This is a genomic window from Modestobacter sp. VKM Ac-2977 (genome assembly GCF_026968045.1).
In the GTDB taxonomy this organism is placed as follows: domain Bacteria; phylum Actinomycetota; class Actinomycetes; order Mycobacteriales; family Geodermatophilaceae; genus Modestobacter.
Window position 1 is genome coordinate 1,012,460 of the sequence record NZ_JAPVBQ010000002.1, and the last position, 85,120, is coordinate 1,097,579.

The 85,120-nt window shown below is 73.4% G+C and carries 76 protein-coding genes and 1 rRNA gene (1 of these 77 only partly in view); 27 read left to right on the forward strand and 50 right to left on the reverse strand.

Annotation, left to right across the window (positions count from 1 at the left end; genetic code table 11):
* Positions 1-470, reverse strand: the start of a protein-coding gene (locus tag O2V63_RS12350) for a helix-turn-helix transcriptional regulator (protein ID WP_269167821.1). It extends 493 nt beyond the left edge of the window; only the first 470 of its 963 coding nucleotides appear in the window; its start codon is at positions 468-470; the stop codon falls past the left edge of the window.
* A gap of 93 nt (positions 471-563) precedes the next feature.
* Between O2V63_RS12350 and O2V63_RS12355 the strand changes: the two genes are divergently transcribed.
* Positions 564-1,097 (forward strand): DinB family protein, encoded by a 534-nt coding sequence (locus tag O2V63_RS12355; protein ID WP_269167822.1) that lies wholly within the window; start codon positions 564-566, stop codon positions 1,095-1,097.
* 21 nt (positions 1,098-1,118) lie between these two features.
* On the opposite strand, the gene O2V63_RS12360 is transcribed toward O2V63_RS12355, so the two are convergent.
* From O2V63_RS12360 to O2V63_RS12380, 5 genes are all read right to left on the reverse strand, one after another.
* Positions 1,119-2,096, reverse strand: a complete 978-nt coding sequence (locus O2V63_RS12360) for an ABC transporter ATP-binding protein (RefSeq protein ID WP_269167823.1) — start codon at positions 2,094-2,096, stop codon at positions 1,119-1,121.
* Positions 2,093-4,117 (reverse strand): dipeptide/oligopeptide/nickel ABC transporter permease/ATP-binding protein, encoded by a 2,025-nt coding sequence (locus O2V63_RS12365; protein WP_269167824.1) that lies wholly within the window; start codon positions 4,115-4,117, stop codon positions 2,093-2,095. The genes O2V63_RS12360 and O2V63_RS12365 overlap by 4 nt, the downstream gene beginning before the upstream one ends.
* Positions 4,118-4,120: 3 nt before the next feature.
* A complete protein-coding gene (locus tag O2V63_RS12370; RefSeq protein ID WP_269167825.1) occupies positions 4,121-5,131 on the reverse strand; it encodes an ABC transporter permease in 1,011 nt (336 codons plus the stop codon).
* 66 nt (positions 5,132-5,197) lie between these two features.
* Entirely contained in the window at positions 5,198-6,787 is a 1,590-nt protein-coding gene (locus O2V63_RS12375; RefSeq protein ID WP_269167826.1) for an ABC transporter substrate-binding protein, read from the reverse strand.
* 133 nt (positions 6,788-6,920) lie between these two features.
* The gene (locus O2V63_RS12380) at positions 6,921-8,309 is read right to left on the reverse strand and encodes a serine hydrolase domain-containing protein (protein WP_269167827.1); all 1,389 of its coding nucleotides are present in this window, start codon (positions 8,307-8,309) and stop codon (positions 6,921-6,923) included.
* A 159-nt stretch (positions 8,310-8,468) separates the two neighbouring features.
* On the opposite strand from O2V63_RS12380, the gene O2V63_RS12385 reads away from it, so the two are divergent.
* From O2V63_RS12385 to O2V63_RS12400, 4 genes are all read left to right on the forward strand, one after another.
* The gene (locus O2V63_RS12385) at positions 8,469-9,875 is read left to right on the forward strand and encodes a serine hydrolase domain-containing protein (protein ID WP_269167828.1); all 1,407 of its coding nucleotides are present in this window, start codon (positions 8,469-8,471) and stop codon (positions 9,873-9,875) included.
* Entirely contained in the window at positions 9,875-11,362 is a 1,488-nt protein-coding gene (locus O2V63_RS12390) for an amidohydrolase family protein (protein ID WP_269167829.1), read from the forward strand. Before O2V63_RS12385 ends, O2V63_RS12390 begins: the two co-directional genes overlap by 1 nt.
* Positions 11,363-11,489: 127 nt before the next feature.
* Positions 11,490-12,110 carry a CAP domain-containing protein gene (locus tag O2V63_RS12395; RefSeq protein WP_269167830.1) on the forward strand — a complete coding sequence of 207 codons (621 nt, stop codon included), beginning with the start codon at positions 11,490-11,492 and terminating at the stop codon, positions 12,108-12,110.
* Between the two features lie 447 nt (positions 12,111-12,557).
* On the forward strand, positions 12,558-13,637 hold the full coding sequence (locus O2V63_RS12400) for an AI-2E family transporter (protein WP_269167831.1): 1,080 nt from the start codon (positions 12,558-12,560) through the stop codon (positions 13,635-13,637).
* 7 nt (positions 13,638-13,644) lie between these two features.
* On the opposite strand, the gene O2V63_RS12405 is transcribed toward O2V63_RS12400, so the two are convergent.
* From O2V63_RS12405 to O2V63_RS12435, 7 genes are all read right to left on the reverse strand, one after another.
* Entirely contained in the window at positions 13,645-14,268 is a 624-nt protein-coding gene (locus tag O2V63_RS12405; RefSeq protein WP_269167832.1) for a hypothetical protein, read from the reverse strand.
* Between the two features lie 198 nt (positions 14,269-14,466).
* A complete protein-coding gene (locus O2V63_RS12410; RefSeq protein WP_269167833.1) occupies positions 14,467-15,042 on the reverse strand; it encodes a GNAT family N-acetyltransferase in 576 nt (191 codons plus the stop codon).
* Positions 15,043-15,199: 157 nt separating this feature from the next.
* Positions 15,200-15,616 carry a hypothetical protein gene (locus O2V63_RS12415; protein ID WP_269167834.1) on the reverse strand — a complete coding sequence of 139 codons (417 nt, stop codon included), beginning with the start codon at positions 15,614-15,616 and terminating at the stop codon, positions 15,200-15,202.
* A 7-nt stretch (positions 15,617-15,623) separates the two neighbouring features.
* Positions 15,624-16,460 (reverse strand): TIGR02587 family membrane protein, encoded by an 837-nt coding sequence (locus O2V63_RS12420; protein WP_269167835.1) that lies wholly within the window; start codon positions 16,458-16,460, stop codon positions 15,624-15,626.
* A gap of 157 nt (positions 16,461-16,617) precedes the next feature.
* Positions 16,618-19,503 (reverse strand): vitamin B12-dependent ribonucleotide reductase, encoded by a 2,886-nt coding sequence (locus O2V63_RS12425; RefSeq protein WP_269167836.1) that lies wholly within the window; start codon positions 19,501-19,503, stop codon positions 16,618-16,620.
* 130 nt (positions 19,504-19,633) lie between these two features.
* Complete coding sequence (nrdR, locus tag O2V63_RS12430; protein ID WP_269167837.1) at positions 19,634-20,275, reverse strand: transcriptional regulator NrdR; 642 nt, start codon at positions 20,273-20,275, stop codon at positions 19,634-19,636.
* Positions 20,276-20,611: 336 nt separating this feature from the next.
* A complete protein-coding gene (locus tag O2V63_RS12435; protein ID WP_269167838.1) occupies positions 20,612-20,896 on the reverse strand; it encodes a LysM peptidoglycan-binding domain-containing protein in 285 nt (94 codons plus the stop codon).
* A gap of 554 nt (positions 20,897-21,450) precedes the next feature.
* Between O2V63_RS12435 and lexA the strand changes: the two genes are divergently transcribed.
* Complete coding sequence (lexA, locus tag O2V63_RS12440) at positions 21,451-22,278, forward strand: transcriptional repressor LexA (protein ID WP_269167839.1); 828 nt, start codon at positions 21,451-21,453, stop codon at positions 22,276-22,278.
* Between the two features lie 27 nt (positions 22,279-22,305).
* Here lexA and O2V63_RS12445 read toward each other — a convergent pair whose 3' ends face one another.
* The 4 genes from O2V63_RS12445 to O2V63_RS12460 all read right to left on the reverse strand — a co-directional run bounded on the left by O2V63_RS12445 (position 22,306) and on the right by O2V63_RS12460 (position 26,319).
* Positions 22,306-23,376 carry a hypothetical protein gene (locus O2V63_RS12445; RefSeq protein WP_269167840.1) on the reverse strand — a complete coding sequence of 357 codons (1,071 nt, stop codon included), beginning with the start codon at positions 23,374-23,376 and terminating at the stop codon, positions 22,306-22,308.
* Entirely contained in the window at positions 23,348-24,076 is a 729-nt protein-coding gene (locus O2V63_RS12450) for a phosphatase PAP2 family protein (RefSeq protein ID WP_269167841.1), read from the reverse strand. The genes O2V63_RS12445 and O2V63_RS12450 overlap by 29 nt, the downstream gene beginning before the upstream one ends.
* A 106-nt stretch (positions 24,077-24,182) precedes the next feature.
* On the reverse strand, positions 24,183-25,679 hold the full coding sequence (hflX, locus tag O2V63_RS12455) for a GTPase HflX (protein ID WP_269167842.1): 1,497 nt from the start codon (positions 25,677-25,679) through the stop codon (positions 24,183-24,185).
* 49 nt (positions 25,680-25,728) lie between these two features.
* On the reverse strand, positions 25,729-26,319 hold the full coding sequence (locus O2V63_RS12460) for an ArsR/SmtB family transcription factor (protein WP_269167843.1): 591 nt from the start codon (positions 26,317-26,319) through the stop codon (positions 25,729-25,731).
* A gap of 70 nt (positions 26,320-26,389) precedes the next feature.
* Between O2V63_RS12460 and O2V63_RS12465 the strand changes: the two genes are divergently transcribed.
* On the forward strand, positions 26,390-27,703 hold the full coding sequence (locus O2V63_RS12465) for an MFS transporter (protein WP_269167844.1): 1,314 nt from the start codon (positions 26,390-26,392) through the stop codon (positions 27,701-27,703).
* Between the two features lie 72 nt (positions 27,704-27,775).
* Entirely contained in the window at positions 27,776-27,976 is a 201-nt protein-coding gene (locus O2V63_RS12470) for a hypothetical protein (RefSeq protein ID WP_036334088.1), read from the forward strand.
* Positions 27,977-28,000: 24 nt separating this feature from the next.
* Here O2V63_RS12470 and dapF read toward each other — a convergent pair whose 3' ends face one another.
* Genes dapF through O2V63_RS12485 form a run of 3 tightly spaced genes read right to left on the reverse strand, consistent with a single transcriptional unit; the run spans position 28,001 to position 30,524 of the window.
* On the reverse strand, positions 28,001-28,888 hold the full coding sequence (gene dapF, locus O2V63_RS12475) for a diaminopimelate epimerase (RefSeq protein ID WP_269167845.1): 888 nt from the start codon (positions 28,886-28,888) through the stop codon (positions 28,001-28,003).
* On the reverse strand, positions 28,885-29,835 hold the full coding sequence (miaA, locus tag O2V63_RS12480; RefSeq protein WP_269167846.1) for a tRNA (adenosine(37)-N6)-dimethylallyltransferase MiaA: 951 nt from the start codon (positions 29,833-29,835) through the stop codon (positions 28,885-28,887). Before miaA ends, dapF begins: the two co-directional genes overlap by 4 nt.
* Positions 29,832-30,524: a hypothetical protein gene (locus tag O2V63_RS12485; RefSeq protein ID WP_269167847.1), complete on the reverse strand. Its 693-nt coding sequence runs from the start codon at positions 30,522-30,524 to the stop codon at positions 29,832-29,834. The genes miaA and O2V63_RS12485 overlap by 4 nt, the downstream gene beginning before the upstream one ends.
* A gap of 40 nt (positions 30,525-30,564) precedes the next feature.
* Here O2V63_RS12485 and O2V63_RS12490 point away from each other — a divergent pair, with 40 nt between their 5' ends.
* The gene (locus O2V63_RS12490; protein ID WP_269167848.1) at positions 30,565-32,259 is read left to right on the forward strand and encodes a DUF349 domain-containing protein; all 1,695 of its coding nucleotides are present in this window, start codon (positions 30,565-30,567) and stop codon (positions 32,257-32,259) included.
* Between the two features lie 257 nt (positions 32,260-32,516).
* Entirely contained in the window at positions 32,517-33,662 is a 1,146-nt protein-coding gene (locus O2V63_RS12495) for a glutathione-independent formaldehyde dehydrogenase (protein ID WP_269167849.1), read from the forward strand.
* A gap of 76 nt (positions 33,663-33,738) precedes the next feature.
* Here the strand turns inward: O2V63_RS12495 and miaB are convergent, their stop codons facing one another.
* Complete coding sequence (gene miaB / locus O2V63_RS12500; RefSeq protein ID WP_269167850.1) at positions 33,739-35,208, reverse strand: tRNA (N6-isopentenyl adenosine(37)-C2)-methylthiotransferase MiaB; 1,470 nt, start codon at positions 35,206-35,208, stop codon at positions 33,739-33,741.
* 205 nt (positions 35,209-35,413) lie between these two features.
* Between miaB and O2V63_RS12505 the strand changes: the two genes are divergently transcribed.
* The 5 genes from O2V63_RS12505 (at position 35,414) to O2V63_RS12525 (ending at position 39,329) form a co-directional block, all read left to right on the forward strand.
* Entirely contained in the window at positions 35,414-36,133 is a 720-nt protein-coding gene (locus tag O2V63_RS12505) for an amino acid ABC transporter ATP-binding protein (protein WP_269167851.1), read from the forward strand.
* Between the two features lie 29 nt (positions 36,134-36,162).
* Complete coding sequence (locus O2V63_RS12510; RefSeq protein WP_269167852.1) at positions 36,163-37,050, forward strand: glutamate ABC transporter substrate-binding protein; 888 nt, start codon at positions 36,163-36,165, stop codon at positions 37,048-37,050.
* A gap of 78 nt (positions 37,051-37,128) precedes the next feature.
* Positions 37,129-37,776 (forward strand): amino acid ABC transporter permease, encoded by a 648-nt coding sequence (locus O2V63_RS12515; RefSeq protein WP_269167853.1) that lies wholly within the window; start codon positions 37,129-37,131, stop codon positions 37,774-37,776.
* Positions 37,773-38,669: an amino acid ABC transporter permease gene (locus tag O2V63_RS12520; RefSeq protein ID WP_269167854.1), complete on the forward strand. Its 897-nt coding sequence runs from the start codon at positions 37,773-37,775 to the stop codon at positions 38,667-38,669. The genes O2V63_RS12515 and O2V63_RS12520 overlap by 4 nt, the downstream gene beginning before the upstream one ends.
* 249 nt (positions 38,670-38,918) lie before the next feature.
* Complete coding sequence (locus tag O2V63_RS12525) at positions 38,919-39,329, forward strand: hypothetical protein (protein ID WP_269167855.1); 411 nt, start codon at positions 38,919-38,921, stop codon at positions 39,327-39,329.
* Between the two features lie 170 nt (positions 39,330-39,499).
* Here the strand turns inward: O2V63_RS12525 and O2V63_RS12530 are convergent, their stop codons facing one another.
* From O2V63_RS12530 to O2V63_RS12540, 3 genes are all read right to left on the reverse strand, one after another.
* Positions 39,500-40,249, reverse strand: coding sequence for a regulatory protein RecX (locus O2V63_RS12530; protein ID WP_269167856.1), 750 nt, complete (start codon positions 40,247-40,249; stop codon positions 39,500-39,502).
* A 251-nt stretch (positions 40,250-40,500) separates the two neighbouring features.
* Positions 40,501-41,538 carry a recombinase RecA gene (gene recA, locus O2V63_RS12535; RefSeq protein ID WP_269167857.1) on the reverse strand — a complete coding sequence of 346 codons (1,038 nt, stop codon included), beginning with the start codon at positions 41,536-41,538 and terminating at the stop codon, positions 40,501-40,503.
* Positions 41,539-41,744: 206 nt separating this feature from the next.
* The gene (locus tag O2V63_RS12540) at positions 41,745-42,155 is read right to left on the reverse strand and encodes a winged helix-turn-helix transcriptional regulator (protein ID WP_269167859.1); all 411 of its coding nucleotides are present in this window, start codon (positions 42,153-42,155) and stop codon (positions 41,745-41,747) included.
* Between the two features lie 80 nt (positions 42,156-42,235).
* Here O2V63_RS12540 and O2V63_RS12545 point away from each other — a divergent pair, with 80 nt between their 5' ends.
* Positions 42,236-43,093: an NAD(P)H-binding protein gene (locus tag O2V63_RS12545; RefSeq protein ID WP_269167860.1), complete on the forward strand. Its 858-nt coding sequence runs from the start codon at positions 42,236-42,238 to the stop codon at positions 43,091-43,093.
* A gap of 71 nt (positions 43,094-43,164) precedes the next feature.
* On the opposite strand, the gene O2V63_RS12550 is transcribed toward O2V63_RS12545, so the two are convergent.
* From O2V63_RS12550 to O2V63_RS12570, 5 genes are all read right to left on the reverse strand, one after another.
* Positions 43,165-43,359 (reverse strand): DUF3046 domain-containing protein, encoded by a 195-nt coding sequence (locus O2V63_RS12550; protein ID WP_036334075.1) that lies wholly within the window; start codon positions 43,357-43,359, stop codon positions 43,165-43,167.
* Positions 43,360-43,537: 178 nt separating this feature from the next.
* Positions 43,538-44,818: an MFS transporter gene (locus O2V63_RS12555; RefSeq protein ID WP_269167862.1), complete on the reverse strand. Its 1,281-nt coding sequence runs from the start codon at positions 44,816-44,818 to the stop codon at positions 43,538-43,540.
* A gap of 80 nt (positions 44,819-44,898) precedes the next feature.
* A complete protein-coding gene (locus O2V63_RS12560; RefSeq protein WP_269167863.1) occupies positions 44,899-47,445 on the reverse strand; it encodes a beta-glucosidase family protein in 2,547 nt (848 codons plus the stop codon).
* A 112-nt stretch (positions 47,446-47,557) separates the two neighbouring features.
* The gene (locus O2V63_RS12565; protein ID WP_269163552.1) at positions 47,558-48,703 is read right to left on the reverse strand and encodes an acyl-CoA dehydrogenase family protein; all 1,146 of its coding nucleotides are present in this window, start codon (positions 48,701-48,703) and stop codon (positions 47,558-47,560) included.
* A gap of 15 nt (positions 48,704-48,718) precedes the next feature.
* The gene (locus tag O2V63_RS12570) at positions 48,719-48,943 is read right to left on the reverse strand and encodes a KTSC domain-containing protein (RefSeq protein ID WP_269163551.1); all 225 of its coding nucleotides are present in this window, start codon (positions 48,941-48,943) and stop codon (positions 48,719-48,721) included.
* A gap of 108 nt (positions 48,944-49,051) precedes the next feature.
* Between O2V63_RS12570 and O2V63_RS12575 the strand changes: the two genes are divergently transcribed.
* Entirely contained in the window at positions 49,052-49,816 is a 765-nt protein-coding gene (locus O2V63_RS12575) for a methyltransferase domain-containing protein (RefSeq protein ID WP_269167864.1), read from the forward strand.
* Between the two features lie 46 nt (positions 49,817-49,862).
* Complete coding sequence (locus O2V63_RS12580) at positions 49,863-54,470, forward strand: ATP-dependent helicase (RefSeq protein ID WP_269167865.1); 4,608 nt, start codon at positions 49,863-49,865, stop codon at positions 54,468-54,470.
* A gap of 175 nt (positions 54,471-54,645) precedes the next feature.
* On the opposite strand, the gene O2V63_RS12585 is transcribed toward O2V63_RS12580, so the two are convergent.
* Positions 54,646-55,245, reverse strand: a complete 600-nt coding sequence (locus O2V63_RS12585) for an antibiotic biosynthesis monooxygenase (protein ID WP_269167866.1) — start codon at positions 55,243-55,245, stop codon at positions 54,646-54,648.
* 175 nt (positions 55,246-55,420) lie between these two features.
* Between O2V63_RS12585 and O2V63_RS12590 the strand changes: the two genes are divergently transcribed.
* Positions 55,421-56,275, forward strand: coding sequence for a DNA-formamidopyrimidine glycosylase family protein (locus tag O2V63_RS12590; protein ID WP_269167867.1), 855 nt, complete (start codon positions 55,421-55,423; stop codon positions 56,273-56,275).
* A gap of 79 nt (positions 56,276-56,354) precedes the next feature.
* Entirely contained in the window at positions 56,355-57,206 is an 852-nt protein-coding gene (locus O2V63_RS12595) for a DNA-formamidopyrimidine glycosylase family protein (protein ID WP_269167868.1), read from the forward strand.
* A 75-nt stretch (positions 57,207-57,281) separates the two neighbouring features.
* Here the strand turns inward: O2V63_RS12595 and O2V63_RS12600 are convergent, their stop codons facing one another.
* The 7 genes from O2V63_RS12600 to O2V63_RS12630 all read right to left on the reverse strand — a co-directional run bounded on the left by O2V63_RS12600 (position 57,282) and on the right by O2V63_RS12630 (position 65,972).
* Positions 57,282-58,121 carry a PspA/IM30 family protein gene (locus tag O2V63_RS12600; RefSeq protein WP_269167869.1) on the reverse strand — a complete coding sequence of 280 codons (840 nt, stop codon included), beginning with the start codon at positions 58,119-58,121 and terminating at the stop codon, positions 57,282-57,284.
* Positions 58,122-58,314: 193 nt separating this feature from the next.
* On the reverse strand, positions 58,315-59,958 hold the full coding sequence (gene pgi, locus O2V63_RS12605) for a glucose-6-phosphate isomerase (protein ID WP_269167870.1): 1,644 nt from the start codon (positions 59,956-59,958) through the stop codon (positions 58,315-58,317).
* Positions 59,959-60,102: 144 nt separating this feature from the next.
* Positions 60,103-61,353: an ABC transporter ATP-binding protein gene (locus O2V63_RS12610; protein ID WP_269167871.1), complete on the reverse strand. Its 1,251-nt coding sequence runs from the start codon at positions 61,351-61,353 to the stop codon at positions 60,103-60,105.
* Positions 61,354-61,389: 36 nt separating this feature from the next.
* On the reverse strand, positions 61,390-62,223 hold the full coding sequence (locus O2V63_RS12615) for a carbohydrate ABC transporter permease (RefSeq protein WP_269167872.1): 834 nt from the start codon (positions 62,221-62,223) through the stop codon (positions 61,390-61,392).
* Entirely contained in the window at positions 62,223-63,185 is a 963-nt protein-coding gene (locus O2V63_RS12620; RefSeq protein ID WP_269167873.1) for a carbohydrate ABC transporter permease, read from the reverse strand. The genes O2V63_RS12615 and O2V63_RS12620 overlap by 1 nt, the downstream gene beginning before the upstream one ends.
* 55 nt (positions 63,186-63,240) lie before the next feature.
* The gene (locus O2V63_RS12625) at positions 63,241-64,446 is read right to left on the reverse strand and encodes an extracellular solute-binding protein (protein WP_269167874.1); all 1,206 of its coding nucleotides are present in this window, start codon (positions 64,444-64,446) and stop codon (positions 63,241-63,243) included.
* 287 nt (positions 64,447-64,733) lie between these two features.
* Entirely contained in the window at positions 64,734-65,972 is a 1,239-nt protein-coding gene (locus O2V63_RS12630; protein ID WP_269167875.1) for a DUF4032 domain-containing protein, read from the reverse strand.
* A 273-nt stretch (positions 65,973-66,245) separates the two neighbouring features.
* On the opposite strand from O2V63_RS12630, the gene O2V63_RS12635 reads away from it, so the two are divergent.
* On the forward strand, positions 66,246-66,620 hold the full coding sequence (locus tag O2V63_RS12635; RefSeq protein WP_269167876.1) for a hypothetical protein: 375 nt from the start codon (positions 66,246-66,248) through the stop codon (positions 66,618-66,620).
* A gap of 214 nt (positions 66,621-66,834) precedes the next feature.
* On the opposite strand, the gene O2V63_RS12640 is transcribed toward O2V63_RS12635, so the two are convergent.
* The 6 genes from O2V63_RS12640 to O2V63_RS12665 all read right to left on the reverse strand — a co-directional run bounded on the left by O2V63_RS12640 (position 66,835) and on the right by O2V63_RS12665 (position 73,603).
* Complete coding sequence (locus tag O2V63_RS12640) at positions 66,835-67,626, reverse strand: TetR/AcrR family transcriptional regulator (RefSeq protein WP_269167877.1); 792 nt, start codon at positions 67,624-67,626, stop codon at positions 66,835-66,837.
* A 132-nt stretch (positions 67,627-67,758) separates the two neighbouring features.
* Entirely contained in the window at positions 67,759-68,199 is a 441-nt protein-coding gene (locus O2V63_RS12645; RefSeq protein WP_269167878.1) for a helix-turn-helix domain-containing protein, read from the reverse strand.
* 130 nt (positions 68,200-68,329) lie between these two features.
* Entirely contained in the window at positions 68,330-68,860 is a 531-nt protein-coding gene (locus O2V63_RS12650) for a CinA family protein (protein WP_269167880.1), read from the reverse strand.
* Complete coding sequence (gene pgsA, locus O2V63_RS12655) at positions 68,857-69,537, reverse strand: CDP-diacylglycerol--glycerol-3-phosphate 3-phosphatidyltransferase (RefSeq protein WP_269167881.1); 681 nt, start codon at positions 69,535-69,537, stop codon at positions 68,857-68,859. Before pgsA ends, O2V63_RS12650 begins: the two co-directional genes overlap by 4 nt.
* Positions 69,538-69,541: 4 nt before the next feature.
* A complete protein-coding gene (rimO, locus tag O2V63_RS12660) occupies positions 69,542-71,011 on the reverse strand; it encodes a 30S ribosomal protein S12 methylthiotransferase RimO (protein WP_269167883.1) in 1,470 nt (489 codons plus the stop codon).
* A 75-nt stretch (positions 71,012-71,086) separates the two neighbouring features.
* A complete protein-coding gene (locus O2V63_RS12665) occupies positions 71,087-73,603 on the reverse strand; it encodes a DNA translocase FtsK (RefSeq protein WP_269167884.1) in 2,517 nt (838 codons plus the stop codon).
* 106 nt (positions 73,604-73,709) lie between these two features.
* On the opposite strand from O2V63_RS12665, the gene O2V63_RS12670 reads away from it, so the two are divergent.
* Entirely contained in the window at positions 73,710-75,677 is a 1,968-nt protein-coding gene (locus O2V63_RS12670) for an alpha/beta hydrolase family protein (RefSeq protein ID WP_269167885.1), read from the forward strand.
* A gap of 81 nt (positions 75,678-75,758) precedes the next feature.
* Here O2V63_RS12670 and O2V63_RS12675 read toward each other — a convergent pair whose 3' ends face one another.
* From O2V63_RS12675 to thyX, 5 genes are read right to left on the reverse strand one after another with little or no spacing between them, the layout of a single operon-like run.
* Complete coding sequence (locus O2V63_RS12675) at positions 75,759-77,465, reverse strand: ribonuclease J (RefSeq protein ID WP_269167886.1); 1,707 nt, start codon at positions 77,463-77,465, stop codon at positions 75,759-75,761.
* The gene (dapA, locus tag O2V63_RS12680; RefSeq protein WP_269163527.1) at positions 77,462-78,370 is read right to left on the reverse strand and encodes a 4-hydroxy-tetrahydrodipicolinate synthase; all 909 of its coding nucleotides are present in this window, start codon (positions 78,368-78,370) and stop codon (positions 77,462-77,464) included. The genes O2V63_RS12675 and dapA overlap by 4 nt, the downstream gene beginning before the upstream one ends.
* 10 nt (positions 78,371-78,380) lie before the next feature.
* Entirely contained in the window at positions 78,381-78,986 is a 606-nt protein-coding gene (locus O2V63_RS12685; protein WP_269167887.1) for a dihydrofolate reductase, read from the reverse strand.
* Positions 78,983-79,804: a thymidylate synthase gene (locus O2V63_RS12690; protein ID WP_269167888.1), complete on the reverse strand. Its 822-nt coding sequence runs from the start codon at positions 79,802-79,804 to the stop codon at positions 78,983-78,985. The genes O2V63_RS12685 and O2V63_RS12690 overlap by 4 nt, the downstream gene beginning before the upstream one ends.
* Before the next feature lie 46 nt (positions 79,805-79,850).
* Positions 79,851-80,603 carry an FAD-dependent thymidylate synthase gene (gene thyX / locus O2V63_RS12695; RefSeq protein WP_269167889.1) on the reverse strand — a complete coding sequence of 251 codons (753 nt, stop codon included), beginning with the start codon at positions 80,601-80,603 and terminating at the stop codon, positions 79,851-79,853.
* 159 nt (positions 80,604-80,762) lie between these two features.
* Between thyX and O2V63_RS12700 the strand changes: the two genes are divergently transcribed.
* The 3 genes from O2V63_RS12700 (at position 80,763) to O2V63_RS12710 (ending at position 82,309) form a co-directional block, all read left to right on the forward strand.
* The gene (locus O2V63_RS12700) at positions 80,763-80,900 is read left to right on the forward strand and encodes a hypothetical protein (protein WP_269167890.1); all 138 of its coding nucleotides are present in this window, start codon (positions 80,763-80,765) and stop codon (positions 80,898-80,900) included.
* 79 nt (positions 80,901-80,979) lie between these two features.
* A complete protein-coding gene (locus O2V63_RS12705; RefSeq protein WP_269167891.1) occupies positions 80,980-81,480 on the forward strand; it encodes a toxin-antitoxin system HicB family antitoxin in 501 nt (166 codons plus the stop codon).
* A 16-nt stretch (positions 81,481-81,496) separates the two neighbouring features.
* Entirely contained in the window at positions 81,497-82,309 is an 813-nt protein-coding gene (locus O2V63_RS12710) for a DUF4097 family beta strand repeat-containing protein (RefSeq protein WP_269167893.1), read from the forward strand.
* Between the two features lie 12 nt (positions 82,310-82,321).
* Here the strand turns inward: O2V63_RS12710 and O2V63_RS12715 are convergent, their stop codons facing one another.
* Positions 82,322-83,548 carry a winged helix-turn-helix domain-containing protein gene (locus tag O2V63_RS12715; RefSeq protein WP_269167894.1) on the reverse strand — a complete coding sequence of 409 codons (1,227 nt, stop codon included), beginning with the start codon at positions 83,546-83,548 and terminating at the stop codon, positions 82,322-82,324.
* A 107-nt stretch (positions 83,549-83,655) separates the two neighbouring features.
* Here O2V63_RS12715 and O2V63_RS12720 point away from each other — a divergent pair, with 107 nt between their 5' ends.
* The gene (locus O2V63_RS12720; RefSeq protein WP_269167895.1) at positions 83,656-84,285 is read left to right on the forward strand and encodes a GNAT family N-acetyltransferase; all 630 of its coding nucleotides are present in this window, start codon (positions 83,656-83,658) and stop codon (positions 84,283-84,285) included.
* A complete protein-coding gene (locus O2V63_RS12725; protein ID WP_269167896.1) occupies positions 84,282-84,947 on the forward strand; it encodes a DUF2461 domain-containing protein in 666 nt (221 codons plus the stop codon). Before O2V63_RS12720 ends, O2V63_RS12725 begins: the two co-directional genes overlap by 4 nt.
* Before the next feature lie 102 nt (positions 84,948-85,049).
* Here O2V63_RS12725 and rrf read toward each other — a convergent pair.
* Positions 85,050-85,120: ribosomal RNA gene (rrf, locus tag O2V63_RS20850) — 5S ribosomal RNA — on the reverse strand; the annotation flags it as partial.

Sequence of the window (85,120 nt, forward strand, 5' to 3'; positions counted from 1 at the left end):
CGCTCGGTCTCCCGGCAGGCCTGGGCGGCCGCCACCAGCACGCCCGGGTCGACCGCGGGGCCGCCGTCGGACCAGGGTGGGGCGGGCACGGTCATCGCCCGCAGCGCCTCCACCCGGCGGCGCAGCCGGGCGGGCAGCACCGGCAGCACCTTCGTCAGGGCCCGCACCGAGGGCTCGGCCATCCCGGCACCCGCCCCGGCCGCCGCGGCCTGCAGCCCCACGGTGAGCGCCATGGCCTCGTCGTCGTCGAGCACCAGCGGCGGCAGCGCGGCCCCGGCGGCCAGCCGGTAGCCGCCGTCCACCCCGGGACGGGCCTCCACCGGGTAGCCGAGCTCACGCAGCCGGTCCACGTCCCGGCGCAGCGTCCGCAGCGAGACGCCCAACCGGCCGGCCAGCTCGGCGCCGGCCCAGTCACGGCGGCCCTGCATCAGCGAGAGCAGGCGCAACGCACGGGAGGTGGGGTCGACCATGCGCTGAGACTGCCATCCATCGCGGACAGGATCTGGCACCGATGCCCGGCAGCCTCGTCGGTACGAGATCCCATCGACGAGAGGGCACACCCGATGACCACCACCCGAATCACCACCCCCACGCCTGTCACCGGCGAGCGGGCCGACCTGCTCGAGTCGCTCGCCAAGCACCGCTGGTTCCTGGCGTACACGGTGCAGGGGCTGACCGACGAGCAGGCCCGGCTGCGGCCCACCGCCAGCGAGCTGACCCTGGGCGGCCTGCTGAAGCACGTCACCGCCATGGAACGGATGTGGGCGGAGTTCATGGTGACCGGCCCGGCCACCTTCCCGGCGTTCGACGAGTCGTCGGCGGAGGAGTGGGCCCAGGAGTTCGTGATGGGCCCGGACGAGACGCTGGCCGGGCTGCTCGCCGACGCCGCCGCGGTCGCCCAGCGCACCGACGAGCTGGTCCGGACCCTGCCGAGCCTGGACGTCGCACACGAACTGCCGCCGGCGCCGTGGTTCGACCCGGGCGCCCGGTGGTCCGCCCGCCGGGTGGTGCTCCACCTGATCGCCGAGACCGCGCAGCACGCCGGCCACGCCGACGTCCTGCGCGAGACCATCGACGGCCAGAAGTCGATGGGCTGACCGAGGGCCGGCGCACGCCGGTCAGCTGGTGCGACCGGCCACTGGCTCGTGCGCCGGCGCGAAGTGGCAGGCGGTGGCGTGCCGGTGGTCGGCCGTCGGCTCGGTGGTCCGGCACACCTCCCGCTCCGGGTGGACGAGCGGCCCGATCGGGCAGCGCGGGTGGTACCGGCACCCCGGTGGCGGGGCGTGCGGGTCGGCGGGCTCCGCGGCCGCCACCGCCGCCGGCGTCGGGTCGGGGGCGGGCCGGTCCGACCGGGCGTGCGCGGAGTCGGGCACGGCTGCGAGCAGGTCCCGGGTGTAGGGGTGCTGCGGGTCGGCGAGCACCTGCTCGGCCGGCCCGTGCTCCACGATGCGGCCCAGGTACATCACGGCGATCTCGCTGGCCACGTACCGGACGACGGCCAGGTTGTGCGAGATGAACAACATCGAGGTGCCCAGTTCCCGCTGCAGCCGGCGCACCAGGTTCAGCACCGTGCCCTGGATGGAGACGTCGAGCGCGGAGGTGATCTCGTCGGCGACGACCACCGCGGGCCGGGCGGCCAGCGCGCGGGCCAGCGCCACCCGCTGCCGCTGACCGCCGGACAGCTGGCCGGGGTAGGCGCCGGCCCGGGCCGGGTCCAGCTCGACCAGGTCCAGCAGCCGGGCCACCTCACGCCGCCGCTCGGCCGAGCGGACCCCGCGCGGCACCGCCTCGGCGACGCTGTCCCCGATCGTCATCCGCGGGTCGAGCGAGGAGTACGGGTCCTGGAAGACCATCTGCACCGGCCGGGGGCCCGATCCGTGCCGCAGCGGCTCCCCGTCGAGCAGGATCCGGCCCCCGGACAGCGGCGTGAGGCCCACGGCGGCCCGCGCCAGCGTCGACTTGCCCGAGCCGGACTCCCCCACCAGCCCGACGACGGCGCCGTCCGGCACGGTGAGGCTGACCCGGTCGACGGCGGTCATCGCCCGCTGCCGGGAGCCGTACCGGACGCTCACGTCGTCGAACCGCAGCTCGCTCATGCCCGCTCCCCCAGAGAGACCGCCACCGGCGCAGCACCGGGGACGGCGCGGTCGGTGACCTCACCGGCGTGCCAGCAGGCCACCCGCCAGCCGGCCCCGTCGTCGGCGAGGACCGGGTCCTCGTCGGTGCACCGCGCCGACGCCAGCGGGCACCGGGGCGCGTAGGCGCAGCCCGGCGGCTGGTGCGCCGGGTCGACCGGCCGGCCGGGGATGACCGGCAGCGGCGCATCCAGGTCGACGTCCATGTCGGGCACCGCGGCCACCAGCGCCCGCGTGTAGGGATGGCGGGCTCCGGTGTCGAGCTCGGCCGCCGGCAGGTCCTCCACCACGCGGCCGGCGTACATCACCAGCACCCGGTCACACACCTGCCCGACGACGGCGACGTCGTGGCTGATCAGCAGCAGCGCCACGCCGTCGGCGGCCCGCACCGCGGCCAGCAGGTCCAGCACCTGCCGCTGCACGGTCACGTCCAGCGCTGTGGTCGGCTCGTCGGCGACGATCAGCGTCGGCTCGCCCATCAGGCCCATGCCGATCATCGCCCGCTGCCGCATCCCGCCGGAGAACTCGTGCGGGTACTGGTGCGCGCGGCGCTCGGCCGCGGGCACCCGGACACTGCGGAGCCGGTCGACGGCGCGGTCCAGCGCCTGCCGCCGGTTCATCCCCTGGTGCTCCTGGGCCACCTCGGCCAGCTGACGTCCGATCCGGCGGGTCGGGTTGAACGAGGTCATCGGGTCCTGGAACACCATCGCGAAGGAGGTGCCCAACAGCCGGCGGTGGGCCCGCTCGGGCCCGGTCAGCAGGTCGGCGCCCTGGAACTCCAGCCGGTCCGCGGTGACCTCGCCCGGCTGCTCGACCAGCCGGGCGACCGCGAGCGCGGTGAGCGACTTCCCCGAGCCGGACTCCCCCACCACGCCGACCGCCTCGCCCCGGCCGATCCGGAAGCTCACCCCGCGGACCGGGCGCACCGGGCCGCCGGGCCCCGGGAAGGTGACCGAGAGGTCCTGCACGTCGAGCACCGGCCGGTCGGCAGCCGGGCCGGGATCGGTGGAGGGCGTGCCCTGGTCGGCGGGGACGGCGCGGACGGCGTCCGGCCCGGTGACCTCGCGCCGGGCGGCGCGGCCCGGGGAGAAGCCCCCGCCCAGCGTGGTGGTGAGTCCGATGCCCTTGGCGACCGCCTCACCGAAGAGGTTGAAGGCCAGCCCGGCCACCACGATCGCGACACCGGGGGCGAGCGCGGCCACCGGGTGGATGTAGATGCCCGACAGCCCGTCCTGCAGCAGCCGCCCCCAGTCGTAACTCGGCGCCTGCACCCCCAGCCCGAGGAAGGACAGGCCGGCGAAGGCCAGCAGCGCGCCACCGGCACCGATCGTCGCGTTCACCACCAGCGGCTCACCGATGTTGGGCAGCACGTGCCGCAGCAGCACCCGGAACCGGCCGACGCCGGCGATCCGCGCAGCGGACACGAAGTCCCGGTCGGCGACCCCCGCGGCCAGGGTGTGGGAGAGCCGGGCGAACGCCGGGGCGCCGGCGAAACCGATCGCCAGCACCGCCCCGGTCATGCCGACGCCGAACACCACGGCGAAGAACAGCGCCAGGAGCAGCCCGGGGAAGGCGACGGCGATGTTCACCCCCGCGGTCACCAGCCGGCCGCCGCGGCGGCCCAGCAACAGCGGCGCGCATCCCAGCAACAGGCCGAGCACGACCGCGATCGAGGTGGCGGCGAGCGCCAGCCCGATGGACAGCCGGGTGGCCACCAGCACCCGGGCGAAGATGTCCCGCCCCAGGGCGTCGGTGCCGACCCAGTGGTCGGCGGAGGCGCCCTGCAGCACCGCGGAGGTGTCGATCCGATCGGCTTCCTCGGACCACAGCAGCGGCGCGATGACGGCGAGGAGGAGCACGAGTGCCAGCAGCAGGCCCGCGCCGGCCCCGACCGGGGTGCGCAGCACGGCGAGCCAGCGGGCCCGGGCCGCGGAGCGCCGCGGGGCCTCGGCCGGTGCGTCGAACGTCGCGGAGGTCGTCATCGATCAGCTCTCCCGGATCGCCGAGCGTGGGTCCAGCAGGGCGAGCACCACGTCCACGGTCAGGTTCACCAGCAGCACGCCCGCGCCGTAGACGAGCACGATCCCCTGCACCACCGGGTAGTCCTTGAGCAGGATCGAGGACGCGATGGTGCTGCCCAGTCCCGGCCAGGCGAAGACGTTCTCCACCAGCACGGTGCCGGCGACCAGGGCGGTGAGCAGCAGCCCGCCGAGGGTGATGGTGGCGGTCAGTGCGTTGGGCAGCGCGTCGCGCAGGTAGATCCGGCGCCGGGGCAGCCGCTTGGCCCGGGCGGTGCGCAGGTAGTCGGCCTGCAGCACCGACACCATCTCCACCCGCATGATCCGGGCCAGCGCCGCGCCCGGGCCGAGCGCCAGCGAGAGGACCGGGAGCACGTAGGACTCCGGGCCACCCCGCCCGGCCACCGGCAGCAGGCCCCACTGCACGCCGAACAGGTAGACCAGGCCGACGCCGAGCAGGAACTCCGGGATCGCGCTCAGCGCCACGCTGGTCGAGGAGAACGCCAGCTCCCCGCCGCGGCGCCGGCCGCCGCGGGTGAGCACGCCCATCAGCACCCCGAGCGGGACGGCGATGGCCAGCGCCACCACGAAGGCCAGCAACGCCAGCTGGACCGTGGCCGGCAGCCGCTGGGAGATCACCTGCGAGACCGGCAGCCGCGAGGTGAGGGACGTGCCCAGGTCACCGCTGAACAGTCCGCCCAGGAAGTGCACGTACTGCAGCCAGAGCGGGTCGTCCAGGCCGAGGGACTCCCGCCGGGCGGCCACCAGCGCCGCCGGTGCGGTGGGGCCCAGGGCGCTGCGCACCGGGTCCCCGGGGATCAGGTGGATCATCAGGAACGAGGCGGTCACCAGCACCCACATGGAGACCAGCAGCTGGCCTCCGCGCCGCAGAGCGAAGCGGGCCCAGGGACCGTCCAGGACGGCGGTGCCCCGTCGGTCCGTGGCGGTGGCGGGGTGCGCCCCCGTCGTGCTGGTCACCCGCGCCCCCTCCTGCTCGTGCCCACCCGGGTCACCGCCCGCTGCCTCCGCCCCCTACCGGCGTGCTCAGCCGGCCGTCATCCGGATGCTGGTCGGGACGACGGCGACCGCGCCGGACTCGAAGCGGGCTCCGCTGCCGAAGGTGTTGACGGTCTGGTTGGCGAAGGGGACCACGTCGGCGTCGCGCACCAGGGCCGACTCCGCGGCCAGCCAGGTGTCGCAGCCCTCGGTGCCGACCATCGTCATCGCCTCGGCCACGCCGGCCGCGTAGTCGGCGTTGTCGATGGAGGCGAAGTTGTTGCCCTCCGGGGCCGCCGGGCCCGACACGAACGGGACGAGCTGGTCGGGGCTGCTGACGTTGAGCGGCAGCCAGGTCACGTCCCAGTTGCCGCTGCCGAACACGGTCTCCAGCAGTGCGGTGTCGTCCTGGCCGCTCATGCTCACCTCGGCGCCCAGCTCCTGCCAGGTGGACGAGGCGAGCTCGGCCGCGGCCGCGCCGCCGGTGCCCAGGCCGCTGTTGTAGATGAAGGTCAGCTCCAGCGGCGTCCCGTCCTTGGACCGGGTGCCGTCGGGGCCGGCCGTCCACCCGGCGGCGTCCAGGGTCTCCCGGGCTGCCTCCAGGCCGCCGGTGGGCAGCGCGCCGGAGACCGAGTCGCCGGGGCAGGCGACCGGCGCGGACGTCGCGAACGTGCTGCCGGGAGAGCCGGTGCCCCCGGTGAGCACCTCCCGCAGCTCGTCCAGGTCCAGGGCCTGGGTCAGCGCCGTCCGGACGGCGGGGTCGGCGCCGGGCCGACCGGCTGCGTGGTTGAACCACATCTCGCCCAGCACCGCGTCCAGGGTGCTGGCGAACAGGCCGGCGCCGGTCAGCCGCTGGGCGTCCGGGCCGAGCACCGTGGCCGCGTTCAGGCCACCGGAGAGCAGCAGGTTCGCCGAGGTCGTCTCGTTGGGCACGACCTGGACGACGACCTCGTCGGGCATGCCCTCCTCGTCGGTGCCCGCCCCGTCCGGCCCCCAGGTGTAGCCCTCGCGCAGGCTGTAGGTGACGTGGTCGGTGGGCACGACCTCGGTCAGCTCGTAGGGCCCGGTGCCCCGGCTCTCGCTCGCCAGCAGCGACCGGTCGGCCAGCCCGCTCGCGCAGACCATCGGGAGGCTGGTCAGGCCCTCGAGCACGAACGGCGCCGGGGTCTCCAGGGTGATGGTGAGCGTCGAGCCGTCGGCGGTGGCAGCGGCCCCGGGAGGCAGGAAGGTGCCCAGCAGCGGGCTCTCGTTGGCCGGGTCGGCCACGTAGTTGATGTTGTCGGCGGCGTCGGCCGCGGTGAACGGCTCACCGTCGGCGCAGGTGATGTCGTCGGCGATGGTCAGGGTGACCTCCTGGCCGTCGACCTGCCAGTCGCTGGCCAGGCCGCTGATCAGCTGCCCGTCGCTGTCCAGGTGCAGCAGCGGGTCATAGGCGAACTGGCTCAGCTGCAGCACGTTGGAGGACACCGACTGCTGCGGGTCCAGGCTGCCGGGGTCGGCGTCCATCGCCATGGTGAACGTGCCGCCGTCGACGACCTCGCCGCCGCCGGCGTCCCCGCCGCCGTCGTCACCACCGCCGCACCCGGCGAGGACGGTCACGGCAACGCACGCACCGACGCCGGTCCGGATGAGCCTCATGGTGTGTCCTCTCCCTGGAACGCGAGCACCTGCAGTGCGATTGTGAGAAGGCTGCCCCGGACGGGGCGGGGGGTCTTCGTGCGACCGGACGAGGTGGCCTGCCCCCGCTCGTCGCACGTGACCAGGCGGAGGGTCATGCACCGGCCCGGGGCACGGCACGGCCGATGTGCATGAACCGCGCACGACCGGCGCCGTCGTCGCCGAGGAAGGCGAAGGGCACGTGCAGGCCGGACTGGGCCTGCACCGGGATCAGCGTGTCCGGGGCGAAGGAGACCAGCTCGCTGCGCTCGGGCTGCTCGCCCATCTCCAGGGCGATGTCCTTGGGGCGCATCTCCAGCCAGATCCGGCCGTCGTCGTCCTGGCTGACGACCAGGTCGGCCACCCGGCTGCTGTACGTGCCGGCGTACCGCGTCGCGTCGACCCGGGGCGGGTCGACCGGCGGCACCGGCAGCGCCCGCAGCTGCACGTCGGCCAGCTCCCGCAGCACGTGGCCCACGACGTCCCGGTACAGCCCGTAGGGGTCCCCGCCGTTGGTGAGCAGCACGACGGCGATGCCTCGCTCGGGCAGGACCCGCAGGAACGAGGCCTGGCCGATGGTGTTGCCGTCGTGCCCGATGACCGGGGTGCCCTGGCCGTCGAACACCTCCCAGCCCAGTCCCCAGGCGTCGCCCATCACCCGGATGTCGGGGAGGTCCACCTGGCGTTCCTGCATCGCCGCGACCGTGCCGGCGTCCAGGACGCTCGACCCGTCGGCCGCCTTGCCCGCCTCCAGGTGCATCCGGGCGAAAGCGAGCAGGTCCCGCGCCCGCATCGACAGCATCGAGCCGGCCGGGGCGTTGGACCGGGCCATGGCCCACATCGGTGCCGGCACCTCCGCGGCGTCCGGCTCGGGGCGCACGTGGCCGACCGCGACCCGGTGGACGATCGCCTCGTACGGGCTGGCCGCGGCGTGGGTGAGGCCGAGGGGTGCGAACAGGCGCTCCGCCAGGCACTCGTCGAACGGCTTGCCGCGCAGCACCTCCACCAGCCGGCCGAGGACGCAGTAGCCGGCGTTGTTGTAGGAGAACTGCTCGCCGGGTGGGAAGAGCTGTGCCACGTCGCCGAGCCCGGCGACGTAACGCTCCAGGGCGTCGTCGCCGCGGCCGGTGTCGGTGAACACGTCGCCCTCGAAGCCGGCGGTGTGGCTCAGCAACTGGCGCACGGTGAGGGTGCGTGCCGCCGACTCGTCGGCCAGCGTCAGGCCGGGCAGGTGCCGGCTGACCGGGTCCTCCAGGGCGACCAGGCCCTCGTCGACCAGCTGCATCACCAGGGTCGCCGTCCAGACCTTGGTGATCGAGCCGATCTGGAACAGCGAGTCCGGTGTTGCGGCCACCTCGGTCGCGGTGCTGAGCACCCCGGCAGCGGCGTCGACCACCTCACCCTCGGCGAGCACCGCCACCCCGGCGGCCGGCACCCCGTGCTCGGCCAGCAGCGTCGGCAGTCGGTCGCGGATCCAGGCTCCGACCTCGTCCAGCTTCGTCATGCGGGAACCGTAGGAGCGCTGGTCAGCTGGTTGTTCGTGGTCGCGGCCAGCGCTGCGGGGGCGCCTTCGTCGGCGCCGACGAAGATCCGTGGCGGCCGGCGCGGCAGGCTGCGCCCGTGGGTCGGACCGGCCCCGGACGACGACCGGACGGAGCAGCAGATGACCACGGCCACACGCCCTGCGATCGACCAGCAGCACTGGCAGCAGCGACTGGACGAGCTGGCCCGGCGACACGGGGTGCCCGGCGCGACCCTCGCCGTCCTGCGGCTGGGCGCGGACGGCGGCGCGGACGAACTGGTGGAGGCCGCCACCGGTGTGCTGAACCTGAGCACCGGCGTGGAGGTGACCACCGACTCGGTGTTCCAGATCGGCTCGATCACCAAGGTCTGGACGACGACGCTGGTGATGCAGCTGGTCGACGAGGGCAAGCTGGACCTCGACGCCCCGCTGGTCGAGGTGCTCCCGGAGCTCCAGCTGGGCGACCCCGACGTCGCCAAGCAGGTCACCATGCGCCACCTGCTCACCCACACCAGCGGCATCGACGGCGACGTCTTCACCGACACCGGCCGCGGCGACGACGTGCTGGAGAAGTACGTCGCCGCTCTCGCCGACGTCGCGCAGAACCACCCGCTGGGCGCCACCTTCTCCTACTGCAACTCCGGGTTCAACCTCGCCGGGCGGGTGGTCGAGGTGCTCACCGGCAAGACCTGGGACGCCGCCCTGCGCGAGCGGGTCATCGAGCCGCTCGGGCTCACCCACACCTCCACGCTCCCGGAAGAGGCGATCTTGCACCGCGCCGCCGTCGGGCACATCGAGCCGGGCGAGGACGCCGACCTGCAGCCGACGACCACCTGGCTGCTGCCCCGCTCGCTGGGCCCGGCCGGCCTGGTCAACGCCACCGCCCGGGACGTCACTGCCTTCGCCCGGCTGCACCTGCGCGACGGCCGCGGCCCGGACGGCGACGTGCTGCTGTCCGCGGCCGCCACGGCCCGGATGCAGGAGCTGCAGACCGACCTGCCGGACAAGTACTCCCTCGGTGACTCGTGGGGGCTGGGCTGGATCCGGTTCGACTGGGACGGCGAACGGCTCTACGGCCACGACGGGACGACGATCGGGCAGAACGCCTTCCTGCGGGTGCTGCCGTCCCAGGGCTTCGCGGTGGCGCTGCTGACCAACGGCGGCCACCCCCGCGACCTGTACAGCGACCTGTACCGCGAGCTGTTCGCCGAGCTCGCCGGGGTGCAGATGGCCGCGCAGCTGGAGCCGCCGGCCACGGCGCCCGACGTGGACCACTCCGGCTACGTGGGCACCTACGAGCGCAGCTCGATCACCACCGAGGTGTTCGAGCGCGAGGGCGGGCTGGTGCTGCGGATCATCCCGACCGGGGAGGTCGCCCTGTCCACCGGCGCGACCGTGGAGGAGCTGGAGCTGCACCCGGTCGAGCAGGGCCTGTACGCCACCCGGGCGCCGGGCGAGGAGACCTGGATGGCGGCGGTCTTCTACTCGCTGCCCGACGGCAGCGAGTACCTGCACTACGGCGCCCGCGCGCAACCGCGGAAGGCCTGATGCCCGCACCGGTGGCCGACCTCGTCCTGACCGGCGCCCGGGTCATCGACCCGGAGACCGGCCTGGACGGGGTGCGGGCGGTGGGGATCACCGGCGGCGCGATCACCTCGGTCGGCGAGGCGGCGCCGCCGGCCCGGGAGGTGTGGGACGTCGCCGGGCAGGTGCTGGCGCCCGGCTTCATCGACCTGCACAGCCACGCGCAGAGCACCACCGGCCTGCGGCTGCAGGCCCTCGACGGCGTGACCACCGCGCTGGAGCTGGAGGCCGGGGTGCTGCCGGTCGCCGGCGCCTACGCCCGGGCCGAGGCAGAGGGCCGGCCGGTGAACTTCGGGTTCTCCGCGTCCTGGACCGACGCCCGGATGCACGTGCTCGACGGGGTGCCGTTGGTGGCCGACGCCTCGCTGGACCTGTTCGCCACCCACCAGTCGCTGCCGAACTGGCGCGGTCCGGCGAGCGACCGGGACGTCGGCCGCATCCTGGACCTGCTGGCCGACGCCGTCGGCGAGGGCGCGCTGGGCATCGGGGTGCTGGTCGGCTACGCCCCGGACAGCGGTCGGGCCGAGTACTTCCGGCTGGCCGGTCTCGCCGCCCGGCTGGGCGTACCGACCTTCACCCACACGCGCTTCATCTCCACCGCCGAGCCCGGCACCTCACTGGAAGGTGCCCTGGAGGTGATCGCCGCCGCGGCCGGCACCGGGGCCCACATGCACATGTGCCACGTCAACAGCACCTCCACCCGGATGATCGACGAGGTCGCCGGCGCGATCGACGCCGCCCGCGGCCGCGGCGTCCGGGTGAGCACGGAGGCCTATCCCTACGGCGCCGGGTCCACGGTCATCGGCGCGGCGTTCCTCTCCCCCGAGCAGCTGCCCCGGCTGGGGATCGGCCCGCAGCAGCTGACCTACCTGCCCACCGGGGAGCGGATCGCCGACGGCCGCCGGCTGGCCGAGCTGCGCGCGACCGACCCGGGCGGCGGCGTGGTGGTGCACTTCCTGGACGAGGACGACCCGGCCGACCTCGCCGTCCTGGAGCGGTCGTTCACGCTGGCCGACACCGCGATCGCCACCGACGCGATGCCTCTGGTCGCCCCGGGCGGAGGCCCCGCACCGGATTCCTGGCCACCCCGACCGGACATGGTCACCCACCCCCGCTCGGCCGGGTCCTACGGACGCACGCTGCGCTGGCTGGTGCGGGAACGGGACCTGCTCACCCTCACCGAGGCGCTGCGCCGCTCGTCGCTGCTGCCGGCACAGCTCCTGGAGGGCGCCGTCCCGGCGATGGGCCGCAAGGGCCGGGTACAGGTCGGCACGGACGCCGACCTCGTGGTCTTCGACCCGGACACGGTCACCGACCACGCGACGTACACCCGGGTCGCGCCGTCCAGCGGCTTCCGGCACGTGCTGGTCGCCGGGACGCCGGTGGTCCGCGACGGGGAGCTGCGCACCGACGTGCTGCCCGGCCGGGCGGTGCGCTCGGGCGCGGTCTGACCGGTCTGCCGCGGCGGCAGTGGCCTGCGCCGCCTGGGCGACGGACCGGACCGGGGACCGGGTCACGGATCGGCCGCGATCGAGCCCGGTGGGGGCTGCGCCACACGCGACCGGGTACGCCTGGTCGGTGATCCGCATCCGCCCGGCGCTCGTCGCCGGTGCCCTGGCCGTGCTGCTCGGCTCCACCGGGTGCGTCGTCGCCTCGTCCTCCGGGTCCGACGCCCTGGTCGCGTCCGGCCCGGCACCGCAGTCGGCACCCGTCGGGGATGCGGCGGCGCCGGCCGAGGAGCAGATCGCCCGGGCGGTGTTCGACCGGGTGAACGACGAGCGGGAGGCCCGCGGGCTGGAACCGGTGGCCTGGAACGACGCGCTGGCCACGGTCGCCCGCGACTGGAGCACGGAGATGGCCGACACCGGGCAGTTCGAGCACCAGGACATCCGCGCGCTGTTGCAGGGCGCCGAGCTGTCCGGGTTCCGGGCGGTGGGCGAGAACATCTTCTCCGCGACCGGCCCGGTGCCGGCCGGGACGATCCACGCGGGCTGGATGCGCTCGGACGGCCACCGGGCCAACGTGCTCAACCCCGGTTGGGACCGGCTCGGGGTGGGCGTCTTCTGCGGCCCCGACGGGTCGGTGTGGGCGACCCAGGAGTTCGGCCGGACGGCAGGTGCCGACCAACCGGCGGTGGCCAGCACCACGCCGCCGGTCGAGCCGATCACCCGTCCCGCCGACGACGGCCCGACCTGCTGAGGCCACCGCGGGCCCGGGCGGGATTGACCGGGCCCTCCGCCCGGGTACGTGCACACCCGATGACCCGAGCCCGCCCCGCCGCAGGGCCGAGGGCAGTCCGATCGGCTCCTGCTGCCAGCAGTGCCCGGCCGGCCGCGAACGGAGGGACGTGATCGTGCCGAGCACGGGACGCAGGAGCGCACGATGATCCGCCGGCCCAGGAGCATCGCCCCTCGGGCCGACCCGCCGGAGGGGCGTGGCGGACAACCGCCGGAGGCGCCCCGAGCCCAGCCGCCGGAGGCGCCCCGAGCCCAGCCGCCGGCGCCCCCCGGGACCCAGGGCGGGTCAGCGATCGGCGACGCCGGCGGTCCGTCGGCACCGACGCCGCCGCGAGCACCCGCCGCCGACCTCGACTCCGTCCGCCCCACCCCCGCCGCGCCCGCCGCGGTACCGCCGTCGCCTGCCTTGGTGCAGGCGTCCGCGGTGCCGAGCTGGGTGCTGCGGGTCGTGACCACGAGCGCGGCGACCCTGGCCTTCGCCGGCGTCGTCTGGCTGGGCTTCTGGCTGCTGTTCCGGCTGCCGATGGTCACCTTCGCCGTGGCCGTGGCCGTCCTGCTCACCGCGCTGACCGCGCCCATCGCCACACGGCTGCGCCGGGCCGGCGCACCGGCGGCGCTGGCCGCCCTCGGCGGGGTCCTGGTCCTGCTCGCGGCGCTCGGCGGGATCGTCTCCTTGGTCGGCTTCCGGGCCGCGAGCACCTTGCAGGACCTGACCCGGCCGCTGGCTGCCGGCATCGACCGGATCCGGGTCTGGGCGATCGAGGGCCCGCTGTCCCTGGACGCGCAGCAGGTCGCCGAGGTGCGCAACCAGATCGTCGGCCGCCTCTACGACGCCGCCCCCACCCCCGGCGCCGGCGCCCAGCTGGCGCTGCTCGTGCTGGCCGCGCTGGTGCTGATCGTCTTCCTGGTCTTCTTCCTGCTGAAGGACGGCGACCGGATGTGGCGCTGGCTGCTGGAACGGGTGCCGGCCCGGCAGCGCGCCCGGGTCGACGGCGCCGGCCGGGCCGCGTGGGGAACGCTGACCAGTTACGTCCGCGGCGTCATCGTGGTGGCGCTGATCGACGCGATCGGCATCGGCGCAGCACTGCTCCTGCTGGACGTGCCGCTGTGGCTGTCGCTGACCCTGCTGACCTTCCTCGGCGCTTTCGTGCCGATCGTCGGCGCCACCGTCAGCGGGGTCGTCGCCGTCCTGGTCACGCTGGTCACCAACGGGGTGGCCGACGCCGTGATCGTGGCGATCGTGGTGCTGGTGGTGCAGCAGCTGGAGGGCAACGTCCTGCAGCCGCTGATCATGGGGCGGGCCCTGAGCCTGCACCCGATCGTCATCCTGCTCGGGGTGACCGCCGGCGGCCTGGCGGCCGGGGTGGCCGGCGCGCTGCTGGCCGTGCCGATGCTGGCCGTGGCCTACCGCATCATCGAGTACCTGCGAACCCATCCGGCCACGCCGGAGGAGGTCGAAGCGCCCGCAGTCCCGGTCGCCGCCGGCTGAGTGCGACTCAGCCGGCGGTCTCCTGCTGCACGTCGTCGGCGGCGACGGCCAGCTGGCCGGTCTGCTCGGCCAAGAAGGCGTCCGGCTCGTCGAGGAGGACGGCGGCGGCGATGCCGAAGTCACGCTCGAAGCTGCTGGGCTCGACCGAGGTCGCGGTGCCCGACACCTGGACGACCTCGCCCGGCTCCAACCCGTCGACCGGGGTGGCGGAGACCACCGTCACCGCCGCGCCCGAGTCGGTGGTCACCCGGAACGCGCTGCCGATGGCGGTCGTGGCGATGAGACCGGCGACCTGCCCGCCGAAGGACACGTCCTCCCCGGCACTGAAGGGCACGGTGGGCTCCGCCGGCGTAGCGCTGGGCGTCGGGCTGGGCGGTGCCGACGTCTCCCCCGTCGACGGCGGAGCCGACGACTGCGCCGCTTCCAGGTCCGCGACCCGCTCCTCCAGGGCGGCCACGTCGTCCTCCACGGCCTGGAGCTCCTCGGCCGTGACGTCCGGCGTCAGGGCAGGAGGGTCCTCCCCGCACCCGGCGAGCCCGGCAGACGTGACCAGCACCAGGCCGAGAGGCAGGACCCGACGTCGCCAGCCAGGACCGGGCTCGGTCAGCAGCCGACGGTTGTCTCTGGTCATCTCGCTCCTCTGCTCGCGGCGTGGCCGGCCGGGCCGACCGGGTGTGGTCGCCCTCGCCGGGGCCCTACCCGGTCGGGGCAGCGGCTAGGCGGCCGGACGGACCCCAAGCCTGCCGCCCGTCGGGTCAACGGAGGACAGCGGGCTGCCGCGAGCGCCTGTCGGCCTCGACCTCGGCGCGGACTGGCCGGTCGGGGCTGGTCAGAGCAGGTCGCGCCGCATGACCAGACGGGGCATCCTGCTCGCCACGGCGTCGGTGGTGCCGACGACCCGAAAGCCGGCCCGTTCGAACATCGACCGGGTGCCGACGAAGGCCATGGTCAGGTCCATCCGCCCCGGGGGATCGACCGGATGTGCCTCGACCGCAGGCGCGCCGTGGGCGGCCGCGAAGCCGACCGCCCCCTCGATCAACGGAGCCGTCACCCCCTGACGACGACGGCCCGAGCGGACCACGACGCAGACGATGCTCCACACCGGCAGGTCGTCGACCGGCCGGATGAGACGCGAGCCGGTCAGACGGGTGATCTCGGCGCGCGGGCCGATGTTGCACCAACCGACCGGTTCACCGTCCCGGTAGGTGACCACCCCCGGAGGGTGGTCACGCTCGCACAACCGCCGCATGGCCTGCTCCCGGCTCCCACCACCGAGCTCGTCGATCTCGGCGGCACGCAGCCGGTGGGACAGGCACCAACAGTGGTTGGCGCGGCGGGTGCGGTTGACGATGTCGGCGAAGTCCTCGAAGCGGTCCGGGGTCACGGGGTGCGTCTCCCAGGTCATGGACGCACTCCACCACGACCTGCCGACGATCCGCGTCGCCCGGCCGCGGTCTTCCGTCGGAGCCGTGCCGGCGGCTGACACCCCGAGCCCCGCCCCAGGAACCGCCCGGACACCACTGGGACACCGGGTGTGCTCGACGCCGCCGGTGCCTGACCGGTCAGGGCAGCGTGTAGGCGGCTGGACGGACCTCCAGCCTGCCGTCGGTCGGGTCCTCGGAGAACAGCAGGGCCCCCGACTGCCGGCTGTTCGGAGCCAGGTAGGAGAACGTGGCAGTCGCCCGCTGCACATCGCGGCCGTCGCGGGTCAGCACACCGACCACCTCGACCTGCTCGGCCGTGCCGCCACCCTCGTTGACCACCTCGACGGGCACCACCCAGCCCTCGCCGACCTGTTCTGCCACCGCCGCGGTGACCGCCAGCCGGGGGGCACCGTCGCGCACCACCACCGCCTGGTACCCGAGGAAGGCGAGCACGAGCAGGACGACCACGGCCCCGACGGCGCCGAGCAGGTACTCGCCCCGACTCGTGTCGCCGTCCGCGGTCCCGGACTCGTCCCGGTCGTCGCCGTCGCTCACGTCGTCCTCACAAGATCAGCCGGGCGGCCGCCGCGCCCAGGCTCGCCGGTAGCGCGAGAACGACGGCCTGGGTGACGGCCATCGCCGGACCCACCCCGTCGAACCGGCCGAAGGTCCACAGCAGGTAGGCCGACATGGCCAGCGCGATTGCGTAGCCGACGACGGTCAGGGTGAGGAACGAGCGCAGCACCCCGCCGACGGCCGGCTCCTGGCCCCGGAACCCGACCCAGTACACGAAGCCGTGCATGAGGAGCAGGCAGAGGACGACGAGGACGACCGGGTGCCAGGGGTCGATCCCTGCTGCGAGGAGCACGACCTCCTCGGTGGGGGCGATGTTGGCCGCGAAGACGACCGCCCCGGCCGCCATGAGCAGCAGCTCCCCGCCATAGGTGGTGGTCGGGGTCCGCCGGCCCCCCATGCCCAGTTGGCTGCGCGCGAAGGACGCGCCCACAGCAGCCGGGAGCATCGCGAGGCCGGTGATCGACAAGGCGTCCTGCCAGTCCTGCAGGGGCTCGATCACGGTGAGCACCCCGAGGACCAACGCCGCCGCCACGGCGGCCATCACGAACGCCACCCCGGCGTCGGCGAGGTACCCGGGCCAGCCGACGCCGGGCATCCCGGCGCCGAAGTGCTGGGACAGGAAGACGACGAGCAGGACGGTGGCCACCAGGAGCAGGGCGAGGCGGTACCGAGGGATGGACAGGCCGAGGCCCCAGATCTCCATGGTCATCAACAGCGGCAGCGCGAACAGCAGAGCACCGCCGAAGGCACGACCGCTGCTCTGGGCGAGGAGGTGCCGGGACTCGGGCCGAGGTTGCTCCTGCTGGTCACCCCGATCCGCCACCCGGCCAACGTAGACGGCGAGGAACCGAGCACGGCCCCGGGGGCAACCGGCCGGGGCGTGGAGACGGGGAGACCCCGCACGGATCACTCCGTGCGGGGTCTCCTCTGCCGTCACCCGGACCAGGCACTCCCGTGAGCAGGACCGCCCGGGTCAGGCATCAGCTGCAGCCGCTGGTGGAGCCGCAGCCCTCGCAGACGTAGCAGCTGCCGGCGGGGCGCATCTTCGTGCCGCAGGTCATGCACAGCGGTGCGTCGGTGGCGGTGCCGGTGACCAGCTCGAGCAGCTCGGCCGAGGAGTGGGCCTCCTTGACCGAGGTCGGGCCGGCCGGGGTGACCTTCTCCTCCACCTTGGCGGTCTCGATCGGCGCGGAGCCGCGCAGCTGCTCCAGGTCGACGTCGTCCTCCTCGACCGCCGGGGTCGAAGCCGAGGTGCCGTAGGAGCCGGCGACCTGGGCCGAACGCTCCTCGGCGGTGAAGATGCCCAGGTTGGCGCGCTTCTCCACCGGCAGGTGGTCCAGCGCCAGGCGACGGAAGATGTAGTCCATCACCGACTGGGCGATCCGGATGTCCGGGTCGTCGGTCATGCCGGCCGGCTCGAACCGCATGTTGGTGAACTTCTGGATGTAGGTCTCCAGCGGCACCCCGTGCTGCAGGGCCAGGGAGATCCCGATCGAGAAGGCGTCCATCACACCGGCCAGAGTCGAACCCTGCTTGCCCAGCTTGAGGAAGACCTCGCCCAGGCTGCCGTCCTCGTACATCCCGGCGGTCATGTAGCCCTCGGCGCCGGCGACGCTGAACGACGTGGTGACGCTGGTCCGCTTCTTCGGCAGCCGCTTGCGCACCGGGTGCGCCAGCGCGGTGGCCGGGGCGGCCTCCGCGACCGGGGCCTCGTCCTTGGTGCCGTCGTTCTTTCCCTTGCCACCGGACAGCGGCTGGCCGACCTTGCAGTTGTCGCGGTAGATGGCCAGCGCCTTGATGCCCATCTTCCAGCCCTGGAAGTAGATGTCCGCGACCTCCTCGACGGTCGCCGACTCCGGCATGTTCACCGTCTTGCTGATCGCGCCGGAGATGAACGGCTGCACCGCGGCCATCATGCGCACGTGGCCCATCGGGGAGATGGACCGCTCGCCCATCGCGCAGTCGAACACCTCGTAGTGCTCCGGGCGCAGGCTCGGGGCGTCGACGACGTGGCCGTGCTCGGCGATGTACTCGACGATCGCCTCGACCTGCTCGTCCTGGTAGCCCAGGCTCTTCAGCGCCCGCGGGACCGTCTGGTTGACGATCTGCATCGAGCCACCGCCGACCAGCTTCTTGAACTTGACCAGCGAGAAGTCCGGCTCGATGCCGGTCGTGTCGCAGTCCATCATGAAGCCGATCGTGCCGGTGGGGGCCAGCACGGAGGCCTGCGCGTTGCGCCAGCCGTTCTCGGTGCCGATCGCCAGGCACTCCTGCCACTCGGCTGTCGCGGCCTTGAGCACGTCGGCGTCGTCGGCGCCGACCGGGCGGATCGCGTCGTTGGCGGCAGAGTGCTTGCGCATGACCCGGGCGTGGGCATCGGCGTTGCGGGCGTAGCCGTCGTAGGCCCCGACGACCCCGGCCAGCTCGGCCGAGCGACGGTAGGCGGTACCGGTCATCAGCGAGGTGATGGCGGCGGCCAGGGACTGCCCGCCCCGGGAGTCGTAGGCGTGGCCGGTGGCCATGAGCATCGCGCCGAGGTTGGCGTAGCCGATGCCCAGCTGGCGGTAGGCGCGGGTGGTCTCGCCGATCGGAGCGGTCGGGAAGTCGGCGAAGCAGATCGAGATGTCCATCGCGGTGATGATCAGCTCGACGGCCTTCACGAAGTTCTTGGAGTCGAACGTGCCGTCGTCCTTGAGGAACTTCATGAGGTTCAGCGACGCCAGGTTGCACGAGCTGTTGTCCAGGCTCATGTACTCCGAGCAGGGGTTCGAGGCGTTGATCCGCCCCGTCTCGGGGTTGGTGTGCCAGTCGTTGATGGTGTCGTCGTACTGGATGCCCGGGTCGGCGCACTCCCAGGCCGCCTTGGTGACCTTGCCGAACAGCTCACGGGCGTCGACGGTCTCGATCACCGAGCCGTCGCCGCGGGCCCGCAGCCCGAAGTCGGCGCCCTCCTCGACCGCACGCATGAACTCGTCGTTGACCCGGACGGAGTTGTTGGCGTTCTGGTACTGGACGCTGGTGATGTCCCGGCCGCCGAGGTCCATGTCGTACCCGGCGTCCCGCAGCGCGCGGATCTTGTCCTCCTCGCGCGCCTTGGTGTCGATGAACTCCTCGATGTCGGGGTGGTCGATGTCGAGGACGACCATCTTCGCCGCACGGCGGGTGGCGCCACCGGACTTGATGGTGCCCGCCGAGGCGTCGGCCCCACGCATGAAGGAGACCGGCCCGGACGCGGTGCCACCGGAGGAGAGCAGCTCCTTGGAGGAGCGGATGCGGGAGAGGTTCAGGCCGGCGCCGGAGCCGCCCTTGAAGATCAGGCCCTCTTCCCGGTACCAGTTCAGGATCGAGTCCATCGTGTCGTCGACGGCGAGGATGAAGCAGGCGCTGACCTGCTGCGGGGAGGCCGTGCCCACGTTGAACCACACCGGCGAGTTGAAGCTGAACACCTGGTGCAGCAGCATCCAGGTCAGCTCGTGCTCGAAGACCTCGGCGTCGCCCTCGCTGGCGAAGTAGTCGTGCTCACGGCCGGCCGCGCCGTAGGTCAGGACGACCCGGTCGATGAGCTGACGCAGGCTCGTCTCGCGCTGCGAGCTGCCGACCGCACCCCGGAAGTACTTGGTGGTGACGATGTTGGTGGCGTTGATGCTCCACTCGGCCGGGAACTCGACCCCGCGCTGCTCGAAGTTGATCGAGCCGTCCCGCCAGTTGGTCATGACGACGTCGCGGCGCTCCCACACGACCTCGTCGTAGGGGTGCACCCCCGCGGTGGTGAACACACGCTTGACCTTCAGGCCCTTCCCCCGGCTGGGGGCCTTGGCGGTGCGGCGGTTCCGGCTGGTGGTGAGGCGGTCGGCTGTCTCGGTCATCGTGCGAGGGCTCCCTGGGTCGGACTGGTGCGGTGGTGCAGGCGGAGCGGCTGGGGAAGCCGGCGGGTGCCGGAGCCGGGTGGTGCGGTCTCCTCGTCGAGACCTGTCTAGCGGAGGGGTCGGACAGTTCTCACGGGCCGGCGGCGCTGCCGGTGTCAGCCGGTCGCGGCCGCTCGGTGGCTCGCCGGCGGGTGGTGGTCCCGGTCGCGGGGCTCTGGGTCGCGGGGCTCTGGGTCGCGGGGCTCTGGGTCGCGGGGGTCTCCTGGTCGCTGTCGACCGTGTCGCGCTCGACGGGTGGCGCGTCACCGGCGCGGGGAGTGCTCCGGGCCGGTGCGGCGCGCAGCTCGGCGATCTCCTTCTCGAAGTCGGCGACCGAGGAGAAACTGCGATAGACGCTGGCGAAGCGCAGGTAGGCGACCTCGTCGAGGTCGCGCAGCGGCCCGAGGATGGCCAGGCCGACCTCGTGGCTGGGGATCTCGGCGCAGCCGGTGGCCCGCACCGCGTCCTCGACCTGCTGGGCGAGCAGGGCCAGCTGGTGCTCGTCGACCGGCCGCCCCTGGCACGCCCGCCGCACCCCTGCGACGACCTTGCCCCGAGCGAAGGGCTCGCTCACGCCACTGCGCTTGACGACGGCGAGGACGGCCTCCTCCACGGTGGTGAAGCGGCGCCCACAGCCCGGGCAGGAGCGTCGACGGCGGGTGGTCGCCCCCTCGTCGGTCTCCCTCGAGTCGATGACCCTGCTGTCGGGGTTGTGGCAGAAGGGACAACGCATGTCGATCTCCTCCTTCCCGAGGTGTCGCGCGGGGTCTCGCCGCGGCGCCGTGACACCGTGACCGGGCCCCGACCCGATGGCCGTGCTGTGGACTGGGCCGGGGACATCCGGTGGATGCGCCGGGGACAACGTGTGGAACGGCTGTGGATGGCTTACAGCTCTGTAACTACTAGATGTTGTGGTGGAACCGTACGACCACCCCTACAGGTGTGCAAGCCCTGGCGAGCGTGTCGTCTTCCGCATCTGACCCGGGCGTCCCTCGGAGCCCCTCCCGCCACAGCCACCGGCGCCTCGGCCGGGCCGTTCGCACCGAGGTGGGCGCGAGCGCGCCGCCGGTCAGGGCAGCTCGAGCACCTGGCCGGGGACGAGGTCGACGCCGGAGAGGCCGTTCACGTCCAGGAGCGCGTCGACGATCGCGCGACGGTCCTCCTCCGGGGCGATCTCGCCGGCGATCGACCACAGGGTGTCCCCGGACTGGACGACGACCGTCGTCGAGCCGGCCAGCTCGAGGCCGCCGCCGGGGCCGCCGGACTCGGCGGCGAACGTCGCCGCGGCGACGGACACCCCGAAGGCGATGGACAGCCCGGCGACCACTCGCCGCCCGCGCCGGGTCAGCCGCAACGGCGCCTGTGCACCCGAGGCGACCCCACCGCCACCCCCTCCCGTGCGCCTCGCGCAGCCGGCGCCGCCCCCGCCCGCGACGCCGACCGGCCGACCAGGGCGCACGTCGGGATGCCCGGGACCCCGCCGGGCCGCCGCAAGGCGAGCCGCCCGGGGCGGGGGCGCAGGCCGACCGCGCACCACGGACCGGGGCGAGTGCGCCACCTGACGCGCCCCCGGGAACGGGAGCACGACCGCCATCGAGGCCGGGGCGGCCACGGGGAACTCGAGCTGCGGACTGGCCATCGGGGTGCTCCAGAGGTCTCGCGGTACGGAGTGGTCGAACAGGCGTTCGAACGGAACGTCTGGGCGATGTCTACCGCACGCCCCCGACAGGAACACGCCGACACGACGACTTCTTCGAACACCTGTTTGAACGGAGCGGCCTGAGGCGATACGGTTCCGAGGCGATCGAGGACGGCGTCCGCGGTCCCGGCTCGCCGTGGTGACACGGCCGTCGGTACGGCAGGACGCCACCGGGAACTGCTGCCGAGGCAGCCGGACGAGGAGGACACATGGCGGTCGACGGCCCGAAGGCGCGCGGCGGCAAGAGCCCTTCGCGGCGTGGAGCGTCCAGCCCGGCACCCGCCGACGGCGCAGCGCCCACGGCCGCAGCGGGTGCAGGAGCAGCGGTGCGGGAGTTCCCCGACCGGGCCGCCGACGGCGACGGCCTGACCCAGCGGCAGCGCCGGGTGCTCGAGGTCATCCGTGACTCGATCGAGCGCCGCGGCTACCCGCCCTCGGTCCGCGAGATCGGTGAGGCGGTCGGTCTCTCCTCCGCCTCGTCCGTGGCCCACCAGTTGTCGGTGCTGCAGCGCAAGGGCTGGCTGCGCCGTGATCCGAACCGGCCGCGCGCGCTCGACGTGCGCCTCCCCGGCGACGGCACCGGTACGACGACGAACGAGGCCACAGCCGAGGCGCTGGCCGGTTCCGGCGCAGCCAGTGGCGTCGACGACGCCTCTGCCCCCCGACCCACGTACGTGCCCCTGGTCGGCCGGATCGCCGCCGGTGGTCCGGTGCTGGCCGAGCAGGCGGTCGAGGACGTCTTCCCCCTCCCCCGCGAACTGGTCGGCGAGGGCACCCTGTTCATGCTGAAGGTCGCGGGTGACTCGATGGTCGACGCGGCGATCTGCGACGGCGACTGGGTCGTCGTCCGGCAGCAGCCGACCGCGGAGAACGGCGAGATCGTCGCCGCGATGATCGACGGCGAGGCGACGGTGAAGACCTACAAGCGCCGTGACGGGCACGTGTGGCTGATGCCGCACAACGCCGCGTACGAGCCCATCCCGGGCGACGACGCGACGGTCCTCGGCCGGGTCGTCACCGTGCTCCGCCGGGTCTGACCTCGGGCACGGGCGCCGGGCCCGTGCTCAGGCCGGGCTGCGCCGGAGCTTGCCGCCGGCCCACACGAGCACGGTCGCGACGGCCGCGGCGATGAGGCCGGCGGTCAGCGGCTCGACCCCACCGGCGGTTGCCAGCGACCCGTCGGCGGCCTCGGTGGGCTCCGCCGGGGCCGTCCCCGTCAGGTCACCGGCGGCTGGCACCTGGGTGACCACCGCAGGGAGTCCCTCGCCGGCGACGAGCAGGTCCCGGTCGTTCGCCGCGAAGGCGATGGCCTCGCCCTGTGGGGCCTCCGGCAACGCCACCCGCACCGGCGGCCCGGCCAACGCCCCGACGACGTCGGAGCCGCTCAGCGGCCAGACATAGGCGTCGGTGTAGGTCCGCAGGGCGATCCGCGAGCCGTCCGACGACACGGCGCCGCCGGTGACCAGCAGCTGGCCGGCCCGGCCCACCGGGCCGCCCGGTGTGCCGGTCAACGTGAGTCCGAGCGCCGCCACCTTGCTCATCGGCACGGTGGCTCCGTCGGCGAGGGGCGCATCCGGGCGGTACACGGAGCTGGCGCCCAGCACCTCCTTGGTCACCAGGTACGGGGTGCCGTCGGGCGCGAGCAGGAGGGCCTCCGCGTCGTGCGGACCGTCGGGGTAGGTGAGCCTGGTCAGCACGGTGGTCCCGTCGGGGCGCAGACCGATCAGCGCCACCGTCTCCCGGCTCTGCGCGTTGTCCCCGATGTCGGCGAGCCAGATCGTCCCGTCGGCGGCGAGGGCGAGGTCCTCGGGGTCGTACGGGTCGACCTCCGCCGTGCGCACCTCACCCACCGCACAGGCTCCGTCGAGCACCAGCACCTCGGCGCGGTCGCCGCCGTCGTTCATCGCGAGCATCGACTCCCCGGCGCTGGCCAGGCCGGAGAGCTCCGGGAGCCGCGGGTCGGTGATCTCGCACCGGGTGGTCGGCTCGCCGTAGGGAGCGGTCCCGTCGTCGGCGGCCGCCGACCCGGCAGGCAGCAGCGCGACCAGCAGGCCGACGGGCGCGCAGAGGACGGCGCCGGCCGTCGTCCTGCGGCGAGGGGCGCGGCTACGCCTGGGATCGGCCGACTCTGGCACGAACCCAGCGTGACACCGCGACAGCGTCCAGTGCGTGAACCACGCCCAACAGCAGCAGTCCGACCGAGAGCCCGACCACCGCGTCGGTGACCCAGTGGAAGTCCAGCGCCACCATGGCCACACCCGTCGCCACCGGCCCCAGCACGCTGAGCAGCCAGGTGGCCCGCTGCACGCCCGCGGGCAGGCCGAACTCGACGGCCTGCCACCGGGCCACCCCCCACATGAGGACGGCGTTCGCCACGTGCCCCGAGGGGTAGCTGGCCCCGTCCGCGTGGAAGAACGACCCGGGGAAGGCCGGGGCCGTACGACCGGTGCCCCACTTGAACGCATAGACCACGGTGGTGAGCAGGGCCAGCGCGACGACCACCCGGACCAGCGGCACCAGCGTCCGCTGCCGCACGGCGAGCCACCCGACCAGCACGGCCAGCACGACCAGGATCGTCACCCGCCCGCCGATCTGGGTGACGACCCAGATCGGCCAGTAGGCCCACGAGTCCCGCAGTGCCCACACACTGGTCACCTCGGAGACCCGCAGGTCCATCCGTTCCAGCCACCCGCGGCTGAGCAGGTTGACGGTGACCCCGACCGTGACGAGGGCGGCGAGGACGAGCAGCCACCACGGCGGCCGGCCCACCCCGACCACCGGTGCGACCGATCGATCGGCAGCGGGCGCCGTCCGGTCCACCGCTCCCCTGGTCACCGCGTCACGGTACCGGGGCCGTGACCTGCTCGTGATCCGCCGGGCTGTCCGCTGGCCCCGCTGCCGGAGCCCGGCACGATCGTGCGAGCGGCAGCGGGACCCTTCGTCAGTCCTCGGTGGCCGGCGCGGTGAAACCGTCGAGCTGGGCCGCCAGGCCGGCGTCGACGCGCGCGGTCAGCCGGGTCCCGGTGGCCTCGTGCGCCTCCTCGACGACCTCGCCGTCCCGGTGGACCCGGGCGACCAGGTCGCCCCGGTCGTAGGGCACGAGCACCTCGACGTCGATGTGCGGGTGCGGCAGCCGCTGGGCGATCACGTCGCGCAGCGCCTCGATGCCCTCGCCCGTCCGGGCCGAGACCCACATCGCCCCGGGGAGGGCCTGGCGCAGCGCCAGCATGTCCTCCTCGGTCATGGCATCGACCTTGTTCACGACGATCAGCTCCGGGACGGCGGACGCGTCGATCTCGTTGAGCACCGTGTGCACCGCGTCGATCTGGCCCAGCGGGTCGGAGTCGGAACCGTCGACGACGTGCACGAGCAGGTCGGCGTCGGCCACCTCCTCCAGGGTGGAGCGGAACGCGTCGACCAGCTGGTGCGGCAGGTGGCGCACGAAGCCGACCGTGTCGGTCATCGTGTACTCGCGCCCTTCGGGCGTGTGCGCGCGGCGGACCGTCGGGTCCAGGGTGGCGAACAGCGCGTCCTGGACCAGCACGCCGGCCCCGGTGAGCTGGTTGAGCAGGCTGGACTTGCCGGCGTTCGTGTAGCCGGCGATCGCCACGCTCGGCGTCGCGTTGCGGTCGCGGGAGTTGCGCTGCGTCGTCCGGGCGGTCGCCATCCCGGCGATCTCCTTGCGGAGCTTGCTCACCCGGGAGCGGATCCGGCGGCGGTCGGTCTCGATCTTCGTCTCACCCGGACCACGGGTGCCGATGCCGCCACCGCCGGCGACCCGGCCACCGGCCTGCCGGCTCAGCGACTCACCCCAGCCACGCAGCCGGGGCAGCATGTACTGCATCTGGGCCAGCTCGACCTGGGCCTTGCCCTCCCGGCTGGTGGCGTGCTGGGCGAAGATGTCCAGGATCAGGGCGGTCCGGTCGACCACCTTGACCTTGAGCACCTTCTCCAGCTGGTTGAGCTGGCCCGGGGCCAGCTCCCCGTCGCAGATCACGGTGTCCGCGCCGGTGGCGGCGACGACCTCGCGCAGCTCGGCGGCCTTGCCCGAGCCGACATAGGTGGCCGGGTCCGGCTTGTCCCGGCGCTGCATCAGCGCGTCGAGCACCTGGGAGCCGGCGGTCTCGGCGAGCGCGGCGAGCTCGGTCAGCGAACGCTGCGCGTCGGCCGCCGTCCCCTCGGTCCAGACGCCGACCAGGACGACCCGCTCCAGGCGGAGCTGCCGGTACTCGACCTCGGTGACGTCGGTGAGCTCGGTGCCGAGCCCCGCGACCCGACGGAGTGCGCCGCGCTCCTCCTTGACGTAGGAGCCGGTGGTGTCGTCGTCGGCGTCCCACTGACCCGCCGGTGCCGGCTTGGTGTCGGACATGCTGGCGCGCGCCTTGTCGACGCGGGCTTCGGCTCCGTCGAGGATCGCGCGGTTCTGGGCTGTCGTCATCGTCTCCAGCGTGGCATGCCCCTGGTCCTGGGGCGACCGACTTGTCACATCACCTGTTGTCATCGCCCGGTACAACACCTCGGGCCTCCGGATGCATCCCGAGGTACAGCGACCAGCGCTCTGCCCCCGGGTCCGCCGGCCGGGTGGCGTACTCGTCCAGCAACCGGTGCAGCCGTTCGCGGAACTCGGCCAGGTCCGCCGCACCCAGCCGCAGCCCCAACCGGGTGCTCTCCAGGTGGCTCTCCCCCACCGCGGCGACCTCCTCGAGGAAGGCGGCGAGCGCGGCGTCCCGGGCGGCGCCCGAGGCGCCGGCGCCGTCCATCAGCCAGCTCTTCCCGGTCGCCCGGTAGGGCACCTCGCGGGCGCCCCGCGCGCCCCGCCGCGCGCTCTCGGCGACCAGGAAGCCGGTGTCGACGAGGGTGCGGACGTGGTGCAGCACGGTCGCCGGGTTGCGGCCCAGCCGCGCGGCGAGCTCCTTGTTGGTCAGCGCCTCGTCCAGGCACAGCCGCAGGATCCGCAGCCGGACGGCGGAGGCCAGGGCGCGCGCCTCGGCGTCGGTGGCCGGCCGGCGCTCCCCGACGAAGCGCCGCTCACCCGGACCGACCACCGCCTCGCCCGCACCGGCCTCCGGCTCGTCCATCCCGGCAGCGTAGGACGTCGACACGGCTCAGTGATTGACTTCCCCCGATCAGTGGCGGGAGGCTGCGCCGGTGACCCGCGACCGGAGCCTGCTGCGGCACCACGACTTCCGTCAGCTCTGGGCCGCGGAGACGGTCAGCCAGGTGGGCACCCAGGTGACCCTGCTGGCCCTGCCGGTGCTGGCGGTCTCGCTCCTGGAGGCGACGCCGCTGGAGATGGGCGTCCTGACGGCCCTGGAGACCGCCGCCTTCCTGCTCATCGGACTCCCGGCCGGTGCCTGGGTCGACCGCTGGCGGCGCCGTCGGGTGCTGGTCACCGCCGACCTGGTGCGCGCGGCGGTGCTGGCGACCCTGCCGATCGCGTACCTCCTCGACGTCCTCACCCTCGGGCAGCTGTTCGTCGTCGCGGCGGCGACCGGCACGGCGACCGTCTTCTTCGACGTCGCCTACCAGAGCTACCTGCCCGCCCTGGTCGACCGCGACCAGCTGGTCGACGGCAACGGCAAGCTGGAGGCCAGCCGGGCCGTCGCCCAGGTGGCCGGGCCCGGCATCACCGGCGTGCTGCTCCGGGTGCTCAGCGCGCCGATGGTCATCGCCCTGGACGCGGCGTCCTTCCTGCTCTCCGCGTTCTTCCTCAGCCGGGTCCAGCGACCGGACACCGTCCCCGACCGGGCCGCACGGCGACCGCTGCGCACCGAGATCGCCGAGGGGCTGTCCTTCGTCGTCCGCCAGCCGCTGCTCCGCCGGATCGTCGCCTGCACCGGCACGTCGAACCTGTTCTCCACGATCACCACGACCCTGCTGGTGCTCTACGCGCTCCGCCGGCTCGAGCTGTCCGAGAGCGTGCTGGGCCTGGTCTTCTCCGCCGGCGCGGTGGGCGGCCTGGTCGGCGCGGCGACGGCCGCGCGCTTCGCCCGCACCGTCGGCGAGGGTCGGGCGATCCCGCTGGCGATCATGGTGATGGTGCCGTTCACCGCGCTCACGCCGCTGGCCGCCACCGGTGCTCCGCTGGTCCTTCTGCCCCTCGGCCAGTTCGGCTTCAGCTGGGCGGTGGTGGTCTACAACATCACCCAGGTCAGCTTCCGGCAGCGGCTGTGCCCGCCGGCGCTGCTGGGCCGGATGAACGCGTCGGTGCGCTTCCTGGTCTTCGGCACCATGCCGCTGGGCGGGCTGCTCGGCGGCGTCCTGGGCACCTGGCTCGGCGTGCTGCCGACGCTGTGGATCGCCGCGGCCGGTCAGCTGCTCGCGGCCGGCTGGGTGGTGGCCAGCCCCCTGCTGCGGATGCGTGACCTGCCCGACGGCCCGGACACCCCGGCCGGCGGGGTGACGACCGTGCCCGAGGCACGGGCACCGACCGCCGGCAGCGATCCCGAGCGGTCCGGCTGAGCAGCCGACGGGTTGGCCGGCCGGGCGCCGGGTAGGGCGGCGGAGCACGGTCCACCGCTCGAGAGGACGACGATGACCAGCCCTGACGAGGAGCTCGACGACCCAGGCCGCGACCCCGCCGGCCTCGACCCGCCGCGCAACGTCTTCGGTGGCGCGGACCAGGACACCGGCCGCGGCGAACCACGCGGCACCGGGAACGTCGGGCCCGGCGACAAGCCCGAGGCGCCCACCGACGACCCGGAGACGCGGGCCGACGAGCCCGACCGTCCCTGACCCGCGGTTGCGCAGCCAGGACCCTCAGCCGGCGAGCCACTCCCGGCTGAGGGTCCCGGTGGCGACGACGACGGCCGGGCCGGAGAGCAGCGTCGTCGTCCCGTCGAACTGCACCGACAGCCGGCCGCCCGGCACGTCGACGAGGACCGTCCCGGTGTCGCGTCCGCCGTCCGCCAGCGCGGCGAACGCCGCAGCGCAGGCGCCGGTGCCACAGGAGCGGGTCTCCCCCACGCCGCGCTCGTGGACCCGCAGCCGGACGTGCGCGCAGGCGCCCTCGGGCGGGAGCACGTTCACGAGCTCGACGTTGACCCCCTCGGGGAACATCGCGTCGTCGACCCCGGGCAGCACCGACAGGTCCAGGGTGTCGACCTCGACGCCGGTCAGGCAGACCAGGTGCGGGTTGCCCATCGACACCCCGAGCCCCGGGTACAGCGTCCCCGCGACCTGCGCCTCGCTGTAGCCCAGTGACACGGCCGGGCCCATGTCGACCCAGTAGCCGCCGTCGGGCCGGGCGCCCACCCGGCGGGGACCGCCCCGGGTGCCGACCAGGACACCGGCCTCGGCCACTGCCCGCTCCAGCAGCCCCTCGGCCAGCAGCACGTGCAGGAACAGCCGGATGCCGTTGCCGCACATCTCCGCGTACGAGCCGTCGGCGTTGCGGTGGTCCATGAACCACTCGCAGTCGGCCAGCGCCGCGCCGAGCACGCCGGGGGCGTCGGGCACCTGCCGGCTCCGGACCACCCGCAGCACGCCGTCCCCGCCCAGGCCCGCGCGGCGGTCGCAGAGCCGGCGCACCAGGTCGGCGTCCAGGCGCGTCTCCGGCCACACGTCCCCATCAGGGTCGGGCAGGACGACGAAGTCGTTCTCGGTGCCGTGGCCGAGGAGGACCCGCGGGCCGGAGCTGTCGATCACCGGTCGATCGTACGGTCGGCGACCAGGGCGAGGACGACGTCGAGCAGGTCCGGCCGGGCCGCGTCGAACCAGACCGTGCCGGCGTCGCGGCGGAACCAGGACCGCTGCCGGCGGACGAACCGGCGGGTGGTGGTGACCGTCCGCTCGCGCGCCTGCTGCGCGGTGAGCACCCCGTCGAACTGCTGGAGCACCTGCGCGTACCCGAGGGCACGGGACGCCGTCGGCCCCTCGCGCAACCCGTCGTCGGCGAGCGCAGCGACCTCCTCGACGAAGCCGGCGGTCCACATCGCGTCGACCCGGCGGGACACCCGGTCGTCGAGCTCGTCGGGCGCCCGGTCCAGCCCGACCGTGATCGCCGGGTAGTGCGGTCGCGGGGCGGGCAGCGTCGCGGTGAACGGCTGCCCGGTCAGCTCGATGACCTCCAGCGCCCGGACCACCCGCCGGCCGTTGCTGGGCAGGATCGCGGTCGCGGCGGCCGGGTCCAGCGCCGCCAGCCGGGCGTGCAGCACCGCCGCGCCCTGGTCCTCCAGCTCGCCGGTCAGCCGGGCCCGCACCACCGGGTCGGTGCCGGGGAAGTCCAGCTCGTCCAGCACCGCGCGCACGTACAGCCCGGAGCCCCCGACCAGCAGCGGGACGACGCCCGCGGCGCGGAGCCGGTCGACCTCGGCGCGGGCGCGCTGCCGGTACTCGGCCACCGAGGCCGGCTCCCGCACGTGCCACAGGTCCAGCAGGTGGTGCGGCACGCCGTCGCGTTCGGCCTCGGTCGGCTTGGCGGTGCCGATGTCCATGCCCCGGTAGAGCTGCATGGAGTCGGCGTTGACCACCTCGCCCCCGGCGCCGGACCGGGCCAGCCGGTGCGCCAGCGCGACGGCCAGCGCGGTCTTGCCGGTGGCGGTCGGGCCGACGACGGCGATGACGGCCGGCCCGCCGCCGTCCACGGCGCTCACCGGGCCTGCCAGGTGGCAACGGGGTAGCCCACACCGAACGGGGCGTCGTCGTGGTGCAGCTCGGCGGTGACGACGCGCCCGCTCAGCGCGGCGCCGACCGCCCGCCACACCGGGGTCCCGGCGGCGAGCAGTCGCCGTGCCGCGGCGGGGTCCAGGGCGGCCAGGGCGGTGGTGTCCCCGGTCCGGAGCGCAGCGGCGACCGCGGCGTCGAACGGGCCAGCAGCGGCGTCGAACGCACCGGGTGCCTTCTCGGTGCGCCGGGCCGACCCGTCCCCCATCGCCAGCACCCCCACGGGACCGGGCAGGTCGGCCAGTGCAGCGGCGAGGTCGGCGGGCCCCACCCCGAGCCGGCCGCCGGTGTGCCCTGCGCGGTCCAGCAGCCAGGCGGCCACCAGGTGCGGCAGCGGGACGCGGTGCCCGCCGGGCCGCACCCGGCCGGCGAACGGGACCTCCAGGTCGATGCCGAACCCGCGCAGGTCACCGGCGTCACCGGGACCGAACCGGAGGCCGTCGGCGCCCTCCCCCACGACCACCACCACCTCCGGCTGGTGCTCCAGGACGGTCTGCACGGCAGTGGAGACGGCGGCGCGCAGCACCGACAGTGCGTAGCTCGGGGCACCGGCGACCGCGGGGAGCAACAGGGGTGACTGCGGGCAGAAGGCCACGGTCACCGGAGGAGGAGGTCTCACGCCAGGGAGTGTCGCGGATGCATCGTGGGAGACTGCTCACGTGTCGAGCACGGAGAACACCGGAGACCGGACCCAGCAGGCCACCGCCGCCCCCGAGGAGCGCCCTGAGGGTGCGGTCGTCGAGGTGACGTCGGCCGACGAGGGGCCACTGGCCGCGACCCCGGGCGCCGCCGTCCCGGCGGACGCGCAGCCCGACGGCAGCGGCCCCGTCGTCGACGAACCCGGGACCGCAGAGCCCCCGGCTGCGCAGCCCGATGACACCGCCTCCGCGGCCGTCACCCCCGAGGCGGGCACCCCGGCAGCAGCCTCCCCGGCCGATGCCGCGGTCGCCGACCCGACCAGCGACGCCCCCACCACCGACCTCTCCACCGACCTCCCGGCCACCGACGCGCCGACCGGCGACGCACCGACCGGCGACGACCCTGCGTCCGCCCCACGGCCGACCCCCTCCCCCTCCCCCGCGCCGTCCAGCACCGCCAGCAGCCCGGCGCCGGCCGACGTCCCGACCGTCATCCCGGCCATGCCCGCCTCCGACCCGTCCGCCTGGGGCCGGGTCGACGAGGAGGGCACGGTCTACGTGCGCACCGCCACCGGCGAGCGCACCGTCGGCTCCTGGCAGGCCGGCGCCCCGGCCGAGGGCCTGGCCCACTACGGCCGCCGCTTCGACGACCTGGCCACCGAGGTCACCCTGCTCGAGGCGCGGCTGGCCGCGCACACGGGCAACCCGGGGGAGATCCGCACCAAGGCCCAGGAGCTCGCCGACTCGATCCCGCTCGCCCAGGCGGTCGGCGACCTGGACAGCCTGTCCGCCCGCGCCCGGGCGATGGTCAGCATGGCCGACACCGCCGTGGCGGCGAACCGGGCCGAGAAGGCCGCACAGCGCGCGGTGCAGGTCCAGCGCAAGGAGGCGCTCGCCGCCGAGGCGGAGCAGATCGCCGCGGACTCCACCCAGTGGAAGGCCGCCGGCGACCGGCTCAAGGCGATCGTCGAGGAGTGGAAGAAGATCAAGGGCATCGACCGCAAGACCGACGAGGCGCTGTGGCAGCGCTTCGCGGCCGCGCGGGACGCCTTCGGTCGCCGCCGTGGCGCCCACTTCGCGGAGCTGGACAAGCAGCGTGGTGAGTCGCGGGCGGCCAAGAGCGAGCTGATCGCCGAGGCCGAGCGGCTGTCCAGCTCCACCGAGTGGGGCCCCACCAGCGCGGCGATGCGCGGGCTGATGGACCGCTGGAAGGCCGTGCCGCGGGTCGGCCGGGACACCGACGACGACCTGTGGAAGAAGTTCCGCGCCGCCCAGGACGTGTTCTTCGCCGCCCGTACCGCCAACGACCAGGCACGCAGCAGCGACGAGGTGGCGAACCAGAAGGCCAAGGAGGAGCTGCTCGCCGAGGCGGAGAAGCTCGACCCGGCCAACAAGGGCAACCAGAACGCACTGCGCAAGATCCAGGAGCGCTACGACGCCATCGGGCACGTGCCCCGCGGCGCCATGCGCGACCTCGAGGACCGGATGCGCACCGTCGAGGAGAAGTTCCGCGGCGCGAGTGAGTCCACCCGTCCCCGGGTCCAGCCGGAGAACCCGCTGTTGACCTCGATGCGGGCGGCGGTGACCAAGGCCGAGGACCAGCTGGCGAAGGCCCAGGCCGCCGGCAACGCGAAGCGCATCGGCGAGGCCGAGGCCGCCCTGGCCACCCGCCGGGAGTGGCTGGCCGAGGCGGAGAAGGCCTCCTCCCGCCGTTGAGCGAGGGCCCCGCCCGGGGCCAGGTACGAGACAGGGCCCGTCCGATCGTTCCGGACGGGCCCTGTCTCGTATCGCGTTGCGTGCATTCGTGTAGCGCCCGATCGGTCGGGTAGGTGTGTCCTCGACCGGGTCCTGCCCGTGACGGCGGCACCGCCAGCCCTGCTCGCGAGCCGCCGTCCCTCCCCCGGGGCCGCCATCCGCGCCCCCGCCGGCCCGGTCTGGGATCCACACCACCTGTCGAGACAGAGGAGCCCGCCATGAAGGCAGTTGTCTACCGAGGCCCGAAGAACGTCGCCGTCGAGGAGGTGCCGGACGCCACGATCCAGGCGCCCACCGACGTGGTCATCCGAGTCACCACCACGAACATCTGCGGCTCCGACCTGCACATGTACGAGGGCCGGACCCCCGTCGAGGAGGGCAAGGTCCTCGGCCACGAGAACATGGGCGTCGTCCAGGAGGTCGGCTCCGGCGTCGACCGGATCAAGGTCGGGGACCGCGTCTCGGTCCCCTTCAACATCGCCTGCGGCACCTGCCGCAACTGCACCGAGGGCTGGACGTCGTTCTGCCTGCGCGCGAATCCCACCGAGGGGATGGACGGCGCGGCCTACGGCTACGCCAACATGGGCCCCTACGACGGCGGGCAGGCGGAGTACCTGCGGGTCCCGTGGGCGGACTTCAACCTGCTGCACCTGCCCGAGGGCACCGAGCACGAGAACGACTTCACCATGCTGTCGGACATCTTCCCCACCGGCTGGCACGGCGTGGAGCTGTCCGGTTTCCAGGTCGGTGACCGGGTGGCGGTCTTCGGTGGCGGCCCGGTCGGGCTGATGGCCGCGCACAGCGCCATGATCCGCGGCGCCTCGGAGGTCTTCCTCGTCGACAAGGAGACCGACCGGCTGGCGCTGGCGGAGAAGTACGGCGCCACCCCGATCGACTTCAGCGCCGGTGACCCGGTGGCACAGATCCTGGACGCCACGGGTGGGCGCGGTGTCGACCGTGGCGTCGAGGCGGTCGGCTACCAGGCGCACGACTCCAGCGGCGAGGAGCACCCGGAGCTGGTGCTGGACAACCTCACCCAGGTCGTCCGCTCCACCGGCGGCATCGGCGTCGTCGGCGTCTACATGCCCGCGGACCCGGGCGCGAGCAGCGAGCTGAGCCAGGAGGGGCGCATCCCCTGGCAGTTCGGCACCTTCTTCACCAAGGGCCAGTCGATGGGCACCGGGCAGGCGCCGGTGAAGCGGTACAACCGGCAGCTGCGCGACCTGATCGTCGACGGCAAGGCCAACCCCGGCCTGATCACCAGCCACGAACTCGGCCTGGACCAGGCCGTCGAGGGCTACCAGCACTTCGACGACCGTGACGAGGGCTGGACCAAGGTGCTGCTGCACCCCGCCTCCGCCTGAGGCAGGACCCCGTCCTCGTCCGGACGGGGCTGAGCGAGGGCCCGTCACCCCGGTGGGTGGCGGGCCCTCGCTGTCGTCAGGCCGGGGCGCAGGCGGGCGCGGGGTCCGGTACGACGGGGGGCTTGCCGATCTGCGGCATGCCGAGCAGCACACCGGGGGTGGTCGGGCGGGTGCCGGCCTCGCTGGCGTCGCCGGCCCGGGTGCGCCGATGGGAGACCAGCGCGCCGTCGGCGACCAGGAAGTGCGGCTTCGCAGCCGTCACGACCGTCTCCACGACGTCCCCGGCCCGGACGCCGTCGGCGGCGGTGAAGTGCACCAGCCGGCCATCCCGGGCCCGGCCGGAGAGCCGGCCGCGGGCAGCGTCCTTGCTCCCCTCCCCTGCGGCGACGAGCAGCTCGACCGGCCGGCCGACGAGCGCCCGGTTCTCCGCCCAGCTGATCTCCTCCTGCAGGGCGGTCAGCCGCAGGTAGCGCTCCTGGACGACCTCCTTGGGCAGCTGCCCGTCCATCTCCGCGGCCGGGGTGCCCGGCCGCTTCGAGTACTGGAAGGTGAAGGCGCTGGAGAAGCGGGCCTGCCGGACGACGTCGAGGGTCTGGGAGAAGTCCGCCTCGGTCTCGCCCGGGAAGCCGACGATGATGTCGGTGGTGATCGCGGCGTCGGGCATGGCAGCCCGCACCCGGTCGATGATCCCGAGGTAGCGGTCCTGCCGGTAGCCGCGGCGCATCCGGCGCAGCACGTCGTCCGAACCGCTCTGCAGCGGCATGTGCAGCTGGTGGCAGACCACCGGCGTCTCGGCCATCGCGGCGATGACGTCGTCGGTGAACTCCCGCGGGTGCGGGCTGGTGAAGCGGACCCGCTCCAGTCCCTCGATCCGCCCCGTCGCGCGCAGCAGGTCGGCGAAGGCGCCGCGCTCGCGGAACTCGACGCCGTAGGCGTTCACGTTCTGCCCGAGCAGGGTCACCTCGAGCACGCCCTGGTCGACCAGCGCCTGCACCTCGGCCAGGATCTCGCCCGGACGGCGGTCCTTCTCCTTGCCGCGCAGCGCCGGGACGATGCAGAACGTGCAGGTGTTGTTGCACCCGACGCTGATCGACACCCAGCCGGAGTGGGCCGAGTCCCGCTTGGCCGGCAGCGTGGAGGGGAAGACCTCCAGCGACTCGACGATCTCCACCTGCGCCTCGGCGTTGTGCCGAGCCCGCTCCAGCAGCACCGGCAGCGAGCCGACGTTGTGGGTGCCGAAGACGACGTCGACCCAGGGCGCGCGCTTGACGATCTCGCCGCGGTCCTTCTGCGCCAGGCAGCCGCCGACGGCGATCTGCATGCCGGGGTGGGCGTCCTTGACCGGGCGCAGGTGCCCGAGGTTGCCGTAGAGCCGGTTGTCGGCGTTCTCCCGGACGGCGCAGGTGTTGAGCACGACGACGTCGGCGTCGGTGCCGTCGGGGGCTGCGATGTACCCGGCCGACTCGAGCAGGCCGGAGAGCCGCTCGGAGTCGTGCACGTTCATCTGACAGCCGTAGGTGCGCACGAGGTAGGTCTTGCCGTTCACCACCGGGATCGTACGGGGGCGCGAGCCGCACCCGGTGCACGGCGACGACTCCGGTTGGTGACCGGCAGGACCCTGACCGGGTGAACTCCGGGCTCCTCCGGAGCTTCGTTACAGCTTCGTGATGCCTTCGCGACGTTCCCGGGGTGCGAGCCACCTAGGGTCACCCGCTGTGACCGAACGCCCGACCGGAGACCCTCTCGTCCGCATGTCCGGTGTCGACAAGTGGTTCGGCGAACTGCACGTCCTGCAGGACATCGACCTGACGATCGACCGCGGCGAGGTGGTCGTCGTCATCGGACCCTCCGGCTCGGGCAAGTCGACGCTGTGCCGCACGATCAACCGACTCGAGTCGATCGAGAACGGTGAGATCACCATCGACGGCCAGCAGCTGCCTGCCGAGGGCAAGGAACTGGCTCGGCTGCGCGCCGACGTCGGCATGGTGTTCCAGAGCTTCAACCTCTTCGCCCACAAGACGGTGCTGGAGAACGTGACGCTCGGCCCGATCAAGGTGCGCAAGCAGTCGAAGGCCGACGCCGAGAAGCGGGCCCGTGAGCTGCTCGACCGGGTCGGCGTCGGGGCCCAGGCCGACAAGGTGCCCGCCCAGCTCTCCGGTGGCCAGCAGCAGCGCGTGGCGATCGCCCGGGCGCTGGCGATGGACCCGAAGGTGATGCTCTTCGACGAGCCGACGTCGGCCCTGGACCCGGAGATGATCAACGAGGTCCTCGAGGTGATGGTCGGACTCGCCCAGGACGGGATGACGATGATCGTGGTCACCCACGAGATGGGCTTCGCCCGCCGGGCGGCCAACCGCGTCGTGTTCATGGACGGCGGCCGCATCGTCGAGTCCGCGACCCCGGAGGAGTTCTTCACCAACCCGAGCTCCGACCGGGCCAAGGACTTCCTCTCCAAGATCCTGAACCACTGACCACCCGCACATCCACGAGAGGACCCTCCATGCGCATCACCCGCTACGCGGCCGCCGTCGCGGCCGCAGGCATCGTCCTGACCGGCTGCTCCAGCGAGGCCGGCGACGCCGTCGAGGAGGCTGCCGAGGCCCCCGAGCTCGCGGAGGAGGTCGACTTCGAGGCCGGGACGACGATGGCCGAGCTCGCCGAGGCCGGCTCGATGACCGTCGGCACGAAGTTCGACCAGCCCGGGTTCGGGCTGCGCAACCCCTCGGGCGTGCCGGAGGGCTTCGACGTCGAGATCGCCAAGATCGTCGCTGCCGAGCTCGGCATCGCTCCGGAGGACATCACCTGGACCGAGACGGTCTCGGCCAACCGCGAGTCGTTCATCATGAACGACGAGGTCGACATGGTCGTCGCCACGTACACGATCAACGACGACCGCAAGGAGCAGATCGACTTCGCCGGCCCGTACTACGAGGCCGGCCAGGACATCATGGTCGCCGAGGGCAACCCGCTGGGCATCGAGGGCCCCGAGGACCTCGCCGGCAAGAACGTCTGCTCGGTCGAGGGCTCCACGCCCGCGGAGGAGATCCGCACCAACTACCCCGAGGCGCAGCTGACGCTGTTCGACGTCTACTCCAAGTGCGCCGACGCTCTGGCCAACGGCCAGGTCGACGCCGTCACCACGGACAACGTCATCCTCACCGGGATCGTCGCCGGCAGCCCGGACCAGTTCGACCTGGTGGGCAACCCCTTCACCCAGGAGCCCTACGGCATCGGCATCCCCAAGGGTGACGACGAGTTCCGGGCGTTCATCAACGACACCCTGGTAGAGGCGTACGAGTCCGGCGCCTGGGCCGAGGCCTGGAACGAGACCGCCGGGGCGATCAGCGGCACCGACGCCCCCGAGCCGCCGGACGTCGACCGCTACTGACCCATCTCGTAGGAGCTGCCGGGCGGTTCGTCACCGCCCGGCAGCTCCACGTCACCCGCGGCCTCGAGAGGAGGCGCAGTGCAGTTCCTGATCGACAGCTTCCCGCTGCTGTGGGACGCCTTCCTCACGACGCTGAGCCTGTCCCTGCTCGCCGGCGTGCTGGCCCTGGTCCTGGGCACCCTGCTGGCGGCCTTCCGGGTCAGCCCCATCCCCCCGCTGCGCGGGCTGTCCACGTTCTACGTGGAGACCTTCCGCAACACCCCGCTCACGGTGGTCTTCTTCTTCATCATCTTCGGGCTGCCGCAGATCGACTTCGCGGTCGGCTTCTTCACCGGATCGGTGCTGGCGGTCGGCTTCTACACCGCGGCCTTCGTCTGTGAGGCCGTCCGTTCAGGCATCAACGCCGTCTCCGCCGGCCAGGCCGAGGCCTCACGCGCCATCGGGCTCACCTTCGGCCAGTCGCTGCGCGAGGTGGTGCTGCCGCAGGCCTTCCGCTCGGTCGTGCCGCCGCTGGGCAACGTCTGGATCGCCATGGTCAAGAACACCTCGATCGCCGCGGGCTTCGCCGTCTCGGAGCTGACCGCGTCCATGCAGCGACTGTCCAACGCCAACGCCGGGGAGCTGTTGCTCGTCCTGGTGGCCGTCGTCGTCGGCTACATGCTCATCACGCTGCCCTCCGCCTACGCGATCAGCCGGGTCGAGCGACGGGTGGCGATCCTGCGATGAGCGCCCCCGTCCTGTTCGACGTGCCGGGCCCCAAGGCCCGGGCGCGCATCCGCATCGGCACGGCCATCGGCGCGCTCGTCGTGCTGGCGATCGTCGGCTTCGTCCTCGTCCGCCTGGCCGGCAACGACCAGCTCGACCCGCAGCGCTGGGCGGTGCTCTTCGACCCCGGCAGCGGCGTGCCCCAGGCCCTCGCGGAGGCCCTGCTCCGCACGCTGAAGGTCGCGTTCGTCGGCATGGTCTTCGCGACCCTCCTCGGGCTGCTGCTGGCAGCGGGCCGGCTGTCGGACCACCGCTGGGTCCGGATCCCGGTGACCACGGTGATCGAGTTCTTCCGCGCGATCCCGCTGCTCGTGGTGATCTTCGCGCTGTTCTTCATCCTGCCGAGCTTCGGCATCCGGCTGAGCGCCTACGCGGCGCTGACCGGCGGGCTGGTGCTCTACAACATGGCGGTGCTGGCCGAGATCTTCCGGGCCGGGATCCTGTCTATCGACAAGGGCCAGCGGGAAGCGGCCTTCGGCATCGGCCTGCGGAAGTCCCAGGTGATGACGCTGGTGTTGCTTCCCCAGGCGGTGCGCCGCATGCTGCCGGTGCTCATCGCCCAGCTGGTCGTGCTGCTCAAGGACAGCTCGCTCGGTTTCATCATCGGCTACTTCGAGCTGCTCCGGCAGGCCCGCAGCCTGGTCGAGTTCTTCATCCCGCAGTTCGGCAACCAGTACACGTTCCAGCTGTACGTGGGCGCCGGGCTGATCTACATCATCGTCAACGTGCTGCTCTCCCAGCTGGCCAAGCTGGTGGAACGGCGCAGCAGCTCCACCACCACGGCGAGCCGGAACGCCGTCGTGCCGGCGAACACGCCGTCGGTCACCGGCGCAGCGGGCGGTCCCGGCAGCTGAGCCGAGCCCCGTCCCGCACGCACGCACCAGCCCCCGGCGTCCACACTCAGGACGCCGGGGGCTGGTGCGTGTGGGACCTGCCGCCCGGCTCGACAGTTGCGCCAGCCGGGCGCGACCGGGCCCCCGCACGTCCCTGCGGTCCCACCCGGCGCACCGCTACCGGTGGTCCGGACGCCTGCCCTCTGGCCTTCCCCGGCTTGGCACATTGCGCCGGTGCCTCCGACCCTCCGTCCTGCCGAGACTGGGAGTGTGACCTCGACTGCCGCCGCTCCGCGCCACATGCACCTGGATCTCGACGAGGACGACGACCTGGCCACCACCACCCAGATCTTCGTGAGCAAGCTCCGTGCCAGCGCACGCCGGTTCGCCGCCGCCTCCGGAGCGGAGTCGGCGATCGTCCGAGAGGCCGTGCCGCCGGCCCGGCACCGTCGCTCTCGCTGCCGGGTGGTGCTGCTGTACGCCGGTGGCCAGGAGTCCGACGTGACCTTCTTGGGGCCGTCCAGCTCGGTGGCGGGCAAGGAGGTCACCATGTCGCAGTTCGACACCGCGATCGAGCTGTGGCTGCGGGCCGGGCAGGAGCGCAGCCGGCGGTGGCTGATGCCGGACGAGGAGGCCGCCGACGGCGTGGCCATCGACATCTCCGCCTGGTTGAACCGCTGAGCGGCAGCCAGGGCCACTGATCGTCTGGCTCTCCTGCCCAGGGGCGCCGGCGGTCCACGCTGCCCCGGCGCGGGACCGAGGCTCGGAGAACGCAGATCAGCCGATGCGAGGCTCCTCGCATCGGCTGATCTGCGTTCGGAGAACGGGTGCGTGAACGCCCGCCCAGCCCCTCAGGGCAGGTCGTCGACCGGCACGGAGCCGGGTGGCGGTCGCAACCGGCCGATCGGCCGGGCCAACCCCTCCCCCACCTCGCCGCCCATGTCCGCCTCCTCGCCACCGGCGGCGCGAGCGCGGGCAGCAGCACGGGCCGCCGATCGCTCGCGTGACCACGGCACCGGGGCGGCGAGATCCGGGTCCGGGTCACTGGACGCCTCGATGAGCTCGGACCGGTCTCCCGGCCCAGCGGGCGCTGCGGCCGCTGTACCGGCCGGGCCGTCGGACAGCTCGTCGACGTCGCGGCCGTCGAGGGCCTCGCGCACCACGTAGCCGGCCAGCCCGCCGCCGTAGCCCTTGCGGGCGAGCATGCCGATCAGGCGCCGCTCCGCGGTGACCCGGTCGAGCCGGCGCATCGAGGGGAGCTTCCGCTCGACCAGCCGCCGGGCGGAGTCCCACTCGTCCTGCGGGTCGACCTCCGCGACGGCAGCCGCGGCCACCTCCCCGTCGACCCCCTTGGCCCGCAGCTCGGCACTGAGCGCCCGCCGGGCCAGCCCACGACCGGACTGCCGGGTGGAGACCCAGGCGGCTGCGAAGGCGGCGTCGTCGATGAGCCCGACCTCGGTGAACCGGTCGAGCACCGCAGCCGCCGCCTCGTCGGGGACGTCCTTCTTGGCCAACAGGTCGGCCAGTTGCTTGCGGGTCTTCGCCGTCCCGGTCAGCGCCCGCAGACAGATCCCCCGGGCGACCGCCTCGGGGTCCTCCATCTCGACTGGGTCACCGGACTCTTCGGCGTCAGCCGGGCGGCGACTCCACTGGGGCCCCGAGCTGCGACCGCTGCGTTCCCGGCGCCCGCCCGACCCAGTCGAATCGGACGAGTCGGGACCGCGCCGGGCACTGCTGGCCCCGGGGCGACGCGAACCGGACCGGCGACCTCTGTCACCGGCCGGTACGACGTCGCCCCCGGAGCCCTCGCTGCCCGGCCCGTCCTCGAACAGTGCGTCCGACACCGGCGGGGTCAGAAGTCGGCCGGTGCGGCCGCCGGGGCCTCGGCCGCCGCCACGACCCCGATGCCGAGCTTCTCCTTGATCTTCCGCTCGATCTCGTCGGCGAGGTCGGGGTTGTCCCGCAGGAAGGTGCGGGCGTTCTCCTTGCCCTGACCGAGCTGGTCGCCCTCGTAGGTGTACCAAGCGCCGGACTTGCGGACGAAGCCCTGCTCCACACCCATGTCGATGAGCCCGCCCTCGCGGCTGAAGCCATGACCCCAGATGAGGTCGAGCTCGGCCTGCTTGAACGGGGCGGCCACCTTGTTCTTGACGACCTTCACCCGCACCCGGCTGCCGACCGCGTCGGTGCCCTGCTTGAGGGTCTCGATCCGGCGGATGTCGAGCCGCACCGAGGCGTAGAACTTCAGCGCCCGACCACCGGTGGTGACCTCCGGGGAGCCGTAGACCACGCCGACCTTCTCGCGCAGCTGGTTGATGAAGATGCAGGTCGTGCCGGAGTTGCTGAGCGCACCGGTGATCTTGCGCAGCGCCTGGCTCATCAGCCGGGCCTGCAGGCCGACGTGGCTGTCGCCCATCTCGCCCTCGATCTCGGCGCGGGGCACCAGAGCCGCCACCGAGTCGACGACGATGAGGTCGAGCGCGCCGGAACGGATCAGCATGTCGGCGATCTCCAGCGCCTGCTCACCGGTGTCGGGCTGGCTGATCAGCAGTGCGTCGGTGTCGACCCCGATCGCCCGGGCGTAGTCCGGGTCGAGGGCGTGCTCGGCGTCGATGAAGGCGACGATGCCGCCGGCCGCCTGGGCGTTGGCCACCGCGTGCAGGGCGACCGTCGTCTTGCCGGAGGCCTCGGGGCCGTACACCTCGACGACGCGGCCACGGGGCAGGCCGCCGACGCCGAGGGCGATGTCGAGGGCGACGGAGCCGGTCGGGATGACCTTCATGGCGACCTCGGGCGAGTCGCCCAGGCGCATGACGGAGCCCTTGCCGAACTGCTTGTCGATCTGGGCGAGGGCCATGTCGAGGGCCTTGTCGCGGTCGAGCGTTGCCATGGTGGCCACCTTCGGATGTCGCTGTAGCGGGTCGTCGCCGACGCTAGGGCGGGGGTCTGACACTTTCCGCGGACCGGGTGCATCTGTGGACGGACACCGGACCTGTGGACGACACCGTATGCCGAACACCTGTTCGAATCCAGTGACACGCCGGATCGGCGCGTCGTGCCGTCCAGCACCCCTCGGCGTCCACCGGGACAGCCCGGTCAGCGCGGCGGACGGACCTCGTCGGCGAGGGCCCGGGCCGCGTGCACGGCCGGCATCCGACCTTCGACGAAGGAGATGAGCGCCAGCAGGTGCGGCACGAGGGCGACGCCGTCCTCGGTCAGCCGGTACTCCACGTGCGGGGGGATCGCCGACCGCACCTCGCGGTGCACCCAGCCGTCCCGCTCGAGGGTCTGCAGGCTCTGCGCCAGCATCCGCTCGCTCACGCCCTCGACCCGGCGGCGCAGCTCACCGAACCGGTGCGGGGACTCGGCCAGGGCCGACAGCGCCAGCAGCGACCACTTGCCGGTCACGTGCTCCAGCGCCTCGCGGGAGGTGCAGGCGCGCCGGAAGACGTCGGCCACCAGCTGCTCGACCGTCTGCTCCACCGCACCCCCAGCCACCTCGCGCACGCCACCAGAGTACCGTCCGACGAGCTGGCACTCACTTTTCGTAAGTGCCTACCGTGCAGGAAGCACTCGGAGGAGTCCCCTTGATCACCGTCACCGGAGCCAGCGGCCATCTCGGCCGGCTCGTCGTCACCGGACTGCTGGACGCCGGGGTGCCCGCCGGCGAGGTCGTGGCCGTCGTCCGCACCCCGGGGAGGGCCAGCGACCTGGCCGCCCGTGGCGTGCAGGTCCGCCATGCCGAGTACGGCGACCCGGCGAGCCTGCAGACCGCCCTGCAGGGCACCGACCGGCTGCTGCTGGTCTCCGGCAGCGAGGTGGGCCAGCGGGTGACCCAGCACGGCAACGTGCTGCAGGCGGCCCGGGCCGCAGGCGTCGCGCTGGTCGTCTACACCAGCGCGCCGAAGGTCGACGACACCCCCCTCCCCCTGGCCCCCGAGCACGCCGCCACCGAGCAGCTGATCGCCGAGGCCGGGCTCCCGGCCGTGGTGTTGCGCAACAACTGGTACCTGGAGAACTACGACCAGCCGATCACGACGGCCGCTGCGACCGGCGAGGTCGTCGGCAGCTCGGGGGCGGGTCGGATCGCCGCGGCGACGCGCGCCGACTTCGCAGCCGGCGCGGTCGCCGTCCTGACCGCGGCGGAGCCGGAGCCGGGCGTCGTGGAGCTGGGCGGGGACCAGCCCTTCGCGCTCGCCGACCTGGCCGCCGCCGTCGCCGCAGAGACGGGCCGGGAGGTCACCTACCGCGACCTGTCCGCCGAGGAGCACGTGCAGTTCCTGCTCGGGCAGGGCCTGCCGCAGGAGACCGCCGAGTTCGTCGTCGGCCTCGACCAGTCGATCGCCCAGGGCGCCCTGGAGACCGGGAGCACCGCACTGTCGGCGCTCATCGGCCGGCCGACCACCTCGCTCGCCGAGCACGTCCGCTCGGTCCTCGCGGGCTGAGCACGCGTCCCGCCGGAGGCTCGACGTCCGCTCCGCGGACCAGCAGCTCAGCGTTCCTCCGGCGGGACGGCTCAGCGTTCCTTCGGCGGGACGTCGTACTCCTTGCAGATCTCCAGCCAGACCGTGCGCACCGGCACGCCCGCCTCGATCGCCTCTGCGGCGGTGCGCCCGCCCAGCGGACCGAAGACGTGGTCGCTGGCGACGCTCTGCGCACGGATCGCACCGAACTGGCGCTCCATCCGGGACCGGAACTCCTGCAGCCGCACGCCACGACGGTACCCACCCGCCGGCAGCCCGCGCGCCGGGCACCACCGGCCCCGGGCCGCGGCCTCTACCCTCGTCGCATGGTCCCCAGCACCGGCTCCCCCACCTGGGACCTGATCCTGCAGATCGCCATCGTCGGCGCCTTGGTCGCACTCCTGGTCCTGCTGGCCCGCGACTACCTCAACCGGCGCTGAGCCGAGGGCGGGCCCGCACCCAGACCACCAGCAGCGGGCCGATGAGCGCTGCGGACACCGCCGCCACCAGTCCGAAGCCGCCGAGCGCGAGCAACGGGCCACCCACCGCGCCGGCCACGGCTGCCCCCAGGCCCATGAGCAGGTCGGTCGCGCCCTGCGCCGACGGGCGGACCTCGGCGGACACGGACTCGGTGACCAGGGTCGACCCGGCCACCAGCCCGCAGGACCAGCCCAGCCCGAGCAGGAACAACCCGACGCCGAGCTGGAGGGCGGCCCCCGGGGGCGCCGTGCCCGCGACCACGGCGGCCAGCAGGAGCAGCACCCCACCCAGCGCGACCGTCGCCGCCCGCCCGGCCCGGTCGGCGAGCCAGCCGACCACCGGGGAGAACAGGTACATCCCGGCCACGTGCACGCTGATGACCAGGCCGATCACCCGCAGCGTCGTCCCGTCGGCCCCGGAGTGGCCGGCGCCCATGTGCACCGGGGTCATCACCATCAGCCCGACCATCACCGCGTGCGAGACGACGACGGCGGTCAGCCCGAGCCGCCCACCGGGGGTCGCCCACACCGCGCGCAGCGCCGCCGCCGAACCCGACCGCAGCGGCGCCGGCCCGGCCGGGCGGTTGGCCGCGGTGAGCTGCCGGGCCAGCAGCAGCGGGTCCGGGCGGAGCAGCGCGAGCACCCCGAGGACGACGACCGCGAACACCGCGATGGAGAGCACGAACGCCCCACCCAGCGCAGGCAGCCCGAGCGCGCGCCCCAGGTCGTCGGCAGGGCCGGCCAGGTTGGGCCCGAGCACCGAGCCGATCGTGGTGGCCCACACGACCAGAGACAGCGAGCGGCCACGGTGTTCGGGCTCAGCCAGGTCGGCCGCGGCGTAGCGGGCCTGCAGCCCGCTGGTGGTGGCGGCCCCGAACAGGAAGAGGCCGACGAGCAGGAGGAGCAGGGAGGACGACGCCGCGGCCGCGACGACGACCAGGGAGCCGACGCCCGCGACCCCGTAGCCCAGGGACAGCCCGACGCGTCGGCCGTACCGGTCGCTGACCTGAGCCAGCGGGACGGCGATCAGCGCAGCACCCAGGACGCTCGCCGTCTGCCCCAGCCCGGCGGCGGCGTCGCTCCCGGCGACGTCCCGGGCGAGCAGCCCCCCGACCGTGATGCCGATCGTCACGCCCAGCCCGCCGAGGGCCACCCCCGCCGAGAGCACCCCCAGCGTGCGGCGCTGGACGACGGCCTGGTCGGGGAGGGACAGCGACGGTCGGGTCACCGGGTGAGTGTGCCCGACCGTCGCCGCTGATCGACCGGTCGACGGCCCGCCGGTGTGGGGTCACCGGCGGGCCGATCGGCTCAGCGGACGCGCACCGAGTCCGTCAGGCGCACGTCGTCCGAGGCCGAGCCGACGAGCACCGGACGGACGCCGCAGGCGCGCTCCCACCGGTCGTCCTCGGCGTCCCACACCGAGAGCTGGCGCTCGTCGACCTCGATCGTCACCCGCTGCCGCTCGCCCGGCTCCAGCGTCACCCGGTCGAAGCCGGCCAGCTGGAGCGTCGGCGTGCCGGCCGCGGTGCCGGCGCCCAGGTACACCTGCGGCACCTCGGTGCCGGTCCGCGACCCGGTGTTGGTGAGCACGAAGGACACCTCCACGCCGTCCCGGCCGATGTGGGTGCGCAGCCGGGAGTAGTCGAACGACGTGTACGACAGCCCGTGCCCGAAGGCGAACAACGGGTCGGTCCCGGTGGCGGCGTACCAGCGGTACCCGACGTCCGTGCCCTCGCTGTAGGTCTGCTGGTCGGGCACCCCGTCCCCGTCGAGGTCGACGCCCGGGTAGTTCGCCGGGTCGCTGACCGGCGTCCGGGCCGGGTCGGCCGGGTACGTCTGCGGGAGCTTGCCGGCCGGGCCGGCCACACCGGTGAGCAGGTCGACGGTCGCCTCGGCGCCCTCCTGACCCGGGTACCACATCTGCAGCACCGCCGAGACGTCGTCCAGCCACGGCATGAGCACCGGGTCGCCGGTGTTCAGCACGACCACCGTGCGCGGGTTCGCCGCCGCCACGGCGGCGATGACCTCGTCCTGGAACCCGGGCAGCGCCAGCGACGCCCGGTCCTCCCCCTCGGTGCCCTCGTTGTAGCCGAAGACCACCGCGGTGTGCGCCGCCTCCGCCGCGGAGACGGCCTCGTCGATCCGCTGCTGACGCAGCTGCGGGGTCGTCCAGTGCAGGCGGAGCTGCACCGGCGCCTCGACCGTGCCGGTGCCGCTCACCGTGAAGGCGACCTGCTCGCCGGCCGCCAGCTCGACGGTCCAGCTGTCGTTGATGAAGCCGTCAGCGGTGGGGATGAGGCTGCCGCCCAGCGCACCGAACCGGTTCTGGGTGGAGGCCACCTGCTCCTCGCCCAGGTTCACCTCGGCGCCGGGCCCGGTGGTCTGCAGGTGGAACGTGTACGTGCCGGCCTCGGGGGCGGTGACGGTGACGTCCTCGCTGAACTCCCCGGTGAGGGCGGCCTCGCCGGTGAGTTCCAGCGGGTCGCCGCTGCCCAGCACCGCGCCGGGCACAAGCTCGCCCTCGAGGTCCTCACCGGTCGCCCAGGTGACGTCCGCGCCGCCGGCCTCGAGCACCTCGACGGTGCTGTCGACCGCGCCGGCGTCGGGGTTGACCCGGGCGCTGCCGCCGCCGCCGATCAACGGGGTGGCCGCCGTGGGCCCGACCACCGCGAGACCGCCCAGCGCCTCGTCGGACAGCGGGAGAGCGCCCTGCTCGTTGCGCAGCAGGACGGCGCCCTCCGTCGCCACCTGCCGGGCCACCGCGGCGTTCTCCTCGACCGCACGCTCGGGGTCCTCCCCCACGCCGTCGAGCAGCCCGACCTCGGCCATCGCGGTCAGCACGCCGGTGACCGCCCGGTCCAGCGCGGCCGCGACCGGCTCGGACAGGTCGCGCTCGGTCACCTGCCCGTCGCCGTCGACGTCCTGGGCCAGCTCGGGGAACGCCATCGGCCGGGGCATCTCCACGTCCAGCCCGGCCACCAGGGCCTCGGGCCCGTGGATGGCGAACCAGTCGGTCATGACGAAGCCGTCGAAGCCCCACTGCTCGCGCAGCACCTCGGTGAGGAGCTCGGAGTTCTGGCACGCCTGGACGGACTCGACCTGGTTGTAGGCGCACATGACCGCGCCGATCCCGGCGTCGACGACCGCCTCGAAGCCGGCCAGCTCCGTCTCGTGGAGGGTCTTCTCGTCGACCAGGACGTCCAGGCCGGCGCGGCCCAGTTCCTGGTTGTTCGCCGCGAAGTGCTTGGCCGTGGCGATGACGCCGTGGTCCTGGATGCCGGAGACCTGCGGGGCCGCGAGGGAGGCGGTGAGGAGCGGGTCCTCGCTCAGCGTCTCGAAGTTCCGGCCGGCGTAGGGGGTGCGGACCAGGTTCATCATCGGGCCGAGCAGCACCTCCATGCCCAGCGCATCGGCCTCCTGACCGAGCACCCCGCCGTACGCGGCGGCCAGCTCCGGGGAGAACGTCGCCCCCAGCGCGACCGGGGCCGGCAGCGCGGTCGCCGGCTCCGCGGCACGGACGCCCGAGGGCCCGTCGGCCATGTCGAGGGTCGGGATGCCCAGTCGCGGGACCCCGCCCAGGGCGCCGGCGGCACCGTTGCTGCCGGTGGTCCCCCCGAGCAGCCCGAACTTCTCCGGGACGGTCAGCTGGGCCACCAGGGCGGCCACCTGCTGCGCGATGCGGTCCTGGTGGCCACGGTCGTGGCCGTGCCCGTTGCCGTTGCGGTGGCCGTTGCCGTCTGCGTGCCGGTCGGTGCCCGGCGAGGCGAGCGCCGGGGTGGCCCCGCCGGTGACGACCGCCGCCGCGGCGACGAGGGCGACGCCGGCACGCAGGCGTCGAGTGCGGTGCGGTCTCATGTGCGACTCCTGTGTCGCGCCCGGGGTGACCCCGATGTCCCCCGAGACGGGGCCGAACCTAGGGACCGGCTGAGCCACCACACAACCGGGGTTCCGGTGGGTGGCAACGTCGTCAGAGCCCCATCGAACGCCCCACGATCTCCTTCATGATCTCGTTGGTCCCGCCGTAGATCGACTGCACCCGAGCGTCCCGCCAGGCCTTGGAGACCCGGTACTCGCTCATGTAGCCGTAGCCGCCGTGCAGCTGCAGGCACCGGTCGGCGACCTTGTTCTGCAGCTCCGTCGTCCACCACTTGGCCATCGCGGCATCGGTCGCGGTGAGGTCGCCGCTGTCGAGCTGGCGCACGCACTCGTCGACGAAGGTCCGCGCAATCGTCACCTCCGTCTGCAGCTCGGCGAGGACGAAGCGGGAGTTCTGAAAGGACCCGACGGGCCGGCCGAACGCCGTCCGGGTGGTGACGTACTCGACGGTCAGCGCGAGCACGGTCTCGGCGGCGGCCACCGCGGAGACCGCGATGTGCAGCCGCTCCTGCGGCAGGTTCTGCATCAGGTGGGCGAAGCCGCGCCCCTCGGTGCCCAGCAGGTTGGCGGCGGGCACGCGGACGTCGTCGAAGAACAACTCGGCGGTGTCCTGCGCCTTCAGCCCGACCTTGTCCAGGTTCCGGCCCCGGGAGAAGCCGGCCATGTCGCGCTCGACGACGAGCAGGCTGAGGCCCTTGGACCCCGGCGCGTCAGGATCGGTGCGCGCCACGACGATGACCAGGTCGGCGTTGATGCCGTTGGTGATGAAGGTCTTCGAGCCGTTGAGCACCCAGTGCTCGCCGTCCCGGCGGGCGGTGGTGCCGATGCCCTGCAGGTCGCTGCCGGCGGCGGGCTCGGTCATCGCGATCGCGGTGATCAGCTCACCGGTGCAGAAGCCGGGCAGCCAGCGCTGCTTCTGCTCCTCGGTGGCGAGGTCCTGCAGGTAGGGGCCGACGACGTCGTTGTGCAGCCCGAAGCCCACGCCGCTGGCGCCGATCCGGACGAGCTCCTCGCTCAGCACGCAGGACCAGCGGAAGTCGCGCACCCCGCCGCCGCCGTACCGCTCGTCCACCCCGATGCCCAGCAGCCCCTGCGCGCCGGCCGTCGTCCACAGCTCTCGCGGCACGATGCCGGCGCGTTCCCAGTCGTCGTGGAACGGCGCGACCTCCTTCTCGCAGAAGGCCCGGACGCTGCTCCGGAAGTCGTCGTGGTCGGCCTCGTACAGGCTGTGACGCATGCCACGAAGTGTGGCTCAGCCCCAGCGCCGGCCGACAGCCCGGTAGCCGAAGTCGGGCTTGATCTCGGTGTTGAGGAAGCGGCCCTTGCTCTCCGCGCGGAGCAGGGACAGCACGCGCTCCGCCGGCACCTCGAGGAAGTGGTAGACGCGTCCGTCGGTGAACACGATCTCGAGGACCTGCTGCTCCTCGTCGTAGCCGACGGTCGCGATGCTGGAGGACTGCACCGCTGCTCGCTGCATGGCTGCCCCCTGGGGGACGACGGCTGAATGACACCAGTGTGATCCGCCCGGGTCCGCATGTCGACGAACCCACTTGTCGACCCGGCGACGGGTCGACAGGCTGCCGCGGTGCGCACCTTCGAGGAGCTCGTCGCCGAGGGCGCAGCCGTGCCGACCGAGGGCTGGGACTTCTCCTGGTTCGTCGGCCGGGCGACCGAGGAGCGCCCTCCCTGGGGCTGGCGCGGGCTGCTGGCCGGCCGGCTCGGGAGTGCCCTCGGCTCGCTGGACCTGCAGACCGGCGGCGGCGAGGTGTACGCCGAGGCACTGGCCCGGGCCGCGCGGCGGCCCGGGCGGGTGGCCGCCACCGAGTCGTGGCCGCCGAACCTCACCCTCGCCCGGCGGCGCCTGGCGGAGTGGGGCGGCGAGGTGGCCGAGGTGGCGGACGACGGCCCGCTCCCCTTCCCCGACGCCGCCTTCGACCTGGTGAGCAGCCGGCACCCCACCGTCCAGCGCTGGGAAGAGATCACCCGCGTCCTCTCCCCCGGCGGCAGCCACCTGTGCCAGGGCATCGGGTCGGGCACCCACCGGGTGCTGGCCGAAGCGCTGCTGGGGCCCCTGCCCGGCGCCGACGAGCCCACCGGCGACCTGGCCGCCGAGGCCGCCCGGGCGGCCGGCCTGCAGGTGGTCGACCTGCGGGCCTGGCGCTGCCGGGTGGAGTTCCGCGACGTCGGCGCGGTCGTGCACTTCCTGCGCAAGGTGGTCTGGACGGTGCCGGACTTCTCGGTGGAGCGGTACCGCCCGCAGCTCGCCGAGGTGCACCGCCGGATCGAGCGGGACGGCGCCTTCGTGTCGTGGTCGCAGCGCTACCTGATCGAGGCCCGCCCCCCGCGCTGAACCGCTGGCCAGGGCGAACTGTCGTACCCGCGTGGACACTGGTCGCGTGTCCGCTCTCGAGCGTTTCTCGGCGCCCACCCAGGCGTGGTTCACCGGTGCGTTCGAGCAGCCGACCGCGGCCCAGGACGGCGCCTGGACGGCGATCAGCAGCGGCGAGCACGCCCTGGTCGTCGCCCCCACCGGGTCGGGCAAGACGCTGGCGGCCTTCCTCTGGTCGCTCGACCGGCTGGCCGCGACGCCCCCGCCGGAGGACCCGCTGGCCCGCTGCCGGGTCCTCTACGTCTCCCCGCTCAAGGCGCTGGCCGTCGACGTCGAGCGCAACCTGCGCGCACCGCTGACCGGGATCGGCCAGGCCGCCGCCCGGCTGGGTCAGGAACGGCCGGAGATCAGCGTCGGCATCCGCTCCGGTGACACCCCGGCCGACGAGCGACGGCTGTTCGCCAAGCGCCCGCCGGACATCCTGATCACCACCCCCGAGTCGCTGTTCCTGCTGCTCACCAGCCAGGCGCGGGAGTCGCTGCGCGGGGTGGAGACGGTGATCCTGGACGAGGTGCACGCCGTCTGCGGCAGCAAGCGCGGCGCGCACCTGGCGGTCTCCCTCGACCGGCTCGACGAGCTCCTGGAGCGGCCGGCCCAGCGGATCGGGTTGTCGGCGACGGTGCGCCCGATCGAGGAGGTGTCGACCTTCCTCGCCGGCGGCCGCCCGGTGCAGGTGGTCGCGCCGCCGTCGACCAAGCAGTGGGACCTGTCGGTCGTCGTCCCGGTCGAGGACATGAGCCAGCTGGGGCAGCCCACCGGGGAGCTGGAGGGGTCCGCCGCCGGCAACCAGCCGCGGACGTCGATCTGGCCGGCGGTCGAGGAGCGGGTGCTCGACCTGATCGAGAGCCATCGCAGCACCATCGTGTTCGCCAACTCGCGCCGGCTGGCCGAGCGGCTGACCAGCCGGCTGAACGAGCTGGCCTACGAGCGCGCCACCGGTGAGCCGATGCCGCACGGCGCCAACCCCGCCGAGCTGATGGCCCAGGCCGGCGCCGGGGGTGGGCTGCCGGCGGACGTGAAACCGGTCGCCTCCGCGCACCACGGCTCGGTCTCCCGGGAACAGCGTGCGGTGGTCGAGGAGGCGCTGAAGTCCGGGCAGCTGCCGGCCGTGGTCGCCACCTCCTCCCTGGAGCTCGGCATCGACATGGGCGCCGTCGACCTGGTCGTCCAGGTCGAGTCGCCGCCGAACGTGGCTGCTGGGCTGCAGCGGGTGGGCCGGGCCGGCCACCAGGTGGGCGCGGTCAGCGAGGGCGTCATCTTCCCGAAGTTCCGCGGCGACCTGGTGCAGAGCGCCGTCGTCGCCGAGCGGATGCGGGCCGGCGCCATCGAGTCGACCCGCTACCTGCGCAACCCGCTCGACGTGCTGGCCCAGCAGATCGTCGCGATGGTCTCTGAGCGGCCGCGCACCGTCGACGAGGTCGCCACCGTGCTCCGCCGCTCGGCCGCCTTCGCCTCGCTGCCCGACTCCGCCCTGCACGCGGTGCTGGACATGTTGGCCGGCCGCTACCCCTCCGACGCCTTCGCCGAGCTGCGGCCCCGGTTGACCTGGGACCGGGTCACCGACACGCTCACCGCCCGCGCCGGCGCCCAGCGGCTGGCGGTCACCAGCGGCGGCACCATCCCCGACCGCGGGCTGTTCGGCGTCTTCCTCGTCTCCGGTGCGGGTGCGAACGGTGGTCGCCGGGTCGGTGAGCTGGACGAGGAGATGGTCTACGAGTCCCGCGTGGGCGACGTCTTCCTGCTCGGGTCCTCCTCGTGGCGGATCGAGGAGATCACCCACGACCGGGTGCTGGTCAGCCCGGCGCCCGGCCAGCCCGGCAAGATGCCGTTCTGGCACGGCGACACCCTGGGCCGCCCGCTGGAGCTGGGCCGGGCGCTCGGCGCGTTCCTGCGCGAGGTCGGCTCGGCCACGCCGGAGGCGGGCATGGACCGGGCCCGCGCCGCCGGCCTGGACGCCTGGGGTGCGAGCAACCTGTTCGCCTACCTGGCCGAGCAGAAGGCGGCCACCGGACACCTGCCCGACGACCGCACGCTGCTGGTCGAGCGGTTCCGCGACGAGCTCGGCGACTGGCGGCTGGTCGTGCACTCCCCCTTCGGCGCCCAGGTCAACGCCCCCTGGGCGCTGGTGCTCGCCGCCCGGCTCCGCGAGCGCTACGGCGTCGACGTCGCGTCCATGCACTCCGACGACGGCATCGTGCTGCGGCTCCCGGACACCACCGGCGAGGCGCCGGAGGCCGACCTCGCGCTGCTGGACCCGGACGACGTCGAGCGGGAGGTCACCGCCGAGGTCGGCAACTCCGCGCTGTTCGCCAGCCGGTTCCGCGAGTGCGCCGCCCGGGCGCTGCTGCTGCCCCGCCGCGATCCGCGCCGGCGCACCCCGCTGTGGCAGCAGCGGCAGCGAGCGGCCCAGCTGCTCTCGGTGGCCAGCGAGTTCTCCTCGTTCCCGATCACCCTGGAGGCGGTCCGGGAGGTGCTGCAGGACGTCTACGACGTGCCCGGGCTGGTCGAGCTGATGAGCGACGTCCGCGCCCGCCGGGTGCGGCTGGTCGACGTGCAGACCCAGACGGCCTCACCGTTCGCCCAGTCACTGCTCTTCGGCTACGTCGGCCAGTTCATCTACGAGGGCGACGCCCCGCTGGCCGAGCGCCGCGCCCAGGCGCTCGCCCTGGACACCGGGCTGCTAGCCGAGCTGCTGGGCCGCTCCGAGCTGCGCGAGCTGCTCGACGGCGACGCGATGGCCGAGGTCGAGGCGGAGCTGCAGCGGCTGCCCGAGCAGCGGCACCCGCGCGACGTCGACGGCGCCAGCGACCTGCTGCGCGGCGTCGGCGACCTGACCGTGGCCGAGGCGGGGGCCCGCGGCGTGCCGGCCGACTGGCTCTCGGAGCTCGTCGTCGCCCGGCGGGCGCTCGTGGTGCGGATCGCCGGGGAGGAGCGGTACGTCGCCATCGAGGACGCCGGCCGGCTCCGCGACGCACTGGGCACCGCGCTGCCGGTCGGGGTGCCGGAGGTGTTCACCGAGCCGGTGGCCGACCCACTCGGTGACCTGATCGGCCGCTACGCCCGCACCCACGGCCCCTTCGCCCCGCCGGAGGTCGCGGCCCGGCTGGGCCTGGGCGTCGCCGTCGTCACCGCCACCGTGCAGCGGCTGGTCGGCACCGGCCGGCTGGTCACCGGCGAGTTCCGGCCCGGCGGCATCGGCCAGGAGTGGTGCGACGCCGAGGTGCTGCGCTCGATCCGGCGCCGGTCGCTGGCCAAGCTGCGCCAGGAGGTCGAGCCCGTCCCGATCGACACGCTGGCCCGGTTCACGCCGTCCTGGCAGTCGGTCGGCGGCCGGATGCGCGGGGTCGACGGCGTCCTGGCAGTGGTCGAGCAGCTGGCCGGCGCGCTGGTGCCCGCCTCGGCGCTGGAGTCGCTGGTGCTGCCCTCCCGGGTGCAGGACTACTCGCCCGCGATGCTCGACGAGCTGACCAGCGCCGGTGAGGTGCTGTGGGCCGGTGCGGGCGGGCTGTCCGGTGGTGACGGCTGGGTGACGCTGGTGCCGGCCGACCTGGCCCCGCTGCTGCTGCCCGAACCCCCCGGGGGTGCGGCGACCGAGGGCGGCGTCGGGCAGCTCCTGCTCGACGAGCTCGCCGGTGGCCAGGCGCTGTTCTTCCGGGCGCTGTCCGACCGGGTGGGCGCCACCGACGACACCGCGCTGGCCGAGGAGGTCTGGGACCTGGTCTGGGCCGGGGCCCTCACCAACGACACCCTGGCACCGCTCCGCACCCGGTTGTCCGGCGGCGGGACGCACAAGAAGCAGGCGGCCGCTCCCCGCGCCCGGCTGGACCGCAGCCGGTACGGCCGCACCCGGCTCGGCCGCCCGGCGATGCCCAGCCGCACCGGTCCGCCGTCGATGGCCGGGCGCTGGTCGCGCCTGCCCGAGCTGGAGGGCAACGCCACCAAGCGCACCACCGCGCGGGCGGAGGCACTGCTGGAGCGGCACGGCGTGCTGACCCGCGGGGCGGTGCAGGCCGAGCAGGTGACGGGCGGGTTCTCCGCGGTGTACCCGGTGCTGCGGGCGTTCGAGGAGAACGGCCGGGCCCGCCGGGGCTACTTCGTCGAGACCCTCGGCGCGGCCCAGTTCGGCACCCCGGGTTCGGTCGACCGGCTGCGCAGCTTCGCCAGCCCGGACCGCATGCCCGCCGGGCCGGTCGTGCTCGCCGCCACCGACCCGGCCAACGTCTACGGCGCCGCACTCCCCTGGCCGGAGCGCGCGGTCGCCTCCGCCGACGGCCAGGTCGACGGCCCCGCCGTCGACCTCGGAGAGGGCACCGGCAGCCGGAAGACCGGGCACCGGGCCGGGCGGAAGGCGGGTGCCCTGGTGGTGCTGGTCGACGGCGAGCTGGTGCTGTACGTAGAGCGCGGCGGGAAGACGCTGCTGTCCTGGACGGAGGAGGAGACCGTGCTCAAGGAGGCCGCCACCGCGCTGTCCGGCGCGGTCGCCTCCGGGGCGCTGGGCCGGATGATCGTGCAGAAGGCCGACGGCGCGTCGGTGCACGAGTCCGGCCCGCTCACCGCGGCGCTGCAGGCAGCCGGCTTCGCCGCGACCCCGCGCGGCCTGCGCCTGCGCAACTAGACCCGAGACCCCGCCGTTGTGCGCACACTGGCGCTCTCTGCCGCGCGGAGCGCCGCTGAACGCACAACGGGCGCGTGGAGCGCCGCTGAGCGCACAACGGGCGCGTGGAGCGCCGCTGAGCGCACCGCGGGCGCGTGGAGCGCCGCTGAGCGCACCGGCGGGTGCGCGCAGGGGGTCAGCGGCGGCGGGAGCCCTGCAGCCAGGGGCCGAGCCAGCGGCTGAGCCGCGGCATGGACAACCGCAGCGCCGTCACCACGTAGGCCGCCGACAGCAGCAGCCGCGCCGGCCAGGGCCAGTCGCCGACGAAGGGCACGGCGAGGAGCTGGAACGTCGAGGTGAACAGCAGGACGACGGCGACGGTGAGCAGCCAGCTGCGCCACGCCGGCCCCGGCCGGGCCGGCACCGCGAAGAAGGTCTGCAGGCCCACGGCCCGGGCCACCCGCTCGTCCTCCACCAGCTGGTGCACCCGGTCCAGCGCCTCGCGCCGTTCCGGCGAGCGCTCCCAGGCGGCGAGGGACTCGTCGTCGCGGAAGCGGTAGACCAGGTGGTACTCGTCGCTGCCCGCACCGGGGCGCAGCAGGGAGGAACCCAGGTGACCGGGGAAGCCCGCGGCCACCTCCTGCACCTCGGCTGCCCAGCGCTCGAAGGCGTTCTGCTGGTCCGGGCGCACCACCCGGGCCACGGTGACGGTGACCGGCTCCGGCGCCGGGGTCGGCTGCCGGGTCGCGATGCTGCCGGTCAGGCGGTCCGGCAGGCTGCGCAGGCGGGTCGACACGGTCACAGGATCTCTCAGCGCTGAAGGAAGCCAGGCTCTTCCCGGCTGTCGCCCCACTCACACGAGGCCACCCGGCCGAGGGAGCACCGGACCGTCGGCCGGGCTCGGAGCTCGCCCGCCACCGAGCCCACCGTCACCGAGCGACCGGCCCGCCCGCGCGGAGACCATGGACGGCGTGCCCGAGGGAGACACCGTCTGGCTGGCTGCCCAGCGGATGGACACCGCCCTGGCCGGCGCCACCCTGCGCCGCGGCGAGCTCCGGGTGCCGCAGCTGGCTGCGGTCGACCTGACCGGCGCCACCGTCACCCAGGTCGTCCCCCGCGGCAAGCACATGCTCACCCGGCTGGCCGACGGCCGGACGCTGCGCACGCACTACCGGATGGACGGCAGCTGGCACATCTACCGGCGGGGCACCCGGTGGCGGGGCGGACCCGGGCACAGCATCCGGGCCGTGCTGGCCACCGACGAGTGGGAGTGCGTCGGGTACCGGCTGCACGACGTGCGACTCCTCCCCACCAGCCAGGAGGCCGAGCTGGTCGGCCATCTCGGCCCCGACGTGCTCGGCCCGGACTGGGACCTCGACGAGGCGCTGCGCCGGCTCCGCACCCACCCCGACGAGCAGATCGGCGTGGCGATCCCGGACCAGCGCAACCTCGCCGGGATCGGCAACCTGTACAAGGTCGAGTCGCTGTTCCTGAGCGGGGTGCACCCCTGGGCGCGGGTCGCCGACGTCCCCGACCTGGGCGGGCTGGTCGAACGGGCACGCACGCTGATGCTGGCCAACCGGCACCACCCCGAGCAGAGCACCACCGGCGAGACCCGCCGCGGACAGGACCACTGGGTCGCCGGTCGCACGGGCCGCCCCTGCCGGCGCTGCCGGACGCCGATCCTGCTCGGCGACCAGGGCCCCGACCTGCAGGAGCGGGTCACCTGGTGGTGCCCGCACTGCCAGGCCGCGCCCGCACCGGTGGATCCGCGGGCACGCACCGGGGAGCCCGGCACCGAGGCGCGTCGCGCCAGGCACCAGTGACGCCGGAGCCGCCGGCAGCGCCCGATGTGACGGCTGAGCAGGTCCGGCAGGAGCCAGCGCGGGCGGGGATCATGGCGGGATGCCCGAGGGAGACACAGTCTGGCTGGCCGCCCAGCGGATGCACACCGCGCTGGCCGGCGCCACGCTCACGAAGGGCGAGCTGCGCGTGCCCCAGCTGGCCACCGTCGACCTCACCGGCGCCACCGTCACCGAGGTCGTCCCCCGCGGCAAGCACATGCTCACCCGCTTCGCCGACGGACGCACGCTGCGCACGCACTACCGGATGGACGGCAGCTGGCACATCTACCGGAAGGGCACCCCGTGGAAGGGCGGGCCCGCGCACAGCATCCGGGCGATCCTGGCCACCGACGAGTGGGACTGCGTCGGCTACCGGCTGCACGACCTGCGGATCGTGCCGACCAGCGATGAGGGCGAGCTGGTCGGCCATCTGGGGCCCGACGTGCTCGGCCCCGACTGGGACCTCGACGAGGCGCTGCGCCGGCTCCACGCCCACCCGGACGAGCAGATCGGCGTCGCGGTCCTGGACCAGCGCAACCTCGCCGGCATCGGCAACCTCTACAAGGTCGAGACGCTGTTCATGACCCGCACCCACCCGTGGACGCGGGTCGCCGACGTCCCCGACCTGCCCGGGCTGGTCGAACGGGCCCGCACGTTGATGCTCGCCAATCGCGACCACCCCGAGCAGAGCACCACCGGCTCCACCCGGCGCGGGGAGGACCACTGGGTGTTTGGCCGCCGCGGCCGGCCGTGCCGCCGCTGCCGCACCGCGATCCTGCTGGGCGACCAGGGGCCGGACACCCAGGAGCGGGTGACCTACTGGTGCCCGGCTTGCCAGGCCGCACGCAGCCCGATCGACCCGCTGGCCCGCACCGGAGAGCCCGGCCACCCGGCGTCGCTCGCCGCCACCTGACCGACGGAGCCCCGCCGTCCAGCAGGACGACGGGGCTCCGGGGGCTCGCCTCTGACGTGCGAGGCCGCAGTGCTCCTACTGCTCGGGCCGCTCCGCCGGCTGGGCAGCCGGGGTCTCGGCGCCGAGCCCGGTCACCGGCGGGGTGCCCTGCTCGATCGCGCCGGCGGCCTGGGTGCCGCTGATGGCCTGGGTGCCACCGCCCATCGACGCGCGGAGCTCGGCCAGCCGGGAGGCGCCGGCGACGTCGATGGTCGCCTTCTCCACCTCGAGCATCCGGCCCTCGACCGAGTCCTGCGCGAGCTCGGCCTGGCCCAGTGCGGTGGCGTAGCGGGCCTCGATCTTGTCCCGGACCTCCCCGAGGTTCGGGGTGTTGCCCGGCGCGGACAGCTCGTTGACCGACCGCAGCGAGGCCGAGACCTGCTCCTGCATCTTGGCCTGCTCCAGCTGGGACATCAGCTTGGTGCGCTCGGCCAGCGTCGACTGCAGCCGCATCCGGCTCGTCTCGACCGCGCCCTTGGCCTGCTCGGCGGCCTGCAGCGCCTCGTCGTGGCTGCGCTTGAGGTCCTCGACCGACTGCTCGGCGCCGACCAGCTGGGTGGCGAAGGCCTGCGCGGCCTGCTCGTAGTCAGCGGCCTTGGCGGCGTCGCCAGCAGCGCGGGTCTGGTCGGCAAGGGTCAGCGCCTGCCGGGCCGACGACTGGAGCTTCTCGATCTCACCCAGCTGCCGGCTGAGCCGCATCTCCAGCTGCCGCTGGTTGCCCAGCACCGCGGCGGCCTGGTTGGCCAGGGCCTGATGCCGCTGCTGCTCCGCCTCGATCGCCTGCTGGATCTGGATCTTCGGGTCAGCCCGCTGGTCGATCTGGTTGTTGGCCGAGGCCGTCAGGTACTTCCACAGCTTCACGAACGGGTTCGGCATGGCTCCTCCTGGTCCGGTGCTCCAGCCCCGCCGGGCGGCGGGCGGTGCGACACGGATGACACTGTCCCGATCATCGTCCCAGGCGGCGCCCCCGGCCAGCCACCGCACGTCACCCGCCCCCTCCCGAACTCGCGGCGGCCCCCTGGAGGGACCCGCCGCGAGCCGGCGAGTGGTGGGGGCAGGAGGTCCTTCCTCAGACCGGGCGGCCGCGCAGCCGCCGGTAGTGCGCGACGAGGGCGGCGGTGGAGGCGTCCGCGTCGATCTCGGGGCTGTCCATGTCCGGCGCGGTCTCGCTGGTCAGCGCCGGGGCCAGCTGCCGGGCCATCACCTTGCCGAGCTCGACCCCCCACTGGTCGAAGGAGTCGATCTGCCAGATCGCGCCCTGGGCGAAGACGGTGTGCTCGTAGAAGGCGATCAGCTGCCCGAGCGTGCCCGGGGTCAGCTTCGGCGCCAGGATCGTGGTCGAGGGCCGGTTGCCCGGCATCACCTTGTGCGGGACGACGTCGGCCGGCGTGCCGTCGGCGGCGACCTCCTCCGCGGTCTTGCCGAACGCGAGCGCGGCGCTCTGCGCGAACATGTTGGCCATCAGCAGGTCGTGCATCTCGCCGATGTCGTGGTTGGGCTCCCCGAACCCGATGAAGTCGGCCGGGATCAGCGAGGTGCCCTGGTGCAGCAGCTGGTGGAAGGCGTGCTGGCCGTTGGTGCCCGGCTCACCCCAGTAGACCTCGCCGGTCGCCGTCGTCACCGGCTGCCCGTCGGCCTGCACGGACTTGCCGTTGCTCTCCATCGTCAGCTGCTGCAGGTAGGCCGGCAGCCGGGACAGGTACTGGCTGTAGGGCAGGACGGCGTGGCTCTGGGCACCGAAGAAGTCGGTGTACCAGACGTTCAGCAGGCCCTGGACCAACGGCATGTTCTCCGCGAGGGGCGCGGTGCGGAAGTGCTCGTCGACGGCGTGGAAGCCGGCGAGCATCTCGTCGTAGGCGTCCGGCCCGATCGCGACCATGAGCGAGAGCCCGATCGCAGAGGTGAAGGAGTAGCGGCCGCCCACCCAGTCCCAGAACTCGAACATGTTGGCGATGTCGATGCCGAACTCGGCCACTGCGTCGGTGTTGGTCGAGACCGCGACGAAGTGCTCGGCCACCGCCGACTCGTCGGCACCCGAGGCCAGCAGCCAGTCCCGGGCGACGGTCGCGTTGGTCAGCGTCTCCAGGGTGGTGAAGGTCTTGGAGCAGACGACGAAGAGGGTGGTCGCCGGGTCGAGGTCGCGGGTCTTCTCGGCGAAGTCGGTCGGGTCGATGTTGGAGACGAACCGGGCGGTGAGGTCGCGGTCGCTGTAGTCGGCCAGGGCGGTGTAGGCCATCGCCGGGCCGAGGTCGGAGCCGCCGATGCCGATGTTCACCACGGCCCGGATGCGCTCGCCGGTGTGGCCCTTCCACTCCCCCGACCGCACCCGGTCGGCGAAGGCACGCATCTTGGCCAGCACCGCGTGCACGTCGGCGCTGACGTCCTGGCCGTCGACGGTGAGCGGCACCGACTCGGGTGCGCGGAGCGCCACGTGCAGGACGGCGCGGTCCTCGGTGGTGTTGATGTGCTCGCCGCGGAACATCGCCGCGATCCGCTCCGGCACGCCGGCCCGCTCGGCCAGCGCCACCAGCAGCTGCAGCGTCTCGTCGGTGACCCGGTGCTTGGCGAGGTCGACGTGCAGGTCGCCGGCGGTGCCGGTCAGCCGGGTGCCGCGCTCGGGGTCCTCGGCGAAGAGCTCGCGCAGCGTCCGGGCGCCGACCGCGCGGTGGTGTTCGGCAAGGGCTGCCCACTCGTCGGTCGCGGTGATGTCCATGCTGCGGTGCCTCCAGTGTCCGGCCAGGGTCTCTGCGGGGACAGGTGCGCAGCGACGCCGCAGCACAAACCCCGGGCATGATCATGCCTCCTGCACCGGGCAGCGTGGGTGGCAGCCAACCGTGGCCGCTCCCCCGGGACGCCGTCAGGCGGCGCTGATCCCCTCGCCCTCCGCCGACTGGACCTGCTCGACCCGGTCCTCGGCCGCCAGCCTGGTCAGCTCGGCACCGGCATCGGCGTCCCGGGTCAGGTTGTCCCCCGTCGTCGGGTCGAAGACGTGCACCTTGCGGCTGTCCAGCCAGAACTCCGCGTCCCGGCCCTCCCGGATCCGGCTGGTCGCGTCGATGGACACGATCGCCTGGGTGCGCAGCTCCTCGGAGTCCAGCTCCTTGGACAGCTCGCGCAGCTGGGTGCGGATCTCGTCGGGCGCCTCGTAGGGGATGTAGGCGAACTGCGAGTCACCGAGCCACTCGGTGACGTCCACACGAGCGGTGAAGACCGAACCGAGCGGTCGCTTCGCCTCGTCGACCAGGGAGGCGTCCTCGAAGTACTCCGGCCGGATGCCCACCAGCAACAGGTCGCGGCCGGCGACCGCGGCCGCCCGGCGCTCGTCGAGGTCGATGTCCCCGAACGGCGTGGTCAGCCGGGAGCCCTCGAGCTGGGCCGGCAGGAAGTTCATCGGCGGCGAGCCGATGAAGCCGGCGACGAAGAGGTTGACCGGCTGCTCGTACAGCTCGCGCGGCGAGGCGACCTGCTGGATCTTGCCCTTGCGCAGGACGCAGACCCGGTCGCCGAGCGTCATCGCCTCCGTCTGGTCGTGGGTGACGTAGACGGTGGTGATGCCCAGCCGGCGCTGCAGCCGGGAGATCTCCGTGCGCATCTGGCCGCGGAGCTTGGCATCCAGGTTCGACAGCGGCTCGTCGAAGAGGAACGCCTCGGCCTGGCGCACGATCGCCCGGCCCATCGCCACCCGCTGACGCTGACCACCGGAGAGGTTGGCCGGCTTGCGTTCCAGGTGCTCGTGCAGCTCGAGGACGTCGGCGGCCTCGTTCACCCGCCGCTGCACCTCGCCGTCGTCGACCTTGGCCAGCCGCAGCGGGAAGGCGATGTTCTCGAACACGGTCAGGTGCGGGTACAGCGCATAGTTCTGGAAGACCATCGACAGGTTGCGCTCGCGCGGCGCCTTGTCGTTGACCCGGGTGCCGCCGATCACCATGTCGCCGCTGGTGATGTCCTCCAGCCCGACGATCATCCGCAGCAGCGTGGACTTCCCGCAGCCGGACGGGCCGACGAGGATCATGAACTCCCCCTCGTCGATGTCCAGGCTCACGTCGTTCACCGCCGGGAAGCCGTCGCCGTACTTCTTGACGATGTTCTTCATCTCGATCGAGGCCATCAGTTCGTCCCTCTCATGATCAGCATTGGGCGGGCGTCAGCCCTTGACGGCGCCGTTGGTGAGGCCTGCGACGATGCGCCGCTGGAACAGCAGGACCAGGACGATGACCGGGATGGTGACGATGACCGCGGCGGCCGCGATCGCACCGGTCGGGTCCTCGAACTGCGAGGCACCGGAGAACAGGCCCAGCGCCGCGGGCACGGGTCGCGCCTGCTCGGTAGAGGTGAGCGAGATGCCGTAGACGAAGTCGTTCCAGGCGATGAAGAAGGCGATGATCGCCGTGGTGAAGACGCCCGGCGCAGCCAGCGGGACGATCACCTTGCGGAACGCCTGCCAGGTGGTCGCGCCGTCGACCTGCGCGGCCTGCTCCATCTCCCAGGGGATCTCCCGGAAGAACGCCGACATCGTCCAGATCGAGATGGGCAGCGTGAGGGACAGGTACGGGATGATCAGGCCGGGCCAGGTGTCGTAGAGCCCGATGTTGCGCCACAGGTTGAACAGCGGCGTGACGATCGAGATCACCGGGAAGATCGCCACCGCCAGCGCCGTCCCGAGGATGAACTTCTTCCCCGGGAAGTCCAGCCGGGCGATCGCGTAGGCGGCGAACATGGCCAGCAGGCACGAGATCGCCGTGGCGATCAGGCAGATGCCGAACGAGTTGCGCAGCGCCGGCAGGAACAGGTCGCTGGCCCCACCGGTGAGGATCAGGGAGTAGTTCTCCCACGTCGGGGCGCCGGGGAGGAAGTTGCCGTTGTTCAGGGCGCTGGGCGCCTTGAACGACAGCGACACGATCCAGGCGATCGGGAACAGCGCGTAGAGGACGATCGCCACTCCGGCGACGCCCCACCAGGTCTTCTCCTTGGTGGACATCAGCCCTCCCCCCTCGACTGGGACAGGTCGACCTTGAAGCCCTTGATGAAGCTCATGGCGATGAACACGACCGCCAGGAACAGCAGCACCGAGACCGCCGACCCCAGCCCGATCTCCAGCCGCGAGATGGTCTGCCGGTAGGCGAGGAAGGAGACCGACTCGGTCGCGTTCGCCCCGCCGGTCATGATGAAGATGCTGTCGAAGACCCGGAACGCGTCCAGGGTGCGGAACAGCAGGGCCACCATGATCGCGGCCTTCATGTTGGGCAGGGTGACCTTGCGCATCCGCTGCCACCAGCTGGCGCCGTCGACCTTCGCCGCCTCCTGCAGCACCTCCGGAACTTGGGCGAGCCCAGCCAGCAGGAGCAGCGAGATGAACGGCGTGGTCTTCCAGATCTCGGCCAGGCAGATCACCAGCAGCGAGGTCCAGGTGCCCCCGAACCAGTCGGTGTCCTCCCCGATCCCCGGCACCCAGCCGAACCAGCTGTTGACGAAGCCGGTCTGGATGTCGAACGCGAACTGCCAGGCGAAGGCCGACACCACGGTGATGACCGCGTAGGGGATGAGGATCGCCGCCCGCAGCACCGGCCGGATCGTGCTGAGCGCCTTGGCCATCACCATGGCGAGGGCGAAGCCCAGGACCAGCTCGACGGCCACGGTGACCAGGGTGATGAACCCGGTGACCAGCAGGGACCGCCACCACAGCCAGTCGGACAGGATCACCCCGTAGTTCGACAGCCCGGTGAACGACCGGTTGTCCGGGTCGGTCAGCCGGAAGTCGAACAGCGAGTCGTAGACCGCCTGGGCGATCGGGTAAGCAGTCACCAGGAGCATGACCGCAAGGGCCGGGCCGGCGAGCAGCCAGCCGAGCTTCCGCTCGCTCTTGGCCCGGTCGCTGGTCGTGGCATCGGGGGCGGAGACCGGCTGGGTCTTCTCGGTCGGGGGCAGCGTCGTGGTGCTCACCGGATCGGCCCTCCGGCGGTCGGGGAGGACGCGGGCACCTGCGTCGCGCGCTCGGTCACAGCAACTGCTCCTTCCGCAGCACGGCGTTGATCAGCTCGGTGGCTGCCTCCGGCGTCTCCGAGGGCTCGACCGACGACGGCGGGTGGTAGACCCGCTGGATCCCGCCGGTGACCTCGCTGTAGTACGGCGTCTGCGGCCGCGGCGCCGCCAGTTCCAAAGACTCCCGGATGGTCGGAGCCATCGGGAACTGCTCCAACACCTCCGGGTCCTCGTAGACGGTCGTGTCCGACGCCGGGTTGCCGTTGGTGACGAAGTAGTAGGCCTGGTTCTCCGTCGAGGTGATGCACTCGGTGGCCGCGTAGGCGAGGTCGGGGTGCTCGCTGAAAGCACCGACGCCGAGGTTGATCCCGCCGTAGGGCGGCGCGGCCGGCGTGTCGGCGTCCACCCGGGGGTAGATCGCCCAGCCGTAGTCCTCGGGCACCGAGGCGTCCATCGTCCCGGCCTCCGCCGCGGCCAGGGCGCGGGGGTAGATGAACGGGTAGTTGACGTTGAACCCGCCCTCGGGGCTCTCGAACGCCGTCGCGGTGGAGTCCTCGTTCGCCGTCGACAGCGCCGGGCCGGCCGTCCCGCTGGTGGCGATCATCCTCATGACCTCAGCGGCACGGATGCCGGCCTCGGACGTGAGCCCCAGCTCGATCTCGGACGGGTCGGTGGAGTTCTCCTCGATGATCGAGCCGCCGGCGGACTCGATCAGCGCGTTGAACCACACGGTCAGCGCTTCCGCGCGGATGCCCTGGACGCCGACCTGCACGTTCTGGGCCTGGGCGGCCTCCACGATCTCGTCCCAGGTGACCGGCTCGCTCATGTCCAGCCCGGCCGCCTCGGCGACCGACTCGCGGTACCAGAGCAACTGGGTGTTGGCCCAGAACGGGACGGCGACCAGTTCGTCGTCCCAGGTGGAGCCCTCGATGGCGCTGTCCACCACGTCCTCGGTGACTCGGCCGGCGACGTCCTCAGGGATCGGGGCGAGGAACTCCGCTTCGGCGAACTCCGGGATGAAGATCGGGTCCAGGCTCATGATGTCGATCGAGGAGTCGTTCGCCGCCAGCCGCCGGATGAGCTGCTCCCGTTGTGCGCCGGCCTCGCGGGGCAGCACGGCAGTCTCGATCCGGTACTGGCCTCCGGCATCGTCGGTGCACCGGGCGGCGATCTCGGCCTGCCCCCCGGAGTCGGGGTTGGTGTACCAGGTCAGCGTCGGCACGCCCCCCTCGTCGCTACCGCAGGCCGCGAGCACGGAGCTCAACAGCCCGGCCGCGGCGGCTCCGGACAGCGCCCGGCGCACCCTGCGCGAGTGGAACGGACCGGCCCGACCGGTCTGCCCCCTGTCGCTTCCGACCTTGCTGACGTCCGGCACCGAACCACCGCCTCCGTTGGCGCCAGGTGACCTCATGTCACCGTGGAACTCGGAGAGTGGCCTGGCTCACATCGGCTGTCAACCGGAGCGAGACCCAGTCGTTTCCTCTCGCCCAGCGGCCTCGGCGAGCGCCCTCAGCGGGCTTCGGAGCGGTGCGCGATCACCGACGGCGTGGTGAGCTGAGCGGGCATCCGGGGCAGCACGTTCTGGACGTAGGAACGCACCGCGACCCAGGTGCCGACGTCGAACCCGGCCTGCTCGGAGAGGAACCAGCGGTGCTCCAGCACCTCGTGGAACACCTCCGCGGGCTCCAGCCGGCCGGCCAGTTCGTCGGGGACCGCGCCCACCACCGGCAGGTACACCTCGGTCAGCCAGCGGTGGCCGGCGACGGTCTCCGGCACCGGGCTGCCGCCGCGCTGCTCCAGGTAGGCCCGGTAGGACCGCAGGTCGTTGAGCAGCCGCTGCGCCTGGTTCTCCTGCACCTCCAGGCCGGTCAGCCGGAGCAGCTCACGCCGGTGCTGTCCGGGCTCGGCGACCCGGGTCTCCACCCGCAGCCGCGCGCCGTCCCCGGAGGTCACCAGCTCGATCTCGCCCACGTCGAAGCCCAGGTCGTTGATCCGCTGGAGTCGCTCGGCGACCCGGATCGCCTGCTCGTCGGCGCGGAAGACCTCCTCCCGGGTCACCTCCTCCCACAGCGCCTCGTACCGGATCGGCAGGCTCTCGGCGATCTGGATCGGGTCGATCTCCGGTGCCAGCAGCTCACCGGCCTGCAGGTCCATAAGCTCGGCCCCGACCCGCTCCCGCGCCAGGTCGACGTCGTAGGCGCGCTTGCGGGCCGACAGCGTGGGGTGCCGCTCCGCGGTCTCCGCGTCGACCATGTAGGCGGTGAAGGTGCCGGCGTCCAGCCGGAAGAGCGTGTTCGACAGGGAGCAGTCACCCCAGTAGACGCCGGCCAGGTGCAGCCGCACCAGCAGCTCCACCAGCGTGTCCAGCAGCTTCATCGGGTCGTCCGCGGCGCGCGGGCCGGAGAACAGGTACCGGTAGGACATCGAGTACTCGAGGTACCGGGTGACCAGGATGGCCTGCTGGTCGTCGGGCCGGTCGATGCAGATCCCCAGCACCGAGACCGAGGGCAGCCCCTCGCCCTCGAACTCGGCCAGCAGTGCGTACTCGTGCCGGGCCAGCGGCTCGGCGATCTCCTTGAGCGCGAAGACCCGCCCCTCGGAGGCGGTGAAGCGGACGACGTGCCGCGAGATGCCGCGTTGCGGCACCTCGAGCAGCAGGTCCTCGTCCCACTCCTCCAGTGGCTGGTGCCACGGCAGGGACAGCAGGCCGGCGGCCTCGGTGGCCGGTGGACGAAAGAGGTACCGCACCGTCACCTCCTTCGGTGGACTCCGATCGGGCCAGGCCGACGACCAAGGATCTCAGACCCGGGCCCTGACGGAGACGCTGCCCCTCGCCGGGACGCTCCGCCCCACGGCCCCCGACCAGGAGTTACGGAACGTGGTGAAACGGATGTCTCGGCGCGTCGTGGCGAAACGCCGATGGAAAGCACATTCCCACCGGCATGCATCTTGTTGTGATACGCATCACATGCCACGCTCGCGTCCTCCGAAAATGGATTCCATCAATGAAGGGAATGAGCCATGAGGTCGTTGGCAAAGCTGTTCATCGCCGCACTGCTGGCGATGACCGTCCTCGTGTCCACGCCGTCTCTGGCGAACGCCGCACCGTCGACAGCGGCGACGGAGGGAACCATCGCCATCACTGCGTCGGCCGTTCCTGCACCGCAGGGGGTCACCCCCGGCGGTCCGGGCGGGCAGGTGTCGGTCCAGGGCGTCTGCCTGGCCAACTGGCTCACGGTCTACGGATGCGTCACCGCCGCGGTGCAGGCGGGTAGGACCGTCTGGAAGTTCCTCTCCTCGGGGCGCACCTGCACGGCCTACCGGATCGAGTACCTCATCAACTCGATGAATGGGTCCGTCGCCGGGACGAGGAAGATCTGCACGAAGTACAAGTGACATCCTGATCTGCACCACTCCCGGCACTCTGGAGCAGGTCCCACAGAAGTCGTTCGCCGCGCGGTTCCAGCAGGTCGAGCAATTGTCTAATTCATTCCGCGGACGCTCTGAGGATGCCGAGAACGACGAATGAGGAGGGCGGGGCCGGGCGATGCCTGGACCCCGCCCTCCTCGCTCCGCGAGAGCCGACGCAGGAGCCGGCTGACCCACGGGGTCAGCCGACGACCTGTCCGGTGACGACGGCGGCCTGCGCGGCCCGCTCCTGCACCGTGCCCGGCTGCAGCACCAGGCCGAGCAGCCAGCGGCACACCAGCTCGGCCTCCGGGCGGGAGATCCGCAGCGCCGAGCCGAGGGTGACGACGATGTCGCCCCAGCGGTCGGCGTCCAGCCCCATCATCTGCACGAGGGTCTCCGGCTCGGTCTCGGCCAGCCGACGCAGCACCGGGTGCCCGCCGACCTCCTCGGCCAGCGCGGGGACGGCGACGGTCAGCGGCAGCTCGGCGGCGAGCGCGGCCAGCCGGTCCAGCTCGAAGGCGATCAGCGCGTGCGCCACGTCGTCCTTGGTCCGGAAGTGGTTGTACAGGGTGGCCTTGGCGACACCGGCGGCGGCGGCGACGTGCTGCATCGTGGTCTTGCGGACCCCGCGCTCGGCGAAGGCCGTGCGCGCCCCGGTGAGCAGGCCGCGCCGGGTGCGGCTCATCGGCACACCGGCCCGCCCGGGGCGGCGGGCGTCCTGACGCGGGGTGGTGGGGCGCGGGGCGGGGACGGCGACGGTCAGCGAGGGCACCGGCGCGGTCACGTGGTGGCCGGGTGCCGGCGGCTGCAGGAACGCGGCGCCGGCCGGTACCGGGGTCGTCAGGTGCTGCCCGCCCGCAGCCGCGGCCTCGGCGGCCGCGGACTCGGCGGCGTCGGCCTCCAGCACGGTGACCCCGCCCCGGCCGGTGACGGTCGGCACCGGGAGCGAGGGGTGCTGCGGCAGCGGGGGGCGGGATCCTGGGGAAGACATGGACACTTTGTGCCCGTTCCGTCGCACTGGGTCAAGGAGGTGGACCCTGAGCGCAGTTCGTGTCGCGCCCATCCGCCCGCGCTGGACGAATCCGGCCCCCAGGGACCGGCCCGCGACCCAGCGGTGTCCTTCTCAGGCAGCGAGCGAGACGGCTCCACGGGCACGGGCGGCCGCACGGGCCGACTGGCCACTGCCCACGAGGGCCAGGGCCGGCTCGGCGACCGGCGCCGCGGCAGCCTCCTGCTCGGCGGGCGCGTCCGTTGCAGCCGCCGCGGCCGCGTCGTCGTCGCCGGCTCCCGGGCGGGCGACCGCGACCGGGCGGACCGGGTGCCCGGCCGGGTCGGCGAGCCGCATCTCCAGGCTCACCTCGGCCAGCAGGTCGGCCAGCTCCACGTCCAGGGCGTCACAGATGGAGGCCAGCAGCTCCGAGGACGCCTCCTTCTGGCCACGCTCGACCTCCGAGAGGTACCCGAGGCTCACCCGGGCCGCGCCGGAGACGTCGCGCAGCGTCCGCCGCTGGCGCAGCCGGTGACCCCGCAGGGTGTTCCCCAGCTGGGTGCGCAGCAGCGTCATGGCCGTCTCCTGTCCACTCTGACGAGCAGGTCGAACGAGCAGCGCCACCGACCGGATCGGCCGGGGGACGCCGTGTGCTCACCGTACGCGGCCATGACCCGGGTCACCGTGCTGGTGGAGGTCCGTCCGCTCATGGCGTAACACCCTCGCTGCCCTCCGCCTTCCCGGGGAGCGCGTGCTCGGCGAGCCGGCCCAGCAGCCGGGCCATCGCCTCCTGTACCGCCCCGGCGCGCACCGCGGCCCGGTCGCCGGGGAGGTCCAGCTCGTGGACGACGGTGACCAGGCCGTCGCTGAGACCGAGGTATACCCGCCCCGGCCCGTGCTCGTCGACCGGGTCGGGGCCGGCCACCCCGGTGATCCCGACGCCCCAGGTGGCGGCACAGCGGCTGCGGATGCCCTCGGCCAGCGCGGCCGCGGTGCGCTCGCTCACCGGGCCCGAGGCGGCCAGCAGTTCCGGGGCGACCCCGGCCAGCGTCGTCTTCAGGTCGGTGGCGTACACGACGGCTCCCCCGCGCAGGGTGGCGCTGGCGCCGGGCACCCCGGCGAGGGTCGCGCAGAACAGGCCGGCGGTCAGCGACTCGGCGGCCGCGACCGTCTCACCGCGGGCCAGCAGGGCGGCGTGCACCCGCTGTGCGGTCTCGGCAGCGCCCGGCGAGGTCACGCCACGGTGCCCCGGCGGCCCCCACCGGCGCCGGGCCCCTCGTCCGCGCCTGCCCGCCTGGTCGCGGCGGCCCGCATGGCCCGTGCGCTGGTGCGGCGCAGCTTCACCGCCCGGTAGACGTAGTCGATGCCGGTGGCGACGGTCAGCACGAAGGCCGCCGCCATCACCCACCAGCGGGCCGACCCGAACAGCCCGTCGATCGGCAGGATGTACATCCCGATGGCCAGCGACTGGAGCACGGTCTTGGCCTTGCCGCCGCGGCTGGCGGCGATCACCCCGTGCCGGATGACCCAGAACCGCAGCAGGGTGACCCCCACCTCGCGGACCAGGATGGTGAGCGTCACCCACCACGGCAGCAGGTCCAGCACCGACAGGCCGATGAGCGCCGTCCCGGTGAGCGCCTTGTCGGCGATCGGGTCGGCGAGCTTCCCGAACTCGGTCACCTGGTTGGTGCGGCGGGCGATCATGCCGTCCAGCTGGTCGGTGATGATCGCGACGACGAAGAAGAGGGTGGCCCAGGCACGGCGCCCGTCGTCCGCCCCGCCCTCGGACAGCAGCAGCACCGCGAACAGCGGCACGACCGCCAGCCGCAACATGGTCAGCGCATTGGGCAGGTTGAGCAGACGGGTGCTCTCCGGCGGCGTCGCCGCCGGGTCGGCCGGTACACCCGTGCTCATCCGGTCAGACCCCGGCCGTCACGGCGACAGCTGACGCGTCAGGCACGGGCAGCAGCGCGCGGGCGACCAGGTCGACGCCCACGGTGTCGACCACCTCGGCCCGCACCACCTGTCCCGCGACCGCGTCGGCGGGCACCCCGGAGACCGTCGACGTGCCGTCGGCGTCCGGGTCCTGGTGGGCGGCGTGGCCGGCCCACGTGCCGGGCTCGTCGTCGACCGACAGGTCCTCGGTCAGCAGCACCTCCACGGTGCTGCCGATCCGCTCCTCGGCGCGCTGGGCTGTGAGCTCCTCGACCAGGTCGGTGATCCGCCGCACCCGGGCGTCGATCTCGTCCTGGTCCAGCTTGCCGGGCAGGCCGAGCGCCTCGGTGCCGTCCTCGTCGGAGTAGCCGAACACGCCGACGGCGTCCAGCCGCCCCTCGGTCAGGAACCGCTCGAGTTCGGCGACGTCGTCCTCGGTCTCCCCGGGGAACCCGAGGATGACGTTGGTCCGGAAGCCCGCGCCCGGTGCCAGTGCCCGGGCCCGCTCGATGATGCCGAGGAAGTCCTCGGTGCCGCCGAAGCGCCGCATCCGGCGCAGCAGCGTCGGTGAGGAGTGCTGGAACGACAGGTCGAAGTACGGGGCGATGCCCGGGGTCGCGGCGATCACCTCGAGCAGGCCCGGCCGCAGCTCCGCCGGCTGCAGGTAGGCCACCCGCACCCGGACGACGCCGTCGATCGCGGCGAGCTGGGGAAGCAGCTTCTCCAGCGAGCGCAGGTCGCCGGTGTCCTTGCCGTAGGAGGTGGAGTTCTCGCTGACCAGGACGATCTCGGTGACGCCCTGGGAGGCCAGCCACTGCGCCTCGCCGAGCACCTCACCGGCCGGCCGGGAGACGAACGACCCGCGGAAGGTGGGGATCGCGCAGAAGGAGCAGCGCCGGTCGCAGCCGGAGGCGATCTTCAACGCCGCGGACGGCCCGCTGGCCAGCCGCTTGCGCCGCAGCCAGTCGTGGCCGGGGATGGCCGGGGCGTCGGGGGCCTGCACCGCCGCGGTGCGCTGCACCGGGCTGATCGGCAGCAGGGTCCGCCGGTCCTGCGGCGTGTGCGGGACCAGCGGCCGGCCGGTGAGGACGTCGTCCAGCCGGTCGCCGATGGCGCCGTAGTCGTCGAAGCCCAGCACGGTGGCCTCGGGCAGCGCCCCGGCCAGCTCGGCGCCGTACCGCTCGGCCATGCAGCCGACGGCGATCACCTCGGCGCCGGAGTCGGTGGCGGCCAGGATCGCGTCGACCGAGTCCTTCTTCGCGCTCTCGATGAAGCCGCAGGTGTTCACCAGCACGGCGTCGGCGGCCTCGCCGTCGGCGACCAGCTCGTACCCGTCGCCGGCCAGCCGGCCGGCGAGCTCCTCGGAGTCGACCTCGTTGCGGGCGCAGCCGAGGGTGACGACGGCGACGCGCCGGGGAGCGGGACCGGCGGGCTGCCCTTCGGGGGATGTCATGGGTCTGGGCAGGGCTGGCACCGCACCATCGTAGGCGCCGTCCCACATCCCGCCCGGCGCCACCGGATCCCCTTGCTACTCGCTCCCGCGCAGCGTGAACATGACCGACTCCAGCTCGTCGGGCTTGATGAGCACGTCCCGGGCCTTGGAGCCCTCCGACGGCCCGACGATGCCCCGGCTCTCCATCAGGTCCATCAGCCGGCCCGCCTTGGCGAAGCCGACCCGCAGCTTGCGCTGCAGCATCGAGGTGGACCCGAACTGGCTGGTGACCACCAGCTCGACGGCCTGGACCAGCAGCTCCAGGTCGCTGCCGATGTCCTCGTCGATCTCCTTCTTCTCCCCCGCCGCGGCGGTGAAGACCTCCTCGCGGTACTCCGGCTCGGCCTGCCGCTTGGTGAACTCGACGACCGCCTCGATCTCGGCGTCGGAGACGTAGGCGCCCTGGACGCGGATCGGCTTGCCGGCGCCGATCGGCAGGAAGAGGGCGTCGCCCATGCCGATCAGCTTCTCCGCGCCGGGCTGGTCGAGGATGACCCGGCTGTCGGTGAGGCTGGAGGTGGAGAAGGCCAGCCGCGAGGGCACGTTGGCCTTGATCAGGCCGGTGACGACGTCGACCGAGGGGCGCTGGGTGGCCAGCACCAGGTGGATGCCGGCGGCGCGGGCCTTCTGGGTGATCCGGACGATCGACTCCTCGACGTCCCGCGGGGCCACCATCATCAGGTCGGCGAGCTCGTCGACGATCGTGAGGATGTAGGGGTAGGGCTGGTACACCCGCTCGCTGCCGGGCGGGGTGGTGATCTCCCCGCGCTCGACCTTCTTGTTGAAGTCGTCGATGTGCCGGACGCCGGTGGACCGCATGTCCTGGTAGCGCTGCTCCATCTCCTCGACCAGCCAGGCCAGCGCGGTCGCGGCCTTCTTGGGGTCGGTGATGATCGGCGTGATCAGGTGCGGGATGCCGTCGTAGGGCGTGAGTTCGACCATCTTCGGGTCGACCAGGATCATCCGCAGCTGGTCCGGGGTCGCCCGCAGCAGCAGGGACGTGAGCAGCGAGTTGATGCAGCTGGACTTGCCGGCGCCGGTGGCGCCGGCCACCAGCAGGTGCGGCATCTTCGCGAGGTTGGCGCAGACGAAGCCGCCCTCGATGTCCTTGCCCAGGCCGACCAGCATCGGGTGCGGGTCCTGCTTGGCCACCTGCGAGCGCATGACGTCGCCCAGGCTCACCGTCTCGCGGTCGGTGTTGGGCACCTCGACGCCGACCGCGGACTTGCCCGGGATCGGGGCGAGGATGCGGATGTTGTCGTTGGCGACGGCATAGGCGAGGTTCTTGGTCAGCGCGGTGATCTTCTCGACCTTGACCGCGTTGCCCAGCTCGATCTCGTAGCGGGTCACCGTCGGGCCACGGGTGTAGCTGGTGACCGCGGCGTCGATGTTGAACTGCTCGAGCACCCCGGTGATCGCCTCGATGGCGACGTCGTTGGCCTTGGACTTCGCCCGCGGCGGGGTGCCCGCGCGCAGCACGCTGACCGAGGGCAGGGTGTAGGCGCCCTCGACCGGCTGGATCCGGAGCTGCTCGGGCTCCTCGATCGGCGGCAGGTCCTCCGGCGGGGCCGTGCGGTCGATGATCGGCGGACGGCGGACCGGCACGGGCTCGGGGGCCGGCTCGTGGACGACCGCCTCCGGGGCGTCGTCCAGCGCACCGAGGTCGATCGACCCGGTGTCCAGGGTGTCCTCGACCGCCGGGGCCGCGGCCTTGCGCCCCTTGCGGACGCGCGGGACCGGCTGGGTCGCCGGCTCCTCGTCCTGGTACTCGTCGTAGTCGTCGTACTCCTCGTCATCGTCCCGGCCCAGCTGCCGGTCGGCCCACTCCCGCAGGCGTTCGGGCACCTGGTGCACCGGCGTGGCGGTGACGACGAGCACGCCGAAGAACGCGAGCAGGACCAGCAGCAGCACGGTGACGATCGGGCCGACGCCCGCGGTCAGCGGCATGCCGACCGCCCAGCCGAGCAGGCCACCGGCGCCGGTCCGGTCCGCCGGGTCGGCGTCCGGCCCGACGACGTGGGCGACGCCGACGACGGCGGCGACCACGCTGAGCCAGCCGATCATCAGCCGCCCGCGCGACTCCGGGTGCGGGGGGTGCCGCAGCAGCCGCAGCGCGACCAGCAACAGCACCACCGGCAGCGCGACGGTGAGCGCGCCGATCGTCCACTCCACGCCGGTGGCCAGGCCGGCGCCGACCGGACCGATCCCGTCGGTCCAGACCGCCGCGCCCAGCACGATCGCCAGGCCCAGCACCGCGAGGCCGACGCCGTCCCGGCGGTGCTCGGGGCCCAGCGGTTCGGCCTCCTCCGGCCGGGCGACCGAACGCGCCACACCGCCGGCGCCACGGGCCAGCAGACCCCAGGCGCCCGACGCGCCGCGCCAGAGACTGCCGGCGAGCGTGCCCTGCTTCTTCTTCGGCGGCGGCCGGCGGGCCGCGGTGGACCCGCGCTTGGCCGGGGGGCGCTTCTTGGCTGCGGTGCTGCCCGAGCGCGGGCGTGCGGGGGCGCTCCCGCGCGCAGGCGCCCGGTTCGACGTCGACGCGCGAGCAGGCATGCGTCAGACGGTAATCGGGATGCCGGTGGCCGGGGTCCATTCAGCGCCGCGTGTCCGGCTCGGGCTCAGCTGACACCCAGCCGTGCGGCTGGCTAGCGTGACCGGGGTGACCGCCCCCGAGCAGGCCCTCCCCCACGGCAGCTGGCCGACGCCGATCACCTCCGAGCTCGTGGTGCGCGCCGCGGCCAGGCTCGGCGAGGTCGTCGTGGACGGCTCCGGAGACGACGCTGACGTCTGGTGGGCCGAGGGCCGGCCCAGCGAGGGCGGCCGCACCGTGCTGGTCCGCCGCGCGCCGGACGGGACGACGACCGACCTGCTCCCCTCCCCCTGGAACGCCCGCACCCGGGTGCACGAGTACGGCGGCGGCGCCTGGACCGTGGCCGCCGGCACGGTGTGGTTCACCGACTTCGCCGACCAGCGGCTGTACCGGGTGGCGGCGGGCAGCGAACCGGTCGCGGTGACCCCGGAGCCGGAGGTCCCCGCCGGCGTCCGGTTCGCCGACCTGCACCCCGACGGCGACGGCGTCCTGGCGGTCCGGGAGACCCACACCGTCTCCGGCCTGGCCGCCGAGGTCGTCAACGAGGTGGTCCGGGTGGACGCCGACGGCACCGTGGAAGTGCTGGTCAGCGGGCCGGACTTCGTCTCGGACCCGCGGCGGGCCCCCGACGGCGTCACACTGGCCTGGCTGCAGTGGGACCACCCGGACATGCCCTGGGACGCTGCGCGGCTCGTGGTCCGGGCCGCCGACGGCACCGAGCACGTGCTGGCCGGTGGTCCCGGCGAGTCCGTCGTCCAGCCGGTCTGGGGTGCGGACCTGTCCCTGTGGTGGCTCTCTGACCGCACCGACGTCTGGTCGCTGTACCGGCGCCGGCCGCACGGCGAGGTGGAGCTGGTGTTCGACGCCGGCAGCGACATCGCCGGGCCGCAGTGGGTCTTCGGGCAGAGCCGGTTCGACCTGCTGGACGACGGCCGGGTGGCGCTCGCCTACGGCCGGGACGGCGCCGACCGGCTCGCCGTGCTCGACCCCGACGGCACCGCGCGCGAGTTCGACCTGCCCTACTCGGCCTTCGGTCAGGTGCGCGGCGCCTCCGACGGCCTGGTCTGCGTCGCCGGCGGCCCGGCGTCCGAGGCGGTCGTCCTCCGGGTCGGTCCCGACGGTGCCCCCGAGGTGCTCCGCCCGGCCCGCGACCTCGGCCTGGACCCGGCCTGGTTCTCCCGCCCCCAGCACGTCACCTTCCCCACCGAGCCCGGGCCCAGCGGGGTCGCCGAGGCCCACGCGCTGGTGTACCCGCCGACCAACCCGCAGGTCACCGGCCCGGGCGACGAGCTGCCGCCGCTCCTGGTCCTCGTGCACGGCGGGCCCACCGCCGCCGCCCGGTCGGTGCTGGACCTGGGCGTCCAGTACTGGACCTCCCGCGGGTTCGCCGTCGCCGACGTCGACTACCGCGGCTCCACCGGCTACGGCCGGCGCTACCGGGAGGCACTGAAGGGGCAGTGGGGCGTCGCCGACCTGGACGACGTCGTCGCCTGCGCCCGGTACCTCTCCTCCGGCGACGGCCCCGCCGGGCTGCGCGTCGACCGGGCGCGGCTGGCGATCCGCGGCGGCTCCGCCGGCGGGTACACCACGCTGGCCGCGCTGACCTTCCGCCCGGGCGTCTTCGCTGCCGGGGCCAGCCACTACGGCGTCGCCGACCTGGCCGCGCTGGCCGCCGACACGCACAAGTTCGAGTCCCGCTACCTCGACGGGCTGATCGCACCGTGGCCCGCCGGCGCCGACGTCTACGCCGAGCGCTCGCCGATCAACGCGACCGACGCACTGGACACCCCGCTGGCGGTGTTCCAGGGCGACGAGGACCGGGTGGTGCCGCCCGAGCAGGCGGAGCTGATGGTCGCGGCCCTGCGGGAGAAGGGCGTGCCGCACACCTACGTCCTCTTCGCCGGTGAGCAGCACGGCTTCCGCAAGGCGGAGAACATCCGCACCGCCCTGGACGGCGAGCTGTCCTTCTACGCCCAGGTGCTCGGCTTCGGCCTGCCCGCCGACGAGGGCATCGATCCCATCACCGTGATCCGGTGAGTCCTGCGGCCGCCCGCGCTCCTCGGCCCCTCCCGAGGCTCACCCCGAGCCTGCGAGGAGTGAGGGGAAGGGGTTCCTCTTTCACACCTCGAGGACGGTGGGGATGATCATCGGGCGGCGGCGGTAGGTGTCCGACACCCACTTGCCGACCGTCCGGCGGATCACCTGGGACAGCCGGTGGGCGTCGACCTGGTCGTCGGCGGCCAGGGCCCGCTTCAGTTCCTCCTCGACCAGGGCGAGCGCCTCGGTGAAGGCGGCCGGGTCATCGGAGAAGCCCCGGGTCGACAGGTGCACCGGCCGCACGATGGTGCGGGTCGAGGGCTCGATGACCACGGTCAGCGCCACGAAGCCCTCGTCGCCGAGGATCCGGCGGGCCTGCAGCGACTCCTCGCCGACGTCGCCGACGTTGAGCCCGTCGACGTAGACGTTGCCGATCGGCACGCTGCCCACGATCGACGCCTTGCCGTCGACCAGGTCGACGACGACGCCGTCCTCGGCCAGCAGGATGCGGTCGCGGCTCATCCCGGTCTCCTCGGCCAGCGCGGCGTGCGCCCGCAGGTGCCGCCACTCCCCGTGCACCGGCATCAGGTACCGCGGCTTGGCCACGTTGAGCAGGGTGCGCAGCTCCCCGGCCGGAGCGTGCCCGGAGACGTGCACCCGGGCCGTCTCCTTGTGCACCACGGTGGCGCCGAGCCGGGCCAGGCCGTTGATCACCTTGTAGACGGCGGTCTCGTTCCCGGGCACCAGCGAGGACGCCAGGATGATCGTGTCGCCGGCCTCGATCGTGACCTGGTGGTGGTCGCCGCGGGCCATCCGGCCCAGCGCCGACAGCGGCTCCCCCTGCGAACCGGTGCTGACCAGCACCACCTGCTCGGGGGGCATCGCGGTGGCCTCGTCCAGCTTGACCATCAGCCCGGGTGCGACCCGGAGCAGGCCGAGGTCCTGGGCGACCCCCATGTTGCGGACCATCGACCGGCCCACGAACGCGACCTTGCGGCCGTGCGCGGCCGCGCTGTCGAGGACCTGCTGGATGCGGTGGACGTGGCTGGCGAAGCTGGAGACGATCAGCCGCTGCGAGGCGCGCTCGAACACCGAGTCCAGCACCGGGCCGATGCTGCGCTCGGAGGTGACGAACCCGGGCACCTCGGCGTTGGTCGAGTCGCTGAGCAACAGGTCGATGCCCGCGACCCCGAGCCGGGCAAAGGCCCCGAGATCGGTGAGCACGCCGTCGAGCGGCAGCTGGTCCATCTTGAAGTCGCCGGTGTGCACCAGCGTGCCCGCCGGCGTGTGCACCGCCACGGCCAGAGCATCGGGGATGGAGTGGTTGACGCTGACGAACTCGCAGTGGAACCCACCCGCCAGGTGGTCGTCCCCGGCCGCCACCTCCACCAGCACCGGGTCGATCCGGTGCTCGCGCAGCTTGGCCTTGACCAGCGCGAGGGTGAACCGGGAGCCGACCAACGGGATGTCGGCGCGCAGCCGGAGCAGGTAGGGGACGGCGCCGATGTGGTCCTCGTGCCCGTGGGTCAGGACGACGGCGGCGATGTCGTCCATCCGGTGCTCGATGACCCCGAAGTCGGGCAGGATCAGGTCGACGCCGGGCTGCTCCGCCTCGGGGAACAGCACCCCGCAGTCGATGATCAGCAGCTGGCCGTCGAACTCGAGCACGGCCATGTTCCGGCCGATCTCCCCGAGGCCGCCCAGCGCCATCACCCGCAGGCCGCCGGCCGGGAGGGGCGGCGGGGCCTTCAGGTCCAGGTGGGGCTGCGGGGAGTTCGACGTCGTCACAGCACGACACCTCCTGCGGCGAGGTCCACGCGCAGCTGCGCCACCTGTTCCTCGGTGGCGTCCACGAGCGGCGGGCGCACCGGGCCGGACGGGAGCCCGAGCTCGCGCAGCGCCGCCTTGACCATGATCGTGCCCTGGGTGCGGAAGATGCCCGTGTACACCGGCAGCAACTCGTCGTTGACCTCTCGCGCCCGGGCCAGGTCGCCGGCCTCGACGGCGGCGATCAGCTCGGCCAGCCGGGTCCCGACCAGGTGCCCGACGACGCTCACCACGCCGACGGCCCCGACCGCGAGCAGCGGCAGGTTCAGCATGTCCTCACCGGAGTAGTAGGCGAGGTCGGTGCGGGCCAGGGTCTGCATGAGGGCGCCGAAGTCGCCCTTGGCGTCCTTGACCGCGACGATGTTCGGGTGCTCCGCGGCGCGGACCAGCGTCTCCACCTCGATGGGGACCACCGAGCGCGGCGGGATGTCGTAGAGCATCACCGGCAGGTCGGTGGAGTCGGCGACCGCGGTGAAGTGCCGCAGCAGGCCGGCCTGCGGGGGCTTGTTGTAGTACGGGGTGACGACGAGCAGGCCGTGCACGCCGAGCCGGGCCGCCGACTGGGCCTTCTCGATGGAGTGCGCGGTGTCGTTCGTGCCGACGCCGGCGACCACCATGGCCCGGTCACCGACGGCGTCCAGCACGGCCTCGAGCACCGCGTGCTGCTCGCCGTCGCTGATGGTCGGCGACTCACCCGTGGTCCCGAAGACGACCAGGCCATCGTGCGACTGCCGGTCGACGAGGTGCGCGGCGAGTTCCTGGGCGCCGGCGAGGTCGATCGTGCCGTCCTCGGCGAGCGGGGTGACCATCGCCGTGAGCACGCGCCCGAACGGTCGGGCGGGGTCCGTGGTCGTGGCCGGGGTCATGGCCTGGAATCTACCGGCCCGCCCCGACACCCCCGGACCGCCCTGCGGCGACCCAGATCTGCTCGTGCTCGGCGAGGACGCGGGTCACGAGGTCCGGGGCGACCGTCCCCCGCCCCCACTGGGTGACCCGGAAGCGGAGCCCGGTCGTCGACTCCGACCACCCGGGGTCGGGCACCTGCGCACCCGGCGCCCAGTCCGGGCCCGGGCGGGGTGCCCAGGTGTCACCCGGCAGCTGCACGTCGACCTCGGTCACCACCAGCTCGTCGGCGTACGGGAGGAACGCCCCGTAGACCGCCCCGCCGCCGATCACCCACAGGTCGCCGTCCAGCTCGAGCGCCTCGGTCACCGACCGGACCACCTGCGCCCCGGGCTCCGCCGGGTCCAGCGTCGAGCTGAGCACCACGTTGCGGCGGCCGGGCAGCGGCCGGAACCGCGCCGGCAGCGACTCCCAGGTGCGGCGGCCCATGACCACGGTGCCGCCGACGGTCAACGCCTTGAACAACCGCAGGTCCTCGGGCAGGTGCCAGGGCAGTGCGCCGTCCGCGCCGATGACGCCGTCGGTGGTCTGGGCCCAGACCATCCGCACCGTGCGCCGCGGGGTCGCCGGATCGGTCACACCGCCACCGCACCCCGGATGGCCGGGTGGTGCCGGTAGTCGACGACGCGGAAGTCCTCGTAGCGGTGGTCGAACAGCGACGGCGCCGGGTCGATCTCCAGCTGCGGGAAGGGCAGCACCTCCCGGGAGAGCTGCTCGCGCACCTGGGGCAGGTGGTTGCGGTAGATGTGGCAGTCCCCGCCGACCCAGATGAAGTCGCCCGGCTCGAGGCCGACCTGCTGGGCGACCATCCGGGTCAGCAGCGCGTAGCTGGCGATGTTGAACGGGACGCCGAGGAACAGGTCGGCGCTGCGCTGGTAGAGCTGGCAGGAGAGCTTGCCGTCGGCGACGTGGAACTGGAACAGCGCGTGGCAGGGAGCCAGCGCCATCTCCGGCAGAGCGGCCACGTTCCACGCCGAGACCACCATCCGCCGGGAGTCCGGGTCGGTGCGCAGCGTGTCCAGGACGGCGGAGAGCTGGTCGATCGACCCGCCGTCCGGCGTGGGCCAGGACCGCCACTGGACGCCGTAGACCGGGCCGAGGCTGCCGTCCTCGGCCGCCCACTCGTCCCAGATCGAGACGCCGTGCTCCTTCAGCCAGCCGACGTTGCCCTCGCCGCGCAGGAACCACAGCAGCTCGTAGGCGATCGACTTGAAGTGCACCGACTTTGTCGTCACCAGCGGGAAGGAGCTGGACAGGTCGTAGCGCAGCCGCTCCCCGAACAGGCTCAGCGTGCCGGTGCCGGTGCGGTCGTCCTTCGGCGTCCCGGCCTCCAGGACCCGGCGGAGCAGGTCCTCGTACTGCGTGTCGACCTTCGGCTGGACGGCCACGTCGGGCATGTCGACTCCTCGTCGCGATCGTGGGTGGGGATGGGACGGTGGCTGGTCAGCCCTCGGCGACCAGCGGGCTCGCGGCGACGGCGGTGCCGTCGGAGAGCTCGCTGATCCGGAAGTCACCGAAGACGTGCGGGGCGGCACTCTGCAGCTCGCGCAGGCAGGCGATGGCCAGCTCGCGGATCTCGACGTCGGCGTGCTCGCTGGCCCGCATGGCCACGAAGTGCCGCCAGGCCCGGTAGTTGCCGGTGACGACGATGCGGGTCTCGGTGGCGTTCGGCAGCACCGAACGGGCTGCCTGCCGGGCCTGCTTGCGGCGCAGCGTCGCGTTCGGGACGTCGGCGAAGCGCTTCTCCAGCCCCTCGAGCAGCTCAGCGTAGGCGGCCAGTGCGGCATCGGTGGCGGCGAGGAACTTCTCGTGCAGCTCGGGGTCCTCGGCGATCACCGCCGGCTCGACGACGGCGGCGTCCTGCTCGGGCACGTAGCGCTGGGACAGTTGGCTGTAGGAGAAGTGCCGGTGCCGGATCAGCTCGTGGGTGAGCGAACGCGAGACGCCGGAGAGGTACATGGTCACGGTGCCGTGCTCGAGCACCGACAGGTGGCCGACCTCGAGGATGTGCCGCAGGTAGCCCTCGTTGGTCGCCGTGGTCGGGTTCGGCTTGGTCCAGGACTGGTAGCAGGCCCGCCCGGCGAACTCCGCGAGCGCCTGCCCGCCGTCGGCGTCGGTCTCCCAGGGCACGTCCGCCGGCGGGGTGAACTGCGTCTGCGCGACGACCTGCACCTTCAGGTGGGCGATGGCGGGCACCCGTCGAGCGTACGGGGGGAGGCCGCTGTCCCCTGCACCAGCAGGGAGCCGCTGGACCCGGAGGACGACAGCAGCACCACCCGCCTCACCCCGGCTGCGAGCACCGTCGACGTCACCGTACCGCTTGATGTGGCGTCAGAGTGGTGCCATGCTGACGTCATGGAGAACTGGACGCACCTCGAGGACCTGCAGAAGGCCGTGGCACCACGCTCGCCGAAGACGCCGCCCGACGCACAGCCGCGCACCCGGCACCGCCACGGTCGCCGTCCACGCTGGCTCGGCGGCGGGTCGCAGTGAGCCATCCCTCCCCCGGACCAGCGCCGGCGCAGCCGACCCCGCCGATCGCGCGGCCGCGGCTGACGTCACGATGGCGGCCATGGACCTGACCGACTACGTCGACGCCCTCCGCAGCTCACTGACCACGGCCGCGGCGGCCGGCACCGAGCAGACGCAGGAGACCGCCCGGCTGCTCGCCGAGGCGCTGGAACCCGCCGTCCGGCTCACCGTCACCGAGGCCCTCTCGGCGATGGCCGCAGAGGTCACCGCCGCCTGGGACGGCGGGCTGGTCGACATCCGTGTCCGCGGCCGCGACCCCGAGGTCGTCGTCGTCCACGCCCCCGATCCCGGCCACGACCCGGAGCCGGCCCCAGGTCCTCCGCGCGACGAGCCCGAGGCCGACGACGACGGGGCCGTCGCCCGGATCAGCCTCCGGCTCCCCGAGGCACTGAAGTCCCGCGCTGAGACGGCTGCCGCCGCGGCCGGCCTCTCGCTCAACGCCTGGCTCGTCCGCGCCGTCGCCGACGGCCTGCGGGAACCGACCGACCCGCCGCGCTCCGCGCGCGGCCCTCGCCGCTACTCCGGCTTCGCCCGGAGCTGACAGACCTGGAGTCCCCGTGACCGTCCGAACCCACCGCTTCCCGCCGGCGGACCCACCCCGCACGATCGAGGTGCGCAACCCTGCCGGTCAGGTCGCCGTCCGCGCGGTGGAGAGCGCCACCGAGGTGGTGGTCACCGTCCAGGCGCTCGACGGAGCCGGCGAGCAGCTGCTCGACCGCATCGACGTGTCGGCCACCGGCACCGCGCTGCGTGTCGCGGCACCCGAACGACGCATGGCCCGGACCCCGCGGTACGGGATCGAGGTGACCACCCCGCCGGACGCGGACGTCACCATCGCGACCGCGTCCGCCGGTGCGGCACTGAGCGGGTCTCACGGCCGCGTCACCGTCACCACCGCCAGCGGTGACGTCACGGTCGAACACGCCGCCGAGCTCCAGGTCCGCTCGGCCAGCGGGGACGTGCGGACCAACCGGGTCGACGGTCCGCTCACGATCACGACCGCCTCCAGCGACCTGCACCTGGACGACGTCCGTGGCCCGGTCGACGTGCGCACCGCCTCCGGCGACGTGGTGCTCGGCCGGGTGGCGACCGACGTGTCCGCGAAGACGGCGTCGGGGGACGTCCGCGTGGAGCGGGCCGTCTCGGGCACGGTCCGGGTCACCACGGTCTCCGGCGACACGACGATCGCCGTCGAGCCCGGCCTGCGAGTGTGGCTCGACGTGCAGAGCATCTCCGGCCGGTTGACCTCCGACCTCGACGCCGACACCCCCGGCTCGGGCACGACCCAGGGAGAACCCCTCTCCCTCCTGCTCACCTCGGTCTCCGGCGACCTGCGCCTGCGCCGCGCCACTGTTCCCCCGGGGCGCTGATCCAGGAGGCGTTCAGCTGGGGGCGGCGCCTCCGGCGACGGCGGAGCCCAGGACGGGGGCCAGGTCACCCAGGCCGGCCACCACCACCTCGTCCAGGGCCATCCAGCCGGCCATCAGCCGGAGCTCGTCGGCCAGTGCGGCGGCGACCTCGGCGGTGTCGACACCCGGCTCGGCGAAGGCGCCCTGCACCCGCAGCACGCCGGCCTGCCGGTCGGCCTTCAGGTCGACGCGGGCGACGAGCCGGTCGCCGAGCAGGAACGGCAGCACGTAGTAGCCGTGCACCCGCTTCGCGGCCGGCGTGTAGATCTCCAGCCGGTAGCGGAACCCGAAGATGCGCTCGACCCGCGGGCGCTCCCACACCAGGGAGTCGAACGGGGACAGCAGCGCACGGGCCCGGACCCACCGTGGCCGTCGTGCCTGCGGGTCCAGCCAGGCCGGCCGGTCCCAGCCCACCACCTCGACCGGTTGCAGCTCGCCGGCATCGGCCAGCTCGGCGATCGCCGTCCGGGCGTCGACCGGGGCGAGCCGGAAGTAGTCGCGCAGGTCGAACTCGGTGGCCACCCCCAGCGCCCGGGACGCCGTGCGGACCAGCTCCCGGACGGCGTCCGACCGCTCCGGGGTCGGCGCCTGGTAAACGGCGCGCGGCAGGACCCGCTCCGGGAGGTCGTAGACCCGCTCGAAGCCGGCCGTGCGCCCGCGCGCGGTGAGTGCACCGGTGAAGAACAGGTACTCCAGTGCAGCCTTGCCGGCGTGCCAGTTCCACATGCTGCCCGGCCGGTTGGGCCGTTCCTCCTGCAGCTGGCTGGCCCGGATCGGCCCGTCGGTGCGCACCCGCGCCAGCAACGACGCCACGTACTCCGGGCGCTCCTGCTGCACCCGGGTCATCGAGCCCCACGCCTCCCGGTCGGCCGCGGCCATCCGCCAGCGCAGGTGCGGGTGGAGCCGGGCCGGCAGGAACGACGCCTCGTGCGCCCAGTACTCGAAGACGTCGTGCCGCCGGTTCGAGACGGCGTCGAGGTCGCTGCGCGGGTAGGGACCCAGCCGGCTGAAGAAGGGGAGGTAATGCGACCGGGACAGCACGTTGACCGAGTCGATCTGCACCACGGCCAGCCGCTCGGCGATCCGGCGCAGCTGCCGGGTGCCGACGCTGCCGGTGGGCCGCGGCTCGGCGAAACCCTGGGCGGCCAGGGCGATGCGGCGGGCCAGCCCGGCGGGCAGCCGCTCGACGGAGGACGTCACCCCGCCGATCCTGCCCTGCCGGTCCGACACTGCCACCCGACCGACTCAGGGGTACTGCGGGTGCACCCAGCGTCCACGCTGGGCCGGGCGGCCCACTGCGGCCGGCCGTGCCCGAACGGGACGCCGACGTCACCGAGCCCACCGCCTACGCTGCCCCGGTGGAGCTGCCGAAGGGACGCGGACTGACCGGCCGCGCCGACGTGTCCGTACGACCGGCGGCCGCCGCGGACGCAGAGGCGATCGCCCGCGTCCAAGTGGTCACCTGGCGGACCGCCTACCGCTCCCTCCTCCCGGCACAGGTGCTCGACGAGTGGGACGACGACGCCGCCACGACGACCTGGCGGACGGCAGTGGCCGCGCCCCCGACGTCCGAGCACGGCGTCCTGGTCGCCGTGGACTCGGGGACCGTGGTCGGGTTCGCCGCCTACGGCCCCACGGACGACCCCGACGTCGCCGAGCTCGCCACCCTGCTCGTCGAGCCCCGTTGGGGCCGGCGTGGTCACGGGAGCCGACTGCTCGCTGCGGTCGCCGACCTGGCCACCGAGCGCAGGGTCCGCTCCCTGCACACGTGGGTCCCCGAGGACGACCTGGTGACCGGACGGTTCCTCGGCTCGGCGGGCTGGGCATCGGACGGGTGGACACGGACGCTGGACACCGGCGCCGCCCCGCTGTCCCAGCTCCGCTGGACGACGCGGCTGGACGACGACGACCACGACGAGGAGCGAGCAGCACCGTGACGTTCTCCGGCTTCCCCGACGAGGCCCTGGTCTTCTACGAGGGCCTCGAGGCCGACAACAGCAAGACCTACTGGACCCAACACCGGGCGAGCTACGACGAACACGTCCGGGCGCCGCTCCAGGCGCTGGCCGACGACCTAGCGCCGGAGTTCGGCACACCCAAGCTCTTCCGGCCGTACCGGGACGTGCGCTTCAGCAAGGACAAGACGCCGTACAAGACCCACCAGGGGGCGGTGTTCCACCCGGACGGTGCGGGGCTGGGCTCGGTCTACGTGCAGGTGTCCGCAGACGGTCTCCGCGTCGCCGGTGGCAGCTGGCGCCTCCAGCCGGACCAGGTGGAGCGCTACCGCCGGGCCGTCGGCGACGATGTGCAGGGTGCCCGGCTGGCGGACGTGGTGCGCCGGCTGCGCGACGCGGGCTACGAGGTCGACGGTGACAGGCTGATCCGGGCGCCTCGGGGCTGGCCGGCGGACCACCCGCGGATCGAGCTGCTCCGGCACAAGTCCCTGCACGGCGCCCAACAGTGGACGCCGGCGGACTGGCTGCACACTCGCGCGGCGCTCGAGCGGGTCCGCGACGCGTGGCGCGCCTTCTCCCCGCTGAACCGGTGGCTCGACGAGAACGTCGGGGCGACGACCACCCCGGCAGATCGTCGCCGCTGACCCGTTCCGTCACGTGACGCGATCGCACTGCACCCGGAGCCCTCTCCCGGAAATGCAGGAACGGGGCCACAGCCGTAGCTGTGACCCCGTCCTGGGAGTTATGTCCGGCGGCGTCCTACTCTCCCACCCGGTCCCCCGGGCAGTACCATCGGCGCTGAAAGGCTTAGCTTCCG

What these genes read in the sequence shown, in the direction of transcription:
- O2V63_RS12355 (WP_269167822.1), top strand. Translation starts at nt 564, where the DNA reads ATGACCACCACCCGAATCACCACCCCCACGCCTGTCACCGGCGAGCGG.
- O2V63_RS12360 (WP_269167823.1), bottom strand. Translation starts at nt 2,096, where the DNA reads ATGAGCGAGCTGCGGTTCGACGACGTGAGCGTCCGGTACGGCTCCCGG.
- O2V63_RS12365 (WP_269167824.1), bottom strand. Translation starts at nt 4,117, where the DNA reads ATGACGACCTCCGCGACGTTCGACGCACCGGCCGAGGCCCCGCGGCGC.
- O2V63_RS12375 (WP_269167826.1), bottom strand. Translation starts at nt 6,787, where the DNA reads ATGAGGCTCATCCGGACCGGCGTCGGTGCGTGCGTTGCCGTGACCGTC.
- O2V63_RS12380 (WP_269167827.1), bottom strand. Translation starts at nt 8,309, where the DNA reads ATGACGAAGCTGGACGAGGTCGGAGCCTGGATCCGCGACCGACTGCCG.
- O2V63_RS12385 (WP_269167828.1), top strand. Translation starts at nt 8,469, where the DNA reads ATGACCACGGCCACACGCCCTGCGATCGACCAGCAGCACTGGCAGCAG.
- O2V63_RS12390 (WP_269167829.1), top strand. Translation starts at nt 9,875, where the DNA reads ATGCCCGCACCGGTGGCCGACCTCGTCCTGACCGGCGCCCGGGTCATC.
- O2V63_RS12405 (WP_269167832.1), bottom strand. Translation starts at nt 14,268, where the DNA reads ATGACCAGAGACAACCGTCGGCTGCTGACCGAGCCCGGTCCTGGCTGG.
- O2V63_RS12410 (WP_269167833.1), bottom strand. Translation starts at nt 15,042, where the DNA reads ATGACCTGGGAGACGCACCCCGTGACCCCGGACCGCTTCGAGGACTTC.
- O2V63_RS12425 (WP_269167836.1), bottom strand. Translation starts at nt 19,503, where the DNA reads ATGACCGAGACAGCCGACCGCCTCACCACCAGCCGGAACCGCCGCACC.
- nrdR (WP_269167837.1), bottom strand. Translation starts at nt 20,275, where the DNA reads ATGCGTTGTCCCTTCTGCCACAACCCCGACAGCAGGGTCATCGACTCG.
- lexA (WP_269167839.1), top strand. Translation starts at nt 21,451, where the DNA reads ATGGCGGTCGACGGCCCGAAGGCGCGCGGCGGCAAGAGCCCTTCGCGG.
- hflX (WP_269167842.1), bottom strand. Translation starts at nt 25,679, where the DNA reads ATGACGACAGCCCAGAACCGCGCGATCCTCGACGGAGCCGAAGCCCGC.
- O2V63_RS12460 (WP_269167843.1), bottom strand. Translation starts at nt 26,319, where the DNA reads ATGGACGAGCCGGAGGCCGGTGCGGGCGAGGCGGTGGTCGGTCCGGGT.
- O2V63_RS12470 (WP_036334088.1), top strand. Translation starts at nt 27,776, where the DNA reads ATGACCAGCCCTGACGAGGAGCTCGACGACCCAGGCCGCGACCCCGCC.
- O2V63_RS12495 (WP_269167849.1), top strand. Translation starts at nt 32,517, where the DNA reads ATGAAGGCAGTTGTCTACCGAGGCCCGAAGAACGTCGCCGTCGAGGAG.
- O2V63_RS12505 (WP_269167851.1), top strand. Translation starts at nt 35,414, where the DNA reads ATGTCCGGTGTCGACAAGTGGTTCGGCGAACTGCACGTCCTGCAGGAC.
- O2V63_RS12510 (WP_269167852.1), top strand. Translation starts at nt 36,163, where the DNA reads ATGCGCATCACCCGCTACGCGGCCGCCGTCGCGGCCGCAGGCATCGTC.
- O2V63_RS12520 (WP_269167854.1), top strand. Translation starts at nt 37,773, where the DNA reads ATGAGCGCCCCCGTCCTGTTCGACGTGCCGGGCCCCAAGGCCCGGGCG.
- O2V63_RS12530 (WP_269167856.1), bottom strand. Translation starts at nt 40,249, where the DNA reads ATGGAGGACCCCGAGGCGGTCGCCCGGGGGATCTGTCTGCGGGCGCTG.
- recA (WP_269167857.1), bottom strand. Translation starts at nt 41,538, where the DNA reads ATGGCAACGCTCGACCGCGACAAGGCCCTCGACATGGCCCTCGCCCAG.
- O2V63_RS12560 (WP_269167863.1), bottom strand. Translation starts at nt 47,445, where the DNA reads ATGAGACCGCACCGCACTCGACGCCTGCGTGCCGGCGTCGCCCTCGTC.
- O2V63_RS12565 (WP_269163552.1), bottom strand. Translation starts at nt 48,703, where the DNA reads ATGCGTCACAGCCTGTACGAGGCCGACCACGACGACTTCCGGAGCAGC.
- O2V63_RS12570 (WP_269163551.1), bottom strand. Translation starts at nt 48,943, where the DNA reads ATGCAGCGAGCAGCGGTGCAGTCCTCCAGCATCGCGACCGTCGGCTAC.
- O2V63_RS12595 (WP_269167868.1), top strand. Translation starts at nt 56,355, where the DNA reads ATGCCCGAGGGAGACACAGTCTGGCTGGCCGCCCAGCGGATGCACACC.
- O2V63_RS12600 (WP_269167869.1), bottom strand. Translation starts at nt 58,121, where the DNA reads ATGCCGAACCCGTTCGTGAAGCTGTGGAAGTACCTGACGGCCTCGGCC.
- pgi (WP_269167870.1), bottom strand. Translation starts at nt 59,958, where the DNA reads ATGGACATCACCGCGACCGACGAGTGGGCAGCCCTTGCCGAACACCAC.
- O2V63_RS12610 (WP_269167871.1), bottom strand. Translation starts at nt 61,353, where the DNA reads ATGGCCTCGATCGAGATGAAGAACATCGTCAAGAAGTACGGCGACGGC.
- O2V63_RS12615 (WP_269167872.1), bottom strand. Translation starts at nt 62,223, where the DNA reads ATGTCCACCAAGGAGAAGACCTGGTGGGGCGTCGCCGGAGTGGCGATC.
- O2V63_RS12635 (WP_269167876.1), top strand. Translation starts at nt 66,246, where the DNA reads ATGAGGTCGTTGGCAAAGCTGTTCATCGCCGCACTGCTGGCGATGACC.
- O2V63_RS12640 (WP_269167877.1), bottom strand. Translation starts at nt 67,626, where the DNA reads ATGTCTTCCCCAGGATCCCGCCCCCCGCTGCCGCAGCACCCCTCGCTC.
- O2V63_RS12645 (WP_269167878.1), bottom strand. Translation starts at nt 68,199, where the DNA reads ATGACGCTGCTGCGCACCCAGCTGGGGAACACCCTGCGGGGTCACCGG.
- pgsA (WP_269167881.1), bottom strand. Translation starts at nt 69,537, where the DNA reads ATGAGCACGGGTGTACCGGCCGACCCGGCGGCGACGCCGCCGGAGAGC.
- rimO (WP_269167883.1), bottom strand. Translation starts at nt 71,011, where the DNA reads ATGACATCCCCCGAAGGGCAGCCCGCCGGTCCCGCTCCCCGGCGCGTC.
- O2V63_RS12665 (WP_269167884.1), bottom strand. Translation starts at nt 73,603, where the DNA reads ATGCCTGCTCGCGCGTCGACGTCGAACCGGGCGCCTGCGCGCGGGAGC.
- dapA (WP_269163527.1), bottom strand. Translation starts at nt 78,370, where the DNA reads ATGACCCCGGCCACGACCACGGACCCCGCCCGACCGTTCGGGCGCGTG.
- O2V63_RS12690 (WP_269167888.1), bottom strand. Translation starts at nt 79,804, where the DNA reads ATGCCCGACGTGGCCGTCCAGCCGAAGGTCGACACGCAGTACGAGGAC.
- O2V63_RS12700 (WP_269167890.1), top strand. Translation starts at nt 80,763, where the DNA reads ATGGAGAACTGGACGCACCTCGAGGACCTGCAGAAGGCCGTGGCACCA.
- O2V63_RS12705 (WP_269167891.1), top strand. Translation starts at nt 80,980, where the DNA reads ATGGACCTGACCGACTACGTCGACGCCCTCCGCAGCTCACTGACCACG.